We start from the raw sequence: 98,869 nt of genomic DNA, 5'->3' as shown, positions 1-98,869 counted from the left end.
CGGCACGTTCCGGAACGATCCTCGCCTGACAAAGCGCTGGAGCGATGGGGCTAAGTCCTGGTTCGAGTAGCCCAGGAGTTCCATGAAAGAAGAAAAGCCGGCGCCGCAGGCGCCCGAGCGTATCTACGTTTGCCGGCGCTGCCTCTTGCAGCAGCCAGCCGACGAGATGGACAAGGCCACCAAGACCTCACTTAGCAGGCGATGCATTCGCTGCGGCTGTGGCGTGTTCTTCTAGCTACACATAGATCATTTGCGCCCTGCCGGGAGCGGTCATAGACTCGCCGGCATTGCCATTACGCCCCCAAGGAAGCAGTGCGATGTCGACCGAATACTCCGCCGTAGCCGTGAATTTCCTCCGGGAAATCGGCCTTACCCTCGTGGAAGTGCCCAGCATCCCCAATGCCAGCTTCCTGGAGGACGTCCGCGTGGTTGAGGGCACCCTGCACTACCTTGCTAGCGCCAAGGCCTGCAACCTCCTTCATGAGGCCGGTCATGTGGCCATCGTGCCGGCTAAGTACCGTCATCTCATGAACGATGATGTCGAGGTCGGCGTAAAAGCCATGTTCCAGCAGATGGAAATAGACCATGTAATGCCTGGTACGCCTGAATTCCAGGCTGGCCTTCAGGTTTCCGAAGCTGAGGCGTCCGCATGGTCGTGGGCGGCCGGGCTGGCCGCTGGCATCCCTGAGGAGCTGATCATTGAAGACTGGTGCTTTGAGGGCGAAGGTGCGCTCCAACGAACTCGCTTTCTGTCGAACATGCATTACGGGGTGAATGGCCTGGCCACCGCAGGCTTCTGCCGCACCCGCGAGACTGACCTTCGCCCTGGTGTCGTCTTCCCCGAGCTCAACTTCTGGCTGCAGAAATGAACAGCACATACCTGATCCAGGTGGTCGACTTCCTAACTTCCATTGGCCTTGAGGTTCGTCGGGTAGCTGAAGCCGACGGCTTCATCGAGGATGTCCGCATCACCGAGGGCCGCCTGGAGATCACCGACCACTGCTCGCCGACCAACTTGCTTCACGAAGCCGGCCACCTTGCTGTTGTGCCCGCCCGCTTCCGCCACCTGATGAGCGACGACATCGACTTCGGCACCCGCGAGATGCTCGACATCATCAAAGCGGAGGGCCATGGCCCGGACAGTTTCGAATGGCGCTCTGTTGCTCAGGCCAGCGAGATGGAGGCTGTCTGCTGGCAGTGGGCCGCCGGCCAGGCCATTGGCCTTCCGGAAGAGCTGATCATCCTCGACGAGGACTACGAAGGCATCGGGCGCGAAGTACGCGCCCAGCTCATCACCAAGACGCACCCCGGCATCAAAGGCCTGGCGCACGCCGACTTCTGCAAGCCGCGCGCTGATCTCCCCTGGCCGGGCAAGCCCTACCCCGAACTCAACTACTGGCTGCAGCGGTAGGGCAACAGCCTTCCTCTTTGCAAACAAACCAATATCAAGGATGCCCAGGCATGAAGTACACCGGAGTAGACGTTCTGAAGGATGCGGCGGTGCAACTTTCGGAACAAACCAGAGGCCAGCACTCTCCGTTCGCGTTCCTGGAAGCCCTGACCGAGCCCTCGCCCCACAGCAGCAAGCCGGCCGGCAACTGCGGCCCCATGGAGTTGGCCGAGCAGTGGCTCGACTTCGCCAGGAAAGGCCAGCTCGTAACCTTCATCAAGCACGCCAAACTCGCCGGTCTCAACCTCTACGAAGAAGCGACGGTATGGCTGGCCATCGACGAGCTGATGACCCTGCAGGTCATCCCATTCTGCTCGACCGAGCATTGGCTGAATGCCGCCAAGCAGTTCCAGGGCCCTTTGCCGATCAACAACACGCTCTACGATTGGCTCCAGGCCGCCCGCGCGGGTAAGCTGGAGGTACGCAAGGAGTTCGATGAACACGGGCTCCACCTCTACCCCAAGGCAAAGACATGAAACCCCTATTGAGCCACGCCAAGTACCAAGAAATCAGGGCACACGTGGCTCGTTATGGTCTGTCAATCTCTGGGGGGTGTGCAGCACATGAGAGAAACCCGGTAACTCACACCATCGGGCTCACAAAGCTTGGGCTGCCGGAATTCATTCTCATTGGCCTTCGCTCTGAGATGGTTTCTCCATTCATGAACCAGTTCTACACAGAGGTTAGAATGGGGGTAAAGCCGGCATCGGCGCGGATCGACAACGACTACTTTAACCTTCCCTTGGCCATGATTGAATGCTCAACAGAGCATGCAAGACCCTTCGGAGGGCGTGCTTTCGAGTACGCAAAGCTGGAAGGCCTGCCAGAGCCGCGTTTCCTCCAGTGGGTCTGGTCGGACGAAAAGGGACTATTCCCCTGGCAACGCGGCTTCAACCCCACAATGCTCGACCGCCAACCCATCCTTTGTTCGAACCCGGCCGAGCAGCTCAGCCTTCGCCTGGTGAAGAATGATGTTGATCCGGGCCTCGCGATGTAGGCCCTTCCTCCCCTTGCATTTGAGGCCTCATGACGACCATCTACGACTTGCGCGACCGTTTGGAAAATGAAGACCTCCTGATCATGGAGGGCCACAAGGGAAAACAGTCCCACGACTGCTCGTACACCCTGGGGATGATCAAGTTTGGCCTGCCGGAGATCATCAAAGTCGGCATGGACAGCAACTTCGACTGGCACATCACTGGGAATCTCATGCTGCAGCTGAAAGATAAGTTCCGAGCCGACCCGACCAAGGTGAAGCCCCAGCTGATCGAGGACGTTATCCTGCGTCCTCTGGTGCTCATTGAGGCCGATGCCGACCTGGTAGAGCCTTTCGCCAAGGCTGCCTTCGTCTACGCCCAGATCACCGAGCGGCCGGCGCCGTGTTTCATGCAGATTCTCTGGACTGATGAGGATGGCCGCCTCCCATGGGCAGACGGCTTCAAGCCTCTTCCGTTCGAGCAGCTGGTTCTGTGCCGCAACCCGGCCGCGCAGTTCCCGGCCTAAAGCATGACCGACGTCCTTCCCTTCCCCGACAAGCCTCGACTGCATAACAACCAGGTGCAGAAGAACCAGGCCGAGCGCAAGAAGCTTGCCGACTGGCTACGGTCGTTGGCCCAGCACATCGAGGGGAATGAGACGGAGCACGAGCCTTTGGCGATCCTGCTGGCGCTTTCGAGCCACCAGGGCGATGAAGTGCTACACGTCGGCTACGCCGGCAACGACAAAGTCAGCCTGATGGAGGCTGGCGCTGCCATCCACCGGCATACCAACTTCAGCAGCTTCAAGCGTCGGGGCGGTAACTTCTACGACCGCCGGAAGAAGTAGCCCTCAGTTCCCGCAAAGCCCTCAAGAACTAGCTGCTGCTTCGGCAGCCAGAACAGGGATGTCCGTCCTCAGGTGCTCCTGGGCACCCTGCTCCAGGGCCCTGGCCAATCCGGAGCCTTGCGGCGTGATCATGAAGTGCCCAAGCCCCATGAACTCCACGTCCTCGAAGGCGGAACCGGCGGTCATCACCAGGGACGGCTTCTGAATCTCGCACAGAGCGAGTTCCAAGCGCTCGTCATGGAAGCCCACCTCATCGCCGTTGATCATCCCCAAGAGCCGCTGTGCGGCCGCGCCCTTGTTCACGTACTCGGGCAGCAGGCTAAACAGGAAGTCCTGCTCGAAGTACCTGAAAGGCACCGGAGCACGGTTCATGACGTTGTAGATGGCGCCGCGCAGCTTGGCGACCAACTCCTGGTCTCTGGACAACCGCGCCCAGACCATGAAATCCCGCGCCTGGAAGGTCACGTACATCTTCGTGGCGCCGCAGCCGGGCAGACGCTCATTGCTTATGCGGGTCTTGAACTCCGTGATCTTGGGTACGGCCTTGAGGATCTCGAACATCAACTCGGTGCCGGTGGTATCCAGCACCTTCTGGTAGGACTCAGCCTGCAGGGCGTAGTAATGGCTCCACAGCTCAATGACCTCCCAGGAGTAGCTACGCTGGGTGTCGCGGTACAGCAGAGTCATACCGTGATTCACCAGGGCCAGCTGATGGCGCTGTAGGGCGTTCCAGCCGGTCACCAGGCGCATCTGCTCGACGTCGCGTGCCGTCACGGGGATGCAGTTGGAGAAGTGGCGGATGCCATCCCATAGCTCTGCCTGCGCCTCGGTGGCCAGGCCCTGCACGCAACCGTCACTCCACTCTGACATGGGGTGAATGCCTGCCTGGTCGGCGTTCTTAGTCTGGAACAGGGTTCCGTCCAGATCAGTGAGGAACAGAGCTCGGGAGAATCTACGCACGCGCTACCCCTGTGTATGGGCACTGGTTACGAAGGGCACTCAGCCTGGCAGTGAGCCGGCTGGTGTACGACCCGGTTTTCCTGGACTCGTGAAGACTGCTCTCGTACAGGTGACACAGCTCATCCCAGTAGTACAGGGTGAGGTACATGCAGGGCGCCACGTTCACGATGTGCTGGAAGTGGTTCCTCAACGACGGACAGGCCTCGACGAGCCTGTAGCAGTCCCTGAAGTCAATGAAATCCCGTGGGGCTTGGAAGTCCCCCAGGTGCGCGCCCAGTACGATGGAAGCCATGGTTAGGCCAGGTTTCGTGGGAATACCACGGGACAGCCATCCGGCGACGGCTGCAGTTTCTTGGGGAGTGATCATTTCGGGCGTGTACCTCAGAACACGGAAAATCATATCGGTGCTTTTCAATTTCCTCAATATTGAGAGGGCGCCGCCGGTCAACATTTCTTTGCCCAGGTCGGTTGAATTGGCCCTAGCTCATTGACATCCTCAAGCCCATAAGAGGGTTTGAGATGTTCGTGTATTTGCCCCCCAAGAAGATCACCGGATCAGGTGGCCTGAATGCTTCCGTGACGCACCGCCTGGGCTCTGCAGCCAAGATCACGCGGGAGACGCCCCATGTCCTTGATATCGAGGATGCCGGCGGCACCACATTCCAGATCAGGGTGCCGCACCACCAGTACACCCGGATTTTTGTAGACAAACTCATCCTGGCTTTCCGCTTCCATCCTGAGTGGCGGGAGAACTACCGTGATTTCAGGAACGAGTTGCCGGCTGTAGAGCTGGCTAACCCCGACGGCACCGTCTGCTGCGCCGATCCGAAGCTGGCCAACTACGCCAAGGCTCTGATCAACGCCGGCCACTGCCCGGTAGAGCTATTCCTGGGTGATGACCACCCTACCGGCCGCCCTCCTCGTCTTCGCTTCAAAGGCGAGGCCCCGGCCGAGTTCATGGCCGCCGGCCTGGGCGCCGACTGGATCACCATTGAAGGCGAGCTGGCGCCGGCACCACTGAACGGCTGGAACCGCCTGCTGCGGCAGAACTTCTTGCTGCTTCTCGATGACTGGTCTGTGGGTGAGCTGGACACCACCGGGGCGCGCTACGCCGTGCGCCGCGAGCCGCTCCCTCACCTGGCGCCGCTGCCGGCGCTGTCGAGCCAGGCCAAGCGCGAGCATCAGCGCCAAGTGGCTCAGCGCACCAGCAAGGCCAACAAGAAAGGCATGACGGCCAGCTTCGATGACATGGTGAAGCTGCGCAGTGGTCGAGACAAATACACCAACATGCGCCTCCCTGCCCTCAGAACGGCCCTGGAAGGCGATTCCGCCCTCCGGGAGCTGGAGAGCATGTACCTCGATCCTGCAGAGCTCCAGCGGGCCCTGCGCTGGCGCCTGCGTGGCCTGGACATCCCGGTGATCGCCAGGAAGCTCGAGGTCGACCAGGTGCTGGAGTCCCGTTTCAACAGACCACCTAGCGAGGAGTCCGCAGCATGAAACATGTTGTTCGACATTCGCTTAATGGTTTGAGTGAGTGCACCCCGGTTCTTACCGGGGGCCGGCTCTTGACGGCTGGGCACGCCCAGGCCCACACAGCTCCACCCGCCCGGCGCGGCGACAGCCTGCCGGCGACCAGCTCCACACGCCTTTCAGCTCCCCATACCCCTTCCATACAGCTCTTCCCCTCCCCGACTTACCGAGGTCTCTGCCATGAATGAACTGATCAAGGCCAAGGAAAAGCTGGCCGAATACAGGCTAAGAACAGCTGCGCTGCTGCTCGTGACGTTCTCCCTCTTCTGGGGATTCACTGAGACGGAGAAAGGCGATACAGCCTGTCTGGTGGCCATGCTGGGCTTCTTCGTCTTCGCCTACATGACTGCCCGCTCTTACGATCTGGTCGGTTCAAAAGCTATTGAGGTGTCCCACCTAAGAGCCAAAGAAAGAGCGAGGGAGATGCTCAAAGAGCTGGTAACCACCGTCGGTGATCGCACCTGGGTCGGCGCCGACCTTGTTGTAGCCCGCGAATACGACATCAATGACGGGAACGTCCACTTCGTGTGCTGGAACACAGAAGGAGCCTGGTGCGTGGTGACCGCGCACTTCAGCATCCACCAGAAGCTGATCAGGCTGACCCTGGAGCCGATCTCCGAGAAGTGTGGGAACGACATGGCGGCCGGCGGGAAACTATCCATAAGTCAGAAGTAGTTGCTGGCGGCATTAAGCCGCCAGCTAAAACTCATTTGGATATGCAGGTGACTGCATATTGAATAGTAACAGGTGGTCTGTGCTTACCACCTGGGTTAGTAACAGGCGGAAACGCAACCTTTTCATTCAAATATTGAATTGGCGTGTGATTTGTCCAATTAGCTCTCATAGTAAGATCACCTGTTTCTGGAGCGAGACCGCCATGAGGCGTGATATTCTCCAGGATCGCCCCTTCATTCAGCGCAGCGTATTGCTCCGGGCAAGTAATTACTTTCTTTGGCAGTACACCGCCAGGATAAAGCGTGCCGAACTCCCTTAAAACAATCGGAGCCCTCTTCCCAACAGGCGTACCCTCTAGAGCTCTATTAAGTGACTTCCTCAGGTCATCAATTGTTGCTTTGTCCTTAGAAATTACGCTGCTGAACCCTGGAATATCGACTGCCTTTGTAATTCCAGCAGTCGTAGCAACTACAAATTTGATTGACTCCATGGGCGGCTTTTTGCATGACAGCAGCACTTCCGTCTCTTCGCCCATGGAAACTCTCTCGCCGGGCTTAATGGGCCGTCCATTAAGCAGACATGAGACAGACTTCGGAGTGATCGAGGTGATCTCCACTGGCTTCGCCTTTTCGATTGCAGTCTTCAATCTCGCTGAAAACTCAGACATATCATCCTGAAGATCAACATAAACGGTCGCGCCAGACTTAAAGTTTTCAGCATATATCTTGTAACATGTGTTAAATGCATTAACCAACGAATCACTTACCGTTTGGGAGCTGAGTGTGAATCGGTCATAGTTCTTGTCGTAATACAAGGCACTGCTACAGGCCTTCTCATAATTCTCTTCGAACTTTTGATTTTTTTCGCTCTCGCTCCCTGAAAGACCAAGAATTGCATCCCCTACTGGAACATCAACACCAAAGCTTTGCGACTTACTTTTGAAGTCTTTATAATCTGAGTACTTCTCTTTACACAAAGTGTCATGCATAAGCTTTCTTGCGTCTGACTCAGAGAACAAACTTATGCCATTTCTAACGCCATTATTCACCAGCAGGTCACAAGAGGCCTCTAACTCCTGAGCGTGAGCAACTACATGAAGCAAGCACAAAGCGAGTATCGCAATAAACTTGTTCATTCCTTTGACCCTTTGCAGTTTTTTGTAGTGACAGCTTCAGCAGTATAGGTCGTGCTGGCCACCACGGTGCCAGCACCCAAGGAAGCCTAAGGCCACCGATGACCGAGAGCCTCTTTTATGGAACTATTGCAGGAACGACGTCCGCAGAGATCGGCCGATGACCATCCCATCACGCAAGCTGGTGGCGCACACCTACGCGCCGCTCGGGCCCGTACAGCACAACGAGAAGCTGCAGAGCCCCTGCCTGAGTAGCGCCCTGGGCGGCAACTGTCTGTGCGGGCTCTGCGAGCCCGGCAAGGTCACCAGCCAGCACGGGGTTGGCCCTGAGGCCATCATCATCGGTGAACAGCTGGCGCCGGCCGGCGCCGACGACATCCAGTTCGGCACCTACTCCCCCACCGAGATCGAGCAGTACTGCATCCAGCGCCTGATGGTCACCAACGGCTGCTACGACGCCAGGAACTACATCGACGCATCCAGTGGCGGCCGCTTCGGCTTCATCTTCGAGAACGAGCGAAAGATGCTCTACGAGGTGGGGAGGATGCTCAGCCAGCCAAACGATGCCGCCAAGGTTCTCTACACGCTGGGCCTTGAGTACGGATACCTGGGAGAGGATCTGCGCAAGTGCTCCAGGCTGCAGGTCGAGACACGCCGTGTGGCTGACGTGCTACCCCCGAACAACCTCACCATGCTCAAGCGCAGCACCTTCTACGCCTACCCCATCCGCAATGACGAGATCATCGGCGTGCTCTACCAGGGTGAAGTCCTGGTCGACGGCCGGCAGCGCGTGGCCTACTGCGTAAACCATGAGTGCCTGCTGGCCGAGCGCCGGTTCATCGTACTCAGCGCGGTGTAACTCAGAAGAGCGACAGCTGATCCTCTTCCGGCGCGGCTGGCGCCGGCCGCTGGGCAATCTCATGCATCAGCTTGGTGTTGGACATGTCCGCCGCCGGGTTGAGCGCGGCGCGCGCGGCTTCGAAGTGGGCCAGAATCCACTCGTTGTCATCCGGTTCGATGACGCGTCCGCTGTAGACGTAGTAGTGCGTCAGCGGGAGGCAGCTTTCGGCGAGCTGGCGCATGATCTCAGGATGAGCTTCAAGCTTCGCAGCCAGGCCCATGCAGAGCATCGCACGGAACTCAGCCGGTGGTATCTTCTCTTGCGGCACCTGCCGCCCCAATTTTTTGGCCTCAAAACCATGAAGGCTCCTGAGTCTTGTGTCCTTGCTCTTGAGCCAGTACCAGAGCCCCTCAATGGACTCGAAGTGCCCGAGCTCCGGGTGATCGATGGGCGTGTGGGCGAAGTTTGAGAGCTGCTGCCCAAGCCACGTCCGGGCCTGGCTGTACACGTTGATGTGCGTGACACCATCCTGGGCGGGGTCGAGGGCAAAAGTGCGCATGGCTGGAGTCTCCTTTTCCCAAGAATATCGCAGCAGAAGGCCTTTTCGGAGAGGCTTTACGCTTGACGCTCCTGCAATTTCCTATATATTCGCACTCGTCCCACCAACCCGCTTTCAATGAGTACGTCATGAACAAACTGATCATCGCCCTGGCTGCCGCCCTGTCCGTCGCTTTCCTGGCCGGCTGCAAAGACAAAGAACAAGCCGCCGCTACCCCGGCTGCCGCCACCACCACCGAAGCTGCTGCTCCTGCTGCCCCGGCTGCTGCTGAAGCCGCCGCCCCGGCCGCTGCTGCCGCCACCGAAGCCGCTGCTCCGGCAGTAGAAGCTCCGAAGGCCGAAGAAGCCAAAACCGCTGAAGCTGCTCCGGCTGCCGAAGCCACCCAAGCTGCCAAATAAGGCGCCTGGGTAATGGGGAAGCCCGCCTTTGGCGGGCTTTTTCATTTTCTCTGATATTGCACGCCATCCCCTTCAAGAGGACAGCCTGATGCAGTTCGACCGCGACATCCACCCTTCCGGCAAGGGCAAATACGCCCTCATCAACCTCCGCAAGCTTCCCGGTGCCATGTTGACGCCACACGACGTCATCCAGGCACTGCAGGATCACCCCGAGGCCATCGAGTTCGGCCAGGTCGGTTCCCAGGACGAGTTCATGCTGATCAAGCTGCGCGACGCGCATGCCGGCCCCATGCTCGAGGCTTACGCCAATTCCCTGGAGAAGGATGATCCCGAGTTCGCTCAGGCCGTGCGCGAAATGTTGTCCCGCGCTGGCACCAACAGCCCCTTCTGCAAGAAGCCTGACTGACGTCGGGGCTGGCGCCCCGCCCTATCAAGGAGAACAACATGGCTCACAACCCCATCGACGCTGCCAAGATCATTCTTCAGAAGACCTGGGATGCGGCGCTTCCCGTCGACCCTGAAGCCCTGTCCAAGCGCATGAAGGTGGTCGCCAAGACCAAGCCGGGCGTGCAACCGACAAAGCACCAGATCACCTATCGACAGGCGCACAAGGTCAAAGCCAACTCGCCCTGCTGCGTGACGTACTTCGATCACAAGACCGACAGCTACATCTGCGAGTGGAACCCTACTGAAAGCCTGGAGAACCGCCGCCTGGCGTTCGCCATCAGCATGGGCCACCTGGTGCTGGGCCACATCACCAAAGACAGCCTGCCCAAAGAGATCTCGGGCTTCCTCTCCAACGATGACACCCCAGAAGACGCGGCTGCCCAGGCCTTTGGCCTGGAGCTGATGATGCCAGGGGCCTTCGTGGAAGATCAGTTCGGCGTCACCCGTGAGCCAAGGGAGCTGGCGCCGCTCTTTGGCGTGAGCCTCGCCGGCATCAACCTGCGCCTGTCGCAGTTGGGCCTGGTATAAGCGACCCAGAAACAAGAAGCCCGGCACGCGCCGGGCTTTTTCATTCTGCCGCTCAAAAGTGTCTCAGGCTCTTTCGATGGCAAGACACCTGTACCTGGTTGGATTTCTGTCCACCTGGTAATGCCCGGTGGCCTCCAGGACGTCTACCAGTTTCTCGTGGCCAAGGTGCTTGGGATTGACGGGATGGTGCTTAGAGAGCCAAAAGCTGATCTCCCCAACGCTCCTCCAACCTTCCCCGGTGTCCTTGGAGTTATCATACCCACTCCTGAACGCCTGGATAGTCTTTGCCTCGGCCCTACATTTCGCATCAGACCAGCGCCGGGTGTTCCTGGGAGGCTTGGCGCTGATCGTAATAAACCTGTTGCAAGCGCCCCTATAGGCCCGCGCCGAAGATTCAGTTCCAATACCAAGGACACGCTTTCCCTTCTCCCGGAGACGCAAGACCAAGGGGGTAAAATCGCAATCTGAGGAGATGATGCAGAAGATGTCTATGGGATTGGTGTAAATACAATCGATGGCGTCAACGACCAACCCCATGTCTGAGGCGTTCTTCCCTTTTGCAATGGTTGGCATCTGCACCGGCTTGATACCGAATTCCTGCAGGGCGCCCTTCCAGCAGTCCATATTGGACTGGGCCCAATTTCCATAGGCACGGCTAATGGTGATGACGCCGACGCGAGCCAGGCGCTCGTAGATTCTGTCCATCCACCCAAAGTGGATGTTCTCCGCATCGATGAACACCGCAATGTTCGGCTTTCTTGAGCACATGATCCGCGTCCTTCGCGTATGTGGCCGGCGGCGCCGGCAGTTTCTAATTGTGGAACCGGGTCAGCCCGACGACCTTGCGCGCTGTGTTAACCAGGTGCTTCACCTGCTCCGGCGTAAGCCGTGATACGGCCCAGATCGTCTTGAAGGCGTCGTGCAGCTCAAGCAGGTCGAGATAGGCGTCTGTTTCTCTCTCCAGTACAGGCTTCACCGCGACAACACCGCCTGGCTGCACCAGGAGGTTGATGGCGTCGCAAAGCTCCCGGCTGCGCCCAGGCGTGGGCGTTGCTGTGTACGGCTTGATGGATAGCCCGTGCTGGGAGAGCAGCTCCTCGGCACGCTGGCGCTCCTTCTGGTGGCTACGCTGCATGAGATGGAAGACACCGTAGGAAAGCAGCGCCCCAACAGAAATGCCAAGAAGGAAGACCGGGAGCAGCCAGCTCAAGCGTAGAGCTGCCGCAGGCGGCCCAGAACGGCCGGCCAGACCATCGCCCAGTAGGCGACCTCTTCCTCGGTCGGGCGCATCACCACGCACGTCTCTGGAGCGATCCAGATGTGTTGGTAGCGCAGGAACTCCTGCAGCTCCAGAACCCCGGCGTCATCGTACTGGGCCAGGAGCAGCTCCAGTGCGGACGTGTACTGGTCGACGTCGATCTCCCCTGCCTCGAACAACCCATCCAGAGCGCGGTGGTACGCGTCCAGGGTCGGGGTGGGATCGATCTCATGGATCGGGAGGTTGCTCAGACAACGGCTGGCCAGACTTCTTCCATCCTGGACGCCGAAATTGATGATGTGGTGCTTTCCAAGCTCGCTGGCGCTGAAACGCACTTCACGAGCAGACTCCGCGCCGGCTACCTGAATGGTCACCTCGTCCGGGTTGCGCAGGATAGACAGCCTGAACTCGTGAACGGATCCGCCATTCGTCACCAGCCTGCACGTCTGGCCGAACGCCTCGGACTTCTTGTAGACCACCTGGAGAGCCATAGCAACAACGTCATTAAGCGGAAAATTGAAGTATTGCCAATTTCAAGGTAATTGTCCATCGAAGGACTGGGGCAGGAAAAGAAACCGGCCCTCTCGGGCCGGCTCCTGGGTTTGCACTCAAATATCGTCCATCGGGAAGTGCTCGCCCCACTCCTTGGTTGGCGGCTGTTGCAGCGGACGCGTTACCCACATCACCTGGTGCCTGAGGCCTAGGGGCTGCTTCTCTGGAACCGTGATGCCACCGTCGGTGAAGCAGATAATCGGGCACTTGAAGCCGGACTGGGTTTTCTTCATGTCGGCCCAGATGTACTCGAATGCCGGCGTGAAGTCTGAGCCCGCCCCGCCTTGGGCGTCGAACTGCCTTTCACGAATCTCCTTCAGCGCTTCCCTGGTGTTCAGCACTCGGCTAACGCCGGCATCACACATGACCACCTTGATCTCGAGCTTCTTCGAGGTCGCCAGGGATTGGATCAGACCGAGAGCCAACTGAATCGACTTGGCGTCCTCTGGGTTCTTCATCGAGCCGGAGGTGTCCATCAAGATGTAGATGAACGCATCATCCTTCAGCTTGCCCGGCTTGATGCCCATCAGCGGCATGAAGGTGTTGCGTTTGTCTGGAACACAGCGGCTGCTTCGCGTCGGACGTCCATACTTGCCCACTTCACGCTTGATGTTCTGCGTGAAGGTCGGTTTCGGGTGAATGATCGTGGTGATCAAGTCTCTTGCGTGACCCGGCATGGAACCCCAGCCTCTCCCCCCATTCTCCTCCCTGTCCGCCTGAACAGCCTTTTGAAGCATGCTTTTGTTGCGCTGCTCAGTCTCCTTAGGCGTCTCATTCTTGAAAGGATTCCCTGGGATGTCATCACAGTCCATGGTGATGTCACCATCGAACTCGTCCCCATCTTCACCCAACACCTTACGCATGGCCTCGTCAAAGGCACCGCGCGACATCGGGTCGGTGCCCGATGCCATGTCACTGTCGATGCCCTCCATGCCGTTGCCTTGGCCCGTCAGGGCGTCGGTGATAGCGGTAGAGAGGTTCTCCAGAGCATCAGTCGCGTTCTCCAGAGCGTCGCTCTCAGAGATCGGGCCGTCGCCTTCGCCGCCGCCAGAGCGCTGCGCAGGTTGGCCGGAAGGATCAGTCGGTTCACCGCCATTACCACCTGCAGCCGGATCTTCGCCAAGCTCTCCACCATTTCCATCCAGATCAGAGTCGTAGCCTTCACCAGGTTCTCTGTCGCCGTCGCCTGGCTCTACGCCGCCCTGCCCTTGGCCTGTACCGTTCTGGCCAGGCTCCTGGCCTTTGCCCGGCTTCTGCCCAGCTTTACCTTGCTGATCACCGTCCTGACCTGGCTCTTCTCCATCGGCGCCGTGATCGGCACCCTCCTGGTCATCAGACAGGTCATCGAACAAGTCTCCCGTTTCACCACGGGCACGCTGAGGCTTGCCCTGCTCCCCTTTCTCACCGGGCGCGCCCATGCCTTCACTCTCGGAAGAGCCGTCGTTGCCATTCTCGGCTTCTTCGCCAGGTTGGTTGCCATCGCCAGGTTCGGTTCCATCTCCCGGCTCGCCGTCGGCATTTTTGCCTTCGGCACCGTCACCCTGCTCAGGCTGGTTCCCGTCACCATTTTCTGGGCTTTCTTCTTTACCCTGTTCAGGCTCGCTGGAATCGTCCTGACCTGGGTTGTTCCCTTTGCTCTGGGGTTCGTCGCTTTCCTGGCCAGGCTGATCCGGGCCGGCCATGTCATTTTGATCCTCTGGCTCTTCCTGGGTAGCGCGGTAGACGTAGTCCTTCACCAACTGATCGAGGGTGTTGGAATACGCTTCCAGGTGCTGCTCGCGCGTGGTGCCGTTCGGAACCTTGTCGTACTCGCTGGCAATACGACGCTCCTCGGCAGCCATGTAGTCCTTGAACGACTCAATGGCCTTGGCAGACAGCTCCTTGAGCAGCCTGTCCTGACGAGGCTCTTTCGCCTCTGCCTCATAGCCAGCAGAAGCACCTCTACCCTGTGGCTGACGCGCACCATACATCGGTTCTGGCAGGGACTCTCCATTGACGACGGGAGCGCCATGGGCGTCGTAATGGTGCTCGTTGCCATAAGTCATTCCCAGGGAGCCATTACCATCCCGGATAGCATCCGTGAGCTCTGTCAGCTCACGCTGGTTCCTCTCAATGCGCTCCAGCGCGGCGTCACGACGGGCAGTGCCAGCCTTTTCGCGCAGACGGCCATTGAACTTCTCCAGAAGCTTGTGCCCCTCACGCATAGAGTTGCGCAGCTCTTTCTGAATGTGGCGCAGCCTCTCGTACTCGGCTTTACGCTCCGGGTCGGCCAGAATTTTCTTGCGTTCTTCCTCGATCTCCTTGGCTTTCTTCTGAACGGCTCCGTACAGCTCCAGGTAAACCGCCTCACCAGACCATCCGGCCCACTCCGCCTTATGGAGAGCGCCCTTAGGCTTCTGGATCTTCAGGGACTTAACCGTGCCATCCATCTTGCTGTAGTTCATGTTGGCAGACATGCTCAGGATAATGTCGTTGATGACATAGTCATGAGCCTTGTTGGCCATCACATGGTTGAGGCCGGAGAAGCGCTGCCAGAAGTCCAGGGCGGGGTGCAGAGCCTCGTGAATCATCACGAACAGCAGCTCGCCCGTGGAGAGGGACTTCATGAAGGTTTCGTTGTAGACCATCACCCCTTTCGGGGAGACAGCTGCCGTGGGCACCGACTCGGTGTGCCCGGCGATGTACATGTTCTGTGTCATGTAGGCGAGGAACGGAGAGTACTGGCGCAACGTGTAGAGAAGGAGCGACAGCTTCTTCTTGAACTCTGGATCGCTCTCAGCCATGACAGGCTTGAACGTCTTCATGTTCTTCACGTTTGGAATTGCAGAGCTCATCGCAACCTCACCGACAGATACAGCTTCATGACCCATTTTGGCACGTGAGAAAACCGCCGGGCCATCCTTTATCGACAAAATGCACTGGAACCCGTTGTTCGACGTTCGCCTAATTTATTGAGTGAGGCCCCGCCGTGTTGTTCGACGTTCGCCTATAGATCTGAGTGATGAGCCCTTAGCACTTGCCCACACAGCCCATACATCCTCCCCATACCCCTCCCATACAGATCTTCCCTGCCGGCACCGCCGGCCAACGCTCTTGATCCAACGCATTTGTTCACAAATTGATCACCCAGACCTGCTCTTCCATTCCTGGGCATGGCCTGGCGTTAGCGGTCGGATAACCTCCACGCACGTCAGCATGCAAATGCAGCCGACAGCGAAAGCAGATCTACCACAGAATAAAGCCATGAAAGCCTCGAGAAGCGAAAAGCAATGGGGCAGGAAAAGGCGAAAAGAAAAGCCCGAAGCAGGAGCCTCGGGCTTTCTTGGTACCTGATGAATCACTTCATCAGTTCGTTCATCTCCCTGACGTCCGACATCAACTTGACGAAGCCAGAGGTAATCAGCTTCTGCGGAATCTCACCTTTTCTCTCGCCATTGAAGGTGTAGCGTGAGATTTGAGCGGTGAACGCGTCGCCGTTTTGCCCTGTGATTTTGATCACTTCTTGCAGCATTCCGCGTGCAGCATAGGCTCCCAGCTCCTGCTCGTTGGTCATGATGTACGCAATAGCCATCGAGAAGTCAGTTGCGAGCTTTCTCATCGCCTCGCCAGCCGCCGCCGTCTTGCCGAGCGCGCTGATCTCCTTCCAACGAGCCATGGCGTAGTTTTTAACCATGTCGGCAACGCAGTAAACGGCACCTTTGTTGTTGCGCTCGCTTTGCGGAAGATCGTCCCAGACTTCTGGGGTTTGCATCAACGTTTCGGCGGTCGGGTACTTGTCCAGAGTGCCAAACCAGGTATCCAGCGCTTCGCGAGTTCTCTCCCCCAGGTTCGCAGCGAAGAAGTCTCCCCTTTCTGGGAAAATGACGTTGCCTTCATAATTATCAAGGCCACCACGGCTAGGCAGGTCATTGGCAATGGCAGTCCAGTCTCGCGGGGTTGCTCCACGCATGTTCTCGTCGAAGCTGCCAGGTTGCTTTTCGATGCTTGGGCACCAGTAATCTTCCTGGTTATTGATGAGGAAGCCCATCAGCCTGGCGTCCATGTTCTTATTGCACTCAAGCTTCTGCCATGCCTTGAAGTTCGGACGCATGTTGACCAGCATCGAACGGGTCATCAGAGCCTGGTTCCACTCGACGGCGCTGCAGCCATGGCCGATGCCGTTACCGGTCATAGCCACAAGCACGTTCTTGCCGAGCTTGTGCTTGCCAATACGGCCGAACTGCACGATCTCCAGGATCGCGGACTGAAGCGATGGATCGCCGAGGGTCACGTCGTCGAAGAGCAGAATGCCGTAGTTATCGCCGATGTTCTCTTCGAGCAACGGGATGATCTGCTGCTCGATCAGCGGCTGCTCTAGGATGATTTCACCATCCACTTCCTTCGGCACCAGGTAGATACCGAACTCATCGGCACGGCGAGAAGCCATCGGCAGACGCACGAAGGCAGCAATCTGCTTTGCGCCCTGGTGATCCATGCCGGCGAGCTGCATGATCTGGTGGGTCTTACCGATGCCGGGCGGGCCAGTGAAAATCAGGCCACGGAAACGACCGTTCTCAGCCCTTGTCACCGCCTCAATCGGGTGCTTGCCAATAACGGGGTAAATCGTCTGCCTGAGGTTCTTGTGCTGCCCGGCGATGAGAATCGCATCGTCTGGGAGCTGGTCTTCAGGAACCTGGCGGGAAACCTCCAGGTTTTTGTCGATGGTCGCTTGTGCGGCTGCGCTCATAGAGCTTTTCCTCTTACCACTTGCTTCGATGCACTCGAAGGCAAGTTCCAAGTGCTTATATGAACAACTTAGCAATGGAGAAAGAGGCGTTGCACTACCTATTTACGGCTAGTCGCGCTGCGCGCTGAAGAGCGCGCTCCCGCCAGCCGGAGCACCAATCAGATCACCCCTTTGAGTCGGGTTTTGGCGCTCTGATAGATCCGGTTTTGGCGGGAGAAAGCCATCTGGTCGACGACGCAGAACTGGATTTCGAGGAAATTGCGCTCTTCCCGGTGCGGAAAGCCCCATGGATCAACCCATTCGACCATGAAGGTCATGTGGCTGTCCTGGCGCGACGCGGGAAGGACGTCGGTCACAATGCCTGCAGGCGTGTAGACGGTGCGGTGGCCTTGTCGGTTGATCAGCTCTGTGGGTCTACGGTCGCTGAAGCACAACCTCAGCATCTCCTTGGGCACCCCAGCCTGCTTGGCTTTGATGTCAAAAACCCTGTCGATCCGAGCCTGCTGATGGGTAGCCCAATCGCTGGCAAACTCATCGGCACCGAACAATTTTTCCCGCGTTACGCTACCTACCATTGGCTTGCGTCCTCATCCTGAATAGGCGAAGTCTGCCAAAGTAGCTGTCGGGCGTCAAATTACGCCTTGTTCTCCATTACCGCTTATATGCATTAGTCAATAAATTGATTCTTCCTCATGACTGAGTTAGTTTTTCCGCATAACTATAAGATGGTCAGAAAATGCAGATCACATTCAGTCCGTATCAGCTTGATCCGAACGCTCGCCATAAAGTGTTCAAAGACCGTATGGAAAGCAAAATGGAGGTTCTTCTGCGCGACGAGTGCATTCTCGACAGCGACGGAATTAACCGGGTATTGCCGCAGCTCTACTCGATCTGGATGAACGGCCACCGTGGCTTCAGCAGCAGCATGCAGTTTCCGAACAACGGCGTCCCGGAGGCGATAGAAGAGCTGAAGGCCAGCAACACGGTGATCATCGACGCGGCTTCGGGCATTGTGATGCACGTGCTTGAGACGATGCTTTCCGCTGCAGCTCGAGAGCTGGCAGCCCTGGACGAGAGACTTCACCGTCGACCCAGGCATTAAGGGGACACTCCCCTCGAGCTAGTCCGGCTAACGCCGCGAAGTTGCGCCCTCATCCGGTTCCAGCTCACGTGTGCATATGTCAATGCCGCAAGTGCCACCAGGACACAGCCAGCGAGGACTAGCCTCGCTGTAGTCGTGCTGAAAATCAGCACCGAAGTTGCCACCGCCGTGCCCAGGGCCACCGCTGCCCAGCAGAGGGTGATCGCCCAGAGCCGGCGCGCATCGATCCGGTGGATGTGCTGGTGCCGTCTTACGCGTCTCGTCCCCATCATGGTGACTCGGGCCGCGCTGCCGGCATCACGCATTGGTGGTGTTCCCCTTGAGGACGAACATCGCCAACGCTGCGATGCTCCACAAGCTGCTGGCCATGATGAAGATCTGGGAGAGCGGCGTCTGGAAGATCTCTGCGAAGAGGCAGATGACGTCGGCAAAGAGCGAGGTGAGGATGAAGCATGTGAGGGTGGCATGCCGGCCGGACATCCACATCTGGAAGTAGACGCCCAGCAAGATCAACGTCATCAGCAAGGATGAGTCGCTGTTACCCAGCTCTCGATATGCCACCGAGATCAGAATATCCAACCCACCCAACATGGCGAAGAGCACGCCAGACCCACGCTCCAAGCCTCTGCCGTTATGCTTGAACGTCATGAAGAGCCACGTGTGATGCCAGTAGGCCTTAAGGAAATGGCCGAGCGCTTCACGCATGGAGCGCAGCCCCCTGCCCTTGCTGGTGACGGGCCACAACGTGGAGGTTGGCCAGAGGAATGTCGCGGCGGCAGATGGCGGTGCCAACCAGCTCGACACTCGCCTCCCAGGTGCGGCCACTCTCCGACCAGCGTTTCCAGACGGACACGTTGTCCAGGTTCTCTTCACTGTGGAGCCGGCGCACCACCGGCATGTCCGGGCGCTCGATGGAGCGCAAATCCGGATCCATCGCAGCGCCGATGACTTCGACATCCACCTCAACAACGACCAGCTCCTGGCCGTTGGCCAGACCCGATTCGGTCTGCATGTCCACCAGGGACTTGGAATACAGGGCCATGCCGGACGGCAGGCTCTTGTCGTCGGACAAGCTGGCGAAGTATTCGCTCGGCAGCACCTGGTACAGCGTTTTCATACCCAACCCCTTATAGCTGCTTTGCAGAAGTGCGATTGTCCCCGAGGGAGGCCTGGGCCTCAGCCGGCAGGATCACCATGCCAACAGGGACGTGCACTTTACGGGCCGCGAGGCCGCTGCGCAGGTGTTGCTCAGGCATGACCGGGAAGTACAGCGGGTTCGGCAACCCAGCTACGCGAGCGACGAGAAGGGGCTTGCCGATAGCGGTTGGGTGCAGGCTGACGCTTTCCAGGATCATGACTGTGCCTCTGAGACGTGATTCCGGCGCTCATGAAGCGAGCGAATCGCATGATTGCCGGGGCCTAAAATTCGGCGGAATTATACATAAATTGACAGGATGGCAAAGCGAATTTACAGCTAATTGCGGAGGGGAAAGTCAAGAGATTTCAGCCGCTTGAGGGTGGATATAATTGCGCATAGCGACACATTTGCCTTGTATTTAGAGACCCTACGCGTACAATGGCATGACCACCAGATACTACAGGAACGTGTAGCATGTCTTCGACCTACCAGCCCCACCAGGTAACCGATCACGCCGGCAATGCAGCCGTCTGGTTGATCAACCCGTACCTCACTGACTGCTTTGGCGACTACCTCGAAGAGCACATCTCGCCCGAGCTGAAGAGCATCATCGAGGCCGGCAGCCTCAAGGCTCTGATTCAGCTGCAATGCGGCACCGACTCCTTCATCTCCTACAAGGACGGCGAAGCCGGCGTACTCTATTGCTTCGCCTACGACAGCGCAGAGCGTCACAGCGAAGCACTGAGCGCCGAATACGCGGCCACCCTTCCCTCGCGTGAAGCGATGCTCAAGACCCTCGCCGAAGCGATCACCCGACTCAGCGCGGAGTTCCCGGCCGTGCACTTCGCCCTGCCCCCGGATGACGTGAATGAGGGCGTCCCGACCATTTGGGCATTCGTCGGCGAAGGTCGAATGGATCGAGACGGCTGCAAGGCCCTCTTCCAGGCTCTCTGCAAGGTGTAACGAACAGGCCGGGCGAATGCCCGGCCTTTCCTTATCCCTCACGCTCTGTGGCGCCGCAGGCATAAAAAAAGCCGCATCCGAAGATGCGGCTTACGCGAGGTAGTGAAGGATATCGGTCTATCACTACGGCTGACCTGCCGGTGAGGACGGGTCGAAATGGAGCGGGCGACGAGAATCGAACTCGCGACATCCACCTTGGGAAGGTGGCGCTCTACCAGCTGAGCTACACCCGCGTATTTGGAGCGGCCTGAGGGGTTCGAACCCTCGACCCTCTGCTTGGAAGGCAGAAGCTCTACCACTGAGCTAAGACCGCGTATGGATCGTCGTGCTGGCACTCCCGGCAGGACTCGAACCTGCGACCATCCGCTTAGAAGGCGGATGCTCTATCCATCTGAGCTACGGAAGCTCTGTGCACGCAACGCTTTGAATCTTAAGGCTGCATTGACGAATCGTCAATCTCTGCAAGCAGGACGGGGGCCTTGGCCCCCGTCTCGCTCAGCCCGGCATGTGAACGCTATTGGCAGGCTTCGCAGTCCGGGTTGTCGATGCTGCACGCCTGCGGAACGGCTTCGGCTTGGGTGCCAGCCAGGAAGTCTTTTTCCTGGTCGGCGGAATCTTCTGCGTCGTCCCAGGACATGGCCGGGGCCGGCTGGCTCAGTTGTTGCTCGCTCATGATCTTCTCCTCACGGTGTGAGTATTCACTGTACAGGGGCAGAAGAAGCCGCCGCAACCAAGGTTGCCGGCTCGCCTTTCCATCCCGTGGGTTGGCGAGGATACATGAGAGACCCTCCCCTACCGCAAGGGTTCGTCCGGAGTCGTCCGCCCTTTGATGTATAGTAAAACCATACACTAAAAATGGCAAGCAATTTACCTAAAAAGGTGTGCAGGACATCCCATCGCTATCCGCCACGATAGGCAGCGTTTTTCCAATGACCTGCCATTTTTGCTTGCTGTGTGTGGTTCAGCCATACACCACGGCCTGCAATCAAGAACGTCAGTGAGCTACCAGGGCAAGGATGACAAGGGCGGCTCCAACCCCGGTCGCGAGGTAGGCGGATATCTCGCCGACCGCATGGATAAAGGTCACTTTGCGAACAGGAACATCTCTCATATAAGACCTCACTATTCTCGCCCGGAATCACTATATCTGCTTTGTATCCAATTTTGTTGACCCGCAATTAACTCATTGTTACCTCTAGCAAAACCAAGGGGATTTTAGACAATTTGACGCAGGAGGAAATCATGCTTACTGAACGTGACAGTGAAGTTGCAAAGATCACTACTGCCCTCCGTCAAACTTCAATCACCTCGTCTCTCACTTTGATTGACGACGGCAACTTCTTCATAGAGCACAACGGAAACTTCGATTTTGCATGCGGCAACGGCGTATTGCGTCGCCGCGCGCCTGGAATGCCCGGAAAACCCGGTGTGCTGGCCCAGTGCGGTAGCTACAAACAGAATCCTGACGGCAGCTGGGAAAGCCAGCTGGCAACTCCAGAAGGCCCCAGGAAATTAGGGAGGTTCGCAGATAGGTTCGAAGCGATAGCCATGTTGTGGGTCAGCAGAACTCTGCTGTAAGGCTGAATTATATGGATAACAATAAGAAGACCATCTCAAGGTCTCTAGTCAGGGAATACCAGCCAGCCAGGCTGGAACTTAACGACTACACGCTGATGGTGGCAAAGAGCGTGCTAGATGACCTTTGGAAAGAGCGACTCGACAGCAGGGGTCGATTCTACGAGGGACACCGCGACGGCAGCGCTAAGTTCGCATCCCTCCTCGCCCAGCGCCTGTTCGGTGGGAAGCTCTGCGGTAACCAGAACCACTCCTTCGTCGAGTTGCCTGATGGGAAGATCATCGACCTCAATGACGACCAACGCTATGTGGCTGCCCTGGGATCTGATGCGCATGCCCGTGACGACATCCACATGATGAACCACGAAACGCGCGCCTCCTTCGGCAGCTGCGTTCCTCGCATCGAGCGCTGGGCGCAGAGGGCAGTAGAAGCCTGCCCAAAGAGCTTCGCCATCACTGCGAAGACGGACTTCTCGCTGAAGAGAGATTTCGAGCCTTCGCGCTGACCGCCGAGTAGTGATGGCAGAGAAATCATGCTGTATAGTTCTTGCCATACACAGAACTATGCAGCATACTCCTGTCCATGTAGCCGCCAGGATGCCAGGCATGAACCAGACCCCCTTCTACATCGAGCACTTGAGCGTGATCCGCTCTGTCGGTTGTTCGATCAGCCCGCAGGCCTACATGGAAGCCGTCAACAGCGGTTACCAGAACACCTGCCTCGGTTACCTCTACATCAGCCCAGCAGGGTCGGAAGAGGTTGGCTATGCGATCCTCCAGGGCGTCTTTACACCCGACGACATTATCAACATCGTCCATTCCCTCAAGGACAAGCACTTCGACCCGGATCAAGTTCAGCTTGATCGTCTGGAGTTCAGCTACAGCTTGGGCGAAAACGAGGAAGACGATCCCTGGCACCGCCTTCACAGCATCAGCCTCACCAACGAGCCCGGTTCCGGCACTACAGTTGCCGATATGGTGGCGCGCTTCAAGCAAGCCGCCGTTGCCGGTTGGGCCTGCTAAGTCTTCCAGCTACTCGAAGCGGAATACCCCCAAAAAGGAGATTGCATGAAACCGATCATCGAGCCGGCGCGGCTGGAAGAGCACATCAAAGCCCTTGCAGCGCCGCTTGCAAAGCGCTGGGAGGATGCCGGCAGTCCGGTTCATTCGACCGAACTGTGCCTCGGGGCGTGCGAGGGTACGGCCTCCCAGCCGCCAATGCGTGAAACAACCTGCGAAGAGGCTGCTGAGCTGCTCGTCGCGTGGATCAACTGCCAACCCCACACGGTCACTGCGGCCGAGCTGGCTGCTCTCGACGCGTTTTACAGCGAGGCATACAGCTTGATCCACCACACCGGCACGGAGCAGCTCTCGGTGATTAACCTGTCCGGCGTCGTCATCGCACGCAGTGACACTGCTGATGCCGATTACGACCTGGCCGAATCCTTGCTCAGCTATCAGGCTCGGATGGGTGGAATGCGTCACCTGATCGACCGATTCCAGGGCGTGAAGCCTCGGTTCTAGCCCTGCAATTTCTGCAAAAATATGCCGTATAGTGCTTGCATTGCAACGCACTATACGGCACTATTCCTTCACGCCATCAAGGCAGTTCCATGCTGGCAACTTACAACTTTCGACAAGGATTTCGCCATGGGCATGCGCTCCCTCAACTACATCGCCATCAGCCCCGCCGCCAAAGGCCGTGCAGCTGGCCTGCTGAAGAGCTTCAACTCCGAAGAAATCATCGTCAACGATGAGCGCGGCCTGGTCATCTGCTACGAGACCAACATCGCTCCCATGCACTTCCGGGATACCCTGGGCGAGCACTGCACGCGCGACCTGGAGCAGGAAGTTGCTGTCCACTCCATCCTGGGCGGCCTCCCCAAGGCCGAATTCCGCATGGTGCGTGCCGGCGAAGAGTGCGGGCAGCGTGGCTGCTGGGAGCACCCGTTCGCTGATGTCATCGAAGTCTCCAACATCGACCGCCAGTTCAGCCTGCTCGGAGAAGACTGATCTTCTCGCCACCTCCCCTGACGAAGGAACGCCACATGTCGAAAGTTCTCTCCATGCCTCTCAAGGCAATCGAAGCTTCGCTGCAAAAGCTCTCGCTGGCGAACATCCTGGGCGAAGACCTGCAGAAGGCCGCTCAGAACGGCGCCGAGATCATCGCTGCTGTGCGCGGCCGCTTCAGCCTGGCTGACGCCAGTGAAACCGCTGAAAGCGCCCTGGAGGCCATCTGGAAGAAGGATGAAGACCCTCAGTGCACCTACACCGTGATGGTCGTTGAGAACAACATCCCGAAGAACGTCGAGATCGTGCACTGCCCGGACGAGGCTCGCGAGCGCTTCCTCGCCCTGATCCGGCTGTACCAGCCCGAAGAACCGCTGCATAGCGATCAGGCTGACATCTACCTCGGTGAAGGCCACGCAGCGCTGGGCGACACCACAATCAGCTACTACCGTGTTGACCAGGGGAGCATCGGCTAATGCTCAACACCCTCACTGCTGAAGTCTTCGCAGCGCTGGTGAGCGCAATGGCCCTGGACGCAAAGAAGGGTGTTGTTGCCGCCGCTCGCTTGATGCTGGTCGGCCGCATGTCCGTCGAGATGGCAGCTCAAGCTTGGAACGTCACAGACAAGCCTGCGGTTCAGGCTCTCGCTGAGCGTATCTCGCAAGCTGACACCAATCTGCGAGTGGCTTACGGGTTGCCTACGCCATCCGCAGGCGCCCAGTTTGGCTACAACGAAACCTCTCTTGTGCTCAATGCACTGGAGGATGCGTATCCCCAGTCACTGATCGTCAAGGAAATCGTTCGCAGTGTGGGTCACCTGGACGTGACCGAGAAGGTTGCACACAACATCCTGGAAACCCTGCTGCGCGATGGGGAAGTTAGGGTTGTCGGCCGTGCCTTCCAAGCGCTGGTAGCACCTGGGTACACCTTCACCACTACGCGGAACAAGATGACGATCCAGGTCGTGGCGGGTGAGCGCATCAATGCATCCGAGTGGAACACCTACGACCTCGAAAGCGGCGAGCTTTTTGTAGCCAACGTCCAAGCGCTGGAGCCCGCTTACGCTCATGGCGCCGAGCTGCATCACGACAAATTCCGTGGTCTTACCCCCAACGAAAAGAGGGTGCTTCGCCTGCTGGAGTCCGACTTCCCCAAGGCTCTCTCCCCCACTGACATCGGCCAGGAAATCGGCAAAGAGCGCTCCAAGAACCTGGGTTCCTCCTTCGCCTCGCCGATCTGCAAACATCTGGTCGACCTTGGCTTCGCCAAACGTACCGAGAAAGGCCATTACGCAGCTATCGTTGGGGCGACCTCTCAACGCAAACTGCGACTGACCAACCAATCTCTTGAAGTGTTTGGTCGCACCCCGACCGGTCACTGGTACGCTGAGCATCCGAAGAGCACTCGTTGCTTCCCGGTCGCCGAGATGGAATTCCTCAAGGAGCAAGAGTGATGTCCCCGGAACTCAACGCTGCCCTGATCACCCTGCGGGACATGAATATCGCCCAAAGCCAGTTGGGCTGCTCTACGCAGCTCAGCTACCTGGCCCCCTTCGTCTCGCACCTGGGCCTTGGCAAAGCCCTCCAGGACTACACCGTTGTGGCCGTTGAGCTTCCGAACTACCTCAAACCCGCCTTCGCTGCTGTACCGAAGCTGCCTGAGCAGCAAGGCAATCAAGAGGCTCACTGCGCCCTTGCCCGCACGCTGGCCAACATGCTTGGCCTGTACGATGCCGCAGACTGCCTCAAACCCATGGCCCCGAGCCTCTACCGCTGAAGGAAAAGCACAATGGACGAAAAACTGAAGGCCAACATCGAGCGCATCATCTCCCACGCCCGCGCTGCCGGCTTTGCCGGGATCGCACTCGATCTTGAGGAGGCGCTGCGCAAGAATAAGCTGACGCAAATCCAGTTGGACAACGCGGTGTTTGTGGCCCGCGAAGAGCTGAAGCACGCCCTGGGCGACGAACTCCAGAGCATCCGCCTCGACGGCCTCGACCCGAGCCTGACCGACTACCTGGTGCATGACGGCGGCGTGTGGGGTCGCGGCAAGTGCCTGACTATCGCCAAAGACAACATGCCGGGGCGCGGCCGCATCCTCAGCAAGACGGCTCAACTGTGGCGGCTGAGCGCCAATACTCGCTTCGAGGAAGGCCGCTTCCCGCGTCCGAAGGGCGACCCTGCTCCGCTGATGGTCGACTTCAAGACCGGCCTGCCTGTACCCGCCAAGTACTGAGCATACAACCTCCCCCGGACAAGCCCTGCATCGCAGGGCTTTCTGCTTTATAGTTCTTGCAATACAACGCACTATACGGCATATTCATGTCACCAAGCCTAGGACAAGGATGACCACCATGACCGACTTCATCCAGAAGTTCAGCTGCACCGACAGCAACTGCAAAGGCACCCACGAGCAACGCCGTCAGAAGCCCCTGGCTCCGAGCGAACCTTGCAAGGCCTGCGGCAAGCCCTCAGAGCAGCTGAAATTCGAGGTTGTGGCCGATACCCTTCCCCGTGGCATCTTCATCGACTGGGATGGCAAGGCGCGCCGTACAGACGCCCTCGCGGAGTACATCTGCGATGTGGACACCGAAACCAGGAAGGTGAACGTCCTGGATCGATTCGGTGGGCTCATTTACGAAGGTGAGTTCTACTCCAGCGTCAGCGAAGCCGAGAGCGTTATCGGTATCCCGGTGCGCCTCATCGAGCCCGTTATGCAGGCCCTCGTCTGCGGCGCCAATCCCCACGAATAGCCCTACCGGCATTTGGAGCCAAAATGACTGATCCTTTCGGCCCCGTAATTGTCGAAGCAACGACTCCTGAAGGCCACTCCATTCGGATTCGACAGTTCACTGCAACCCAGGTCTACCTGGAGACCGGGTACGACAGAAAGGGCAATGAGCGATACCTGGAGATTCGCAGGTTGTACAAGAGCGTGCGCGGTGCACGTATGGCAGCAGCTCGCTTCTTCGAAGTCTCCCTCAACTGGGAACGCCCTCAGAAGGAGGCTTAACCCATGTTCCGTGCCCTCAACGCAATCCTGACCGAAAGCCTGGAGCGGCAGGCCAGCGAACTGGGGATCACCGTCGACGAACTTAAAGCCCGGCAACTTAAAGCTGACCAGGACTTAAGTGATCGCCTCTCCCTTGAGCGTGACTTAAGGCACGAGCAAGAACTTAAAGCACGGCAGGCTTACGGCCGGGGCCTGGGCTTAGGCGTGTCTGCTCATATTGGTCACCTTATCCTCCCCTCCCACATGACCGAGCGATCTAACTGCGCGGGACTTAACCGGCGTACTGTGCTCCATGTAGTTCTGGATGAAGATTTAAAGCTAGGGCGGCTTTGCCGCAGAGGTGGCGACTTGCTTTGTATCAAGCAGGGCAACCAGTCATTCGGGGCTACAGGCACCGACACTCACCTCGGCTTGGACTTCACGAGCTGGCACAACCAGGAGGTCACGTGCCCCAAGTGCCTCGCAATCCTGGCACGGCGCAATACCCTCATAAAAGACACCTAACCTGGCGCAAAATACTACAAAAAGACGTAATATTTTCTGGACAATACTACAGGAAATGGTAGTATCTCTCTTACAAACCAAGCAGAGGAACTGCCATGTCCACTTCCGCTAAACGTGCTCTAAGTACCGATACCGCCAACCGCCTGCTGCGTAACATCGTTTCTCTGCTCAACTCCGAGCTGGAATGGGATTCCTCTACGCCCGTGATGATTGCAGAAAAGCTCCGCGAGTCCGGTTACACCATCCTGGATTCCAACGACATCGAATCTGCCGAATCGCACATCCAGTTCGAGAAAGACCATCACTGCGAGGCGTGCGATCACACCTGGACTGACACCTGGAGCAGCCTCTGCGACGACGAGTGCCCCGAGTGTGGCGTAGCCATCCAGGCCGAGCCGGGTTCCGAGCAGCTTGTCGAGTCCAGCCTCATCCCTGGCTTCTTCGTACACCCGGAGACCAACCAGGTGTTCAAGACCGACACCGCTGACGACGGCTTCCTCTGCCAAGTCCTGACTGGCACCGGCTTCGTTCGAGTCTTCGAGCGGGACTTGTACCCCGACGAGCACCTGTTCGTTGTCGAGCACTACACCGACGAGAGCGATCTGCCGGCTGACGCCCAGCGCTAAGCACCTTGTGGGGATTCCCAAATCCCCACATGCTCCACCTTCTCACCACCAGTAGCACCACGCCCGAGGCATGGCCAGGGCCGAACACAGGAACCGCCACATGTTCGAAATCCCGCAGAAAGTCCGTGACCTCAACCAGTACTTCACCCCGCGCTGGGTTGCTGATGCACTGGTTCAGCGCCTGCTACCCACGCTGGGCAAAAAGGATTACGTGGTCGACCCGATGTGCGGCATTGGCCGCTTCCTGGAGGTTCTGCCTGAGCATATTTCTGCGGCTGGAGTAGAGATCGACCCGGATACCGCTGAGTCCGCCCGCGAATTGACCGGTCGCCAGATCATCACTGGCGACATCCTGGAAATCGAACTGCCGGAGAAGCCCACCCTGTTCCTTGGCAACCCACCCTTCGTGCAGGACTTGTTCGAAACCTTCCTGGGCAAGGCCTACGACTGGATGGACGAAGGCGGCCGTGTGGCCATGATCCTGCCGGCCTACTTCTTCCAGACTGGCCACACCGTGGCCCGGTACAACGAGCGCTGGAGCATTTCCCAGGAAATGATCCCTCGCAACATCTATCCCAACCTGATCAAACCGCTGTGCTGGGGCACGTTCACCAAGGATCAGCAGCGCCTGCTTTTCGGCTTTGCGCTCTACCACGAAACCGCATTCGTGAACGACCTGCCGGCCGAGCTGAAGGACTGCATGATCGAGGGCGTATCCGGTAAGTGGTGGGGCCTGGTGAAGGAAGCCTACGAGGCTACGCAGACCGAGGCAGATGTTGATGGCGGCGTGGCCCTTCAGAACCTCTACGCCTACATCGTGAACCGCCGCCCGACTTCGAACCCTATGTGGAAGGAGCAGGTTCGCAAAATCTGCCAAACTCACATGCGCCGCACCAGCCGTGGTCGCTACGCCCCGAAGAAATCGGCCAAGGCCAAAGCTGCTGCCTAACCCCTGATCACCCGCCAAGGAGGCGCCTCCGATGCAAGTAGTACACGGCAAACACCCGATCCCGCTGGCCACGCACTACCAGATCAAGATCAACGGCCAGCCGGCCATATGGGGTGAGCAGAACCTCACTGGCATCTACAGGAACCTGTCCGGCGAGCAGTTCTTCCAGCCGCAGCTGGATCACGGCACCTACGGCATCTACCTGGACGCCATGCGTGAACAGCTGGGTGTTGACCTCAAACCTGGCACGCTCATTGAGCTGTACGCGCCCGGCGCCGAAAAGGCGGTGAAATCGTGCACCCTCAGTGGTGAAGATCGCCGGCTGTTCGACGTGTACCTCGACAGCCATCTGTACGGCCGCGACTGGGCCAGTACCGCCCAGGAGGCGCTGGATCGTGTCGCCGGCACGGATCGGGGTGAAGGCGAAGTCTGGAAGGCCGTTGCCGTCTGAACTGGTGGCGCCCGACACTGGATTTCGCGTAGCTTTGGATGAATTGGCGCGCTTGCCGCGCCGCACATCCTGGAGGCAAATCGTGGAAGAAAGCGTTTCACTCGAAGGCGTCTACGAACTCAACCCTCTCTGGAAATGCATCCTTTGGGGGTCTTTCGCCCTTGGGCTGTTCGACATGAACCTGGGCAGTCGATTCTTCCCGGCGAACAACTGCGAATCGATGGGCATCGTCTTGGGGATGGTTGCCGCCATCCTTTTCCTCTCTGAAAGGGTTGCCATGTGGCGCCCGGTCAAAACTTCGAAGAGACCCGAACAACCATGAATCTGACCCCTCAGTTCCTGAAGACCACCGCGCCCGGCTTCTTTTTCAAGGAAAAGGAGCTGGTCGACTTCACTCGTGAAGCTCAGGAGGATGGGGCGGATGGGATCAACACCACCCTCTCCTACCGCTATGCTGACGGCGCCGGGTTCACCACTGACTCGTCGATCACCGTTGCCGGCATGATCAGCCAGGACGAACTGCTGGCCCTACTGGGCTCCATGCATGATGGGGAGTTCTTTGTCCCTGGCCAAGTCGGGATCGAGGCGCTTGGCCGCGCGCCCGGCGACAGCAACTTCGCTGAAGGCATCGAGCACCCGCACCATTTCTTCAACGGGCTGGAGTACACCTGGGATAAACCCACCGAGGTTTACAACACCTCCGGCCTGGTTGCGCGCTTCAAACATGCTGCGGCCCATGGCTGGAGCATCGCCGAGCCGTGATGCACTTTTTTGAATAAATTGTGCTTAATAGTGCTTGCATGCAAACGAACTATTAAGCATAATACTCCCACGCCAACAAGGAGACCGGCAACAAGGCGAAAGAGGCTCAGTCCTCCCAGTCTAGCCGGCGCTCTGATCACCAATGCTACGTGCGAGCATGATCACAGGCGTGAAGCTTCCCGGTGCACGTACCGACGCTTCGAGCTGGATTTTTTCCCATGGATGGCCAAGACCATGCCGACTAATCAGGCATGGCGGTAGCGGACGGGGTTCGAGCTGACAGGAGTTGGCTAGAGTAGTACCCGCCGCGACTTGAGGTAACCGGGATCTCCGGGAAACCCATCGAGCGAGAGAGCATATGAGCCCGATCCTCAGCGAAGACACCGTACCTCAGCGCGAGCGAGTCAAAGCCGCCCGTAAGGCCATGGAAGAGGCCGAGCACGAATACCACGGAATTCTGGACGGAGCCCATTGCGCGATTGTCGCCTGCGGCTTCACCTTCGACGTTCAAGACCTGGTTGATGGCGATTACGGTTGTGTGAACTCCGTTCTGCGCGGCTACCAGGTCGGCGAGTACGATATGGTTGAATGCGTTGGCGGACGCCACTACGTCATCGCCTCGCATGACAACCTCCAGGCGCGCGACGCCTACCTTGCACACTGCCGATACCTGGAGCTGCACCCCGGCTCGGTGAAAGCAGTCGACTTCCCCAGCCAGTTGACCTGGTAACCCCAGGCCCTGCTGCCCCAATAGGCCCGCATCGATCAAGGAGATCGCCATGGCCAGACAAGCATCGACCATCCCGACCCATACGCTGACGCGCCCGGCGCCCCTGCCCTGCTCGTCCATGTACCTCGCCGGCTGGGAATATGGCGACTGGTTCATCGTCAAGGCTGGTGAAGAGGTGAACCTCTATGCCGACGCTCCCGACCAATGGGGCGACGAGAAGGCAAACGGTTTCTACGACCGGCTCGCCGAGGAGCGAACCTCGCTGCACTGATCGCCACCTTCCGGCCCCATTTGGGGCCGGACTTGTTTACGGGCCTTGATGTCTCTTTTATGCAGGAATTGCTTGACGATACTACAGAAAAGCGTAGTATCACTTTCACGGCCCAGCATACCGACCAAGGAGGTTCCCATGCCCGCCCACCGTTCCCTCTCCGCAGACCTGTGCTCCAGCATCTCTGAGATCGAGTTCGACTATCTGCTGAAAGCATCGATGGATGCCCATAACGCTCCCATGGAAACCGTGGTGGACGTTCTCGCCTACGGCGGCGAATTCCTTGGCGTGCGCGTCCTGGTGCCTGATCCCGAGCTGATCCAAGACGCAGCACCGCCGAAGGACTTCCCGAACATCCACAACCTTCTCCGCATGGCCTGCGCAGATGAGTGCCGCTATCTGATCCTCGAATGGAACAGCGACGAGGACGATGAAGACGGCTTGCTGGCTCCTGTTGCTGCGTTCCCCCAGTGGGAAGCCCCCAAGTTCAAGCTGACCCCGGAAGGCAAGTACGAAATCCAGAAGTGCCTGGTGCTCTCGACCTGCCATGTCACCGAGGCAGAAATGACCGCAGTCGCCATGATCCCGGTACGTAACAACAGTGACATGGAAAACCCCGAAGGCCACAAGCTCATCGTTCATCCTGTCGGCACCGTAGCAGGAGACCGTGCCTACGGCAGTCTGGTTTACGCCGGCAACCTTGGCGACTCTGATGATGTGAGCAGCGGCGTCTGCCCGACTACATTCCCGAACGTTCTCCGGCTTCTGGAACTCGCCCGCCAGAACGACTGCTGCTGGCTGAAGCTCGACCGGGACGGCAACACCTACGAAGAACTCCCCCTCTTCGACTGGTAAATCCCGGCAATTTGCCTTCAAAAGCGTAGCCTTCCTGCTGAAAGGGGCGCCCCGCGCCCCGCCGAGAAATTTTATGAACCGCACCCTGCTCTCGACTGAAAAGCTCGTCCAGTTGCTGACCCCAGGCAAAAGCCTGAAGACCCTCACGATGGAGCTTCACGACACCCGCCTGCTCGGCATGAAACGCCGGGCTCACTTGGTGCTCACGGCTGTTTCTGCGTTCTGCAACCAGGTACTCCGGGCCAGCGATGGATCCTTCTACTTCCCGCAGGACTGCATAGCCACCCTTAACGTGCTGGCGGCGCTGAAGGGTGACGCACCGTTCGAGATGTTGGAGTTGCAGGATGACCCCTATACGCTCAAGGGCATCCCAAGCTACATGCGCCCCTCCAAGTCGATGTACGCGCCCTGGGCGAACGATCTGCTGCGCAATGATCACCAGGCCCTGGTCGACTTGTACGCCTCTCTGGCAGCACCACAGCGGGACTGCGAAGACATCGCCGACCATGCCGCAGCCCTGGCGCTGATTGAAATCACCCAGCTATTCCTGAGACTAGGCCGTTCCGGTAAGGGCGACTTCCTCATGACACAGGACGACATCGGGTCGATCAATGCCCTGTTCGCCATCTCCGGCCGCGCCGGACTCACCGTGAGTCGCCTTGTGTTCCTGTCTGGTGGTGCCTACCACTTCCCCCGCAGTGCTTACCCCGGCATGGAGAGCCGCTATCGCTACTGGCTCAACGATCAGCTGGCAGCCCATCACAAAGCCTTGGCCGAGCAGTACAGCGGCGCCATCGACATTTGTGAGGAACAGCTCAAACCGATCCCCCACATTGGAAAGGTAAGCCAGGCCTGCACCATCCTGGAAAGCGCCCTTTCCGTGCTTTGCGAGTCGAGCATCTTCGAACAGCCGATTCCAGACGATCTGTTGATTGCCCTGAAGGAGGCACCGTCTGTCGCGGCGGCAGAAAATGCCCTGGAGGCTTTGCGCACCTGGCTGAATAACTACGGGTTCGGGGTCAACACCAACAGCTGGCGTGCCGTTCAAGAGGCCGAATGGCTCCTCGCGACCGCCGCATAGTGGCTCTTTTACCAGGAAATTACCACTCGACCCCACTTAACCCCACCTTGGCCAATTGATGGCTAAATGAGCTTGACGGGTCAGCCCTTAAATACTACACTTTTCCGTAGTATTTATGCGCAGGAGCGCAGCCATGCAGAACAACACCCTCGCCGCGTTAGAGCCGATCCCGGCCCACGCCCTTCAGCTCATCAGCGAACTGAAGCAGCAGCTTGTCGCCGCCCTAGACTTCATCGTGAACAAAGAGGCGAATGAAGGGCAGGCTGTTAGCCAGGCCAAGTGGCGCGAGAACGTCCGTCGCTTCACAGAGACCACCGCAGAGGTGAGCGTCGGCCGTAGCCACGTCCCGGAAGCCTCCGTGAATCTCTTCGCTTGCCGTGAGGCCATCGCAAAGGCCGAATCCGCGCTCAAGCAGTGCCAGCAGCCGCGATGATCCACTATCCCCGCTACAAGGTCGTTCCCATCGTTCCTGACGTCAATATGCGGATCGCCGGGGGCCATGCTTGCCCACAGGGTGGCGACGCCGCGCACTACATCTGGAACCGGATGATGGATGCATCGCCGGCCCTCGACTTAGACACCCTTCTTCGCCAACTCCAGCAGCAGGTTGCTGCCGGTGAGTCGAGGATTCAGCAACTTGAACAAGATAACCAGTCGCTTAGGGATAAGCTGAACGCGCTGTCGGAACCAATGAGACGATGAGCACCCCCGAACAACTCCTGAAAGGCTTCATCGCCGAAATCGCTGGCCAGACCATCGACCCGAAAGGCCGGGCCAAGTTACCCCGTATGCTTGCGCTACTGGCTGGGCAAAAGCGTCGCCTTGACCGGATGCTGGTCAGCAGCACCTGGAAGAACCGCTGGTTTGTAGTCGATTCATCTGGCCGTCCGGCCTGGGCTACCCCGCTTACCCCTGGCCACCAACTCATGCACGCACACATGCACTCATTTACCGAGCGCATGGCAGGAGACCAGTGGAGCATTGCCGAGAAGAAGCAAGCCAAGATCATCTCCTACCAGCGCGAGATCGACGCAGTTGGTGGCCACCCAAGGCTAAAGCCCATCAAGGCGGTCGACTACTTCCAGAGGCGGCGTGACCGGCTACAGGTTACTATCGACTTATTCACCGCCGACCAAGGACGAGATGAAGATGACCAGCGCAGCAGCACAGCAGCTTAAAGCCTCCGAGCAGAAGACCGAAGACGCCGACCTGGTGATGGACATTCATCGGATGCAGCGCGATAACGGCTTCGACGCGGCGCAACTGGTGAAGGCTGTCCGTGAGGATTATGCCCACCTGGGGCAGGCTCGTGTAAACCGGCTGCTCGAAGCGTATGCCCGCATGCTGGAGCGCAACCAGTGAGCGAACTGAAGTCCTACGCCGAGCAGATCGCTGCCCTGGATGATCTGTCCATTGTCGGGCACCTGCTCAACATCGCTCGCGGTATGCGCGAAGGGCAAAGGAAGGACGAGTTTCTCGCCTTGGCACGGGTGAAGTTGCCTGGGCTATCTGAAGAGCGCCTGCAACAGTGCGTCCGGCAGCTAGGCAATCACCTGGCCGCCTCCGATGCTTACCAGGACGATCTGGTTGACTTCAAAGCCGGCCGCGACTGGCGGCTGGTATCCAACAAACGCTAGGAGCAGACATGGCAGTCGAAGCGAAACAACCCTCCCCTCGCACCATTCTGGCGACTTTCTACCCGCAGGCGTGGCAGAACGACTGCGCCATTGACGTAGATGCTGAAGGCGAGACCACCTTTGACGTTACCAGCGAAGTGCTGGCCCTTGGGCTCCATAAGGCCCGAGCGCTGAAGGACAACAGCACCGAAAGCGACAACCTCCAGATGGCAGAGCGCGCCCCGGAGTGGATCAAGAGCTGGCCTGGCCCGTACTACATCCGGGTCGAGGATTCCGTCCGAGATTTCTTCGATTTCTGATGCAGAAAGTGCTTAATAGTTCTTCTACATGGAAGCACTATATGGCATAATGCGATTCATCAAGTGAAGGAGCGCATCAGCATGAAAGAATCCCTGATCAAGGCCGGCAGTTTCTACAGCGACGGCAGCCTGGGCATCCGTGAAGCCCTCACCGTTGGCGTAGGCACGAATCACTCTGGCGTCCAGGGTGCGAGCGTGGCGTGCGTGCACTACCGCGTCGTGCACGCCGTCAAAGGCAATGAGATCGGCATCGACAAGTCGATGACCCTGGCCAGCTTCGCCACCTGGGCTAAGTCGGAAATCACCAAGAAGGACGCGGACGCCAAGGTTATCGCCTTTACTGCGGCTAAACTGGAGCCGAAACTGGCGCCCACCCATCGGCAGTTTCTGGAAGCCTTCGACAGCGACCTCACCATCGGCGACTCGTCGAGCTGTACCGCTGAGGAATACGCCGCAGCCAATGCGTGCTTCAAGAAGGGTTTCCTCCAGGAAGAGCCGCCGAAGAAGGTCGTTCACTACGACGTCAGCTTCACTGAGCTGGGCCTGGCTGTTCTCGCCCTGGTGAAGAGCAAGCAATCCAGCAAGGCCTGACCTACCCCGCCACCGCTCTGCGGTGACCACCCCAGGCAAGGAGCCGCGATGAGCAAGAACGACATCATCCCACCGAGGATCAAAGTCCTTCGCAAAGATCACGTTGTGATCGGCACCGTGGCGGCTCGCATTGGGTTGCGCACCTACTACGGCAAGATCATCAAGTACACCGAGAAGTCCATTTGGGTTGAGACCAAAAGCAGGAACGTGGTCATGTACCGTGTGATGGACAATCCGCCCGGCGTCATGATCTCCGCTCTGACCAAGCAGGATGAACCGACCTGGTTTGCCGGCCTCGAACCGAAATAGTCACCGCTCTCAGGATGGAGCCCCAAACCATGAGCAAGACCGACCTCCCCAAAGCAGATGAGGCCCTGGCACCCGTCAAGGCGCACATCGAAGCCTTCACCGGCAGCGACCATGTTGGCGTTTCCCGGCGCCTCAGCCGTCTTCAAACCCTGCTGATTGCCGCTCTTGAGGCCCTTCCGGCCGATAGTCGCGCCGCCATCCTGTCCAGCCCTGAAAGCGAAGAAGTCATACGGGAAGGCGCCGAGGCACTGGATCGATCCCGCTGGAGCATTGACACTCCTCCTGCCGGGTACTCCCTGGTTCACCCGTCCAGTGAATACCCGCAGACTGGCGACCTGGCCTGGCACCCGAAAGCCAATGCCTGGGAAATGCTCTCCGCCGATGAATGCCGCGACTCCCTGGACTCGTTCCATGCGGTAGCACGCCGCATCCCGGCTGATGGAGATAGCGCACATAGCGCTTCCTGACCAGGAGCGCTATTCGCTGAAGGTCGGTATTGCTGACCTAGCAGTCACTGAGGGGCGGCGACAGACGGCTGTGGCTTGAGATAGAGCCAATAAGTATGATGCCGCCGCCTCGCAAATGGCCCAGGAAGGCGCCAACTTGCTCCCCCCTCAGGCGACCCAATAACGAAAAAAAGCTCCAAAGGAGACGGGCTTCTTTTACCCGAAAATTGCTGAATTCGCTTGATGCCAGAGTGATATGAGTATAGTATTACCATACACCGCAGCGAAATTCAGCCGACCTGAATTTGGCCATGCGCAACAGCACTTACGAACTGAAAATCAGCCACCTCACCTTCGCCTTCATCATCGGTCTGGTGCTGACAATAATGCTCTAACTGGGGGTTAGACATGCTTCCTGATGGGGTCAAGATTCAGCAACTTCCAGCGTGGGGTCATCCCTTCACTCGGGATGACGGCTGGGATGCTCTGGACATCATCGGCAGCAACCAAGAAGGGATTGAGCAAGTCATTCGGGCCGCCGAGAAGAAGTTCTGGCGGCACTGGATGACCCTGAAGCCAATTGGCAGCTCCCAGCATATCCGCATGTACAAGCCGACCGGTGCCCATGCACCCTGGGCGGATGAATACGCAGAACTTGGCGTCGACTCGAAGGCATACGCTGAACGCACCCGCCACCGTATCGAAGAGATCGGAATTGTTTGGGTGATATGCAGTGAATGTGGAGGCAAGCTCTACGAAGACGATGCCCGGCCTGGCGAGAAAACTGATCGTGCTGGCCGTTGCAGGCCCAACTGCGAAAACCCGGAATAACCCGAAGGAACGAGGTGACCAACATGAACGCTTTCTACGCATTTGCTTACTTTTTCATCGCTCCTTTCATTGGCAGCTACCAGTCGAATCCGGCAGAGTTCTGGACGTTCGCCGTCAGCATCGTCGTCGCTGCGGCTGTTCTGTACGTCCTGATCCTCACCGCCTGGCGCCGACTGCGCCGGCCGAAAGCCTGAGGGAAGGGGTCTAGCCCCTTCTTCTTGCACTACAGCAGAAAAACCGGACGAACTACAGACTTCGAACTCCTTCTGACTTAAGGTCAAGATCGAAGATAGACGAGTAGAATGCCCCGGAGCCGGCAAGGAGCAAAAAGATGTCCACTCAAGAGAAAAAACCCACGGAATTCGAGCTGAACGCAAAGCTCTTCCACCGCCCGAGCACCAATGAGTGGGTTCTGGAGCTGTCCGGCGAGGTCAACGGCAACGACCTGAGCGTGCGCCACACCGCGCCCGAACACATTCAGCCTGAGCTGGTTCCTTCCCTGCTGGGCCAGGCGCGTGAATTCGGTGGCCCCTGGCCCCGCGAGCTGTGCGAGTCGATCCTGGCTTCTTTGGAGTCAACTCAGGCAGACCCTGAGCTGATCGCTCAAGCACGCCATCACCTGGCTCACAGCCTCCCGCGCACAGAAGACAGCGACCGGCGCGAATTCGCGGCGCATGTCACGGGCAACAAGGAACTACCAACACAGGAAGTCGACCAGATCATCCAGGCGCGCGCGGAAGATTGGAGCCTGTGGCGGGCCAGCGGCGCCCGATGGAGCCCTCCTCTCCAGCACCTGGGGTGGTTGTGCAGCGCCCCTGAAGACCTGTGCCCGAACATCTGCTTCGTTGACACCGAGTACGCCGCCAACCGCTACCGGGTCTTCGGATCAACCATCACCAAAATCTTCGGACGCTCCAGCACCTGACCAACCTGGTCGCCCCTCCGCGCAGCGCCTACAAACCGCCCTACCCTGGGCGGTTATGCTTTTCAACCGACTGTCTCACCGCTATTACACATTATTCAGAATTTGTGACATTTTCTGGATAATTGAGGCTTTCCCCGGTTGGATTGCTTGATGCTCATAAGTACGAGGCAGCTCGTCGGCATGGCGCTGGACTACGCGGTTGCCCTCGCCGAAGGCCACTCCCCCTTCATCCTGGACTACGGTGTCCACGGATCAGGCGTTTTTGTCCCCAACCGCTCCAGGACTGATGCCACCCCCTATTCGCCCACACAGGACGAGAAGCTTGCAGTAGCCCTCTATGAGCGAAATGGCATTGCCCTTGTCACCTCAGCTTCCCGCCCCGCAGAGGCGCGCTGGTGCGCCGTAATGGACAGCCACCTCCCCCTGCCGCCATCCAACCTGAGCCGCGTTCTTTGCCACGGGCCAGATCAGATCACAGCCTTTTGTCGAGTGCTGGTTCAGGCGAAGGTTGGCCAGGTGGTGGACTTACCCGGCATCCTCGTTTCTCCTGAGATGCTCGCGTAGCCGGCACTTCTGCCAGTCGCGCTATGCGCCGAAACAAGAGCTGTCCCAGTCTCCTGCCAGATCCGCAATCCTGAAGCCCTATCGCTCGGATGAGCAGTAGTGCGCCTTTGGCGCGAGTATCGATCATCTGAAGGCTGCAGTGCTTGGAAATACATCACTCAATCTGCTTAATAGTTCTTCCATACATTGCAATGCGTGCTGTATAATGCGCCATGACAAGCAGGCTAGGAGCCCATCATGGCAAACCGTCAACCGATGTCCATCGTTGAGCGTTATGGCTGCACTCTTCGCATCTACGATAACGGCGGCGCTAGTTATGACCGTTACACGATGGTTCCGCCCCGCTGGGCGAAGGAATATCGTGATCGCAACGGGGATTTCGAGTCGATCACCTCAAACGAACACCCTTTCCATCCGACGGGGTTCGGTCAGCACTGTACGGCAGAGCCAGGGCCACACCTTGGAAAGCGTATCCACTGGGATATGCTCCCCCCGGATGCACAGCGCTTCGCTCGCCAGGACTATCCTGAATTCTGCCCGCCCTCACACTAAACTTCAGGCAAGTCCATGGAGACCATAAAGCCCCGGAAATCCGGGGCTTTTGTGTTTCCTAGAGTCGAATTATTCCACTTCACCATGCTGTATAGTTCTGGCTCGACAGGCGTTGTGTGCTGTATACTTCCTTCAAGCAAACAAGCTAGGAGCTTCCCGGCATGAGCACCACCCCGGCACCAGTTGTAATCGGCACTCGCGTTTACTCCGGCCTCTACAATCGCGGCCCTGGCGTGGTTTACGGCATCAAGGGTGAGCAGAAGCCTGACTCCATCCGCAGCATCTTCGGCGGGGTAGGCGCGATGGGCGGCAATGCCGACTTTTCCATCGTGTTCGAATGCGGCTCCCTCTCAATCGTGCCAGAGTGCATCCTTCATGGGGTTCAGTGGTCGATTGAAGCAGGCGTAGCCGACCAGGCAGAAATCGACCGCCTGCTGGTCAATGCGAAGGCTGTGCAGGCCGCTCGCGTGGAAGCGAGCCTGGCTGCCAAATTTGCCGAAGCCAAGGCCATCGAGCAGCTGAAGTCCGACAAGGATTTCAAGCACCTGATTCAAGTGGCCAACGACCCTAAAGCAGCCACTAAGAACCTGCGTATTGAACTGCGCCGGGCGTATCCAGGCATCAAGTTCAGCGTGCGCTCCTCAAGCGGCAGCACCACCATTCGCTGGACGGACGGCCCGACAGGCGACGAGGTTAACGCCCTTGTGGGCCGGTACGAGATCGGCCGCTTTGACGGCATGCAAGACCTGGCAACGACCGAGGAAACCCCTTTCTCCAAAGTGTTCGGGGGTATCAAGTACCTTTTCACGAGCCGCATGCATAGCGACGCCCTGGTTGAGCGCGGAATCTCTGCCGTGTTCGAAGAGTACGCCGGCAATCTCCGCGATGTCGCCCGCCCTTGCGCCGAGGACTACAACCAAGGTCGGCTTCACTATCAAGAGATCCCGCTTCTCGGTGACTCGCTCGGTACTCACGTGTCCAGGGCTATTGCCAAAATCTCGACCACTCACTAACACACAAGCTGCTCCCGACATTGCCGGGGGCCAACAAGGCTAGGAGCCGCATCATGGCAAACCGCAAACCGATGTCCATCGTTGAGCGTTATGGTTGCACCCTTCGCATCTATGACTACGGCAGCAAATACATGGAGCGCTATACGATGGTTCCGCCGCGCTGGGCGCGTCAGTACGTCGAGCGCTCTGGACTCTTCGAGTGCATCGGTGCCAGTGAACACCTGGGCATTGCCCATCACACGTCTGCCGCACCAGGGCCGCACCTTGGAAAGCGCCTGCACTGGAATGAACTGCCTGTCGCTGTGCAGCGCTTTGCTCGCCAATGCTATCCCGAGTTTTGCCCGCCAGTCGCTTAAAAACCAGGCCAGCCAAGGCGACCAGAAAGCCCCGGAAATCCGGGGCTTTTGTGTTTCCAAGAGCCGGATTCTTCCTTCTTAATATGCTGTATAGTTCTTCCATATCATTGCGACGTGCTGTATACTTCCTTCACGCCAACAAGCTAGGAGCTTCTGCGATGAAATCGAACACCGCCCTGCAGGTTCAAATCGGCACCGTCATTAGCTGGGGTGTTTTCAACACCGGCCGAGGCGTTGTCTATGCCATTCATGGCGAGCAGAAGCCGGACAATGTGAAGCATCTGGGCGGCGGCGTTGTGTCGATGGGCGGAAATGCTGACTTTGACATCGTCTTCGAGACTGGCGGACGCGCTGATCGCGTGCCGGAATGCATCCTGCGCGGCGTGCAGTGGGAAATCTTCGAGGAGGTGGTTCCTCAAGAAGAGATCGACCGCCTCCTGGCCAACGCCGACGAACACGCTGCGAAGAACAAGGCCAAAGCTGAGGCAGAGAGCAAGGCTTTCGCCGAAGCCATCGACGGCCTGCGTACCGACAAGGCGATCAAGTACCTGACCCCTATCAGCGACCCTTACGATATGAACGGGGCCGCCAAAAACGTCCGGGCAACTCTGAAACAGTACTTCCCTAAAGTGAAGTTCAGTGTGCGCCGGGACTCCTTCACCCTCCGCGTAAGCTGGACTGACGGCCCCACTGCCAAGCAGGTGGACGAAATCCTTGCCCCCTTCAAAACCGGTGGCTTCGACCCGTATCAAGACATGGCCACCAGCCAGGACACTCCTTTCTCTGTCGTTTACGGCGGCTTTGAATACCTGTTCACCTCACGCGAAACCTCGCTTGAACTGATCGAAAAGGCCATTGCCAAGGTCTACGAACGCTTCGCAGGCAATCTGCGTGACACCAAGCGTTACACCGCCGAGGAATACCGGAAGGGCGGACTTCGTATGGTTGAAATTCCCCACCTGTTCAAGAGCCTGGGCGAGTACATCGAAGAAACCATCCGCGAGACCGCAGCCTAATCCCCCAATAGGCGCCCCAGAGTGGGCGCCACTGCCTACGGTGCCCACATGCTTAAAGCGACCAATGACAACCTCCAGCTGATCACTATGGAGCAGCTGAGGCCCTTGGCGGCCCTCATTGCCCGCCTGGGTGAAGATCCCAGCAACGCCGAGCTTGTGCAGCAGGTCGTTACGGAAGGCGCGAACCTGGACAAGCTCAAGCGCTGCCTGGTGATCGGCTCCCTCACCAACTCGGAAGGAACCGAAACCGGCTCCTACTCCATCCTCACCAAAAGTCTGGGCCTGGTAACGCATGAGGATTTGGTCGAAATTGCAGGCAGCGATTACGACCTGGCCAACGGCGACAGCCTGAGTCTGGACGGATTAGCTGACCTCTGGATCAAAGTAACCAGCTGAACCGCTCGACTTCTCGTAACCCCGGCATGTCCGGGGTTTTTTGTGTCTTGCCTCTGGACACGTTTCGCGGCCCGTCGTGATAGTCGCGCTACGCGCCGAAACTGGCAGTGTCCCGGCTGCACTGGTGTTGCTTTAAGCCCAGCAATAGTTCGCTTTCAGCGAAGTCATCGATGCCCCCAGGTGCTGCGCCACATCACAGCAATATGCTGTATAATTCGTTGTTAGTCCTTGTTGCTTGCTGTATAATTCGCCCATACGGATCAGCAAGGTGACGACATGAAGCGCGTAGCCCCCGAGACTCTCAAGCGAGTTGCAGCACGAGTTGTTCAGCACTGCCGCCGACTGCGCGTCTTCGACGCCGGCCCTGGTAACTCTGATCGTTACATGTGCCTGCCTCCCACCTGGGCTCCGAAAGACCCGCTTCTTGATGCCAACCTGGTTGCGTGCGCCTTCAGCGACGAAGATCCTTTCGATGAAGTCGGCAACGGCGTTGGATTCGAATCCATCATTGACACGTCGATGATCGGCGGAAAGCGCATCGACTGGTCTATGGTGCCACCCCGTGCGCAGGACTTCTTCCTGCAGGTGTTTCCTCAGTTCAGCCCCTCTTCTGACATGGTAAAGGCACAGGCGTAACCGCCTGGCCGGCAAGGAGCAAACACATGAATCGCCAGGTACACCTTCTCAAGCAAGGCGCCATCGTTTCCCTCGACGCTCCCGGCTTCGGCCTGGGCGCTGTTTACGCTGATTGGCGCCCTGTCGAATACGACGCCCTGTCGCAGGGTGACATCGCCGACGCCGTCGTTGTATCCGGGAACTGCCCGTTCTTCGACATCGTGTTCGCAAGCGGCCTGGTTATGCCCATGGTGAGCGCTCACGTCTTGAGCTGCGGCCCCTGGCTGATCTCCGGTGACATGCTCTCCCAGGAAGAGCTGCGTGGATGGATGGACGAAGCCGCAACCCTGCGTCGCGCTAAGGACGCCGAAGGCTTCACCGTGACTCAAGAGCGTGCTGATGCCGTTGCTCGACTGAAAGCCGACCCGGCCTACGCGCACCTCTCCCCTGTCAAAGAGCGCACCGACTACGCTGCCGCTTCGGCGAACATCCGCAAGGAGCTGCGCAAACGCTTCGCCGGCACCAAGTTCTCGGTTCAGCTGACCATGCACGCCGTCGCCCAAATTTCCTGGCGTGGCGGCCCGTCACTGGCAGAAGTGAAATCGGCCACCGTAGCCTTCCAGAGCGCCCGCAAGGTTGGAGAAGGCGTTGATACCCGTAACACGGACACCGCATTCAACGAAGCCTTTGGCGGCCTGGAGTATCTCTCCTACACGCGCGCCGAGGTCTGATTCGTGACCGAACCAACGGTGAACCTAAACATCCAGGAAGGGCTCCATGGAGCCCCCTGGGGCTGGGATCTCAGTAGCGCCGATGGTTACACCTGGGGAACCGCTCAAACCGAGCTGGATGCCTGCGGTGATGCCCTCGAGGCACTGCGCAAGGTTCAGCTCCGCATGGCCCTCGAAGCCATCCCGAAAGACAAGGAATAACTCATGGTCGAGAAACACGTTCGCGAAGCCTTCGAGAAGGCCAATCCCCTCCCGGAAGGCATCATCTGGAACCAGGACTCGCAATACTACGAAGGATCGGAAACGGCCTGGCTTTGGAACGACCGCCTCACCCAGTGGACTCTGATCTTTAACCGATTCCCGGCTGATCCCGAATTGGCCCGCCTGCAGGCCGAAATCTGCGTCTCCTGGTATGAGGCTGCTCGCCTGGGTTGCGTCGATCCACTGGAGAGTGCCGTCCGCGAAGCCTGGAGCGCTGCGTCCATGCACCAGGCAATCAAGCTCACCGAACTGGAAACGCAGGTTGCCCAGCTGCAGGCTCAAAATGCATCGCTCCGCGCCGCCCTCAAGCCCTTCGCGGACTTAGAGAAGGTACGCCGGGAGTCAGCCAAGGCTCCAAAAGCTGGCATCGTCTGGGGCGTGAGCACTTCGTCCGGCGACGCTGAAATCACCGTCGAGCACCTGAACGAAGCAATCAACCTCACCGACTAGACCGCTACGTGCTTTATAGTTCCTTTTGCAACTTGCGTATAGAGGAACTATATGGCATAGTTGTCTCCATCAAGAACGGAGGCAACCATGACCAGCTCAGAAGAACTCCAAGCTCTGATCGGCCGCGCCCAAGCCCTGGGCGCCAAGGTGTACTGCCAGTACGACATGGATACCCTCAGGTCTGAGGGCCGGTACATCGTCACCTCTATCCAGGTCACAGGCCTTCCTGGTTGCGGGCCCAACCCCATGCCTCCGATTGCTGCAGCAGAGCGTCTGCGCGAGCTGACCTCCCGCTCCAAGATGCATTGATCGCTTCGGCGTTGTCAGGACACTGCCAGCGCCTTATCGTGCCGCTTCCGATCACAGGCAAGGACTCGCACCATGGCATACACCCATCCCCACGAAGTCATCATCTCGGCCTGTCGCACCAGACTGTGGGTGAATAGCGGTGAAGACGGCTCGTGCCTTGGCCGTGTCGACCTTCGCTCTGGCATTGACCTACACCTCACTGTCGCAGAGCAGTTCAATACTGGCCGGCAATGCTTGGACTGCACCCACCTTCCCCCCACCAAAGACGAGTGGAACCGTTTCCGCGCCGGCTTGCTCGAGCACTACGGAGTAGACGTGCCGGAAGACGCCCTCGACTTTGATAAGCAGATTGTGTCCGTTGCCCAGCTACTGGGGCGCTAAGGATTAGCCATGATCGCTGCACCCTCCTCTCATGACATCTGCCAGTTCGACATCCCTGAGGGTCTGATCAAGATCCCGGTGGAAATCGACGTCAACGCCTACGAGGCGGACATCCAGATTTGGAACGATGAGGTTGAGCAGCTACCAGGCATTCTCAGCAAGGCCACCTGGATCACCTGCAGACAAGCTTCGCCCCACCAGGACGCCGAGTACATCGGCATGAAGACGATCACCCTGGCAGTCTTGGCTGACCACTCCTTCGGAGAGATCAGCGGCCCAGGAACCTTCAAGCAGCACAGCGTTTTTAAAGGCTCCCTGTTTGTTGTCAACAACCGGGCCCTCCACTGGCTTTCGGCGCACAACCTGGAGACGACCTGCGGATTCATTGGCCTGCAGTGGAACGTGGAGGAGCAACATGCGGAAGCTGAATTCGCGAGAATCCGCAGTGCCCTTTCTGAACTGATGCCCATTCGGGCCACTTACCCGGCCGAAGGAAAAAACACCCTCATCTAGCTCTATAGTGCTTGCAATACTGCGCGCAAGAGCGCACTATACAGCACATAGCCACCCAGAAAGGAAACTGGACATGAACAAAGCTCTCTACGCCGCCCTGGCAGCCGTTGGCTTCCAGACCATCGAAGGTCAGGAACTCGCTCTCCAGAAGCTTCTCCGGGTAGAGGAGCTTGGTGATGCCCTGCAGGGCGAGCCGACCAATCTGGACAGTGGCGAAACCACCATGATGTCCATAGCGGTTGTCGGGCACAACGTCAGCGTTCGCGACGTCCTGGGAGACTACACCGCCAAGCACCATGTGAACTCGAAGGAAGGCATCGCCATCCTGGTCGCCGCCGGCCTCAACCCGGCCGAGATCCCCAATCTGCGCCACCCTTCGGTAGGGATGGGCGTCAACCTGAGCGGCGTTGTGCGTGCAACTCAAAATGCGGCCGAAGAGCTGGAGCTCAAGGCGCGCGAATTGCGCCGCCTGGCGGAGAAGCTCGATGAGACCGGAAACCCCGATCTGATCGAAGACATCGTCAGGTCGATCACTGGCGGCACCACCCTCAGCGACTGCCTCGCGAAGATCACTCTTCGCTCGCTCACCGAGTATGACCGCGCCCTGACCAAGGCCAACGGCTACTAACTCCATCTGATCTCCGGCCGCACTGCGGCCGGCACCCCATGCGAAAAGGAGCTTCCATGAGCAGCCCCCTGCCGAACCTCATCAAAAGCGCTATTGTTCCGCTAGCCACCCTGCGCGAAAACCTGCCGTCACTCATCGCAGCTGCCCAAGCACGGAATGACGGCCAGGAATGGCACCACTGCCGCGTTTACATGCAGTTGAGCATCCAGGATGAGAACTACATGTTGCACGATGACCACGTGCGCTTTATCACGATGGCTCAGCCGCAGAACGTAGCCACCTTGCTGGCCGCCCTGGACGCTGCCGAGGCCGAGAAGGCTACCCTGCAGGCCCAGGTAGACGGTGCCGTTGCGGAATTGGCGGACATCAAGAGCAAATCCGAAGCTACCGACGCTCGCCTGAAAGCTATCACTGACAAGTTGGGCATCACCGAGCCGCCCCTCTCCCAGGAACAATCCCCGGATATGACGGTGATCGAGGTGGACGGGCGCTCATCCTGTAAGTGCGAAGGTCTTGCGCGCTGTACCTGCCCGAGCGTCGACACCCTGGAGTTCCGTATCAACGGGAAGCTTGGCTACGGCGGCGGCGACCTGGTCGAGACCCTGGAAGTTCCTTCCCGTCGCCTCTTCCAGTGCAACTTCAGGGGCTACAAGTTCGAAGCCAGGGACAGGCAGGACGCCGCCGATATCCTGAAGGCGCACTTCGCTGAATTCCCGAACGTAAAAGTTCGCTGATCCGCGCCTTAGCGCGCCTCGCTCAACAGCTGCCCTTAGGCAGCTGCACTCCCTTAGGAGTACCACCAGATGCATGACGTCGACCATGATGATCAGGAGTCGCCCCTGGAACCTCAATTCGATCATCACCCGATCCGCCCTCCCCGCCAGGATGTCGTCGGCGACGTCGTGTTCAGCGAGCGCTGGCTAGCCCTGATGGACGAGCCCGGCGATGAGATGGATGAGGTCTACAGCAACGTGATGTTGAACCACATCCTCAGCTCTATGCGCGGGCCTCTGAACCAGCGCAGAGCCTCAGTTGCTGCCAGCTTCATCCGCTGGCTCGGCTCGAACAATGGCCAGGCGTTCCTGCGAAGCGCTGAAGATCATGCGCAAGCACAGTCCACCAAGCCGAAGTACTACGCGTGGCTCTCGGCGTGGACGATCCAGAACTTCCGCGAGCGGAACCATGGTGGCGGCCGCATCCTGGAGCTGATCCTGTCCCCGGAGGCTAATACCCCGGTCGAGTTCAGCTCCGACGACGCCGAAGTAGTCGAGCACCTGGTTGCCTGGCTCTCTTCAGGAAAAGGGGAGGAGTTCCGCTCTGGCTGCCAGGCGGAGATTCAGCGCCGCTGCAAAGCGCAACGAGAAAGGGCGCTTCACGCGTAGACAGCAACAGAGATGCTGGCTCTGGCCAGCCTTTCGCTGTAAAAAGCCTTCCCCGAAATGGAACTGCGAAGGAAGCGGTCATGTTGAAGTTCATCATTTTAGCGATTGTCGTACTGACGGCAGCCCAAATCCTCAGCGGTGGCAACCTGAGCAACCCGGTTTCCGACCGCGTTGTAACATCCCCGCGCGGCTGATCAGCTCCCAGGAGCATTGACAACGGCCATCATCTACGTCTCGAGGCCCCTGAATGCTCGCTCCCTTCCTGCTGCACGTTCTCTGCTGGATCAGCCTGGTCATCAACGTCTGGTATGCGTTCCACTTGCCGGATGACTGCGCGCAGTGGGTGGACGTCTCTCTTGGCCTTGCTGCAGGCGTAAATCTTGTTCTGCTCAAGCGCACCTGGAACATCCTTTCCCCACTAGCTTCTCTTTTTCGCCGCTGACCAGCTCTTTTCTGGTCAAAATGCATGGCGCAGTTTGCACTAAAGTGCAGACATGGTATCATTCTGACACCACAATGGAGTTGTGAGATGAAGGGACTTAACATTCCTCGCACTATTGAAGCGCTCCAAGTCGCATTCACTGCGCTGCGTAAGGCGGGGTACTTCTGCAAGATCTTCCCGCAGAAGTACCCCGAGCCGGGCCGCAAACAAGTCGAAGACATGGGATCGACCAAGCACCTCTACGTAAACAGAGGTCAGCTAGACCCTTCTCGAGAGGCACCCCACTTCTTCATGGCATGGGCTGGGGACGGACAGCTGATCGCTGAAGAGCTCCGGGCTGCCGGCGTTGATTTCGAGTGGGATGGCACCGCCTTCAATAAATTCCGGATTCTCCCCTTCAAGGATTGAGGAACCAGCCATGGTTAAGGACATCACCCTGCCCTGCAAGCTCTTCGTGGTTACTTCCGCACGCGTGCGTGCTGGCCAGCCGCCGCTCGTAATCGAAGCGACTGCCATGAACGGCCGGTTCTTCGTCACCTCGAAGCGCAAAACGCTGTACAGCCCCGAAGATTGCTTCCTGACGGCTAAGGACGCAGAAGCCAAGGTCAATGACCTGGTTAAACGGATCAAGGATGACGCCGAGCATCAACTGGCTGACCTGAAGCGCCGGCTGCGCAAAGCACGCGATGCAGCATCGGCAATGGCCGGCTGATTCACCCTCAACAGCCGAAATGGATTTCGAGATGAACACTGCAGTGAACCCTGCTCCAACCCCTCATGCCAATGGCATGTGCCGCTCTGGCGAAATCCTTCGTAGCGTGAGCGGCCGTGTGATGTCCCCTTTCCCCAAGTTGGAATTCGGAACCAACCGCCGCAGCCTCAACACGGTTAAGCGGCTACATGCCTGGCTGACGTTTGAAGCGCAGGCCGAGGCCGCCCATACGTCAAATGCGTGGCATGAAGCGCTGACCCGCACCCTGAGCCCGAAGAACTTCACCCAGGCAGATAGCGACACCTGCAACTACGTCATCTTTGGCGACTTCGACGGCCCGAATGCCACCCATCGCACTACCTGATCGAAGGGATCGATCAGCATCTACTGGGAAAAGCCCGATTTAGACGGATTTTCTCTAAAGAAATCACCTAAGTGGCAGATAACTAAAAGAATTTTGCCCCATGGACGCCTTCGATGATCGTTTTTGGCCTCAAAGGCCTTACCTCTGACCTGTATCTGAAGACCCTCCAGGTCTTGGAAAACTGCGCCCAGGAGCAGCGAGGCACGCTCGCCCGTTCTAACCTTGGCCAGCTGTGCAGCGTTAGCCAGAGTGACCTCTGCGAGGCTTGGATGCGAAGAGTTCTGAATGAACAGTCTCCACCAGCGTCCATCGAGCGCAGCGAGAACATGCCGGATAGTTCTTGCAATAGGGAGAACTATAAAGCAAAATGCACTACGCAAACTGATATCCCATCAGGTAGCGCAAGCAAGTAGCCCGGTTCAGAAGGAGCCTCTCGTGGATAATGCCAAACCCACAGCCGCCATGCTCGAGTGGCTCAAGTGGATCTCTGCCGGCGGCGAGATTTCCCACAGCATCGGCAGCAAGCCTGAGGCCAAGAAGACCCGCAAGCGCTACGGGTACGACATGGACAGCAAGCTGGTAAATGCAGGCCTGATCACTTACGAGCGAATCAAGGCCAGCGAGAAGTACGACATCTACAAAAGGGTCGCACGCCTCACCCCCGCCGGCATGGAAGCCATTGGCGTCAAAGCCGAGTAACTCTCGCTACAACCAGGTAGCCCAGGAGACCGCATCATGATCCAGTCGACCATCAAGCCGCTCAACCGCCGCCAAGAACGCGCATTGTCGATGATGCGCTCCCAGGCCCCTTCGATCCATCAGAACAACCAGGCATCCCTCGGCGCCGCGTGGTACGGCATGTCCAAGACCACCGGGCAGAGTATCCGACTCAAGCTGACTTGCCGTGACGTGTTCGACCTGACCGAGCGCGGTCTCATTGTGCGCTCGGACTACAACCGCTTTTCCCGCGACCTGGTCAAGACCGAGGCTCGCTGAGATGCCTGAACAGCGTGATCCTCGGGTGAACCCCCATCTCAACGATGAGCTGAAGGACTCGTCCGGCCGCCACGTGGTAGTCACGGCTGTCTATGCACTCAAGGGTGGACGCGGCAACGAGGTTTGCTTTCAGGAGATTGCCGGCGGCGAAGCCGGTGCGCTTGGGCTCACCACTTGGCGAAAGGCCTTCAAGCGTGCGGAAGTGATCAAAGTAGCCGAGCTGTAAAGCGAGGCGCGCATAGCGCGAAAGACACGATTCCTTCAAGGGCCCGGCAAATGCTGGGCCCTTTCGTTTCCGTTAGGCCTTGGTGTCGACGAAGATGCCTGAGTCGCTCTCTTTCTGCGCTTCGGCCAGAGCAGCGTTCACGGTCTGTATGGACGTGGCCACCCCGTTCATCTGCACCTGCACAGCCTGCACGGCCGCCTGCCGTGCTTCCTCGGACGCGTACTTTCGACCCTGAACCTCGGCCAGCTGTTGCTGCAGCTGCTGGAGCTGCTTCTGCAATTCCTGGAGCTGTTTTTTGAGCCTTTCGATAGCTTGCTCTTTAGCCGTTTGAGTTGCTGTTCCGCCCTGAAGGCTACTGGAGGCTCCTGCCTTGGACGATCCGGTAGCAGTCGACTTACCAGGCAGGAAGTTGCTTCCGCTCAAGGGAGAGCGAATATGGGCTGTCCCCGTGGATGCCTGGGTGGATGCACCGGATGTGCTGGAAGAGATGGTGGTCATTTGGTTCTCCTATTCTCCCCTAACCATCGGAGATTTTTCGCAGACCCTTTAACGACAAAGCCCGGCGTTTGCCGGGCTTTGATTTCATGAGCAGCGCTCATTTTCATGGGAATTGATGGCCCGCTACGGCGCCTCGTCTAAGGGCGACACTTCCTCGTCCGGACGGCCATGAATCAGGAAGTCGCTCAACTGCTCGCGCAGGCTCTGGAAGAACTCTTCGCTGTCATTGACCGGGAAGCCAGCCGGATCGGCCTTGTGGCGCTCATGGTAGTAGGCCTGGAAGCTGCCGACATGATGGGTTATTTCGCCCATGAATCGCTTGCTCAGATCCAGGTAGTGCTTGCCACCAGGAGTGGACGTGGACTCAATCCCGTCTGCCTCGCAGTCCATGCACATGAATTTCTGCTCGATGGTGCCGAGCTGCACCGGGCAGTCATCGTCGCGGTATTTGCAGCCATGGACTACACAGCAGTGCGAAGCGTGTACGCCGTCATGATTGGACATTGCCGATCCTCCTGATCGTTTAGATAGCCAAATCTACCATATGCTTCTACGAATGAGCAACGCTTTGAAGAATTATACAGCACGCTCGCCAAGCTGCATCCTTTCCTGAATGCTGTATAGTTCGCCTTTGTCATGCTTTATATTGCGCTCATGATCAAAATGGGTTAGAATTCCCCCACAGTCACTCAGAAACGGACATCACAATGAGCAAGAAGCTGCCCGCGCCCATCATGTGCGGCAAAGAACGCGCGACTACCATCGAACACATCTTCGAAGGCACGCCGTTCAACCCGGTGCTGCCCGATGATCGCAAGCTCTACCGTTTCGTCCTGCCTCACTGGCAGCGCCTTCCCTGCTGGGACGTGGCCCGTCAGACCAAGTTCGTCGAGAACGTCTTCCTGGGCTTCGGCGCCGGTAAGTACGTCTGCAATGGTGGAGACTACGAGTTCAGCGGCGATGAACTGCCAATGTCTGGCTGGCTGATCGATGGCCAGCAGCGCATTACCGCCCTGGGCGAGTTCAAGAACAACCGACTGCCGATCTTCGGCGACATCCACTTCGACGACCTGTCACCCTACGAACGCCGCGTCCGCTTCAACCGCGAGCCGTTCCCTTGCTTCGAACTGGATTACCAGCCGGATGAGCATCTGCTCAAACAGCTCTACCTGCAGCTCGCTGCCGGCGGCGTGCCGCACACGGCGGAAGACCTCGCGCGCCTGGGCGTGATCGCATGATCCCCTCTGCGCCTCACATCCAGATCGAAGTGCTACGCGAAGATGACTCCAAGCTAGCCGGCGAACGCTGGACTTTCAGGCTGATCAACACCGTCCACCTGGTGCTTGACCTCTACGAAGTCGTAGAGCGTCAGTCCGCGAGGGCAAAATACAAGCCTGTGCGGCAGTACAAGCGTGGGCAGAAGCGTTTTCAGTTCTCCGAAAAGATCGCTCAATGCGAGGCTTCGCTTCCGGATGACGTGAAGGCAGAGGCGAAGGCTAAGCTCCTGGAGTTCTTTGCAAACGAGATCAAGACCGGGCTCTTCTGAGAGCCGTGGCTGGAGGCCACACACATGACGACTCCCGAAAAGAAACACTACCTCGCCCTGCAAGCCCGCAACGAAGAGCTGGAAAAGATCATTCAGCCCCTCCGGAGTGTCGAAAATTCTCCGAGCTTTACCTGGCAGCGGGTTGAGCGGGCAATGACCGAACTCGCCGCTGACCTGGGCGGCATCCTGGACATGAACCCCGACTTCCAGCGCGGCCACGTGTGGACGGAAGCTCAGCAGCAGCTTTTCGTCGAGAACATCATGCGCGGCATCGTGCCTGACTCGCAGAAGGTTCTTCAGTTCAATTGCCCGATCCTGAAGTCCCCCAAGGTAGTCACCAACCTCCCCAACGGTCTCCAGTGCGTCGACGGGCTTCAGCGTTACACCACCGCCTTGAAGTTCGTGCGTGGCGAGATCAAGCCCTTTGGGTTCACCCACAAAGACCTCGAAGGCTCATCCTACGACGTCAGGTCGAAGACCTTGTGGGAGTTCCGGGTGATGGTCTTGGACTACTCGAAGAAGTCGGATCTGCTGAAGCACTACCTCACGCACAACCGTGGCGGTGTCATCCACTCCGACGATGAGATCAACCGGGTATCCGCGCTGCTCGCCGAAACCCTCGAGCAAGAACAGAAAGCCGGGCTCTAAGCCTGGCTCTTCCCACACGGAGGTTCTCATGATCACCAACCAAACCCCACTCGCCGATGCACTTCAGCAGCTGATGATCAACGCCACAAGTGCTCTCAGCAGCATTCCGGAAGCGGCTGCAGCAGCGAACCTCCGGAGCGCGCTTGAACGTGCCAACCTGGTAATGACTCAGTGGGAGTCAGACCAGGACGCAGCGCTCGACCTGGAAGAGCACCTGGCCAACCTGAACGCCGAAGCTCGTGACTCGGTTCTGTACCTTCTCCAAGAGGCCATCGGTTTTGGTCGCAACGCCGATCCAGACGACAAGTTTGTCGCCCTCAAGGCTATCGAGTTTTCTCGCATGCTCAGCCGCAACGAGTCGGTCAACGCCATGACCCCCGACCCAGTCGACCTGCAAAAGCGCCTGCGTGAAGCCTTCCGATCCGCCATCGAGCACGGCCGGAACCATCATGTGGCAGAAGAGTTCCCGCTGCAGGCAGAGGCTCGTTTCTTCTTCAACCAGATGTTCGCCGGCATCGCGGATACGCACCTGGCTGGCAAGGGGATCATCCGCCCTGCCCCTTCGGCTGACACCCTTGGCCTTGATGCCGATTTCCTGGGCCTTCTGAGCAAGGGCATCTTCGGCATGATGGAGTTTGGCTCCAATTCCTCCCCGAGCGACCAACAGGTGCAGAACCGTGCCGCCAACATCACGCTCAAGCTTCTGCGTCACGAAGTGATCAGTCCTGCCAAGATTGCCTGGGCAGGCCCTCTGCGAGACACCCTGGCAATGGCAGCCAGCTACGGCCAAACCCGCTTCTTCTCGGTGCACTGCAAGATGCAGGAAGCTGACGGCATGATTCCTCACCTGCTGGCCAAGGTCAGCCGGAACATGACTTTCATCGGCCCCTGACGTCCCTGGGCGTGGCGTCGCTTGCGTCGCGCCCAGGTTCTCCCTGATCATGCTGCAATTAGTGCCTAATTGTTGATCATCAGGACGTACACCAATGATTCCGCTCTACAGCCGGCTCTACGGGCTCACTCCGTGCGAGATCTCTCGCCTTGAGCACGTCCGGGACGTGTTCTATTCAAAGCCCCACCTCAAGAATCTGCACGGCTACATTACCTATCTCCTGACCCACCATGTCCAGGCCCTGACGACACCTGCACTGTCGACGATCCTCACCAAGGCCTCCCTATTCAGGATTGCATCGCACAGCATGCTGATCGTGAAGGACGTCCCCGTTGCCCTGGACGGAGAGATTCGTTTCCTTCACCTCTGTGACTATCTTTCAGCGCCTACTGACCTCCCGCCCTACCTCAAGTTCCAGGATGGCGTGTGGAGCGTCCAGAAGGATTACTACGACCTTCTTCGACACCATACCGATGACAACCTGCCGGCCACCACCCTCTCGTCGCTTGCTGAGGCTGCAATGGGGCCTTCCGGGCCCATCAAGACCGATCTCCCAAACTGCCTGATTCGGTTCGAGGGAGCCCTGGCTTACGCTCATCTTCTAGATATGAACGTCCAGTCGAATCTGTCGGCCCTGCTCAACGACTACCTGGCCAGGCACTTCACCCTTCGCGACCTCCAGAACGCTGATGACCCAGCCGAACAGAACGAGTTCTTGGCGGCTTGAGGCGAAACAAAAAGGCCCAGCATTGCTGGGCCTTTTCCATTGCAGTGTCAGGTCAGGAGTTGGCGTAGGCCTTGATGATGCACCTGGTAGCGATCTGCTCTGCCACCTGCATGAAGTCGACGGGGAATTGGGCCTGCAGAATCGCCCCCAGCTCGCCCAGCTTGCTGCCTTCGGACAGCATGCCCGAGGTTTGCCAAGCCGACAGTTCGCGCGAGATTTGCTTGAGGTTGTCCTGGGCGAAGACTGCGGCCGACGGCTTCGCGCCCATGCGCAATAACGGCGAAGGCTGCAGCTCGGCGCCATTCTGGGTGGCGATTCTGCGCAACATTGAGCTGGTGATGATGGTCGGGATGAGTTTACGCGCATCCTGATCAAACTCGGCCAGGGTGTCCTGGAGGAACTTGAGGTTCTTCAGGTCGGCGATCAACGTGCCCTGGTCGTACTGGTAAAGCTCCTGGCAACAGACAACCAGGTTCTCCTCGATGAAGGTATCGATGATAACCATCGCCTCTTCGCGGTTCTTCGGTGCTTCCTGGCCCATCCCTGACTCCTTTTGCCTACAATTGACATTGTGGAGCATACCTTACCACTGTATGCTAGAACAATACACAGATATCTAAAGGACACCATCCATGGAATACGCAAAGGACTACGTTCTTCTTCGTGACGTAGAGGGTCGTCAGCGCTACGACATTCCTCACTGCCCGCTGCACGTACTAACTGTGTACCAGGAAGAGCGATTCCTCAAGGATGGTCACATCCTCCACAAGGACACGGTGCTGATTGAAGACCGCGCCCATGACTGGCAATGGGAGAACGGTAAGTTCTACTACACCCGCCTCGAATCTGTGCCACTCGTCGCCCTGGTCTACAGCACCGAATACCGGACTTTCTGCGCACACTGCGGCGTAGCGGTAGTCTCTGAGAAGTTCCAACTCCACTGCGATGTGTGCCAGGAAAAACTCAAATGATGATCTCGAAGCGCCACGCGATCCTGCGGCAGATACCTTGCGACTCGAACCTGATCCACCAGGTGGCCGAGCGCCCGGTTCGGGTTGGCATTGTCCTGGATGAGGCGCGCATTGCGCGTACTGGCGAGCTCGTACATAACCAGACCATCATGATCGATGAGCGGCTGCACGACTGGGAGTGGGCGAACGGCAACTTCCGCTGGTACTCGCATTTTGTCGGTGCCGGCGAAGCAGAAAACGTCATCCTGGTATTCGAGCTGGAGAATCGCGAAGTCTGCCGCACCTGCGGCCAGACTTTCCTCCAGGAGAAATCGTTCCACTATCATTGCGAAGGCTGCAAGCCCAAAGCTAAGACCTAAAAACAAGCCTGAACATGCTTTATAGTGCTTCCATACTGCATGGCAACTGCTGTATAATTCCTCAATAATGGATCGACATGCAGGATCAGCAATGAAAAAGTCGAAGCGTACCAACAAGGCCAAGAGCATCGTGATGCAGCCGCTGTTCCGTCAGCGCGTTGTAACCTCCAAGGTGGCCTACTCCCGGAAAGACAAGCTCCTGTCCTGCCAGGCGCAGGACTGAAACCCTCCACGACGCCCAGAGGATAAGCATGATGCCCGCCTCCCGCCCGCCCGTAACCATCACCCCCATCGCTGACGAAGCCGGCGACGTGCAGCACTGCGAGATCAATGTGGGAGGCGTGGTGCTGATTGCCCCCTTCACCGACGATTCGTCCACCCTGAAGGCTATCTTCGAGGATCAGTTCGGTTTCGAACTGACCGTGGATGAAGTGATGACCGTCACCCAGGCCTCCCAGGATCAGCTCAACCGCGAGTGTAATCGCCTCCAGGCCGTGCTGATGGAGCTGCCCGCTGGCAGTGTCGCCCGAGTAGTCGATACCTATTACTGGCTCGACGCTGACAATGGCCTGCTCTGGGATCAGTACCTGGTTATCGGCGCCGAGCAGGGCCCTGAAGGTCGCGACATCAGCTGCATCGGCCCACTCGACACCGAAGAGCTGTGGCAAATCGCCGAACAGGTTCGCGACTGGCTGAAGTCCCCGCAGGTTATCACGGCTGATCCGGCCTGGCTTCTCCTGGACTGATCTGGCAATTTCCTCAAAATTCGCGGTTTCAGCATCGGTTGAGACCGCCACTTTCAGTGAAAAGGTAGGCGCCACCCATGAGCTTCAAAGATCAATCCATCGAAAAGATCCTGCAGTTCTGGGCTCGCCGCGAAGGGTTCACCTATCCCCTGCCGGATAACTTCTACACCTGGCGTCATCCCGAGCTTAGCCTGGCATGCGAGAGCGTGGGCTTCGACCCGACTCGCATCACAGCAGCGCTTCTTTGTGACGGCTGGTTCACCGACTACGTGAACGACGCTCGCTTCAGCATCATGGAGATGGTGAAGCCGACCTCCGAGAACAAGGAAGTCATTAAACTGGCTGGCGAGATTTATGAATTCCTGTCCGATCCGATCATCGCCAAGGACATCCAGGACTTCGAAGCCACCTCTCGCGAAGCCATGGTGCACTACGATGTGGAAGTCACCCAGGATCATGAAGCGATACTCTCATCGCACACGCGCCTGGGCGATCTGAGAGGGACTGCCTTTAAGGCCCTCACTCGCCTCAAGATTCATCAGTTTAAGGCAGGCGTGACTGCGCCCGCCGACGTCAAACCTGTGTTCATGAAGAACGTCTACCGCTGGTGGGACACCAACTCCCTGCTTGCGGCATTCAACCGGCTACCAAACGGGGTCTCCCTGCACGCGATCAAAACGCCACAGGCGTTTGAGCAGTACTTCATCTTCGCCGTGCGTAACGGTGAGAACTACTACCTGATCACTGACGTCGCGGAGCATGGGAATCCTATCTACGTCGAGAATGGGCGTCGCCCAGACCGCGACATGCATCGTCGCATTGGTGATAACTACCTCCCATACTCTCTGCTCGACATCAAATGGGATGAAGAGCAAGGCCGCCTGTTCGAGACCATGTCGAGCAGCACCGCCCTGGTTGCCCACCAGCAGGAGTGGAGCATTCTGAGCGAAGTGCGAAACCTCCCGGCTGATAGCGCCATCTGGGTCATGATGATGTTCAATCTGCTATCCGAGAGGTTCATCCACAGCAAGGTGGTACTGCCCACCCTTTCCTATACAGGCCAGCAACTGGAAACCTCTCTCGCCCAGATTCAGGGTCGATCAAGTAATCTCCCGGTCGTACTCACCGGAATGCCTGATGTAACGACCCTGACCAAGGATGATATCCGCCCGGAGAACTGCTCCGAAGATGAACTCGGTGCTTCGCCGTTTCGCATCAACTACGACCTGGTCGACCTGTACGGTCACATGGTGTCGGACGAGGTTCTGAACATCGTCAATCGCCCCGGCATGAAAACTGAGGTTGCGATGAACAGCGAAGGCCAAATGGTGATCACCACTGACGTCATCCCCAGCAAGGATCGCAAGGGCCCAGTGGTCGCGGTTTCCGCCTACATCAGCGGAAATTTCGGAACCAAGCAGCAGGTTGAGAATGACCGCAAGTTCATGGCCCGCGCCGCTTTCGCACAATGCATTGGTGCAATCACCAAGTACGAATTTGCTCGCCGGAAAAAGGACGTCATTGCCTGGTTTGACGAACGACTCCAGGCTAACCTGGACAACCTGATGGCTTACGCTGGGTGTCAGGAAATCTGGGTGCGAGACGCCAATCCCATGGTTCGAGGCTGCAGAGGCCAGAACTGGGTAGCCACCCGCGAACACTCGGGCGGAAGCATCCATCAATTTCTTCATCAAGTTGATGCCTGGGCTCAACCGATAGGCCCCACGCTGGACAACAAGCCTCTTTGCCCAATTACCGGCGCGAAGGCCTCTACCCACTTCACGTTCACCCCTTTCACTGCATCCGATCTTGCAGTAATGGCCGGCGTATCTGTCGCTGACCTCCCGGATGTTCTTCAGCACTGGACGCTGGAGGACTTTACCCTCCCAAACTCGAATCTCCGCCGGGTTGATCCGGTGACGTTCCTGATCGACAACCCATGGCATGACGTGAACTTCCAGCGGAAGCTGTCCTTCTCGAAACGAGGGATGAGCCAGATCCTCAAGATCGCCAAGACCCCACCTCTGGACGTAGTTCAATACCGGGATAAGGCCTAGCTGCAAAGGGAGCTGCATAATGCAGCTCTCTCTACCTCAGCGCCAATCGTGCCGTATACTTCTTGCATCATGAGGAACTATACGGCATAATCCTCCCATAAACAGGAGGTACACCATGCGCCGATTCAGCACTCAACGCGTTCTCCAGATTCACTGCCTCGGCGATGACATGTCGTCTCGAGCCCGAGTGAACCTTCGCGTCGCCGAAAAGGCCGCTTCTCGGAACAGCCCCATCCAGGAGCAGTTCTTCCGCGCTGCCGGCGAGCGCTACGCGCGCATTGCTGCCCGGTGCGCTCGACTCCTGGAGCTGCGCTCTTGACCGCCGCCGCTTTCCTCCAGCGAGAGATCGTCCGGCGCCTTAACGGCCGCTGCCACGTGAACCTCGCCAACGGGAAAAACTACAGCCTTCTTGGGGAGAAGCTGGAGGACTCGATGTCCTGCGCAACCTGCCTGTCGCCTTGCGATAGCAGGTCGTCCGGCCTGATCCTGACCGGCCCGGCAGAGGCCCTGGGGATGAAGGTTGCGCAGGATGGCGAGCGAACTCTCCTCAAATGGGCATGCCCTGGGTGCGGAAATCCTGTACAGGAAGACACCTCTCCCCTCATGGCGCACATTGACGCCGAGGGCATTGCACAAGACCCTACTTGCCACAACTGCCGGCGCAAATCTTCCTGATCGAAGGGCTACAGCCAAGATGGCTCAGTTCGAACGCTCGCTCCTCCAATATGACTCCAAGGCCCTGCAGGCTGCATTCCCAATCGCGCCTGCTTTGAGAACTCACTTGCGAAAGAGCGCCAAGTCTTCGGTTGAGTCGAACCACTACAACGTACCGCACCATCCTGCCCTGAGCAGCCTACAAACCAAGTGGGTAGGCTGCCATACTGCCCCACCGCATGTTGATGCAGGCTTCATCGGCAAGCGATTCATCACGCTGGTTATTGAGGCTGACCACGTTCTCTTCGAGGTGCAGTCCGTTAACAAATGCCGGCGCATCCACCTTGAGGGCGGTGAGCTGTTCGTGTTTGATCCGCTAAAGCTTCACTGGCTGGAGCAGCAAGTTCGCAATTCGAAGGCGCTATTTTTCACCCTGCAGTGGGAAGTGATGACCGATGCCGTGCCCGAGGCATTCGCCATGATCCGCGACGCCCTCTCCGGGATTGCCGCTCTCCAAGGCAAGGTCAAAACCCCTGCTTACGAAATCTCTGACATCCTCTAAGGCACCTCATGTCTCGCCACGAAGCCATTGTCCACCGCTTCAGTCCCGCTGATATCCGCCAGGCATTCCCGGTCACTGATGGAGTCAGGCAACGCTTCAAGCACATTGAGAACGACCAGGTTTTCGCCGAGACGTACAAAGGCAAGCTCCCTGCTCCTATTCGGTACGCCGGAGATGATGAGGTTGTCTGGATTGGATGCCACAAGACCGGCATGCATACTGACCCCGAGTGGAAGGACAAGTACTTCCTCTCGCTGGTGATCGAGGCCAACCACACTTTGTACGCAACCACGTCGGCCAGGACGGTGCGCAAGATTCACCTCACCGGAGGCGAGCTGTTTGTGCTCGACCCGATGCGCATCCACTGGCTGGAGCGCCCCTGGAGCAGCAAGGACGTGTATCTGTCGATCCAGTGGGTTGTACCCGCCGAGGAAATGCCGGCGTTCCTTCGCACGCTCCGCAAGGAGCTTGGCAAGCTGGCAGACTCCAATGGCCACGAGCACTACCCCAGCGTCTGCAGCTCCGAAATCTACTGACCACAAAGGCCCTCAAGGATGACTCACCCTACCCGCCACCTCACCGCCGCCGGCATGATGCAAAGCGTGCTTGGCAACTTCGTCGACCAGGTGCGCCCTGTACTCGACCAGGTGCCGGCCAGCATCATGAAGTTCACTCGCATCAAGGGTGATGTTGGAACCAGCTGGGAAGGGGTCTCCCTGCTCGCTGAGCCCTTCGATGAAGCTGACGGCTGGGTTGGGTGCCTGGACGTCGTAAAGCATCGTGACACGCACTGGAAGGGCGAGAGGACGCTGATCCTCAGCTTGATGGGCGATCACCTCCTACACGTTCAGGAGAAGAGCCGCGTCGTGGAGATCCCGGTGCGGGCCGGCGACCTGTTCCTGTTCGACCAGAACCTGGAGCACTGGCTGACCACCAGGGATTCGACCCTCCCCTCGCAAGAGGGCTTCCTGGGCCTGTACTGGATGATCCCGAAGGCTCACCTCCAGGCAAGGGTGCAAACCCTGATTCACGAGTTGGCCGAACTATAAAGCTACAGGCACAAAAAAGGGCCCGAAGGCCCTTTAGAGATCAGGTGCTGCTTAGCGCTGCGCAGTTTGCTGAGCAGTGCTGGATACACGCTTGAGTGCGTGCAGGCGGCCACAACCCTCAGCCATGATGGTGTCACTGTCAGGCATGTTGCCGCTGATGGGCCCCATGGTGAAATCGCTACGGGTGGTCTGCAGGATCTGCTTGCCCTTGGCCACGAAGTGCCCGCCCACGTTCGAGCCGACGACGGTGTATTTCATGTAGTTCTTCTGGCCGGCGTAGACGAAGTTCATTTCGACGACACCGTTAACCGAACCCGGTACGCGGCCGTCTTGCAGGGTCATTACGACGTCCTGGCGAGTCAGCTTCAGGTTCGGGCACAGATAGGTGCCTTTCCAGGTACCGGCCATGGGCTTCTGGCCCAGATCGAGACCCAGCGGCGCGCCTGCGCAGCCAACCAGGGCCATGGACATTGCGGAGATGATCAGAGCACGTTTCAGCATGGTTATTCCCTCAAGAGTTGTGTAGTGCGTGCCTCGAACATTCGAGACTCACATCAGGGCTCCTATGAAGCCCCCAGCATCCCTACTTGCTGACCCGGTAACCGGGTAGCCCACTCCAGCCTGGAACCTAATCCCTCGGGCAACTCCGGCCCTCAGTTATCGATCAGATTCCGAACACCACGCGCTCTGGCAGATGGCGTAAACGACGAATCGTGGGCCGATCTTAACCAAAACGATGGTGGGAAGCACCTACTACGTGCTGCAAAGTGCTTCTTGGCTACTTACGGGAATCATCATGCCATATAGTTCTTCCTATTGCAAGAACTATACAGCACGCAATGGTGAGATTAAGCCTTCCGATTTTGCGCCATCAACAGGCAGCGCCTGGCGAGTTTGCGGTCGTAGTCAGCGCCCGTAGCCGCTCGATCCAGGGTGAGAATTTCCTTGAGCGTTACCGGTTCGGCGCGGGTTTCGTTGATGGCGGACTGAAGGGCGGTGCACATCTTCACAAGGTAAACAGGAACCCTGTTCTCCTTGTCGATGTCCATCCCTCCCTCCGCCCGCATGCCCTTCAACCCTTCACGGATGATCTCCGCAAAGCGTTGAGACGGATCGACTGGCGCGGCCGGCTTACTGGAAAAGAAATTCTTGAGATGGGTAAGCATCATGCAGCCCTCATATGAAACAGCTCTTCAGGCACCTCGAGATTCTGTCCGAAATGCGCCTCTGCGATTGCCCGCAGTACGGCTACCTGCCTGGTCTCGCCAAGCTGCGATACACGCTGACCAGCCTCAACGACATGAGGCATCCTGGAGTCGGTTACCGCTTCCCAGGCCTCATGGTTCGGACGGGTCTTGTCGTGCATCGAACTTACGCAGAGGTCATCCTGCAGGCGTCCGAACTGAACTTCACTCAAGTGAGGGCACCAGCTCTTGTCACCCCAGCTCTTGATCCCAAAGCGAGGGGCGCTCCCGGCAACGACCAGCGAAGTCGAGGTGATCTGCAGACGCAGACCCACAGCGACACCCACCACCCAGTCGAGAACTGCTCCATCAATGTCACTGACCAGCACTGTGCGCATCCTACGCCTCCAACCAAGTCGTTAATTCACCGGCCTTGCCGGTGCCTATTCAGTTCGCTCCGCCAGGCTATGTGTTACAGGAGCGTCTTAACCGCAATGTGTCTGCCAGATTCGATGAATCGTGCTGCGCGCTCCGATGCTTCTTCCTGGGTCTCGAAGGGGACGATGGATGCCGGGAGCACGGTCTGTCCAAGAGAGACGTAAGCGAACCACTGGTTCTCACGCTTCCCCTTGATGACAATCGGCGTTCCTGGCGGAAGATCGAAGATCACCGGCAACTCTTCTTTGACCTGGACAACCACAAGATTCATTGCCCGAGTCTTCTGCCCTGGAACACTTTTCCAGTTAGGCACCGGGATTTTGGTTATCACAGGAATGTTGCGAATTGCCCAATCCAGGTAGCGCGGACGACCCTCTGCATCCATAAGCCCAATACGGCGCTTGCTCAATCCCCAACGAGCTCCCAAATCCTGTAGACGCCAGCCCCTCGCTTTCCAGAGACCAGAGAAGCCTTCTTTCGTGAAGGGCGGAGGAAGATCATCCAACGTCATCCCCTCCTCCCACACCGGAAGAGCGAGCAAGGCATCGTCGTAGTAACGGCCCCGGTTGGCATCCTCCTGAAGCTCTCTCGCCCGGCGCCGCTTAACCCCGAAGATTTCGGCCAACCGGTTGAAGTCGAGATTTCGCTTGGCCATCTCCTCCAGGTACTCTTCCGGAGACATCTGAACAAGCGCCTGGATACCTTCAGGAGGCATATTGATGACCTTCTTGGCCTGGGCCAGATAGCTCAATATGAAGCTGTAGGCCTCAACACCCAACCGTTCTTTCAGCTTCTCGAGCGAGCGTTGATCGCCCTCGAATGCCGAAAGCATCTCTTCGACGTCTTTCTGATTCCAATCCATAGACTTGTCATGCCTCAGAGTGATCATGCATGGAACTTAGTTAGGCACATTCTGCCATATAGTTCGTCTCTCTACAAGAAGTATAGAGCATTCGATTCGGCCGGTTCTACGATAACCACTACAGTTGATATCAACCCCCACGGCCCATCCACTACCCCAATCCGCCCTCATGGCTCGCACTATCCTGCAGGTTGAGATAGAAACTTCGCATTGAGCGGCCACTCACGTCCATCAGGGTCTGGTACACCAAGCGATTGAAGTGGATTGCGGTTCCCGTCGCGCCTGGGCGATGTAAATCAAGCGTGTAGCCCAGGTTGTCGACCATGAACTTGGCCACAGCGCAGGAACGGCTGTAACCCGCCTGACAGTGCACAATCACGCTCTCGTCTCCCACTTCCTGCAGGAACTCCAGGATCTGCTGTGCCAGGCCGGGGGAGAACGGGGTCGTTCCCTCCTGAGGTGAGTCGACGTCATCGAACTCCAGTCGGAGGTAGCGGGGGTGGTTGGCCAGGTAGGCACCTATCCAATCACCTGGCCTGCAGATGGCAATCATGTTCACCGGGGTGGTGATCTTCTGTGCTGCCAGCTGCGGCAGAAAGGCTACTGTCTTAGCCATGATGCATCGCCTATTCGACAGGGTTTCCGAAAATTTGGCGCAAGACTCTGTGGACTTCTTCGCTCGTCGGAACCGGAGGTGCGACGATGCCCTTGGCGGCGCAGTACTCTTTCCACTCAGCCTCAGTGAAACCTTTTCCTAGAAGACCACCGCTTCTGTTAGCGCAGCCCATGCATGCGCACATGCCACCGCCACACCAGCGCGATCTCCAGGTCTCATGCATGGCTTGCATTTCGGTATCGAGCGCAGCAAAACGCTCCGGGGTCATCAGGGTGATCTCGGTCATGCTCTTTTCCAATGGAATTGCTGGAGACGTTACTGTGCACGTCCCCACCGCCAACGGCAAGAAGCACCGAAGCCTGCCCGTTGAGGGCCATTGCAAGGTCGGCCAGGCGCATGAGGGTTCCCAAGCTCACGGCGCCTGGAATGATCGCGATGCGCATCGTTACTGCCCAGCAGCGTCGACCCGGACAGGCATCATCGTCTCTGCATCCCAGCGCATACCTGAGCGCTGTGATCCACCCTGCATCTGCTCGCACTCCCAGCAACGCACTTGCATGGAAGACGGGAGTTTCTGGCTCAACTTCCGGTAGGCGGTGTGGCCGCAGTTGAGGGTCATATGCAGGCTACCGCCTACGGCCCAGTGCTTCTCATAGCCCTTGTTCCGGTGTTCCTGCCAGGAGCAGATCGTCCGCCATATCGGGCCGCCAGGCTTGTTGGTACGCAACCGGCCTACTCCCTTAGGCGCAGTGGTTACGGCCGGGCTGTGTTGACTGGTGATAGCCGCCAACGTCTCTTCAGACTTCTTTACCACCATCTCGGGACGGGTAGCCTCGGGTACTGGAGCACATTTCCAGTGGGTCTTGTAGAGGCCATGGACAGCCTGGCCATCCTTGATTTCGAGGTTGCAGTGCGGGCAGATCATGCTTTCATCCCTTTCAGGTACAGCCCCAAGATACCCATCCTCCCCAACCAGAGGCTTGCGATGGCATCTTCCCGAGATGTAGTGCGACCAAGGTCGCGAGTAGCGATCATCCCAGGCCCAGCTCCCATTACGACAGACCAGACCCAGTAGTTGCCGTCCTGTATAACTATCCCGATACCCATGAACCCATCAGGCGTAACTTGGGTCTCCGGCGCGATCACAGTCAGCCAGCCAATTTGAGCTTCCGGCCCCTGGCGGATCGTGAACCGCCCATCATCCAGCAGGACACCTCGCTCCAGGTCTGGGCCGCTGTTGCTACGCAGAATGGCAATGACGTCTGACTTTTCCATGCCGGTCTCCAGGTGGGCCCGGACTTTCCGGGCCCTGGATTTTCATTCGCCCTGGTCGAACTCTCGCTGTCCGCGATCCTGGCCTTTTTTGGTTTCCACGTAGGCATAACCGAAGTGGAAAGGCGCCAAGTGCCAGAAGTCATGAGACTTCGGTACGACGAGGGTTTTGTCGAGGTCGTTGGTGATGTGGAGGTTTTCGCCGTCGTAGAAGATCTCCTGACAAGGAATGTCGTTCAGGACAATCTCGGCGGCTGCATCAGCATCATTATCATCCTCGTCGGTCGGGTCGAAGTACATCGACTGGAAGGAAATGAGGAGGGTGTCATCTTCAGCTGCCTTCACCAAGAAGGGGCCTTCCTCCATGAAGTCTGTCTCACCGCTGCCCACCGGGCGGCGATGAATAGTGTCCGCGTACAGCTCGAGCTCGTGGGTGTCGCTCAGGTCGATAACACGGACGTTCTCGCGAGTAACAGTCATGGTGAAGCTCCTCTTGGTTGGTGACGATCATTCTACCACAATCGCCGCAACATGGAAGCAGTATACAGCACTTTACCTCATTTATTGTGCTTTATAGTTCTTGCATTGCTCTGATCATTGCCTCACAATAAGCACCATAAAGACACCGGCAGGAGCCGACCATGAACATCCTGAATCCTTACCGCACCGGCACTCTGTACTACACCAACTTCAACGCCTTTGTAGCGCAATACAAGGACGCAACCGAGGCCCAGATGCTCAAGGCGAACGAAAAGGTGGTGAAGGCCCAGGGTAACTACCTGAACCTCACCGATGCTCAGGCCTCTGCCCTGGCTTTCGAGCGCGATTGCCTCGCGACCATCTTCCTGGCTAAGTTCGGCCGCAGCATCAACGCATCCAAGCCGGCTTAAGTACCGGCACTTCGAAAGGAAACGATCATGGATAAGAAAGTCCCGTTCGACACCATCCAGGACATCACCAAGGATCGCCTGCTCCTCAAGGATTTCGAGTCCGGGCTCCGAGCCCGTGAGACTCCGGAGGGTTTGACCCTGGAGGTAGAGATCACGCGTCGAGGTGCCGACAATCGCCGGATCTCCGGCTACACCACTCTGGACGAGCAGGACATCCTCCGCATGTGGGCTGCGCTGGATCGCCTGGTGCGCTCTCGAGGCCTGGAAAATCAGGTCGAAACCCAGGATGAGTACGAGGCTCGCAAGCTCGCGTTGCAGCAAGCGCGGGAGCGCATGCCCCGGAGAATGCCTTGATCCATCAAGGTGCCCAGACCGTCTTCCCCAGTCGTGAAGGCGGTTTCCCTCCGGCCACGTTTTTCCTGCAGGCCGATGCAATGACCTACGCCTGTCTTGTCCAGGCCCTGGACGGCCGCCATGGCGTAGGCATGTGCCACCCCCGCAACTTCATCCCGCCCCGCCCTGGCCGGCAGCGTTAAGCGCCGGTCACTCCAGGCTTCGATATCCCGCAAGTACGTCTGGCTGCGCATTGCCGGTAAATCTCTCGACCTGGGTGCGCACCCTGAACGCAACGCCATGCATTTGCCCGTGCGCCTCAATCCAGGCATCCTCAGCCGCGATGATCGCCTCTCCCAGGCGCCCTGCCCTGGCTAGTTCTGCTGCAGCCTTCAGGCACTCTTGGTGCACCGGTCTCCAAGACTGTCCGCGAGGGCCAAAGACCTCCAGGGCGTGGTTCTCAACGGTAACCTGATTCATCTCCATCCTCGTAGTTTGCGGATACGCGTGTTGCAGCCTCAGGGCATGCTCATTTTCACCGAAATTCATCCGAGGGCACCAGAAACGACAAATCGCCGGAGTCCGGCGATCTGCTTTGAGGCTTGATGAGGCTAATTGGCCGGCCCCACCATGGTGTTAACCGAGAAGAAATCTGCCTGGGTAAACCGGTGAAACCCCCTGCGCCTGTCCTGCTCGGGCACTTTGTACTCAAGCCCATCCAGAACTTCGACGATTCTTCCAGCTATGCGGACTTTCCGCAGTGCAGTCGGTGGCCCGAAGGTCGGATGGGTTAGGTAAACGCCTTCCTTGTAAATCATCAGCTAGTCATCTCGGCAATTTCGCAGTTAAACAGAGCTTCCAGACGCCTGGCGAACGCCTTCATCTTGCGTTTAGCAGACCGCATGTCAGGCGATTTGACATTCCCGGTCAGGCATCCACACCAGGTGGAACCTTCCAGGCATTCGACTATGACTTCGACAGCAGCCGGTGTGTCGACCATCAGGGCCTTGCCGCCGGCCCTGAAGGTGTCCAACGCACCGTCTACAAAGGCCAGCCCTGCCTTGACATCGAACGTGTCGTCATCCTCGTAGATGTCTTCCAGGCCACCGTCCTGGAGAGCATCGAGGCGATGCTCCAGGATGGACTTCTCGGTGGGGGTGAGCTTCAGCTCGACAGGGAGCAGCGGTTTCATCATCGATTCCATCAGTACGTGATTTCGATGATCTCGCAACCCAGGACTTTTTCAAGACGGCGAGCGAACTTCTTCACGGCCTTGACGGATTCAGCCGCCTCATCATCCTCGACCAGGCCAATGATGGCGCCCGCGTAGGTAGAACCTTCCAGGCATTCGACGATCACATCTTCTGCTGTTTCGCTTTCGATGGTGAGAGCTTTGCCGCCGCCATCGAAGACTTGGATCGCGGCTTCACAGAAGGCCTTGCCAGCTTCCATGTCGAAGTTTCGCGGCTCCTCGCCGGGTTCGTCCTCGAAAACATCCTCCAGCGAGCCGTCCCTGAGAACCGTGAGGCGATGCATGAGGATGGCGATCTCGACATCGCTGAACTTGATGGTAATCGGGTATTTCTTTTCCATGGGCAGCTCCTTGCTGATGCATGGCAATGGTAGACGATTACGAGAGAAGCCCCTTTGCGGCGCCGCCCTCGAGACGATGTTTGATCATCATGCGAGTATGCCCGCGCAGGTTCGAGCTGGTGAGCATTGGGATAACGCTGCTGTAATCCGGGCGATCCAGCTCGTGGATACGAAAATCCCGGCGGGCCATGTCGCAAAGGGTTATCAGATCATCAACGCCCTGCAGATGGAGCATCATCAGCATTATGGCGTGTTTGCGCCATTCATCCTTGGTGACGCGCTGACCACCGGACATGCGACTCTTCACCGTCGCCTTGGTACGGTGAATACGGAAGTGGAACCCCAGAGGGTCAATGTTATGAGGATCGGTCGTTTCCACGATCTCAACCGCGTGCTCTGGGCCGGCGACGCAAACGAGCGATTGCGGGCCGCCAGGGAGGCGATTCAGCAGGTAGATCGGGTAGTCGACTTCAGCTTTTTTCATTTCAGTGCTCCGATATCCAGATCGAAGCCCTGGATCAGAGCCTTCGCGACCAGCTCAGCCTGGGCTTTGTTGAGGGTGACACTCTGGGAGTTGTTCCCGTACTCAAAGGACAGGCGTTTGGAGCCCTCATCCTTCAAATGAGCTTCCTTGATGGAAACCCCGAACTCTTCATCAAGCTTCATGCTCACCAGCATGCCGAACTCCTTGTAGGCCCTACGGGCAGTAGCGATTGCCTTGCTCAGTCACACTAAGCAGATTGGGCTGAGTGTGCTCTATAGTTCGCCAGTGGTCAAGAACTATAAAGCAGCAATAACCACAAAAAGGACTGTTCAGCTCGCAATCTCAGTGTATACTACAACCATACAGCCTACGGAGGGCACCGCCATGATCGCCATTACCACCCATAAAGCAGCTGCTGTCGTTCAGAACCAGGGCGCTGTCGCCCAAGCCGTTCTGGCCGACGACCACGGCGACATGCTTCGTGGGTTCGCGATGATGCTGCGCGGCGCCCGTTCCCCCGCCGAGAAGCTCGAAGATGTTGCCAACACCGTCAGCCGCCTGCTCGGCGCCGGCAAGCACTTCAAGCCCGAACTCATCCAGCTCTCGTCTGGCGTTCTTCCCCAGGATGGCCAGCTCTGCGTCTGGGTCGAGATCGGCTGTGGGATGAATCTCCACGTTGGCTCGCTCAATGACCAGGACGAGGTTCAATTCCCCGCCTACGGTCAGAACGAGGTCGCCAGTCTGGCCGTGAGCCGAATGATTGGCTGGTTCGCCCTGCCGACCTCCGATGTCCGCGACGCGTCTGCGTCCTGGGTGTCGTTCTCGTCTTCCGTGCAGCCCGGCCGGACTGAAGACATCCTGGTGATTGACCAGGCCGGCCAGTTTCACATTGGCCAGCTGAAGGGCAAGAACTTCTTCTTCCCCTCCTACGGCCAGCAAACGATGGAATTTGTCGAAGCCACTAACCTGAGCCATTTCATGCCGATGAGCCTGTTCAAGGAATCGGCCATGCAAGCGCTCCAAACTCTGGAGGCCTGATGCCTTCCTTTTCCGAGATATTGCACTCGCTCGGGCCCGAAAGGCCTGGCGAGCGCGAAGAGTTTCTGCAGCTCCTCAAGGCACAGGCTCTGGATGACTACCCGCAGTTCCGCAACCTCACACCCGAGCAGCTCGAAGGAGTCTGGGAGATGTGCTTCGGCACTGATCAGAAGGGTGTCTTCACCAGCCCGGTGCCTCGCAACGCATACCTGTTCTGGCGTATCGGCAAAGCAGGCATCAACTGACCAATCCCAGGAGGGGAAATGGCCAAAGCAAACCTCAACGTCCTGGAGACGGTTCTGGCCAAAAAGGCTAAGCACCTTGAGCCCGGCGAAACGCCCTACGCAGTTGTGGAGACCGGGGCGCAGGCCCTGTTCCATGGCTCGACCATTCCGGCAGCGCAGCGCCGGGGCTACCGTGTCGAGCAGGCCGGCGAGAACATCTTCCACGTGTACCCCAAGGGCCGCTGAGCGGCCCTTTTCACAGCCAGGAGGCTTTATGTCCACTGTCGTCTACGCTCCGATCACCCTGATCTCCGATGAGACGTTTGTTGACTTCAAACACGTCGGTGGCGAGCCCCAAGAGACCGAATTTACCCGGCAAGTGCACTGGGCACAGATGAGCACCGCCGAAGTTCAGTTCCTGCACGGCGGGAAAGTACTTCGGAAGGGCTACTCCACGTGTGATAGCGGATCTTATCTGGGTAGCCTCAACCTTTCGGTGATCGATCCGGCCTCCATCGCCAAGGACTACGACGTGACTGTCGATAGCTCCCTCGAGGTCATCCAGGTGATCACTATCCAGCAGGAGCCTTACTTCCAGTCGCCGGCTGAGAAGGCTGAGTCGGAAACCAACGAACACGGCCTGAAATTCATGTCGGCAATCCTTGGCTGGCGTCAGCGCAACCCCAACGCTGACGGCCCGTTCCAATACCAGACCATTCAACCGAAGGTTCTCTGCCAGGAGACCGTCTGGTCGAGCAAAAACACCCCGGAGGAAAACGCACGCCTGCGTCTCTCCGTCGCCGAGCGATTCCCGGCGACCTGCCTGCTCAGCAAGTAGCAGCTACTCCAGAAGGAAAAACGGGCGCCGAGGCGCCCGTTTTCTTTGACCCTGCGCCCTATCGGCGCTTGAGTTCCATTTTGGCGTACACGACCTTACGACCCGCCCCGCCGGTTGCCAGGATGCTCGAGCGCACGGCTTTGCCTTGGGCGGCGGAGTAGACCAGCCCCTCGCGAAGGACACCAACGGTCACGCCGACGGCGTCGAAACTTTTGCACTCGTTCTGGAAGGCCTGCAGGAACGCTTCGCGATCCTCGCCCTCGCGCCAGGCGTATTGGCCGCCGGCCGAGAAATCCCAGCTGGGCATGGTGTTGATGGTCATGCCCGATTGTTGCATCGGGCGCATACCGTTCAGATCAGCCATTCTTCGAACGCTCCTCTTCGATTGCTTTCTCATGAGCACGATTGATTTGTCGCAACGGAACTTTGACCACCAGGTCGGCACGAAGCCCAGGCACGCCTACCGCTACCTGCAGGGCCTCTTCGATGCTGTCGAGATCCTTGGTTTCACGGAGCTCTGCAGCCTTTCGGCGAACTTCTGCAGCGCGATCTTCCAGGTTTTTGGCCATCTCGTCCAAGACCTGCGCGATAGGCTCCACATCCAAGTGCTCTTGTAGGCTCATTCCAACCCCAAGAAAATGCTGAAATGCCCGTTGTCACTGGCTTACGCTCGATTGACAAGTGCATTCAATGCACTTATGCTCGCACCTATACCCCACCCTGTCAAGGAAAGGAAGCGCCCGTGACGACCAAGGCCAACCTCGAAGAAATGGTGAAAGACCTGGACGCTCTCACGCACCTGGAGTGCGACGGCCTGAGCCACCAGATCGTTCACCGGCTGACCACTCTTGGGGTCAGCTGCCAGCTCTTCAGCGGCATCGTCACTCTGGGTAATCACGTTGTACGTCCGCACTACTGGGTTGTCGTTGGCGACCTCATCATCGATTACCGGGTGCGCAGATGGATGCAGAATGATCCGGAGGCACCGCATGGTGTATTCCACCCTGCTGAGACGGATGCCGAATACGACGGCATTGAGGCCAAGAAACTCACTCTGCCTACCGGCTTGATGGAATTCCTGGCCATCCCAGATGACGTTTTCCTTGCCAAGCTCGCAGAGCAGACTGGCATGAACTTCAAGGACTGATGCATGAGCAACGGACAGAAGCCTCTCCCCCGCCACCCGGTTCGCGTCTTCTACGGCGAAACGATGCAGACCACCATCAGCGCGCTGATTTCTGGCAAAGAACGCCTGGACAGAATCCTTGATGCGGAAGGCTATACCGGCCGCCGGGTCATGGGCTACAAGCTCCCCCGGTGGCAGCGTAAAGACACCTGGACTGAAGAGCAGGCGATTCGCTTCATCGAAAGTATCTACATGGGCGCCTGTCTTGGCACCTACATGATTAACGAGTCCGAGACCGACCCAGAGATTGACGGCATTGTCCTTGATGCCCAGCAGCGCTTGCTCTCGCTGGAGAAGTACATCAACGACGAGTTCCGGGTTCCGGCACCCGACGGCAATGCCTACCTGTGGAGCGATCTGACCGAGAGTGAGCGCGCCCACTTCTACCGCATCCCCTGGGCTTGGATTCAAACTCACTACAACAGCGAGCAGCTCTGCGTAGACGCATACAACCGCCACAACTACGGCGGTACCGCGCACCTTGAATCGGAGTTCGCAACGCTGTGAGAAAGGATCACGATCTGGAGTCGAGCCTGAAGCAATTCCTCAGGCTCAAGACGCCCTGCCCTGGCTGCCCGTTCCTCAAGACCAACCACGATATGCTGGCCCCCGGTCGACTCAAGGCCATTGCAGAGACGCTGTTGGAGGACGACAAAACGCCGTTCATCTGCCACAAGACCTTGCTCGATGAGGATCATGGCGAAAAGCGCGTCCAAGTCGTTGCTGGTAGCCGCCACGCCTTCTGCGCAGGTGCAGCAGCATACCTGCTGAAGAAGGGCTCCCCTCGGGTTGCGATGAAGGTTGCTGATTCGATGGGCTTTGTCCCAATCGATCAATGGGACGAAGCCCAGGATCTCGTTGTCGACGAAGCGACTTAAACCGCCTTTTGGTGGAAATTGCCTTGGCAGATACTACAGTTTCGTGTAGTATCCATTCCATCAGTCAAAGCACACGGAGTGCAGGCATGACCACCACCTGGCAAGAGATCTGCGAAGCTGCCGCTCAAGACGCAATGAGCCTGAGCGCTCAGTTCAAATCGAGCTACTCCGCCTACGAGAAGTATGACGGCGAGTGTCAGATCGTAGGGATCACCATCGACTGCGAGTCGCATGATGAAGAAGCGCTCCCCTGGATCAAGCTTCTCAACCCCGCCACTGGCGATTCCTTCGAGGGCGACACCTCTGAAGTGAGCCTGGCCGGCGATCCTAAGGTCGAGCGACTTCTTGCCGTTCTGAACGGGGTTTACAGCGCGGCGCGCGAATCCGGACAGCATGTCGGGCCGCAAGCCCTCATGACTGACGGCACTGAGGCCGAAAAAACCGCGTTCCTGGCCGTTCTGGCCAAACTCTAACCCGATACCAGGGCCCTGACCTACAGGGCCCTTCCTGGAGCTCCTATGGCCAAGAGAACAAAGGGCGAGATCCCTGATGAGCACCTCATCTCGCACGGGAACATTACTCCCGAGCACCTGAATGCGCTGATTGACCGCTGCAAGATCACGAAGGAGGAGGCCAAGCAGGCCCTTCGTCGCCACTTCATCGACGGCATCTCCAAAGCAGAAGCCTGTCGCGAGGCTGGCCTGCCCAACAACCACTTCTGGCGTGATGAACGCCAGCTCAATCAGCTGAACCACACTGTCTTGGAGCTTCTGCCCTACTACAGTGCTTCAAAGACCAAGGATGACGCATGAGCACGATCCTTAATTCCCTGGATTTCACTGACCTGCTGAAGGCCTATCTCAACAGCAACGTCCAATTACCTGATGCGACGGATCTAGCCGGACACGAATTCTGCGGCGACCGCTGGAGGCTCAAGTTCAGTTCTGGTGGTGAGCGCTGGGAACAGACTGTCGACCTCGAGGATCTGCTGGTCTGGTTGTGGACGCAGAATCTGAAGGCCAGCCCTGGTATTTCTGTTTAACCTGGCCGGCAGTTAAGCTGCGACGCCCCACCATGCAAAGGACGCAACGATGAGCGACGAACGTAAAGAAGGTTACTACTGGATCGTAGCTGAGCAAGGTAGCCCCTGGATGGTTGGTCGCTGGGTGCCTCCGATCCCGAACGTTGCCGGCGACGAAATCCAGGGGCACTTCGACTGCTCGAACCATTGGAGCGACGAGAAAGAGGTCACCCGGCCGTACCAAGTAGGCCCACGACTGGTGACCCCTGTGCGAGTACCTGATGCATACCTGGATCAGGTCATCCAGGAATTGCCGATGCATGTTGAGCTCCTGGTGCGAGCCGCTGTTGCTGGTGGTCTTGTAGCCACCCCTGGTGGAGAAGACGAGTCTATCGATATCAAGCACTACAACGCCGACTCCCACACGAATCCAGACTCCCAGAAGCCGGAACTGCGACTGACCAAGGCCGGGATTGGCTACGATCTTCGCCTGCTCAACTGCGGTCAGAAGCCGAAGGCAATGCGCAGTACTGAGGAAATGCTGCAGTTCCTTCTCTCCAAGAGCCCGGAATAGCCCATGGCTAGCAAGATGCCCCTTAAACCAAAGCTCTCACCCTGCCCGGCCTGCGGCGCGGAACCTCAGCCAGTTAGGAATGGCCGGCTGTGGGTCTTTAAGTGCCCGAAAATAGCCCCTCTGGTGACCACCAAGCATGTCAGTGGCCACCCGATGTTCACCCGCAGGGAAGCCGTAGAGACCTGGGAGACTGCAGTCTCCGACTTCAAGAAGCACAACCCAACCCCTCAGTCCTGACGCTCAAGGAGAGACCCATGGACAAGCTTCAATTCGCCGCCCTGGCCAAAGCCATGGTCAACTCGATCACCACCCTGGTCGACAAGCACCTCACCGCAGATGTGACCTGGTGCCCGGTTCCACGCGAAGAAGGACTGGCGATGGAGAAGTCTATCGTCAACGCCCGATCTGCCACTCGAGATGCAGTGGCCGCAGATCCCGCGCTGAAGGAACTCGCCGACCGCATCGACAGCGTTGCCGACTACACCCTGGCTTCCTTCAACGGCCTGGAAGGATGCGAAGACGAAGCCTGCGCTATGCACGGCGGTCGAGCCGGTTCCGCCCGCAACCAGGCGAAGGGCATCACCCTGGAACTCACCCGTCTCGGCCTTTAAGGCCGAGCATCACCTGGTGGAGGGATTTCCCATGGCTCGCACCAAGCTCCCAGCTTGCTCGTTTGAGGTTGGTATCTGCCTCAAGCGCCTGATCCCTGAGTTTGGCCGCCTGATTGAGCGCAACCAGCTCTACCTCATTGGCCGGCTCGAAGATGGAACGCCGTTCCAACTGTACTACGACAATGGATATACGAACTGGTGGTGCGAGACCACCCTCGGCCAGAGTCTGCGCAAAAAGATTCTCGGAATGCTCAGGGAAGACGTCCGATTCCAGGAGAAGATGCCCGACTTCGTAACCGTCCATGACATGCGGGAAGCAGACAAGTCTGACCTCAAGGCAAGTTCTGATCATGGCTCTACGCTTGCCATGGCGTTCCACGACGACGTCTGGCGTGAAAGGTACCTGGATGATCGCGACTCCGACTACCAGGTCTTGGACGTCCCCTACGCTGAGAAAGGTGCTGCTGACGCCCTGGGCGCATCTTTCAACGGCCGTATCCGAAAGTGGTGGGTGAAGAAGCGAGACGACATGACGCCATTCGCGAAATGGCTTCCCAAAGGCGATCAGTAGATCGCCTTTTTTCCTTCAATTTCCCCTAAAATCAGCCTCCACCCTCCGACTTCAGCCCGGCACCCGGCCGGCATTGCAGGAGCACTTACATGAGCACCGTGCACCGCGTCGCGCTGGTATTCGGCGACGACTACGCCAAGCGCGTGAAGCGTTTTGGAGTCACTCCCTACACCTATGACTCCATCCAGGTGAAGAGCTTCAGCACCGATGCTGAACTGGCCGCCTACCTGCGAGGCGTTGAGCTTGCCGTGGGGCGACCTGATGGCATTGACCTGCACCACAATCCTGGCGAGGAGCGCCTCCTGAGCATCGGGCACAGGGTGCGTGATGGCCGTATCGGAACCCCGGCCGAAGTCACCTGGGAGCGCTTTGCCACCCACAACGAGGGAAGCTCGTTCATCACAGGCATGCAGGACGCCGAGGGCTGGAGCGGTTATCTGCGGCTCGAGAGCGTGCACGAGCAGGCGTTCATCCAATCCAGGGATAAGCGCACGCCTGTGACGCGCTTCGAGCTTCTGGTGGCCAATGCAGAGGCCCCAGTGCACCTGGCGACGTATCGCTCTGCAGAGGCCATGGACAAGCTGATCGGCATGATCGCCCCGCTCTACCCCCTCAACCTGAAAGAGCTTCACCAGGACGTCGACGATACGACGCTGAACTACATCCACCTGGCCCATGAGGACATGACTCTTGGGCGCACGCTTGAGAAGTACCTGAAGACCCAGGGCAAGCACACTGGTATTGCTGAAATGCCGGCTATCGGCACCGCGCCAAACGGCTTGCCTGCTGAAGCTTCGGCAATATAATTTGAAACCCGCTTTACCCTGGACGATGAAGATGTACGCCCCAGACGAGAATGAACTGTGCACAGGCTGCCATGCTCCCCTCGACATCGAGGAAAATGAGCTTTGCTTCACGTGCACACTCCCGGATGACTTCGAACTTCCGGACATGTGAAAAAGGCCCCGAAAGGGGCCTTTTACTTGGGAGCTGATTGCATCGTGGATTATTGGAAATTATGGAGAGCCAATAATTTCGTCCTGACAACAAAAAAGCCCCGTAAGGGGCTTTTTGTGTTTCTCGGGGCTTAGCCCTGAGTCTTCCAGCTTTCGACGGCTTCGGCGCCCCACTTGGCCTTCCACTCTTTCAGGCCCTTGTGGTTGCCGCCCTTGGTCTCGATGGTCTCGCCGTTGTGCGGGTTCTTGTAGACCTTGGTCGCGCGCGGTGCGTTCTTGCGGCCGGTACGACCGTCAGCAGCTTTGACGCCCTTGCCGGTTTTTTCGCTCAGCAGAGCATGCAGATCTTCCAGGGACACGCCTTCAGCGACGCAGAGTGCTTCCACCTTTTCGATGATCTGGATCTGAGTCTTCAGCTTCGGATCGTTTTTCAGCGCTTCCAGGCGAGCCAGCTGCTGCTTGAGTGCTTCTTCGGCGGCGCGGAATTCTGCAAGTTTGCTCATGGATATGCTCCGTACTTGTCCAGTTAGGTTTGGCTTAATGCCGGTCTGTGAGGGCAAATATAATTAAGCATTAAATGAGCGTCAACTGAAAATTGCACATTTGCCAATAAATTGTTCAGCATTTTTGGGGGCTCGAGATTTAGGCCTGTTCCAGGGCGTATATCGAACTCAATCCTTGGAACACTTTTTCTTTAGCTCCCCGATTTTTCCAATGCTCTCTGCAGTGGCAGCCACGATAATCAGGCCCTTCACCTTGATACCACCCGGCTCCTCCCACTCGCGCGTACTGAGCTGCCCCTTTACCAGCACCAGGTCGCCCTCCTCCAGGAGGTTTGCCTTCGCTGCAGCGCGGTCATGCAGTTCGACGACCATGTATTCCTGCCTGAGCTTCAACTCAGGGTCGTCAAAGGTCTTCCCACGGCTCCGTGCCGATATCTTCAGGGTAGTGAGATGCGGATTGTGAGCAAAGCCGGTCTCCTTTCGGATGATCGCCCCAGTCACATGGCACTCATTTTCCTCAAAAATCACCTGGGCCACAGGCACACCTCTTGGTTCATGATTTTCGGTAACGCATAACGACAAAAGGGGGTGATCAAAGATCACCCCCTTGGTGCCTCAGGCCCAGGTCAGCTTTGCTTGCCTTCCTTGGGTTCCGCCTTCGCGCCGAAGCGGATTTCTTTCACTTCCAGAGTGGTGCCGTGGAAGACCTTGCCCTGGGCATCGGTGTTCTTGGTGGTAACCAGCTCACCGGTGACGGTAACCTCGCGGCCTTTTACCAGAGCTTCTTTCAGCTTGGCGGTTTGGCCGGCGCTCATGCCGCGCAGGCAGTTGTGGCCTTCGGGTTCGCCGTTTTTCCAGTCGCCGGTCTGCTTGTCTTTCCAGCTTTCGTTGGACAGGAGGCGGAAACGTACACCTTCGCGGGTGTCGTTCAGTTTGACAACGGTAGCATCAGCGGCAACACGGCCGGTTACGATCTGAATCAGAGACATGGCACACCTCTTCTGTTCTTTGGTCGACCTAGAGATTTAGGTCGACACTGATTGTTTGACTTCGCTTGGCAGAGGAACTGGCGTTACACCATGTTCCACAGACGACGGTAGGGGTCGTCGAAGGGAATGTCATCGTCGAAGCTGTCGTAGTCCGGCGCCGGCTGCGGGTTCGGCGAGGCGTCCGGAGTCGGGGTGGGAGCCGGAGCGTCGTCCTTAACGCCATTGGCTGCGATGTCACCACCGCTCTTGGCGTCGCTCGGAGTGAAGTTCAGGAGAACCAGATCGTGGAGGCTCTCGAGCTTGATGTAGGGGTTCTCGTAGCGAGCTTCGTCGGTGTCGTTGACGTTGTCTTTCTTGCGGCCAGTCGCCTGAACCATCTGGCCTTTGGTCAGGTGCGGGGCCAGCTTGTCAGCAAAGCCTTTGGGGCCCCAGGCAACAACCGGCAGGAATTCCGGCTTACGGCGGCCGTGGAAGCGGACGTTTACAGTCAGCTTGTCCTGGCCTTCGGAGCCGCTTTTGATCTCGTGGCTCTGGACTTGGCCTACGCCAATTACGATGTTGGTCATCACTGAATCCTCGCGTTCTCTGCCGACTCGATTGGCCAGCTCACGGTTAAGAGTATAGTAGAACCATACACTGAGTGTCAATTAACAACTAATTGTCGCATAGAAAAAATCCCGCCGCAGCGAGATTTTCTCTGTATTTCAGCCTGTTGCGGACTTACGGCGCTGGGCTATCGTTGCCCTTACCGGCGTCCTTTTGCTTGTTTTGCGCAGGCTTGGCCTGGACGCGGACTTCATGACCCAGGTCTTTGAGCAGCTTGCCGGCATCGTTGATGAAGAAGCTGGCCCAGGTGCCACCCTCGGAGCGCAGTTTGTCGATGGCGTCAGCGAACTCCTTGTGCTTGTCGCTGCCCTTCTCGCACTTGGTCATGCGCAGGTAGTTGCGCTCAGCCTCAATGGCTTCGTCATCGGAATAGAGCTTGGCGGTGACCTGGGTCTGTTCCGTCGGAACGAAGGCACCCTCTTTCGCCGGGTCTTTCTTGGTGTTCTTCACGAACAGCACGCCGATCTGAGCGTAGATGATCTTGGAATCGTCGTTAGGGTATGTCTTGTCGACATATACCCGTGCCGCCTTTTCTTCCGAATCCACCGGCTTGCCGTTGTAGCCGATGAACTTGCCATCTTTTTGACGAGGCTGCGTGAGGAAGTTGCCTTCATCATCTTTTTGACGCATTGCGGCGCGAAGAACGATCACCGACCTGTCGCCTACACCGTTGACATGGGCGGAGCCCACCCGATCCGGCAGATAAGCGCCGTTGACCTTCTCTTTCAGGACGAAAATGAGATTCCCGTTGTCGCGGGTGAAGATCTCGATGTCCTTGCGGTTGTTTGCATCCACGGGGCTGCCGATTTTCAGGGCTGAGGCCATTTCTTTTCTTCTCCTGATCACGCCAACCATTGGTTGCGGATCGTTCGTTTTTTAACCCACATGTCAAGGAAGCCCATTGATCCTCAACATTGTCAACCGTCAATTAAGGTGAAATTGACACAACCGTCGGATTTCCATGAAAAATCATGGTGTAAATTTTACAGACGCTGTTGACTGCTGGCGTTTTGGTCAACTATATTTTGCCCCGCTGCAGAGATTAGCGGCCTGTCAAAAACGAATAAAAGCGTGCCAACACGACGCTCGAAGTAGAACGGACTTTACGCCTTATGACCGCTATAACGACAAGCTTGGATGCCGGGCGTGATTTACACCCGCGCGCGATGCAGGAGATCTTGGTGTCCGTTGGGGCCCAACTGACCACACTCACGCACAAGCTAAACTCGACTTGCCAGGAAGGCGGCGTAAACGGGATGGATTCCCCCCACCTATCTCAGCTGCGTGCCGTGGAGAAGGTCTTTGGCCCTCTCTTCGAAACTATCGCGGAGAGTGGTGGCAAGTTCGTAGCAACCATGACCGGCGAGCACCTGGGTTTCATCGTCACGCTGCTTCGCGACGCGACCTTCGCGCTCGAAAAGCTAGTGCAGATGAACCAGCAGTCGCTCAAGACGGCTCAGAAAGCAGAAGAGGTGCTCAACACCCTATACCAGCCTGACGGTGAAGATGATGACTCCTACTCTGTAGGGGAAATGCTCCGCCACGGGATGGAAGATGAGCTTTGCGAAACAGCTTCCAGAAACATGCGTAAGCGGGGAGTCCTGCATGAGTTCTTCAGCGAAAGCATCTGTCGAGTGCTAATGGACGCCTGCGGCCCAAGCACCCTCCAGTACGCTGTCGTCGGAGATCTCAACAACCTGCTTCTCAAAAACGGTCGCCTCAACGCGAAAAGCACTGCCGCCCCTGCCCCTGTTCGGGAATCCCCCAAGGTTCTCATAGGCCAGTTCGGCAAGTCTCAAGCGATCTGCTCCAAGCCCAAGACTCTGATCTGACCCTGGAGTAGAGCGGCGAGCCCCTCTCTCGCCGCCGCCCCATCCCCTCTCGACAGCTCCCACCCAAACCCCGTCAACAAAAAGACCAGCTTTCGCTGGCCTTCTGCTCACTGCTGTCCGGTCACTTGCCGGCACGCTTCTCCGCATGACTGACTGCGCCACTGTAGAGCCGGCCTGGTTGACCCTTCCCAGCCGCCACCTGCTCGACCCTCCGCGCAGCGCCTGGTTTATGATCGGCGCTCGAGGAGCTGGTTTTTTCGTTATGGGCGCCAACGGCGATAGCAAACAGTACCTCGGCCAGCATGCCTGGACTCCTGGAAATCTAAGGTGGGTAGAGGAAGTGTGGGGTGGTTCAGTGCCGGACTTCGTTGTCCTGCAGCTCAACCTGTTCCTGGATGAACTGCAGCTCATGGAGCATGAGGCGGCCCTTGGCGATCCAGAACGGGTGGGTATCGTCGCCATGAGCACCGCGATACTCGGGATATCGCATGATCAGCTCGTTGGCAGCGGCTGCGCTCATGCAAGCCACCTCCGCGAAGGATTCGTTCACACGTACAGACAGAGAATTGGGTGCAAATGCCATAGATCACCTCCTGTGATAGACGAGCATTACTTACCTGGTCAGAGAACCGTACAGCTTTGCCGACTCGATACCCAGCTGCACGCCGACGTCTGCCGCGCGCTCCGGGTCGATGCAGGCTGATGGGTTACGGCTGTCGTAGATCACCTGCCTTCCTTCCAGGAACTGGACACCCCCGTCTTCGAGGCTGACACGCCCCTGAATGTTCTTGCCGGGATATTCGATGCTGCGGCCGCCATCAACGCGCTCCAGAGGGTTATTCCCCAGGGCATAGATGTAGAGCAGATTCTCCCGCAGTTGGTTGGCAGCGTGAGCAAGCTGTTCCTGGATAGTGCTCATCCAAACACCATGGCGGTAAAGGCGTCACGATCATCCTGGTCTACGAAGAACTGGTCACCTTCCTGGGTTACATGGAAATGGTGACCCTCAGCAGCGATCTTGAACTGCTGAGGAAGCTCGACACCAATGGGGGTGTGGGCTATGAGCAACATCCCTGATGCGGTAAATTCCGCCTGGTACTCTTCGTTGACCCCGTCTTGTTCCGGGATGGAAACCTTGCTGGTGGTGGACGACATCTTTCACCTCTGTCCTAACGACACCCGAATTCTACAGAACCTGGTGTCGCAACATGTACGTTTCAGCACATCCGTGTAGCTAAGCGCTGATGGACTGAGTTCAATCCAAGATGCCATGCCATCACGGTAGTGAAGTTTTGATCATCGGGCTCATGGCTCGACCATATAAAATTCAGCTACCTTATGGCGTGGAAAATAGTCATTTCCTGACAAATTGTCAAGTTTGGAGCCAGTGAATGCGCAGGTTTACAGCCATTCTTGCCGGGCTTTGCCTGGCCTCTTTCGCACATGCAGACGATTTCACCAAGGCCCTGGAAAAGCAGGCCACCATCAAGGCTCGAAGGGTTGTCTCAGACCTCATCGAAATCCGTGCCAGTGGCAAATCCTGGCCCGTGATCGCAGAGAAGAGCCTCCCCGAGATGCTCGATGAGCGCTGCGGCTATGAAGACCTGGTAGGCATCTCTTCCAACCTCATGGGCCAGATGCGCCCAGAGGTGTTGAAAGTGGCCGGCGGCCGGCTCTCGAAGCTGTATGCCCCACTTCTGTCCCGCCTGGGGGCGCAGATGGCCTTCACCGAGGTTAAATCCAGTCACACCGACAAAGGCGACTATGCCCTGGTAGTGCTGAAGGTCACCCCGGCTAAGGCCGGCGACAAGCCCTTCTCTCTCCTGATGAGGCACAACCCCGACGGCACGATCAACCTCTGCGACGTAGTCCCTGACAGCAACTTCGGCAGTGGCATCCTCAAGACCATAGGCACCGAGCTGGCAGCCAACCCCAACGGCGAGTAAACGGCGCCTGAAACGAAGAAGGGAGGCCAGAGGCCTCCCTTTTTGCATCAATTGCAGCTTAATCCCAGCTGAGGGCGCCACCTGTCTGGTACTCGATCACACGGGTCTCGAAGAAGTTCTTCTCTTTCTTCAGATCCATGATCTCGGACATCCAGGGGAACGGGTTGGAGGCCCCGGCGTACTCTTCCCTCAGGCCGATCTGGGCCAGCCGGCGGTTCGCGATGAACTTGAGGTAGTCCTCCATCATCGCGCTGTTCATGCCCAGGACGCCGCGCGGCATAGTGTCGCGAGCGTATTCGATCTCCAGCTGAGTGCCCTGCAGGATCATCTGGGTCGCTTCGTCCTTCATCTGGGCATCCCACAGGTGCGGGTTTTCGATCTTGATCTGGTTGATCATGTCGATGCCGAAGTTCAGGTGCATGGACTCATCGCGCAGGATGTACTGGAACTGCTCGGCGGTGCCGGTCATCTTGTTGCGGCGGCCCATGGAGAGGATCTGGGTGAAGCCGCAGTAGAAGAAGATGCCTTCCAGGACGCAGTAGTAGGCGATCAGATTGCGCAGGAACTGACGGTCGGTTTCCGGCGTCCCGGTTTCGAACTTCGGATCGGAGATCGAGCGGGTGTACTTCAGGCCCCAGGAGGCCTTCTTCGCCACGCTGGGAATCTCGTGGTACATGTTGAAGATCTCGCCTTCGTCCATGCCCAGGGATTCGATGCAGTACTGGTAGGCGTGGGTGTGGATCGCCTCCTCGAACGCCTGGCGGAGGATGTACTGCCGGCATTCGGGGTTGGTGATCAGGCGGTAGACGGCCAGTACCAGGTTGTTGGCAACCAGGGAGTCGGCAGTCGAGAAGAAGCCCAGGCTACGCTTGACGATGCGGCGTTCGTCTTCGGACAGGCCATCCCTGCTCTTCCAAAGAGCAATGTCGGAGACCATGTTCACTTCCTGTGGCATCCAGTGGTTTGCGCAGCCGTCGAGGTACTTCTGCCACGCCCAGTCGTACTTGAAGGGCACGAGCTGGTTGAGGTCGGCGCGAGCGTTGATCATCTGCTTGTCGCCGACGTGGACTCGGGCCGAGGCGCCCTCCAGGTCGTCCATGCCTTCCTGGACATCCATCTCATCCAGGCTGCGTTTGGCTCGAGCCACCGCCTCGGAGTCACTGCTGTTCACGGTACGAGCTGCAGCAACCGACGGCTCCTCCCCTTCGACCTGGCTTTGCACTGCGGACACCGCATTCTGCGGCTGCGCGCCGGCCAGATCCTGACCTTCGTCGTCCCAACTAAGCATGAAACACCCTCACGTGATGAAAATGCCGGGGCGAAAAACGCCGCCGGCCGACTGTCGTCCATTGTCCACCACGATCCGCCAGCGACGCAATTAGGCGGAAACTGAGAGTCTGGTACGTAAGCTCTCGTGTTCGACGACCAGCTTCAGCTGGATGTCGGTGTACATGGGCGGCTCCCAATTTACGCCGTCCTCGCGAAGACACGCGGTGACGTCGTCCTTCCACAGCTCGAACAGTTCGTGCCGAATGCTGGCATCTAGCTCAGCACGGTATTCGTCGAGGTCGCGAGAGTAGGCTTGAAGAGGCTGCAACTTGGAGCCTCGGCAGTCACTTCGCTTAAGCCTCACGCCGACCAAAGAGCGACGCAGCGCCGCCTTGGTGTAAAAGCGCTCAGGCATCTCTGCCTCATACCGGTAGCCAATGATGGTAACCGGCTGCTGCTCCCCATACTCGGAGAGCAATTTGGAAATAATTGCGTCGACCTGAGCCGTCTTCGGCTGATCAGCGACATGACGCCACAGTAGCGTTTCGTCGACGTCGTCCAGGCCCATCTGCTGGCTCAACACCGCAAGGCGGTTGGCCAGGTCATTTTGTACATCCAGCGTCATGCGCGGGACTCCTGCATATGCACACCGACGCTATTGTGCTGGAGACCTTTGATGATGTCGACCAGGGCGTTCGCATCGGAATTGAGCATGAGGGTCACAGCGCGGTCGCTTGAAACTATCTGGCGAATGGCGAACAACCCAGTCCCCATCAGACAGATCTTCAGCTCCTTGAGGCCACCCTGGAGACGAACCATTAGTACCTCGCGCTCATGCAGAGGCACGCCAGGCTGAGATGCGCCCGGCTGTTCACCCAGGGGCGAGACGCCCTGGGTGAGATCTCCTCGATGGTCGTTGCCAGGCGGAGAAACCGGAGCTCGCCCCAGATCTGTGACCCGATCTCGAGATGATGCCTGGTGATCTCCTCCCGCCTGGCCAGCACCTGGTCGCACAGATCCTCGCGAAGCCTGGCTAGTTACACAAACCTGGTGCTCGGGCGGCGCCCAGGGCTTGTTATGGGCCAGCCCAGAAGATGCAAGTGCGGCCATCAGGGCTTTACGCCTGGCCGAAAAGAAAGACACATCCATGACAGATCTCGCCATCTAACGAGTAATACGGTTATTTCAGAGTATAGCACAACCATACATCAGGCCAACAGTTTACCAACGCGCGAATAGCAGCCGTGAGCCTGGCCAGCAACGAAAATATTTTTCAAATCGCCCCCTTTAAAAATTCGAAGCGCGGCTGATTTACCTATTTGTGTCCAAGAGAGGGTGCAGCCGGAACCTCCACAGAACTCCTTCATCACAGGAGTCTGCCAAACCAGGATTCTCTTTTTCTGGGGGGCTTCTGAAAGTAGGAATTGTGCTGGTTTTCCTGGGGAAAAGAAGAGCTGGTGCGGTACCCAGGATTTGAGTGAGCTGTACGGCCCTCCGGGCCTCCAGCAATACTCGCTGTCTCAGACCGAAGGTCGTAGCTTTCTCTTTGGTTCCAAAATACTCGGCCTATGATCAATTTTTAATCAGCACCACCTTATCTTGTGCTGTCACCTTCATTACATAGCCAACATATTGTGTTTCGCCAAACACAAGACACTATTCGCGCTGTGCGCCGAAGAAGAGCATTGCCACCCACCCTCTGAGCTGTTATCGCGCCTGAGCTCCCTCTCCGGCCGCATCGATGGCGAGGCGCGCTTCGCGCCGAAATGCAGATCAAGAGCGAGTCGCGCTTTGCGCCGAAGTGCAGAGCAAAAGCTAGTCGCGCTGCGCGCCGAAGGGGGTCTTGAGCCCCTCCTCCTCTGCAGACCTCTCACGCAGATCTGCGACCGCCTACATACCTGCTGTTCGGCCTGTACACCCCATGACGATTTGGGTAGGATCGCGGGACTCACTCGTGAAGGCGGTTCCCCTTGAGCCTCAGCACCGGAAGAAAAATGATGATCATCGGGATCCTCGGCATGGGCCTTGGTATCGGGATGATCACCATGGGCTGGAACGCTAAGCAGCGGGAACACCAAGCTGAGCCACCCAAAATCGAGCAAAAGGTGGGATCTCGTGAAACCGGTGCCCTCACCTACCAGTTCTTCTGGTACGGCTGCCCCCACTGCCTGAGCCTCGAGTCGGCCATTATCGAAAAGGGTAAGTCAGACCCCTCTTTCGACCCAGATCGCTACACGCTCGTCCCTCTCGCCTTCAAGGCGAGCTGGGAGCTTCACGGTCGCCTGTTCTACGCGCTCGAAGAGATCGGTTTCACTCAGGCTGACCATCTACAGGTGATGACCATCATCCAGGATAAGCACCCGAGCACCGAAGAAGAGATCATCATCAGCCTTCGACCCCTGCTCGCCTCCTGGGCAGCCCAGCATGATGAGAAAGACGTCGAGCCCCGAATCCTTGCCTTGCTTCACTCCCCTCAAGTGAACAGCAAGATTTCTTTTGCTCAGGCCCTGGCTCGTAAGTACGGCATCCCAGGTGTCCCTGCGTTCGTCCTCCAGGACGGCCAGCTCGTGCTTCCCTCAGTCTTCGCCGGCTACAAAGGGATGATTGAGGCAACCCTAGACCCACGGTGACGCGCGCAATTGTCCAGTAAAGGATCATCCAAATACATCCGCATCCAGGCGAAGAAGGTCAGGGTGCTGATCGAACGAGGCGATGATGAGCTGCTCCGCTTCTTCATGATTCGCGACTATCCGTCGCTTGATGATGCTGTGGCGGCCGCAAAGCGCTGGCGCGATGAAACTCACCTCGAGAAGTATGGGACACCGGTCACCGACGCAGTTTTTCAGCTCAAGCGACGCCGACAGAGAGCTGAGCAACTCGATCCAGCCACCGGCCTACCTCTCCCCCAGTTGCCTCCAGGGTTGTCCTACGGCTTCCACCGTGGCCGACTGCTCTACCTTGTTGTCTCTCACCAGGTAGAAGGCCGCCCCACTCGCACCAGGGTTCCGATCCTTGATGGCAAAATCATGGAAGCTATCGCCCAAGCGGAAGCGATCCTGGCCAAATACCGCATGGACGCCCCCAGGGAAGCCCCCTAGATTATAATCTATTTCATTAATTATAGTTTTTATAACAATTATAACTACAAATACTGTTCGAGGCCTGTGGGAGCATGTGAGCCCGCAGAGCCTCTCCTTTCGCTCGTCACCACCAGTGCCAGTGCTGGCAATTTCAGAGACATAAACGGTAGTTTTGTGGTCAAAAATGATCACCTTTCTGCCTTTTTTGGCTTATAACTCCTCCCCTTCCCTGTTGATGCCACAAAGTCACCATGCGACTTGATCTCTAGCCGACTTCATGGGTTTGGGAAGCCAGGCTCCTCCTTGATGCACGGGAGATTTCGCATTAGACAGAAACTTAGAAAACCAAAAAGGAACATTCCAAAGATAACATTCAACGTCAAATTAATTCATGAAATCGTATAACAGAAAACACCTTGGCAACAAAACTATTGTGCAAACTTTGCACTACTCCACTGCGAAAATTGTTGTTTGATTTGTTACGGTGATATAGTCCTCGAAAAAGAGGATTTGTATGGAAATCCCAAGCAATAAAAGAGTGCGCCTTCCACCAGAGGAACGAACTACGTCTGAGGCCAGGCTAGATCCTTCTGAGGTTTTGAAGGAATTTGCTCTCACAGCTGTTGAGATCGATGACAGCGACTACGACATGAGGGTAAACGAGACCCGCTTTGCGCTGGCCGTGAACTTCATTCTTTTCCTATCGATTATCGGAACGCTGGTGCTGCTTGCTGGAGGGCTGTTCTACCTCTCGGTTCCCGCACCTACTCCCCATGCCACAACCCAGGACGGGCAGATCTATGAACTGAAACCACTCAAGATAGTGAGGCCGTGATGTCGAACAAAGCTGTAGAGCCCAGGAAGGCTGGCGCCAAGCCAGCCCCGACGGGTGCTGTGACCAAGCCTCAGGGCAAGCAGCCGGCGAAGGCCTCCCCTGTCCAGGTGGTGAAGACCCGGAATGACTTCCTAAGCGATGGCTCTAAGAAGCTGTTCCTGGCAGCTGCCATCGTGCTGTTCGGTGTCATCGCACAGTGCTTCATCGCATACGTTGCTTTCAGTGCAAAAAGTGAGCGCGTCTATATCGCCACCGACAATAGTGGCTCAATTCTCACGCTGATCCCGTTGGGCCAGCCTAACCACAAGCCAGAAGTGGTTTCGCAGTGGGTACAGCACGCGCTTGTCGACACATTCTCTTTCAACTACTCGGACTATCAGACCCAGCTGAACGAATCCACGATGAAGTGGTTTACCGACCGAGGCGCGTCGGAGTTCCTCCGCGAAGTTAACGATGCCGGGTACATCCAGGCAGTGAAAGACGGCGAGCTCATTCTTAGCCTGGTCTGTGAACATACGCCGATCCTGGTCTCCCCTGCCCCGGCCCCGAACGACAAGACAGGCATCTGGACTTGGACGTTCCAGGTCGACGCCATTCTTACCTTCCGGACGAAAGGGAAAGAGCTGACCAAGAAAGTTCGACTGACAATCTGGGTTGAGCGAACGAGTATGCTGGCCAACGCCGACGGTCTCGGAATCGCAAAGATCTTGATGACCAACCGCTGATAGATGAGCCCCTCCCAAGTTGGAGGGGTTCTCTTTTATTGAGTCTCCTTTTGTAGTAAATTGCCGATGTCGTCAATAATTACAATAATAAAGGTGACACGATGCGACGGTCTCCGCTGGCTTTGGCCATGCTTTTGGCCTTGTATGGCGGTTCGGCGTTTGCTGAAACTCCGCAAGCGACTGAAGCTCCTACCTCCCCTACTCCTGCAGCTGCCCAAGACGCTCCGGCTGATGCGGCCGCTTCTACTGACGGTAAGCCGGCGCCTGACGCCAAGGCTGCCCCCGCTCCAAAGGCAGACGAGCCAGCGTTCTACAGCGACGTGACCGACTTCGACCGTGAACAAACCGGCGGGAAGAAATCAGCTCTGGCTGGCGCGCTGTACGAAGAAGACCAGCTGCGCGCGCTGCGCGACATAATGCGCTCCAACGACAAGCAGCGCATTAAGCGCGACGTGGTCGAGAAGAAAGCCCCGATGTCGCCGGATGAGATCACGGCCCTACGTCAGCGCCTGGCTGACATCGACGAGGCCACCAACCGTCGTCTCTCGGGTGAGCCGAACTTCAAGGTGCGCAACATCACCTACAACCCGGACTCGAACACCCCCATCGTGATCTCCACCATTGGTGGTTACGCGGCCCAGGTGGAGTTCTACGATTCGACAGGGGCCCCGTGGCCGATCAGCGATGACGGTGTTGTGGGGGACAAAACTGCTTTCACCCGCCAGATCATCGGATCGAACAAACACATCGCATCCTTCGTGATGGGGCGTGACTATTCGGATTCCAATGCCGCCGTCGTCCTTGAGGGGTTGCCGGCGTCTATTCCGGTCATCCTGAAGGGCACGAGAACGACAGTAGACGGTCGGATTACCGTGACCATCCCTAAGCTGGGCCCGAAGGCTGACATCCAGCCGGTCTTCCAGCATGAAATTAACAACGTCTCGAACGAATTGATCGAGATGCAGGGCGGCCGCAAGCCGGCCAATTCGCGCACCCTGACGATCAACGGCGTCCCTGGGTCGGAGTCTTGGTACGACGGTCAGTTCCTCTACCTGGCGCTCCCAGGCCGTTTGCTGCTGCCTCCGCCGGTTGAGAGTTCGATGACGCCGACGGGCAAGTTCCTCTACAAGGTTCACCCTACCCCGTACATCTCGGTTTCCGTGGATGGCGTGCGCATGAGCGGATCGGTCGAGGGCGTCTACCAGACCCAAATCAGAAGGGCGAAGACCGTCTTCGATGAGGAGAATGCCAAGTGATCAATCAAAAAGGCTTCTTCCTGATCGACCTGATTATGTGTGCCTGCCTGATCATTATCGTGACGGCGGGGTGCATGTTCTACCTGCAAGAAGCTCAGAAGGCTTTGGCCGCAAAAGAACATGAGGGCGGGCAATCAGCGGCCAAGCCTGCAGTGAGTCAGCGCATTGAGACACCTGCCTCCAAGGGGGTGCAATTGTCGGGTAAATCAGGAGGTGATGCCCAGTACTTCATCGGTGGATCAGATGCCACCGAGCCAGGAGTGAGGTAACCATGGGCGTTTTCTCGAACCTCAACAAGAACATGAACGGCCGGGCGAAGCTGATGGTTAGCCTCACCATGCTGGTTGTGGTGATCTTCGTCATCATTGGCTTCACCAGAATGGGGCATAAGGAGAATCCGATCATTGCAGGCGTGTCTGATCTGCCCTCGACACCCACCAACGACCAGATCGGAAAGGACAAGGCAACCGACAAGGTGATCTTTGGTGCTGACACTCAGGTTGGCCAGATCTACGCAAAAGACGAAGAAAAGAAGATCGCCGCCTCTGAAAAAGGGGTGAACAGTCACGTTTCCTCAATCAACCTCGACTTCGGCCAAGAGGCCACAAAGACCGAGGTCGAGAAGAAGCCCGAGCCCAAGAAAGGCCCGAGCATCGATGAGGTCATAGCCAAGCGTAAGGCTCAGGAAGAAGCGAACAAGAAAGAGTTGGAGCGCGTGCGCCAGAAAAACTCTGGCCCAGTTGCTCAGGAGAGCCCCTGGAAGTCGTTCCTGGAGAATGAGCGCAAGTTCGCTATCGACTACGAGACCAACGTCAACACCTATGTCGACAAGATGAAGCCGGCGCAGAGCCTCCCAGCTCCGCAGTACTTCGCCTCGGGATCGGATAAGGCCGGCCTCAGATCGAGCGGTATCAATAAGCAGGATACTTCGAACTCGAAAGGTTATGAGAAGCTGCTGGCCGACTCGAAGACCACTAAGTCAACTTCATCGGATGAAGATGATTGGGATGACGATAGCTCTACCAACGATTCGTCTTCCGCCAAGAAGAAGTCGTCCACTCGCTCCATGTACCCCAGCGAAGTTATCGCCCAGAACTCGATCAGCAAAGTTGAGGGAACTGGCAATATCAACCCTGGCGTTATCTACTCGGCCGTCCTTCAGATCGGTGTGAATACTGATGAGATCAGCCCGGTGCGCGCAGTGGTGGTAGATAAGGGCCCGCTTGAAGGGGCAGTGCTGACGGGGAACCCGGCCCGTACCGGCGAGAAGGCCACCATCACCTTCGAGAGCATGACGGTCAACAAGAAGTCTGCCACCGTGAAGGCCATCGCTCTGGATTCCGAAACCATGCGGTCTTCGCTGGCAGACGGCGTCGACAATCACACCCTCGAGCGCTACAGCAAGCTGTTCCTCGCGAGCTTCGCCGAGGGCTATGCGAACGCGCTGACGGGCACCCAGACTGTCACTAATACCGATGGCTCTTCTTCGGCCACTACCAACCCACTACCGAATGTTGGTGACCAGGTGAAAGTTGGTATCGGTAAAGCTGGTGAGCGTTTCGCCCCGATCTTTGAGAGAGAGTTTGACAGGCCGCCAACTGTTACTGTTGAGCCTAACAAATCAATCTACATCATGTTCATGCAGGCGGTTAGCGAAAGCGAGTTCAAATAACCGCAGGTACTTCAAAACAACAGGGCGACATTGTCGCCTTGTTGTCTTTAAAACAATCCAACATTAATATCCACATAGAACAAGAATCTGGAGAGCAACATGGCTCACGAAGACGACGAATTCAGCTTCCCTGAAGACGACCATAACGCTGCGTACCCGACCGACAACGGTCACGATGCAGGGAAAGCCGATGACGACGACTACTTCGGGAAGGAGGCTGATGACGCCAGCGCAGACTTCCAGGACGGCGAGCCTGATGAAGAGCATGACATTTACGGCGGAAATGAGCCGACCATCGATACCACTCGCCCTGAAGCGCCGCCGAAGAAGTCCTTCCTCGGTAGCCCCCTGGGCATGGGTGTGGTGGGCATCGGTGTGCTCGTCGCCACTACCGTAGGCCTGGTTGCGTACAGCAATGTCAAAGCCAACCAGGCGCAAGCTGAGGAAGACTCGGCACCGAAGCCGACCGCTGGCGCCAACATTGGTGCTGCGGTGCAGGTTCCGGCCCCGCAGATTCGAGCCCCGAAACCCGCGCCGCAGCAGGTTGAGGGTCTTGGCCAACTTCAGCCGACCCGTCCGTCTGGCGTTGAAGGTCTGAACTTCAACAGCCCCGCCCCTACTCCGCGTCCGCAACAGGCATCTGCTGACGCAGGCCTGGGCATGCCCATGGAACTGAACGGTCGACCAACTCCTGCGGAGAGCTACAACAGCGTTTCACCCGAAACGCTCGCTCCGTCAGATCTCCTCAAGCTTCGAGAAGCGCTGGAAGCTAACACTGCTGCCACCAGCAAAATTGGCCAAAAGGTCGATGAGGCGCAAACGACAGTGCAGAAGCTCGACGCCACCGTTTCGGTGCAAGGCGCTGCGCAAGTGCAATTGTCTTCAAAAGTCGATGCCGTGACCGCGAAAGCTGACGCCACCCAGGCTCAACTCGACGCTATCCTCGCCGCCAACAAGGGCGTCCTGAAGCAGCCGGCGCCCCCAATCAAGGTCGTTCCGGAGAACACCGATCCCAAGGCCGCCGGTCGCAACCGTCTGGCAGGTTTCAAGATCGTCGACACTTCGAAGACCGGCAAGATGGCCATCGTCCAGCGTCAGCAGGACAGCAGACTGATCACCCTGTTCGAGGGTGAGACCCTGGACTCCACATCCGGCAAGCTGAAGGTCGCCGAGGTCGTGAACAACGGCGCACTGCTGCTCCTGGGTGAGAAGTCCTACATCGATGGCGAGCTCCAGGAACTGCCGCTCGTGGTGAAGCAAGAGGTGAAGCCTAAGGCCAAGCCGGCGCCCAAGCGCGAGTCGCGCCGTGAGAGCCGCCCTGCCCCGACGCCGGCCCCGGTCGTGCGAAAGGTGGAGTACGTTTCCGGTGCTACGGTGAACGCTGTGATCGACGAAGGCCGTACCTTCGGCATCATGGATGACAAGGGTTCGTTTGAAATCTACCGTGTCGGCGACAGCTATAAAGGCGTTGGCGTGGTTAAAGGTCTCTCCGCAGATGGACAGCTACAAGTTGGCGAAAAACTAATTAAAGTTATAAAGTAAGTCTCTTTATTTGCGATATTGCAAATAGAGTTTCTTTGCCTTAACTTAAGAGTCGCCCGATAAGAACAATAATAAAGCGGAGGCTTCACATGCTGTCTAAGCATAAACCGTTGATTGGAGTTGGGGTCACCGTCGCTCTTGCGATGGCCCTGTTTGCGGTTGACGCAAACGCAGCCAACAGTTTCCAGTCGGCGGCAACATCCTGGAAAAGCCAGATCAACTCGATCTTGGGTTTGGCGAAACTGATCTTCGGCGCGGCAGGTGTGTTCATGTTCGCCGCTGGTCTGTTCTACATCTACCGTGACCAGAAAGAAGAGAACCGTGGCCACCTGAAGACCGGTGTCATGGCCCTCCTCGTGGGCACCGGCCTGATGATCATCCCGTGGCTGATCGGCCTGTTCACCGAGTCGGTGGCATCTGGTCAGGGCGACGATGCTGCGTCCCGTGTCCAGGGCTCGAACATCTAAGGTTCGGGCAAACAGATGGGGTGGCTTCGGCCACCCCTTCTCGTCTGAGGAGTGTGTGATTTGGAACTGCTTCCCATCCATCTGTCTGTCAAGCGCAAGGCCCACCGTAAGGATTCTCCCAACGCCCCTGCGTCTGACGCCGCTTACCGCGCTGCCAGGCCGCAGGCCCTCAAGCGCGACGACTACTGCTGCAGGTTCTGTGGCTTCAAAGACAAGAAGAACGAGACCCACCACGTAAACGACGATCACAACGATCAGCGTCTGGAGAATCTCGTGACCAGCTGTGTGCTGTGCCACATGTGCCACCACATCGCTTTCGCCGGCATCCAAGGCCGCGCCTCCCTGATCTACCTAGCGCCCAACGCAGACGGCACCCCTGTGATCTCCCAGGCCGGTCTGAACAACCTGGTGCGCAATCTGTGGATCGCTGAAGAGACTGCGACTGGCGATATCCGCAACACGGCCGGCCAGTTGCTGGCGCGTCTGGAAAAGTGCGACACCCCAGCTGTGCACATCCTAGGCACCTCGTTCCCCGAGGTAATTGGCGATGTGATGACGAGTCTTTCGGATGCGGCATATTCCAAGCGTGGTGATGCCCTAAACGGGGTTTTCCTACTTCCGAAGAAAAAGGCATATTTGTCATATATAAAAGAATTGGTAGAAAGTTCGAAAAAGTTCCCACCAACAGAGTGGGTTCGACTCGCCGAAGATAAGATTGCGCAATGGCCTGAAGCGAGTTAAAGTTTGGCCGTCAAACAACAATAATTATAAATGACGGCGTTTATGCGCCTGGCAACTCCCAGGGTTGCCTTTGTGGGCTATGAGAGAAATCAAGATCGGTGTTTGTATCTTCGATGACCCCAAGTCACCGCGTGGAGGTTTTGCCTCCATTGACGGTGATTCGGCGTTTTACGTCAGTGGCTACCACGAGCTGTCGACTGAAACCCTGTGGGTGACCAATCTCGAATTCCCAGTGTTCAGAGAGTTGAACCTCCTCCGTCTACGACATCTCACCCAGGCTCAGTATTTCCGTACCAGTATCCGCATGCTGCAGGTTGAGCTGGGCATCGTCACCGGCCGGCGCCTGGCAGAAGTTCTGTCCAAAGTCTTCTCACGGGTTGCATCGCTCGGAAAGGCCTTCCTGGGTGCCGATCCTAAGAACTATAACTACCGCTACCAGCAGGCCATCTCTGACCGGATCTTCATTCCGGGGATGACGGAGCCCTACTCCGGTCTGGATAGCAACGTGGTGCAGCTGGTCGTTGACCACTCTACCCAGGAAAACCAGGCCATGGCCGGCGTGAAGCGACCAGATCGCTCCAGTCCGGTGACGTTCTACTACCCGCGAGATGCTTTTGCGCAATGGTTGTTTGGTCGTGTTTACCCAACCGGTAGTCAATGGCGCGCAGAAGACTTCAAGCGCGAGTACACCCTTGGCACCAAGGACGGTCGAAAGCTGTCCCTGACCGACTCCTTTATCGATAAATGCGCGAAAAACTTCCGGACTTCAAACCGGGCCACGTTCTTCAACATCGCGGTGTTGAGCCATGAGGCCTCCCACCGGTCATTCGCATCGTTTGGCGCTGGCGCCAAGGAGCCACGCACCTGGGTGACCTGGCCAGAGCTCCTGGAGCTTCTGGAGTACTCGGTCGTCACCATCTACCGAGCGGCGAGCACCTCTTCCGGTCTGATCCGCGATCACCTACCTGACTACTGCCAAAGCGTAGGTTGCGGCGTCTCTGACGGGCTCCTCTTCGAGAATCTGTATGCAGCCCTGGCTGCCCCCGTCAACAAGCGAAACACCGCTCTGGGGGCCTATCTGAGGGCTTACGACCGCGCAGCTTGTGGCCGTGCCGCATTCGAATTCCACAAGGCCGGCTTTGTTGTCGGCTCCTACGGCATGGGCCGGGTTCTGGTGTTCCTCACCGAAGGCCAGAAGGAGCGCGCCCGCCAGGTAGCTCTTGATAACGGTCTGCTCTGTCCCCTGAAAGAGGAGTCTGTCGATGGATAGCTTGAATGACGCCATGGCGGTTCTTCAGCGCAACTGCCAGGCGAGCACGACTTTGATGCTGGTGAAGGCCCTGGAAGAGAGCGAGTCCTCTCTCGGGGCCATCATGATTTTCGATGAAATTGCAGATTACCCGGCTGAGGAGCTCGCGGACAGCGGGCGCCGCGAGCGCGTTGTGACCCAGCAGTTGCAGAAAGCGCTCACCTACGCCGCAGAGAAGAGGAGTTAACCCCATGGGCTTTGGTCATAACCTGGCGAACGCTATCAACAAGGTCTTCAAGACGAACGTGCAGCACTACTGCCAGCTGGAGACCGCTAGTGGGAAGAATGAGCTTGTCACTCGTGATGGCGGCCTCGTTACCTGCCTGGAGATCAAGGGCACCTATGGCATCGTCGGCGCCGATGCATTCGCCACCCTCCTCCAAACCCTGGACGAGGGCCTAGGTGCTGCCCTGAAGCGTCCTGGGCACCGGCTGCAGTTCGTCTTCCGACGCGACCCTCTGAACTCACGTGAGGGCCTGCGTCGCTCGATTGAGGGCATCCTGCGCACGATTCACAACTTGAAGCTCGACCTGGATGGAATGGTCAAGGAGCGTCAAAGGTTCCTTGAGACCAAAACGGTGCTCGAGACATGTCACCTGGTGCTGACTACCAGCCCTAAGGCTATGCACCCGGACATTCTCAAGAGCTCGATGAAGGAGCGTGCACAGAAAGCTTCAAGAAATGGCGGTTTGAAGCCTGGTAGTCACGGTCAGTCTTCAGGCGTTGAAATCCCAGGCCTGGAGATGCTCCATACCGGCTTCGTCACCCTGGTGATGGCCAAGCTCAACGAAGCCAAGATCTCGTCGGCAAAGCTCAATGCGCATGAGTTCGTGCACATGATTCGCCGGCAGGTCACCATGTTCGATACCAGCGATGCGTGGCGCGCTTACCTGCCCGGCGACCCGCTTCCGTTCCGACTGGTCGACGAATCCCCATCCCATGGCGATATCAGTCATTTCATGATGCCGGATATCGCCCACCAGGTGTTCAGCCGTGAGCCGGCCCAGGACACCGAAGACTCCACGCTGGTAAACACCGGAGAGTGGCGTATCGCTCCTCTCATGGTCGACCAACGTCCGCAAACGCCCAAACCATTCGCCGAACTCTTCCAGTCAATCGACCGCAACGTGCCCTGGCAGATGTCGATGGTCATCGACTCGGGGCATGACCGCGTTAAGCAGATGATCTCCCGAAAGAAGACATTCGCAAGCTTCGTGGCTTGGGCCTCCAGCGAAAACGTCGTTATTCGTGACGCCGCTGAAGATCTGCTTCTGATAGCGCAAGAGAACACCCTTGTATCAGCCCAGATCACCTTCAGCACCTGGGGACAGGGCCTAGAAGACGTCCGCAGAAACCGTTCCAAGTTGAAAACAGCCCTGGAGGCCTGGGGTCAGCTTCAGATCATTGAAGAGCGTGGTGACCCTGTAGAGGCCTGGCTCAACACTGTTCCTGGGTTCTCGGCCAATCATCTGGCCACCCCGCTGCCCTTGCAGTCGCGCGAAGCTATCGGGATGAGCCCCATCACTCGCCCTGTATCGCCATGGTCTGAAGGATCGTTGCTCTACCGTACCCCCGACGAGAAGCCCTTCCCTCTCTTGCCGGGCAGTGACCTGCAGACCGCGAACATGGAGATCGTGTTTGCTCCGCCGGGTTTCGGTAAATCCTTCTACCTCGCGGCGGCCAACACGGCTTTGCTCACCCGCCTGGGTAACGAAGTCATCCCCCGTATCGGCATCCTGGACATCGGTTTCTCCTCTGAGCAGTGGGTCAACCTGATTCGCGACGCATTGCCTGACCACATGAAGCACCTGGCTCAGACCTTCCGTATGGAGATGGACGCCAAGTACGCGGTCAACATCTTCGACAACCCGCTGGGCTGCCAGCGTCCTATGCAGGTCGACCGCGAATTCGTGGTCAACATGATGATCCTGCTCTGCACGCCGGCCGGTAGGAAGTCGGCTCCGCCTCGCCTTGCTGAGCTGATCAGTGCCCTCGTGGATGAGATGTACAACTACTTCTCTGAGGATGGCACGCCCCGTAACTACGACTTCGGTATCTGCCCTGAGGTCGATAAGGCACTGGCCGACGCGGGCATTGAACTGAGCAAGTACGACAACGTCACCTGGTGGAAGGTCGTACATCAGCTCCACAAGAAAGGCATGCACGGCGCGGCGATCAAGGCGCAAACCTTTGCCGTACCGACCCTGGCAGATGCGACTGAAGTGCTCTCCTCCGTCACTGCGATCAAGGACGTATACGGAAAAGCCACTGTCGAAGGCTCGAACGAACTCCTGTTGGATTACGTCCGCCAGATGCTTTCCCAGGTCGTGGCCGAGTACAAGATCCTCTCGATGCCGACTGTGTTCTCGCTCGGCGAGGCCCGGATCGTCTCCATCGACCTCATGAACGTGGCTCGCGACGGCTCCGACCAGGCGCTGAAGAAGACCGCAATCATGTACATGCTTGCGCGGAACATCCTCTGCAAGGAGTTCTACCGCAAGGCTGAGTGGACGCTGCCGCAGATCCCGCCGGATTACCAGGCGTACCACCGCAAAATCATTGAAAAGGACGAGTCGATCCCGAAAAAGCTGTGCATGGACGAATTCCACCGCACCAGCCCGGTTCCGGCCATTCAGAGGCAGGCTGAGACCGATATTCGTGAAGGTCGTAAGTTCGACGTGCACGTATCTTTGGTTTCTCAGCTGCTTGACGACTTCAGCGATACCATTATCAAGATGGTTAACAACGTGCTCATCTTCTCGAAGGGCATGTCTGAACTTTCCACCAGAGAGATCATCGATAAGTTCGGTCTCGGCCCCGACACAATCCGAACTATGAGCCGCTGGATGACGCCGCCTGGCCCGGAAGGCTCAAGTGTTCTCTACATCGGCCAACTGAAGGATGAGGCTTCGCCGAAAGTCGAGCAGGTTCTGCGCTTGAGCCTAGGCCCAATGGAAGTCTGGGCCTACTCCACCACCCCGCAGGACGTGGCTTTGCGGCGCAGGATCACAGCGCGGATTGGCCTGAGCAACGCCCTCGCCGTCTTGGCTGCGGAGTATCCGAAGGGCTCTGCGAAGGCCGATATCCAGAAACTGCTGGCTGATAACGCAGTCAAACTGGAAGAGCTGGACGAGAACAGTAACTTGTTTGACGCAATCGCAGACAAAGTTATAAAAGAGCATGCTCGACTTATTGATCCGAGCAAAATTAGAGTTGCAGCTTGAGATGTTATCCAATAGGATTCATTTCATAACAAGAAGAGCCACGTACTGGCCGGAGCAGTTATGAACCTCAAGTTGGCGCCTGTCGCGCTGGCCGCGCTCATCGCTATGAGCGCTGGCTGCAGTTCCAGCCCAATTCTCAGGACGAACACCGTCCTGGTGACTCCTCCAGCTCATCCCCTCGATGAGCTGCGCTCGGTTGCGATTGAGAGTCGCGACGAGATGCGTACCCTGGCGAAAATCATCGAAGCCAAGAACGCGCCAAGCCTTACGCCGCAGCAGCACGCCCAGAAGCACTTCCAGGATGTGAACGTGCCGGCCGGCTTCGAGCGAATTTCCTCGTTCAGCTACACGGGCCCGGCCTCCGTCGCCGCACAAGCCCTCTCCCAGCTCGCTGGGTACAAGTTCACGACTCGTGGCAATAAGTTCCCAAATGAGGCTTGGGTGACCATCAAGACGAACCGTTTGCCGCTGAACGAGGCTCTGCGTGAGCTTGGCGTTCAGACCGGCTCGACGATGCGTGTTGAGGTTGATGGCGCGTCGAAGTCGCTCGTTCTCGTCTACCTGAAGTAAGGGGGCTCGCATGCTCAAGCCACTCCTCTTGGCCGTGGCCATCGCGGGTGCCTCCCTGCCGGCATTCGCAGCACCAACGCCGGGCGTCCAAGACGGCGTTTCGCCGCTCAAAGACCTGCAGAAGATGCACTACGTCACTGGTATGAGCCTGTCAGGGGATGATGACCTGGC

The 98,869-nt window shown here is 57.7% G+C and carries 161 protein-coding genes and 3 tRNA genes (2 of these 164 running past the window's edge); 119 read left to right on the top strand and 45 right to left on the bottom strand.

Annotated features, from left to right (window positions below):
• From HNP46_RS01975 to HNP46_RS01940, 8 genes are all read left to right on the top strand, one after another.
• Window positions 1–70, top strand: partial view of a hypothetical protein gene (locus tag HNP46_RS01975; protein ID WP_184585831.1) — the 3' portion only. Its footprint begins 182 nt before the window's first position; only the last 70 of its 252 coding nucleotides appear in the window; its start codon lies beyond the left edge, outside the window; the stop codon is at window positions 68–70.
• 12 nt (window positions 71–82) lie between these two features.
• Window positions 83–235: a hypothetical protein gene (locus HNP46_RS01970; protein ID WP_184585830.1), complete on the top strand. Its 153-nt coding sequence runs from the start codon at window positions 83–85 to the stop codon at window positions 233–235.
• A gap of 82 nt (window positions 236–317) precedes the next feature.
• Entirely contained in the window at window positions 318–869 is a 552-nt protein-coding gene (locus tag HNP46_RS01965) for a hypothetical protein (protein ID WP_184585829.1), read from the top strand.
• Complete coding sequence (locus HNP46_RS01960; RefSeq protein ID WP_184585828.1) at window positions 866–1,411, top strand: hypothetical protein; 546 nt, start codon at window positions 866–868, stop codon at window positions 1,409–1,411. Before HNP46_RS01965 ends, HNP46_RS01960 begins: the two co-directional genes overlap by 4 nt.
• 50 nt (window positions 1,412–1,461) lie before the next feature.
• A complete protein-coding gene (locus HNP46_RS01955) occupies window positions 1,462–1,926 on the top strand; it encodes a hypothetical protein (protein ID WP_184585827.1) in 465 nt (154 codons plus the stop codon).
• Window positions 1,923–2,447 carry a DUF4262 domain-containing protein gene (locus tag HNP46_RS01950; RefSeq protein WP_184585826.1) on the top strand — a complete coding sequence of 175 codons (525 nt, stop codon included), beginning with the start codon at window positions 1,923–1,925 and terminating at the stop codon, window positions 2,445–2,447. Before HNP46_RS01955 ends, HNP46_RS01950 begins: the two co-directional genes overlap by 4 nt.
• Before the next feature lie 29 nt (window positions 2,448–2,476).
• Window positions 2,477–2,953 (top strand): DUF4262 domain-containing protein, encoded by a 477-nt coding sequence (locus HNP46_RS01945; RefSeq protein WP_184585825.1) that lies wholly within the window; start codon window positions 2,477–2,479, stop codon window positions 2,951–2,953.
• Window positions 2,954–2,956: 3 nt separating this feature from the next.
• The gene (locus HNP46_RS01940) at window positions 2,957–3,274 is read left to right on the top strand and encodes a hypothetical protein (RefSeq protein ID WP_184585824.1); all 318 of its coding nucleotides are present in this window, start codon (window positions 2,957–2,959) and stop codon (window positions 3,272–3,274) included.
• A 21-nt stretch (window positions 3,275–3,295) separates the two neighbouring features.
• Here the strand turns inward: HNP46_RS01940 and HNP46_RS01935 are convergent, their stop codons facing one another.
• Entirely contained in the window at window positions 3,296–4,144 is an 849-nt protein-coding gene (locus HNP46_RS01935; RefSeq protein WP_184585823.1) for a hypothetical protein, read from the bottom strand.
• Between the two features lie 615 nt (window positions 4,145–4,759).
• Between HNP46_RS01935 and HNP46_RS01930 the strand changes: the two genes are divergently transcribed.
• Together HNP46_RS01930 and HNP46_RS01925 are read left to right on the top strand one after the other, a co-directional pair.
• On the top strand, window positions 4,760–5,731 hold the full coding sequence (locus tag HNP46_RS01930; protein WP_221454562.1) for a hypothetical protein: 972 nt from the start codon (window positions 4,760–4,762) through the stop codon (window positions 5,729–5,731).
• Between the two features lie 213 nt (window positions 5,732–5,944).
• Window positions 5,945–6,439, top strand: a complete 495-nt coding sequence (locus HNP46_RS01925) for a hypothetical protein (RefSeq protein ID WP_184585821.1) — start codon at window positions 5,945–5,947, stop codon at window positions 6,437–6,439.
• Between the two features lie 31 nt (window positions 6,440–6,470).
• Here HNP46_RS01925 and HNP46_RS01920 read toward each other — a convergent pair whose 3' ends face one another.
• The gene (locus tag HNP46_RS01920; protein WP_184585820.1) at window positions 6,471–7,574 is read right to left on the bottom strand and encodes a hypothetical protein; all 1,104 of its coding nucleotides are present in this window, start codon (window positions 7,572–7,574) and stop codon (window positions 6,471–6,473) included.
• 157 nt (window positions 7,575–7,731) lie between these two features.
• Here HNP46_RS01920 and HNP46_RS01915 point away from each other — a divergent pair, with 157 nt between their 5' ends.
• A complete protein-coding gene (locus HNP46_RS01915; RefSeq protein ID WP_184585819.1) occupies window positions 7,732–8,430 on the top strand; it encodes a hypothetical protein in 699 nt (232 codons plus the stop codon).
• Between the two features lies 1 nt (window position 8,431).
• On the opposite strand, the gene HNP46_RS01910 is transcribed toward HNP46_RS01915, so the two are convergent.
• The gene (locus HNP46_RS01910; RefSeq protein WP_184585818.1) at window positions 8,432–8,971 is read right to left on the bottom strand and encodes a hypothetical protein; all 540 of its coding nucleotides are present in this window, start codon (window positions 8,969–8,971) and stop codon (window positions 8,432–8,434) included.
• Between the two features lie 128 nt (window positions 8,972–9,099).
• On the opposite strand from HNP46_RS01910, the gene HNP46_RS01905 reads away from it, so the two are divergent.
• From HNP46_RS01905 to HNP46_RS01895, 3 genes are all read left to right on the top strand, one after another.
• Window positions 9,100–9,369, top strand: coding sequence for a hypothetical protein (locus tag HNP46_RS01905; protein ID WP_184585817.1), 270 nt, complete (start codon window positions 9,100–9,102; stop codon window positions 9,367–9,369).
• Window positions 9,370–9,457: 88 nt separating this feature from the next.
• Complete coding sequence (locus tag HNP46_RS01900) at window positions 9,458–9,775, top strand: hypothetical protein (protein ID WP_184585816.1); 318 nt, start codon at window positions 9,458–9,460, stop codon at window positions 9,773–9,775.
• 38 nt (window positions 9,776–9,813) lie between these two features.
• Window positions 9,814–10,344, top strand: a complete 531-nt coding sequence (locus HNP46_RS01895) for an ImmA/IrrE family metallo-endopeptidase (RefSeq protein ID WP_184585815.1) — start codon at window positions 9,814–9,816, stop codon at window positions 10,342–10,344.
• Between the two features lie 63 nt (window positions 10,345–10,407).
• On the opposite strand, the gene HNP46_RS01890 is transcribed toward HNP46_RS01895, so the two are convergent.
• The 6 genes from HNP46_RS01890 to HNP46_RS01865 form a co-directional block, all read right to left on the bottom strand.
• Window positions 10,408–11,112: an NYN domain-containing protein gene (locus tag HNP46_RS01890; RefSeq protein ID WP_184585814.1), complete on the bottom strand. Its 705-nt coding sequence runs from the start codon at window positions 11,110–11,112 to the stop codon at window positions 10,408–10,410.
• A 43-nt stretch (window positions 11,113–11,155) separates the two neighbouring features.
• Window positions 11,156–11,554 carry a hypothetical protein gene (locus tag HNP46_RS01885; RefSeq protein WP_184585813.1) on the bottom strand — a complete coding sequence of 133 codons (399 nt, stop codon included), beginning with the start codon at window positions 11,552–11,554 and terminating at the stop codon, window positions 11,156–11,158.
• Window positions 11,551–12,093 carry a hypothetical protein gene (locus tag HNP46_RS01880; RefSeq protein ID WP_184585812.1) on the bottom strand — a complete coding sequence of 181 codons (543 nt, stop codon included), beginning with the start codon at window positions 12,091–12,093 and terminating at the stop codon, window positions 11,551–11,553. The genes HNP46_RS01885 and HNP46_RS01880 overlap by 4 nt, the downstream gene beginning before the upstream one ends.
• A gap of 117 nt (window positions 12,094–12,210) precedes the next feature.
• Window positions 12,211–14,988, bottom strand: a complete 2,778-nt coding sequence (locus HNP46_RS01875) for a DUF2201 family putative metallopeptidase (protein WP_184585811.1) — start codon at window positions 14,986–14,988, stop codon at window positions 12,211–12,213.
• Window positions 14,989–15,491: 503 nt separating this feature from the next.
• Window positions 15,492–16,880, bottom strand: coding sequence for an ATP-binding protein (locus HNP46_RS01870; protein WP_184585810.1), 1,389 nt, complete (start codon window positions 16,878–16,880; stop codon window positions 15,492–15,494).
• A gap of 158 nt (window positions 16,881–17,038) precedes the next feature.
• Entirely contained in the window at window positions 17,039–17,455 is a 417-nt protein-coding gene (locus tag HNP46_RS01865; protein ID WP_184585809.1) for a hypothetical protein, read from the bottom strand.
• Between the two features lie 161 nt (window positions 17,456–17,616).
• Between HNP46_RS01865 and HNP46_RS01860 the strand changes: the two genes are divergently transcribed.
• Window positions 17,617–17,982: a hypothetical protein gene (locus HNP46_RS01860; RefSeq protein WP_184585808.1), complete on the top strand. Its 366-nt coding sequence runs from the start codon at window positions 17,617–17,619 to the stop codon at window positions 17,980–17,982.
• A 297-nt stretch (window positions 17,983–18,279) separates the two neighbouring features.
• On the opposite strand, the gene HNP46_RS01855 is transcribed toward HNP46_RS01860, so the two are convergent.
• From HNP46_RS01855 to HNP46_RS01845, 3 genes are read right to left on the bottom strand one after another with little or no spacing between them, the layout of a single operon-like run.
• Window positions 18,280–18,687, bottom strand: a complete 408-nt coding sequence (locus tag HNP46_RS01855; RefSeq protein ID WP_184585807.1) for a hypothetical protein — start codon at window positions 18,685–18,687, stop codon at window positions 18,280–18,282.
• Window positions 18,680–19,099 (bottom strand): hypothetical protein, encoded by a 420-nt coding sequence (locus HNP46_RS01850; RefSeq protein ID WP_184585806.1) that lies wholly within the window; start codon window positions 19,097–19,099, stop codon window positions 18,680–18,682. The genes HNP46_RS01855 and HNP46_RS01850 overlap by 8 nt, the downstream gene beginning before the upstream one ends.
• 10 nt (window positions 19,100–19,109) lie before the next feature.
• Window positions 19,110–19,337, bottom strand: coding sequence for a hypothetical protein (locus HNP46_RS01845; RefSeq protein ID WP_184585805.1), 228 nt, complete (start codon window positions 19,335–19,337; stop codon window positions 19,110–19,112).
• A 257-nt stretch (window positions 19,338–19,594) separates the two neighbouring features.
• On the opposite strand from HNP46_RS01845, the gene HNP46_RS01840 reads away from it, so the two are divergent.
• On the top strand, window positions 19,595–20,083 hold the full coding sequence (locus HNP46_RS01840) for a hypothetical protein (protein WP_184585804.1): 489 nt from the start codon (window positions 19,595–19,597) through the stop codon (window positions 20,081–20,083).
• Between the two features lie 157 nt (window positions 20,084–20,240).
• Here HNP46_RS01840 and HNP46_RS01835 read toward each other — a convergent pair.
• The 4 genes from HNP46_RS01835 to HNP46_RS01820 all read right to left on the bottom strand — a co-directional run bounded on the left by HNP46_RS01835 (window position 20,241) and on the right by HNP46_RS01820 (window position 20,756).
• Window positions 20,241–20,316, bottom strand: a tRNA-Gly gene (locus HNP46_RS01835).
• A gap of 5 nt (window positions 20,317–20,321) precedes the next feature.
• Window positions 20,322–20,396, bottom strand: a tRNA-Gly gene (locus HNP46_RS01830).
• Between the two features lie 16 nt (window positions 20,397–20,412).
• Window positions 20,413–20,489 (bottom strand) — tRNA-Arg (locus HNP46_RS01825).
• Between the two features lie 108 nt (window positions 20,490–20,597).
• A complete protein-coding gene (locus tag HNP46_RS01820; RefSeq protein WP_184585803.1) occupies window positions 20,598–20,756 on the bottom strand; it encodes a hypothetical protein in 159 nt (52 codons plus the stop codon).
• 569 nt (window positions 20,757–21,325) lie between these two features.
• Between HNP46_RS01820 and HNP46_RS01815 the strand changes: the two genes are divergently transcribed.
• The 56 genes from HNP46_RS01815 (at window position 21,326) to HNP46_RS01545 (ending at window position 49,854) form a co-directional block, all read left to right on the top strand.
• Complete coding sequence (locus tag HNP46_RS01815) at window positions 21,326–21,661, top strand: hypothetical protein (protein WP_184585802.1); 336 nt, start codon at window positions 21,326–21,328, stop codon at window positions 21,659–21,661.
• 11 nt (window positions 21,662–21,672) lie between these two features.
• A complete protein-coding gene (locus HNP46_RS01810; protein ID WP_184585801.1) occupies window positions 21,673–22,164 on the top strand; it encodes a hypothetical protein in 492 nt (163 codons plus the stop codon).
• Between the two features lie 100 nt (window positions 22,165–22,264).
• Window positions 22,265–22,681 (top strand): hypothetical protein, encoded by a 417-nt coding sequence (locus HNP46_RS01805; RefSeq protein ID WP_184585800.1) that lies wholly within the window; start codon window positions 22,265–22,267, stop codon window positions 22,679–22,681.
• Between the two features lie 45 nt (window positions 22,682–22,726).
• Window positions 22,727–23,182 carry a hypothetical protein gene (locus HNP46_RS01800; protein ID WP_184585799.1) on the top strand — a complete coding sequence of 152 codons (456 nt, stop codon included), beginning with the start codon at window positions 22,727–22,729 and terminating at the stop codon, window positions 23,180–23,182.
• A 126-nt stretch (window positions 23,183–23,308) separates the two neighbouring features.
• The gene (locus HNP46_RS01795; RefSeq protein WP_184585798.1) at window positions 23,309–23,671 is read left to right on the top strand and encodes a hypothetical protein; all 363 of its coding nucleotides are present in this window, start codon (window positions 23,309–23,311) and stop codon (window positions 23,669–23,671) included.
• Window positions 23,672–23,706: 35 nt separating this feature from the next.
• On the top strand, window positions 23,707–24,144 hold the full coding sequence (locus tag HNP46_RS01790; RefSeq protein WP_184585797.1) for a hypothetical protein: 438 nt from the start codon (window positions 23,707–23,709) through the stop codon (window positions 24,142–24,144).
• Window positions 24,144–25,121, top strand: a complete 978-nt coding sequence (locus HNP46_RS01785; protein WP_184585796.1) for a hypothetical protein — start codon at window positions 24,144–24,146, stop codon at window positions 25,119–25,121. The genes HNP46_RS01790 and HNP46_RS01785 overlap by 1 nt, the downstream gene beginning before the upstream one ends.
• Window positions 25,121–25,444 (top strand): hypothetical protein, encoded by a 324-nt coding sequence (locus tag HNP46_RS01780; RefSeq protein WP_184585795.1) that lies wholly within the window; start codon window positions 25,121–25,123, stop codon window positions 25,442–25,444. Before HNP46_RS01785 ends, HNP46_RS01780 begins: the two co-directional genes overlap by 1 nt.
• 12 nt (window positions 25,445–25,456) lie before the next feature.
• The gene (locus HNP46_RS01775; protein WP_184585794.1) at window positions 25,457–25,903 is read left to right on the top strand and encodes a hypothetical protein; all 447 of its coding nucleotides are present in this window, start codon (window positions 25,457–25,459) and stop codon (window positions 25,901–25,903) included.
• A gap of 118 nt (window positions 25,904–26,021) precedes the next feature.
• The gene (locus tag HNP46_RS01770; RefSeq protein WP_184585793.1) at window positions 26,022–26,420 is read left to right on the top strand and encodes a hypothetical protein; all 399 of its coding nucleotides are present in this window, start codon (window positions 26,022–26,024) and stop codon (window positions 26,418–26,420) included.
• Window positions 26,421–26,443: 23 nt separating this feature from the next.
• Window positions 26,444–26,680, top strand: a complete 237-nt coding sequence (locus HNP46_RS35655; protein ID WP_221454560.1) for a hypothetical protein — start codon at window positions 26,444–26,446, stop codon at window positions 26,678–26,680.
• Window positions 26,681–26,683: 3 nt separating this feature from the next.
• Window positions 26,684–27,184, top strand: coding sequence for a hypothetical protein (locus tag HNP46_RS01765; RefSeq protein WP_184585792.1), 501 nt, complete (start codon window positions 26,684–26,686; stop codon window positions 27,182–27,184).
• 95 nt (window positions 27,185–27,279) lie between these two features.
• Window positions 27,280–27,810: a hypothetical protein gene (locus HNP46_RS01760; protein ID WP_184585791.1), complete on the top strand. Its 531-nt coding sequence runs from the start codon at window positions 27,280–27,282 to the stop codon at window positions 27,808–27,810.
• 100 nt (window positions 27,811–27,910) lie between these two features.
• Window positions 27,911–28,759: a class I SAM-dependent methyltransferase gene (locus tag HNP46_RS01755; RefSeq protein WP_221454558.1), complete on the top strand. Its 849-nt coding sequence runs from the start codon at window positions 27,911–27,913 to the stop codon at window positions 28,757–28,759.
• Between the two features lie 31 nt (window positions 28,760–28,790).
• Window positions 28,791–29,210 carry a hypothetical protein gene (locus tag HNP46_RS01750; protein WP_184585790.1) on the top strand — a complete coding sequence of 140 codons (420 nt, stop codon included), beginning with the start codon at window positions 28,791–28,793 and terminating at the stop codon, window positions 29,208–29,210.
• Window positions 29,200–29,532: a hypothetical protein gene (locus HNP46_RS01745; RefSeq protein WP_184585789.1), complete on the top strand. Its 333-nt coding sequence runs from the start codon at window positions 29,200–29,202 to the stop codon at window positions 29,530–29,532. The genes HNP46_RS01750 and HNP46_RS01745 overlap by 11 nt, the downstream gene beginning before the upstream one ends.
• Window positions 29,529–29,972, top strand: coding sequence for a hypothetical protein (locus HNP46_RS01740; RefSeq protein ID WP_184585788.1), 444 nt, complete (start codon window positions 29,529–29,531; stop codon window positions 29,970–29,972). The genes HNP46_RS01745 and HNP46_RS01740 overlap by 4 nt, the downstream gene beginning before the upstream one ends.
• A gap of 358 nt (window positions 29,973–30,330) precedes the next feature.
• Window positions 30,331–30,702 (top strand): hypothetical protein, encoded by a 372-nt coding sequence (locus HNP46_RS01735; RefSeq protein WP_184585787.1) that lies wholly within the window; start codon window positions 30,331–30,333, stop codon window positions 30,700–30,702.
• A 49-nt stretch (window positions 30,703–30,751) separates the two neighbouring features.
• Entirely contained in the window at window positions 30,752–30,973 is a 222-nt protein-coding gene (locus tag HNP46_RS01730; RefSeq protein ID WP_184585786.1) for a hypothetical protein, read from the top strand.
• Window positions 30,974–31,111: 138 nt separating this feature from the next.
• On the top strand, window positions 31,112–31,828 hold the full coding sequence (locus tag HNP46_RS01725; RefSeq protein WP_184585785.1) for a hypothetical protein: 717 nt from the start codon (window positions 31,112–31,114) through the stop codon (window positions 31,826–31,828).
• Between the two features lie 73 nt (window positions 31,829–31,901).
• On the top strand, window positions 31,902–32,909 hold the full coding sequence (locus HNP46_RS01720; RefSeq protein WP_184585784.1) for a hypothetical protein: 1,008 nt from the start codon (window positions 31,902–31,904) through the stop codon (window positions 32,907–32,909).
• A 133-nt stretch (window positions 32,910–33,042) separates the two neighbouring features.
• Window positions 33,043–33,342: a hypothetical protein gene (locus HNP46_RS01715; RefSeq protein WP_184585783.1), complete on the top strand. Its 300-nt coding sequence runs from the start codon at window positions 33,043–33,045 to the stop codon at window positions 33,340–33,342.
• Window positions 33,339–33,611: a hypothetical protein gene (locus tag HNP46_RS01710; RefSeq protein ID WP_184585782.1), complete on the top strand. Its 273-nt coding sequence runs from the start codon at window positions 33,339–33,341 to the stop codon at window positions 33,609–33,611. The genes HNP46_RS01715 and HNP46_RS01710 overlap by 4 nt, the downstream gene beginning before the upstream one ends.
• Window positions 33,608–34,087 (top strand): hypothetical protein, encoded by a 480-nt coding sequence (locus HNP46_RS01705; RefSeq protein WP_184585781.1) that lies wholly within the window; start codon window positions 33,608–33,610, stop codon window positions 34,085–34,087. The genes HNP46_RS01710 and HNP46_RS01705 overlap by 4 nt, the downstream gene beginning before the upstream one ends.
• A complete protein-coding gene (locus HNP46_RS01700; RefSeq protein WP_184585780.1) occupies window positions 34,059–34,271 on the top strand; it encodes a hypothetical protein in 213 nt (70 codons plus the stop codon). Before HNP46_RS01705 ends, HNP46_RS01700 begins: the two co-directional genes overlap by 29 nt.
• A complete protein-coding gene (locus HNP46_RS01695) occupies window positions 34,268–34,546 on the top strand; it encodes a hypothetical protein (RefSeq protein ID WP_184585779.1) in 279 nt (92 codons plus the stop codon). The genes HNP46_RS01700 and HNP46_RS01695 overlap by 4 nt, the downstream gene beginning before the upstream one ends.
• Before the next feature lie 8 nt (window positions 34,547–34,554).
• The gene (locus HNP46_RS01690; RefSeq protein ID WP_184585778.1) at window positions 34,555–34,845 is read left to right on the top strand and encodes a hypothetical protein; all 291 of its coding nucleotides are present in this window, start codon (window positions 34,555–34,557) and stop codon (window positions 34,843–34,845) included.
• A gap of 81 nt (window positions 34,846–34,926) precedes the next feature.
• A complete protein-coding gene (locus HNP46_RS01685) occupies window positions 34,927–35,436 on the top strand; it encodes a hypothetical protein (protein WP_184585777.1) in 510 nt (169 codons plus the stop codon).
• 48 nt (window positions 35,437–35,484) lie between these two features.
• Window positions 35,485–35,745, top strand: a complete 261-nt coding sequence (locus HNP46_RS01680) for a hypothetical protein (RefSeq protein WP_184585776.1) — start codon at window positions 35,485–35,487, stop codon at window positions 35,743–35,745.
• A 29-nt stretch (window positions 35,746–35,774) separates the two neighbouring features.
• Window positions 35,775–36,212 (top strand): hypothetical protein, encoded by a 438-nt coding sequence (locus HNP46_RS01675; RefSeq protein ID WP_184585775.1) that lies wholly within the window; start codon window positions 35,775–35,777, stop codon window positions 36,210–36,212.
• Between the two features lie 387 nt (window positions 36,213–36,599).
• Entirely contained in the window at window positions 36,600–37,022 is a 423-nt protein-coding gene (locus tag HNP46_RS01670) for a hypothetical protein (RefSeq protein ID WP_184585774.1), read from the top strand.
• A 23-nt stretch (window positions 37,023–37,045) separates the two neighbouring features.
• Window positions 37,046–37,216, top strand: coding sequence for a hypothetical protein (locus HNP46_RS01665; protein ID WP_184585773.1), 171 nt, complete (start codon window positions 37,046–37,048; stop codon window positions 37,214–37,216).
• A 137-nt stretch (window positions 37,217–37,353) separates the two neighbouring features.
• Window positions 37,354–37,947, top strand: coding sequence for a hypothetical protein (locus tag HNP46_RS01660; RefSeq protein ID WP_184585772.1), 594 nt, complete (start codon window positions 37,354–37,356; stop codon window positions 37,945–37,947).
• Window positions 37,948–38,127: 180 nt separating this feature from the next.
• Window positions 38,128–38,511 (top strand): hypothetical protein, encoded by a 384-nt coding sequence (locus HNP46_RS01655; protein ID WP_184585771.1) that lies wholly within the window; start codon window positions 38,128–38,130, stop codon window positions 38,509–38,511.
• A gap of 237 nt (window positions 38,512–38,748) precedes the next feature.
• Window positions 38,749–39,063 carry a hypothetical protein gene (locus tag HNP46_RS01650; RefSeq protein WP_184585770.1) on the top strand — a complete coding sequence of 105 codons (315 nt, stop codon included), beginning with the start codon at window positions 38,749–38,751 and terminating at the stop codon, window positions 39,061–39,063.
• Between the two features lie 161 nt (window positions 39,064–39,224).
• The gene (locus HNP46_RS01645) at window positions 39,225–40,076 is read left to right on the top strand and encodes an LPD29 domain-containing protein (protein WP_184585769.1); all 852 of its coding nucleotides are present in this window, start codon (window positions 39,225–39,227) and stop codon (window positions 40,074–40,076) included.
• A gap of 53 nt (window positions 40,077–40,129) precedes the next feature.
• Window positions 40,130–40,432, top strand: a complete 303-nt coding sequence (locus tag HNP46_RS01640; protein ID WP_184585768.1) for a hypothetical protein — start codon at window positions 40,130–40,132, stop codon at window positions 40,430–40,432.
• A 158-nt stretch (window positions 40,433–40,590) separates the two neighbouring features.
• Window positions 40,591–41,448, top strand: a complete 858-nt coding sequence (locus HNP46_RS01635) for an LPD29 domain-containing protein (RefSeq protein WP_184585767.1) — start codon at window positions 40,591–40,593, stop codon at window positions 41,446–41,448.
• A gap of 48 nt (window positions 41,449–41,496) precedes the next feature.
• Window positions 41,497–41,844 (top strand): hypothetical protein, encoded by a 348-nt coding sequence (locus tag HNP46_RS01630; protein WP_184585766.1) that lies wholly within the window; start codon window positions 41,497–41,499, stop codon window positions 41,842–41,844.
• 276 nt (window positions 41,845–42,120) lie between these two features.
• A complete protein-coding gene (locus HNP46_RS01625; protein WP_184585765.1) occupies window positions 42,121–42,480 on the top strand; it encodes a hypothetical protein in 360 nt (119 codons plus the stop codon).
• A gap of 26 nt (window positions 42,481–42,506) precedes the next feature.
• On the top strand, window positions 42,507–43,190 hold the full coding sequence (locus tag HNP46_RS01620; protein WP_184585764.1) for an LPD29 domain-containing protein: 684 nt from the start codon (window positions 42,507–42,509) through the stop codon (window positions 43,188–43,190).
• Window positions 43,191–43,193: 3 nt separating this feature from the next.
• Window positions 43,194–43,391, top strand: a complete 198-nt coding sequence (locus HNP46_RS01615) for a hypothetical protein (protein WP_184585763.1) — start codon at window positions 43,194–43,196, stop codon at window positions 43,389–43,391.
• Between the two features lie 3 nt (window positions 43,392–43,394).
• Window positions 43,395–43,901 (top strand): hypothetical protein, encoded by a 507-nt coding sequence (locus HNP46_RS01610; RefSeq protein WP_184585762.1) that lies wholly within the window; start codon window positions 43,395–43,397, stop codon window positions 43,899–43,901.
• An 87-nt stretch (window positions 43,902–43,988) separates the two neighbouring features.
• A complete protein-coding gene (locus tag HNP46_RS01605; protein WP_184585761.1) occupies window positions 43,989–44,210 on the top strand; it encodes a hypothetical protein in 222 nt (73 codons plus the stop codon).
• Between the two features lie 72 nt (window positions 44,211–44,282).
• Complete coding sequence (locus HNP46_RS01600) at window positions 44,283–44,591, top strand: hypothetical protein (protein WP_184585760.1); 309 nt, start codon at window positions 44,283–44,285, stop codon at window positions 44,589–44,591.
• A 9-nt stretch (window positions 44,592–44,600) separates the two neighbouring features.
• Window positions 44,601–45,104, top strand: a complete 504-nt coding sequence (locus HNP46_RS01595; protein ID WP_184585759.1) for a hypothetical protein — start codon at window positions 44,601–44,603, stop codon at window positions 45,102–45,104.
• 73 nt (window positions 45,105–45,177) lie between these two features.
• A complete protein-coding gene (locus tag HNP46_RS01590) occupies window positions 45,178–45,732 on the top strand; it encodes a hypothetical protein (protein WP_184585758.1) in 555 nt (184 codons plus the stop codon).
• Window positions 45,733–45,788: 56 nt separating this feature from the next.
• Entirely contained in the window at window positions 45,789–46,466 is a 678-nt protein-coding gene (locus HNP46_RS01585) for a hypothetical protein (protein ID WP_184585757.1), read from the top strand.
• Between the two features lie 69 nt (window positions 46,467–46,535).
• Complete coding sequence (locus HNP46_RS01580) at window positions 46,536–47,114, top strand: hypothetical protein (protein WP_184585756.1); 579 nt, start codon at window positions 46,536–46,538, stop codon at window positions 47,112–47,114.
• A 247-nt stretch (window positions 47,115–47,361) separates the two neighbouring features.
• Window positions 47,362–47,556 carry a hypothetical protein gene (locus HNP46_RS01575; protein ID WP_184585755.1) on the top strand — a complete coding sequence of 65 codons (195 nt, stop codon included), beginning with the start codon at window positions 47,362–47,364 and terminating at the stop codon, window positions 47,554–47,556.
• A gap of 87 nt (window positions 47,557–47,643) precedes the next feature.
• Complete coding sequence (locus HNP46_RS01570; RefSeq protein ID WP_184585754.1) at window positions 47,644–47,964, top strand: hypothetical protein; 321 nt, start codon at window positions 47,644–47,646, stop codon at window positions 47,962–47,964.
• A gap of 10 nt (window positions 47,965–47,974) precedes the next feature.
• On the top strand, window positions 47,975–48,268 hold the full coding sequence (locus HNP46_RS01565) for a hypothetical protein (protein ID WP_184585753.1): 294 nt from the start codon (window positions 47,975–47,977) through the stop codon (window positions 48,266–48,268).
• 31 nt (window positions 48,269–48,299) lie between these two features.
• Window positions 48,300–48,632: a hypothetical protein gene (locus tag HNP46_RS01560; RefSeq protein ID WP_184585752.1), complete on the top strand. Its 333-nt coding sequence runs from the start codon at window positions 48,300–48,302 to the stop codon at window positions 48,630–48,632.
• Between the two features lie 435 nt (window positions 48,633–49,067).
• Window positions 49,068–49,331, top strand: a complete 264-nt coding sequence (locus HNP46_RS01555) for a hypothetical protein (RefSeq protein ID WP_184585751.1) — start codon at window positions 49,068–49,070, stop codon at window positions 49,329–49,331.
• A 36-nt stretch (window positions 49,332–49,367) separates the two neighbouring features.
• Window positions 49,368–49,628, top strand: coding sequence for a hypothetical protein (locus tag HNP46_RS01550; RefSeq protein ID WP_184585750.1), 261 nt, complete (start codon window positions 49,368–49,370; stop codon window positions 49,626–49,628).
• 1 nt (window position 49,629) lies between these two features.
• Window positions 49,630–49,854: a hypothetical protein gene (locus HNP46_RS01545; protein WP_184585749.1), complete on the top strand. Its 225-nt coding sequence runs from the start codon at window positions 49,630–49,632 to the stop codon at window positions 49,852–49,854.
• A 72-nt stretch (window positions 49,855–49,926) separates the two neighbouring features.
• Here the strand turns inward: HNP46_RS01545 and HNP46_RS01540 are convergent, their stop codons facing one another.
• Both HNP46_RS01540 and HNP46_RS01535 read right to left on the bottom strand, forming a co-directional pair.
• Window positions 49,927–50,352, bottom strand: coding sequence for a hypothetical protein (locus HNP46_RS01540; RefSeq protein WP_184585748.1), 426 nt, complete (start codon window positions 50,350–50,352; stop codon window positions 49,927–49,929).
• Window positions 50,353–50,475: 123 nt separating this feature from the next.
• Entirely contained in the window at window positions 50,476–50,856 is a 381-nt protein-coding gene (locus HNP46_RS01535) for a hypothetical protein (RefSeq protein WP_184585747.1), read from the bottom strand.
• Window positions 50,857–51,059: 203 nt separating this feature from the next.
• On the opposite strand from HNP46_RS01535, the gene HNP46_RS01530 reads away from it, so the two are divergent.
• From HNP46_RS01530 to HNP46_RS01510, 5 genes are all read left to right on the top strand, one after another.
• Window positions 51,060–51,590: a DUF262 domain-containing protein gene (locus HNP46_RS01530; RefSeq protein ID WP_184585746.1), complete on the top strand. Its 531-nt coding sequence runs from the start codon at window positions 51,060–51,062 to the stop codon at window positions 51,588–51,590.
• A complete protein-coding gene (locus tag HNP46_RS01525) occupies window positions 51,587–51,898 on the top strand; it encodes a hypothetical protein (RefSeq protein WP_184585745.1) in 312 nt (103 codons plus the stop codon). The genes HNP46_RS01530 and HNP46_RS01525 overlap by 4 nt, the downstream gene beginning before the upstream one ends.
• 24 nt (window positions 51,899–51,922) lie before the next feature.
• Window positions 51,923–52,546, top strand: coding sequence for a DUF262 domain-containing protein (locus tag HNP46_RS01520; protein WP_184585744.1), 624 nt, complete (start codon window positions 51,923–51,925; stop codon window positions 52,544–52,546).
• Between the two features lie 28 nt (window positions 52,547–52,574).
• The gene (locus tag HNP46_RS01515; RefSeq protein ID WP_184585743.1) at window positions 52,575–53,438 is read left to right on the top strand and encodes a hypothetical protein; all 864 of its coding nucleotides are present in this window, start codon (window positions 52,575–52,577) and stop codon (window positions 53,436–53,438) included.
• 94 nt (window positions 53,439–53,532) lie between these two features.
• Window positions 53,533–54,165, top strand: a complete 633-nt coding sequence (locus HNP46_RS01510; protein WP_184585742.1) for a hypothetical protein — start codon at window positions 53,533–53,535, stop codon at window positions 54,163–54,165.
• A gap of 52 nt (window positions 54,166–54,217) precedes the next feature.
• Here the strand turns inward: HNP46_RS01510 and HNP46_RS01505 are convergent, their stop codons facing one another.
• A complete protein-coding gene (locus tag HNP46_RS01505) occupies window positions 54,218–54,706 on the bottom strand; it encodes a hypothetical protein (protein WP_184585741.1) in 489 nt (162 codons plus the stop codon).
• A 91-nt stretch (window positions 54,707–54,797) separates the two neighbouring features.
• Here HNP46_RS01505 and HNP46_RS01500 point away from each other — a divergent pair, with 91 nt between their 5' ends.
• From HNP46_RS01500 to HNP46_RS01470, 9 genes are all read left to right on the top strand, one after another.
• Window positions 54,798–55,136: a hypothetical protein gene (locus tag HNP46_RS01500; RefSeq protein ID WP_184585740.1), complete on the top strand. Its 339-nt coding sequence runs from the start codon at window positions 54,798–54,800 to the stop codon at window positions 55,134–55,136.
• Entirely contained in the window at window positions 55,133–55,495 is a 363-nt protein-coding gene (locus HNP46_RS01495; protein WP_184585739.1) for a hypothetical protein, read from the top strand. Before HNP46_RS01500 ends, HNP46_RS01495 begins: the two co-directional genes overlap by 4 nt.
• 91 nt (window positions 55,496–55,586) lie before the next feature.
• Window positions 55,587–55,718 carry a hypothetical protein gene (locus tag HNP46_RS35760; RefSeq protein WP_260403057.1) on the top strand — a complete coding sequence of 44 codons (132 nt, stop codon included), beginning with the start codon at window positions 55,587–55,589 and terminating at the stop codon, window positions 55,716–55,718.
• Between the two features lie 31 nt (window positions 55,719–55,749).
• Complete coding sequence (locus tag HNP46_RS01490) at window positions 55,750–56,241, top strand: hypothetical protein (RefSeq protein ID WP_184585738.1); 492 nt, start codon at window positions 55,750–55,752, stop codon at window positions 56,239–56,241.
• 77 nt (window positions 56,242–56,318) lie between these two features.
• Window positions 56,319–58,298, top strand: a complete 1,980-nt coding sequence (locus HNP46_RS01485) for a hypothetical protein (RefSeq protein ID WP_184585737.1) — start codon at window positions 56,319–56,321, stop codon at window positions 58,296–58,298.
• Between the two features lie 315 nt (window positions 58,299–58,613).
• On the top strand, window positions 58,614–58,973 hold the full coding sequence (locus HNP46_RS35650) for a hypothetical protein (protein ID WP_221454556.1): 360 nt from the start codon (window positions 58,614–58,616) through the stop codon (window positions 58,971–58,973).
• 19 nt (window positions 58,974–58,992) lie between these two features.
• Complete coding sequence (locus tag HNP46_RS01480) at window positions 58,993–59,514, top strand: hypothetical protein (RefSeq protein ID WP_221454554.1); 522 nt, start codon at window positions 58,993–58,995, stop codon at window positions 59,512–59,514.
• A 212-nt stretch (window positions 59,515–59,726) separates the two neighbouring features.
• Window positions 59,727–60,050 carry a hypothetical protein gene (locus tag HNP46_RS35645; RefSeq protein WP_221454552.1) on the top strand — a complete coding sequence of 108 codons (324 nt, stop codon included), beginning with the start codon at window positions 59,727–59,729 and terminating at the stop codon, window positions 60,048–60,050.
• 18 nt (window positions 60,051–60,068) lie between these two features.
• On the top strand, window positions 60,069–60,563 hold the full coding sequence (locus HNP46_RS01470) for a hypothetical protein (RefSeq protein ID WP_184585734.1): 495 nt from the start codon (window positions 60,069–60,071) through the stop codon (window positions 60,561–60,563).
• 51 nt (window positions 60,564–60,614) lie between these two features.
• Here the strand turns inward: HNP46_RS01470 and HNP46_RS01465 are convergent, their stop codons facing one another.
• The 8 genes from HNP46_RS01465 to HNP46_RS01430 all read right to left on the bottom strand — a co-directional run bounded on the left by HNP46_RS01465 (window position 60,615) and on the right by HNP46_RS01430 (window position 65,415).
• Window positions 60,615–61,064, bottom strand: coding sequence for a hypothetical protein (locus tag HNP46_RS01465; protein ID WP_184585733.1), 450 nt, complete (start codon window positions 61,062–61,064; stop codon window positions 60,615–60,617).
• A 347-nt stretch (window positions 61,065–61,411) separates the two neighbouring features.
• Window positions 61,412–61,732, bottom strand: a complete 321-nt coding sequence (locus tag HNP46_RS01460; RefSeq protein WP_184585732.1) for a hypothetical protein — start codon at window positions 61,730–61,732, stop codon at window positions 61,412–61,414.
• Window positions 61,729–62,145, bottom strand: coding sequence for a hypothetical protein (locus tag HNP46_RS01455; RefSeq protein WP_184585731.1), 417 nt, complete (start codon window positions 62,143–62,145; stop codon window positions 61,729–61,731). The genes HNP46_RS01460 and HNP46_RS01455 overlap by 4 nt, the downstream gene beginning before the upstream one ends.
• 74 nt (window positions 62,146–62,219) lie before the next feature.
• Window positions 62,220–63,047, bottom strand: a complete 828-nt coding sequence (locus HNP46_RS01450; protein WP_184585730.1) for a hypothetical protein — start codon at window positions 63,045–63,047, stop codon at window positions 62,220–62,222.
• 151 nt (window positions 63,048–63,198) lie between these two features.
• Complete coding sequence (locus HNP46_RS01445) at window positions 63,199–63,663, bottom strand: dual specificity protein phosphatase family protein (RefSeq protein ID WP_184585729.1); 465 nt, start codon at window positions 63,661–63,663, stop codon at window positions 63,199–63,201.
• A gap of 10 nt (window positions 63,664–63,673) precedes the next feature.
• Window positions 63,674–63,949, bottom strand: a complete 276-nt coding sequence (locus tag HNP46_RS01440) for a hypothetical protein (RefSeq protein ID WP_184585728.1) — start codon at window positions 63,947–63,949, stop codon at window positions 63,674–63,676.
• Between the two features lie 635 nt (window positions 63,950–64,584).
• Window positions 64,585–64,938, bottom strand: a complete 354-nt coding sequence (locus HNP46_RS01435; RefSeq protein ID WP_184585727.1) for a hypothetical protein — start codon at window positions 64,936–64,938, stop codon at window positions 64,585–64,587.
• A 42-nt stretch (window positions 64,939–64,980) separates the two neighbouring features.
• A complete protein-coding gene (locus tag HNP46_RS01430) occupies window positions 64,981–65,415 on the bottom strand; it encodes a hypothetical protein (RefSeq protein WP_184585726.1) in 435 nt (144 codons plus the stop codon).
• A gap of 161 nt (window positions 65,416–65,576) precedes the next feature.
• Here HNP46_RS01430 and HNP46_RS01425 point away from each other — a divergent pair, with 161 nt between their 5' ends.
• Window positions 65,577–65,825: a hypothetical protein gene (locus HNP46_RS01425; RefSeq protein ID WP_184585725.1), complete on the top strand. Its 249-nt coding sequence runs from the start codon at window positions 65,577–65,579 to the stop codon at window positions 65,823–65,825.
• 27 nt (window positions 65,826–65,852) lie between these two features.
• A complete protein-coding gene (locus tag HNP46_RS01420; protein WP_184585724.1) occupies window positions 65,853–66,179 on the top strand; it encodes a hypothetical protein in 327 nt (108 codons plus the stop codon).
• Between the two features lie 796 nt (window positions 66,180–66,975).
• Here the strand turns inward: HNP46_RS01420 and HNP46_RS01415 are convergent.
• The 4 genes from HNP46_RS01415 to HNP46_RS01400 are packed head-to-tail and all read right to left on the bottom strand — an operon-like array spanning window position 66,976 to window position 68,429.
• On the bottom strand, window positions 66,976–67,350 hold the full coding sequence (locus tag HNP46_RS01415; RefSeq protein WP_184585723.1) for a hypothetical protein: 375 nt from the start codon (window positions 67,348–67,350) through the stop codon (window positions 66,976–66,978).
• Window positions 67,351–67,361: 11 nt separating this feature from the next.
• Complete coding sequence (locus HNP46_RS01410) at window positions 67,362–67,751, bottom strand: hypothetical protein (RefSeq protein WP_184585722.1); 390 nt, start codon at window positions 67,749–67,751, stop codon at window positions 67,362–67,364.
• A 37-nt stretch (window positions 67,752–67,788) separates the two neighbouring features.
• Entirely contained in the window at window positions 67,789–68,235 is a 447-nt protein-coding gene (locus tag HNP46_RS01405) for a hypothetical protein (protein ID WP_184585721.1), read from the bottom strand.
• Window positions 68,232–68,429 carry a hypothetical protein gene (locus HNP46_RS01400; RefSeq protein ID WP_184585720.1) on the bottom strand — a complete coding sequence of 66 codons (198 nt, stop codon included), beginning with the start codon at window positions 68,427–68,429 and terminating at the stop codon, window positions 68,232–68,234. Before HNP46_RS01400 ends, HNP46_RS01405 begins: the two co-directional genes overlap by 4 nt.
• Before the next feature lie 190 nt (window positions 68,430–68,619).
• Between HNP46_RS01400 and HNP46_RS01395 the strand changes: the two genes are divergently transcribed.
• The 4 genes from HNP46_RS01395 to HNP46_RS01380 are packed head-to-tail and all read left to right on the top strand — an operon-like array spanning window position 68,620 to window position 70,335.
• Complete coding sequence (locus tag HNP46_RS01395; RefSeq protein ID WP_184585719.1) at window positions 68,620–69,273, top strand: hypothetical protein; 654 nt, start codon at window positions 68,620–68,622, stop codon at window positions 69,271–69,273.
• Entirely contained in the window at window positions 69,273–69,518 is a 246-nt protein-coding gene (locus HNP46_RS01390; RefSeq protein ID WP_184585718.1) for a hypothetical protein, read from the top strand. Before HNP46_RS01395 ends, HNP46_RS01390 begins: the two co-directional genes overlap by 1 nt.
• A gap of 18 nt (window positions 69,519–69,536) precedes the next feature.
• A complete protein-coding gene (locus HNP46_RS01385; RefSeq protein WP_184585717.1) occupies window positions 69,537–69,743 on the top strand; it encodes a hypothetical protein in 207 nt (68 codons plus the stop codon).
• 28 nt (window positions 69,744–69,771) lie between these two features.
• Entirely contained in the window at window positions 69,772–70,335 is a 564-nt protein-coding gene (locus tag HNP46_RS01380) for a hypothetical protein (RefSeq protein WP_184585716.1), read from the top strand.
• 58 nt (window positions 70,336–70,393) lie between these two features.
• Here HNP46_RS01380 and HNP46_RS01375 read toward each other — a convergent pair whose 3' ends face one another.
• Window positions 70,394–70,699 carry a hypothetical protein gene (locus tag HNP46_RS01375; RefSeq protein ID WP_184585715.1) on the bottom strand — a complete coding sequence of 102 codons (306 nt, stop codon included), beginning with the start codon at window positions 70,697–70,699 and terminating at the stop codon, window positions 70,394–70,396.
• A complete protein-coding gene (locus HNP46_RS01370) occupies window positions 70,692–70,958 on the bottom strand; it encodes a hypothetical protein (protein ID WP_184585714.1) in 267 nt (88 codons plus the stop codon). Before HNP46_RS01370 ends, HNP46_RS01375 begins: the two co-directional genes overlap by 8 nt.
• Before the next feature lie 119 nt (window positions 70,959–71,077).
• On the opposite strand from HNP46_RS01370, the gene HNP46_RS01365 reads away from it, so the two are divergent.
• The 10 genes from HNP46_RS01365 to HNP46_RS01320 all read left to right on the top strand — a co-directional run bounded on the left by HNP46_RS01365 (window position 71,078) and on the right by HNP46_RS01320 (window position 75,982).
• Entirely contained in the window at window positions 71,078–71,482 is a 405-nt protein-coding gene (locus HNP46_RS01365; RefSeq protein ID WP_184585713.1) for a hypothetical protein, read from the top strand.
• Window positions 71,483–71,485: 3 nt separating this feature from the next.
• Window positions 71,486–72,028 (top strand): DUF262 domain-containing protein, encoded by a 543-nt coding sequence (locus HNP46_RS01360; protein ID WP_184585712.1) that lies wholly within the window; start codon window positions 71,486–71,488, stop codon window positions 72,026–72,028.
• Window positions 72,025–72,399 (top strand): hypothetical protein, encoded by a 375-nt coding sequence (locus tag HNP46_RS01355; protein WP_184585711.1) that lies wholly within the window; start codon window positions 72,025–72,027, stop codon window positions 72,397–72,399. The genes HNP46_RS01360 and HNP46_RS01355 overlap by 4 nt, the downstream gene beginning before the upstream one ends.
• A gap of 86 nt (window positions 72,400–72,485) precedes the next feature.
• The gene (locus HNP46_RS01350; protein ID WP_184585710.1) at window positions 72,486–72,872 is read left to right on the top strand and encodes a hypothetical protein; all 387 of its coding nucleotides are present in this window, start codon (window positions 72,486–72,488) and stop codon (window positions 72,870–72,872) included.
• Window positions 72,873–72,917: 45 nt separating this feature from the next.
• Entirely contained in the window at window positions 72,918–73,211 is a 294-nt protein-coding gene (locus tag HNP46_RS01345) for a PapB/FocB family fimbrial expression transcriptional regulator (protein ID WP_184585709.1), read from the top strand.
• Complete coding sequence (locus tag HNP46_RS01340; protein ID WP_184585708.1) at window positions 73,208–73,441, top strand: hypothetical protein; 234 nt, start codon at window positions 73,208–73,210, stop codon at window positions 73,439–73,441. Before HNP46_RS01345 ends, HNP46_RS01340 begins: the two co-directional genes overlap by 4 nt.
• Before the next feature lie 49 nt (window positions 73,442–73,490).
• Complete coding sequence (locus HNP46_RS01335; RefSeq protein WP_184585707.1) at window positions 73,491–73,994, top strand: hypothetical protein; 504 nt, start codon at window positions 73,491–73,493, stop codon at window positions 73,992–73,994.
• A 254-nt stretch (window positions 73,995–74,248) separates the two neighbouring features.
• Entirely contained in the window at window positions 74,249–74,605 is a 357-nt protein-coding gene (locus HNP46_RS01330; RefSeq protein ID WP_184585706.1) for a hypothetical protein, read from the top strand.
• 31 nt (window positions 74,606–74,636) lie between these two features.
• Window positions 74,637–75,176 carry a DUF5710 domain-containing protein gene (locus HNP46_RS01325; RefSeq protein ID WP_184585705.1) on the top strand — a complete coding sequence of 180 codons (540 nt, stop codon included), beginning with the start codon at window positions 74,637–74,639 and terminating at the stop codon, window positions 75,174–75,176.
• 89 nt (window positions 75,177–75,265) lie between these two features.
• Window positions 75,266–75,982 carry a hypothetical protein gene (locus tag HNP46_RS01320; RefSeq protein ID WP_184585704.1) on the top strand — a complete coding sequence of 239 codons (717 nt, stop codon included), beginning with the start codon at window positions 75,266–75,268 and terminating at the stop codon, window positions 75,980–75,982.
• Window positions 75,983–76,263: 281 nt separating this feature from the next.
• Here HNP46_RS01320 and HNP46_RS01315 read toward each other — a convergent pair whose 3' ends face one another.
• From HNP46_RS01315 to HNP46_RS01295, 5 genes are all read right to left on the bottom strand, one after another.
• Window positions 76,264–76,635 carry a histone-like nucleoid-structuring protein, MvaT/MvaU family gene (locus HNP46_RS01315; protein WP_184585703.1) on the bottom strand — a complete coding sequence of 124 codons (372 nt, stop codon included), beginning with the start codon at window positions 76,633–76,635 and terminating at the stop codon, window positions 76,264–76,266.
• Between the two features lie 168 nt (window positions 76,636–76,803).
• Complete coding sequence (locus HNP46_RS36025) at window positions 76,804–77,172, bottom strand: single-stranded DNA-binding protein (protein WP_184585702.1); 369 nt, start codon at window positions 77,170–77,172, stop codon at window positions 76,804–76,806.
• A gap of 89 nt (window positions 77,173–77,261) precedes the next feature.
• Window positions 77,262–77,624, bottom strand: coding sequence for a single-stranded DNA-binding protein (locus HNP46_RS01305; protein WP_184585701.1), 363 nt, complete (start codon window positions 77,622–77,624; stop codon window positions 77,262–77,264).
• Window positions 77,625–77,707: 83 nt separating this feature from the next.
• Window positions 77,708–78,190: a hypothetical protein gene (locus HNP46_RS35750; RefSeq protein WP_260403056.1), complete on the bottom strand. Its 483-nt coding sequence runs from the start codon at window positions 78,188–78,190 to the stop codon at window positions 77,708–77,710.
• A 154-nt stretch (window positions 78,191–78,344) separates the two neighbouring features.
• Window positions 78,345–79,055 (bottom strand): hypothetical protein, encoded by a 711-nt coding sequence (locus HNP46_RS01295; protein WP_184585700.1) that lies wholly within the window; start codon window positions 79,053–79,055, stop codon window positions 78,345–78,347.
• A gap of 356 nt (window positions 79,056–79,411) precedes the next feature.
• On the opposite strand from HNP46_RS01295, the gene HNP46_RS01290 reads away from it, so the two are divergent.
• Window positions 79,412–80,062, top strand: coding sequence for a hypothetical protein (locus tag HNP46_RS01290; RefSeq protein ID WP_184585699.1), 651 nt, complete (start codon window positions 79,412–79,414; stop codon window positions 80,060–80,062).
• Between the two features lie 121 nt (window positions 80,063–80,183).
• On the opposite strand, the gene HNP46_RS01285 is transcribed toward HNP46_RS01290, so the two are convergent.
• The 4 genes from HNP46_RS01285 to HNP46_RS01270 all read right to left on the bottom strand — a co-directional run bounded on the left by HNP46_RS01285 (window position 80,184) and on the right by HNP46_RS01270 (window position 81,217).
• Complete coding sequence (locus HNP46_RS01285) at window positions 80,184–80,366, bottom strand: hypothetical protein (protein WP_184585698.1); 183 nt, start codon at window positions 80,364–80,366, stop codon at window positions 80,184–80,186.
• Between the two features lie 48 nt (window positions 80,367–80,414).
• Complete coding sequence (locus HNP46_RS01280; RefSeq protein WP_184585697.1) at window positions 80,415–80,582, bottom strand: hypothetical protein; 168 nt, start codon at window positions 80,580–80,582, stop codon at window positions 80,415–80,417.
• A gap of 93 nt (window positions 80,583–80,675) precedes the next feature.
• Complete coding sequence (locus HNP46_RS01275) at window positions 80,676–80,981, bottom strand: hypothetical protein (protein WP_184585696.1); 306 nt, start codon at window positions 80,979–80,981, stop codon at window positions 80,676–80,678.
• Window positions 80,978–81,217 carry a hypothetical protein gene (locus HNP46_RS01270; protein ID WP_184585695.1) on the bottom strand — a complete coding sequence of 80 codons (240 nt, stop codon included), beginning with the start codon at window positions 81,215–81,217 and terminating at the stop codon, window positions 80,978–80,980. Before HNP46_RS01270 ends, HNP46_RS01275 begins: the two co-directional genes overlap by 4 nt.
• 236 nt (window positions 81,218–81,453) lie before the next feature.
• Between HNP46_RS01270 and HNP46_RS01265 the strand changes: the two genes are divergently transcribed.
• The gene (locus HNP46_RS01265; protein WP_184585694.1) at window positions 81,454–82,008 is read left to right on the top strand and encodes a hypothetical protein; all 555 of its coding nucleotides are present in this window, start codon (window positions 81,454–81,456) and stop codon (window positions 82,006–82,008) included.
• Window positions 82,009–82,066: 58 nt separating this feature from the next.
• Here the strand turns inward: HNP46_RS01265 and HNP46_RS01260 are convergent, their stop codons facing one another.
• The 3 genes from HNP46_RS01260 to HNP46_RS01250 form a co-directional block, all read right to left on the bottom strand.
• Window positions 82,067–83,296 (bottom strand): ribonucleotide-diphosphate reductase subunit beta, encoded by a 1,230-nt coding sequence (locus HNP46_RS01260; RefSeq protein ID WP_184585693.1) that lies wholly within the window; start codon window positions 83,294–83,296, stop codon window positions 82,067–82,069.
• A gap of 90 nt (window positions 83,297–83,386) precedes the next feature.
• Window positions 83,387–83,902 carry a hypothetical protein gene (locus HNP46_RS01255; protein ID WP_184585692.1) on the bottom strand — a complete coding sequence of 172 codons (516 nt, stop codon included), beginning with the start codon at window positions 83,900–83,902 and terminating at the stop codon, window positions 83,387–83,389.
• Window positions 83,899–84,096: a hypothetical protein gene (locus HNP46_RS01250; protein ID WP_184585691.1), complete on the bottom strand. Its 198-nt coding sequence runs from the start codon at window positions 84,094–84,096 to the stop codon at window positions 83,899–83,901. Before HNP46_RS01250 ends, HNP46_RS01255 begins: the two co-directional genes overlap by 4 nt.
• 1,151 nt (window positions 84,097–85,247) lie before the next feature.
• Between HNP46_RS01250 and HNP46_RS01245 the strand changes: the two genes are divergently transcribed.
• The 15 genes from HNP46_RS01245 to HNP46_RS01175 form a co-directional block, all read left to right on the top strand.
• Window positions 85,248–85,907 (top strand): hypothetical protein, encoded by a 660-nt coding sequence (locus HNP46_RS01245; protein WP_184585690.1) that lies wholly within the window; start codon window positions 85,248–85,250, stop codon window positions 85,905–85,907.
• 9 nt (window positions 85,908–85,916) lie between these two features.
• Entirely contained in the window at window positions 85,917–86,375 is a 459-nt protein-coding gene (locus HNP46_RS01240) for a hypothetical protein (RefSeq protein ID WP_184585689.1), read from the top strand.
• 496 nt (window positions 86,376–86,871) lie between these two features.
• On the top strand, window positions 86,872–87,192 hold the full coding sequence (locus tag HNP46_RS01235; protein ID WP_184585688.1) for a hypothetical protein: 321 nt from the start codon (window positions 86,872–86,874) through the stop codon (window positions 87,190–87,192).
• Window positions 87,192–87,917, top strand: coding sequence for a DotI/IcmL family type IV secretion protein (locus HNP46_RS01230; protein WP_184585687.1), 726 nt, complete (start codon window positions 87,192–87,194; stop codon window positions 87,915–87,917). Before HNP46_RS01235 ends, HNP46_RS01230 begins: the two co-directional genes overlap by 1 nt.
• A gap of 128 nt (window positions 87,918–88,045) precedes the next feature.
• On the top strand, window positions 88,046–89,173 hold the full coding sequence (locus tag HNP46_RS01225) for a DotH/IcmK family type IV secretion protein (RefSeq protein WP_184585686.1): 1,128 nt from the start codon (window positions 88,046–88,048) through the stop codon (window positions 89,171–89,173).
• Window positions 89,170–89,442 (top strand): hypothetical protein, encoded by a 273-nt coding sequence (locus tag HNP46_RS01220; protein WP_184585685.1) that lies wholly within the window; start codon window positions 89,170–89,172, stop codon window positions 89,440–89,442. Before HNP46_RS01225 ends, HNP46_RS01220 begins: the two co-directional genes overlap by 4 nt.
• A 2-nt stretch (window positions 89,443–89,444) precedes the next feature.
• On the top strand, window positions 89,445–90,845 hold the full coding sequence (locus HNP46_RS01215; RefSeq protein ID WP_184585684.1) for a DotG/IcmE/VirB10 family protein: 1,401 nt from the start codon (window positions 89,445–89,447) through the stop codon (window positions 90,843–90,845).
• Between the two features lie 99 nt (window positions 90,846–90,944).
• Window positions 90,945–92,387 carry a hypothetical protein gene (locus tag HNP46_RS01210; RefSeq protein ID WP_184585683.1) on the top strand — a complete coding sequence of 481 codons (1,443 nt, stop codon included), beginning with the start codon at window positions 90,945–90,947 and terminating at the stop codon, window positions 92,385–92,387.
• 89 nt (window positions 92,388–92,476) lie between these two features.
• On the top strand, window positions 92,477–92,854 hold the full coding sequence (locus HNP46_RS01205; protein ID WP_184585682.1) for a hypothetical protein: 378 nt from the start codon (window positions 92,477–92,479) through the stop codon (window positions 92,852–92,854).
• A 60-nt stretch (window positions 92,855–92,914) separates the two neighbouring features.
• Entirely contained in the window at window positions 92,915–93,595 is a 681-nt protein-coding gene (locus tag HNP46_RS01200; RefSeq protein ID WP_184585681.1) for an HNH endonuclease, read from the top strand.
• A 79-nt stretch (window positions 93,596–93,674) separates the two neighbouring features.
• Entirely contained in the window at window positions 93,675–94,865 is a 1,191-nt protein-coding gene (locus HNP46_RS01195) for a hypothetical protein (protein ID WP_184585680.1), read from the top strand.
• A complete protein-coding gene (locus tag HNP46_RS01190) occupies window positions 94,858–95,091 on the top strand; it encodes a hypothetical protein (RefSeq protein ID WP_184585679.1) in 234 nt (77 codons plus the stop codon). Before HNP46_RS01195 ends, HNP46_RS01190 begins: the two co-directional genes overlap by 8 nt.
• A 4-nt stretch (window positions 95,092–95,095) precedes the next feature.
• On the top strand, window positions 95,096–98,128 hold the full coding sequence (locus tag HNP46_RS01185; RefSeq protein WP_184585678.1) for an ATP-binding protein: 3,033 nt from the start codon (window positions 95,096–95,098) through the stop codon (window positions 98,126–98,128).
• A 60-nt stretch (window positions 98,129–98,188) separates the two neighbouring features.
• Complete coding sequence (locus tag HNP46_RS01180; RefSeq protein ID WP_184585677.1) at window positions 98,189–98,698, top strand: DotD/TraH family lipoprotein; 510 nt, start codon at window positions 98,189–98,191, stop codon at window positions 98,696–98,698.
• Between the two features lie 10 nt (window positions 98,699–98,708).
• Window positions 98,709–98,869: the start of a type IV secretory system conjugative DNA transfer family protein gene (locus tag HNP46_RS01175; RefSeq protein WP_184585676.1), read on the top strand. Its footprint extends 736 nt past the window's final position; the window shows 161 of its 897 coding nt (coding positions 1–161); its start codon is at window positions 98,709–98,711; its stop codon lies beyond the right edge, outside the window.

It is taken from the genome of Pseudomonas nitroreducens (assembly GCF_014204515.1).
Lineage (GTDB): Bacteria > Pseudomonadota > Gammaproteobacteria > Pseudomonadales > Pseudomonadaceae > Pseudomonas > Pseudomonas nitritireducens_A.
The sequence above is the reverse complement of the archived record's forward strand: the minus strand, read 5'-3'. Positions and strand labels throughout refer to the sequence as shown.

Excerpts from the sequence above, each read along its gene's own strand:
- HNP46_RS01590 (WP_184585758.1), top strand. The coding sequence starts at position 45,178 with ATGAACAAAGCTCTCTACGCCGCCCTGGCAGCCGTTGGCTTCCAGACC.
- HNP46_RS01645 (WP_184585769.1), top strand. The coding sequence starts at position 39,225 with ATGAGCACCACCCCGGCACCAGTTGTAATCGGCACTCGCGTTTACTCC.
- HNP46_RS01340 (WP_184585708.1), top strand. The coding sequence starts at position 73,208 with ATGAGCACGATCCTTAATTCCCTGGATTTCACTGACCTGCTGAAGGCC.
- HNP46_RS01880 (WP_184585812.1), bottom strand. The coding sequence starts at position 12,093 with ATGGCTCTCCAGGTGGTCTACAAGAAGTCCGAGGCGTTCGGCCAGACG.
- HNP46_RS01320 (WP_184585704.1), top strand. The coding sequence starts at position 75,266 with ATGAGCACCGTGCACCGCGTCGCGCTGGTATTCGGCGACGACTACGCC.
- HNP46_RS01915 (WP_184585819.1), top strand. The coding sequence starts at position 7,732 with ATGACCATCCCATCACGCAAGCTGGTGGCGCACACCTACGCGCCGCTC.
- HNP46_RS01805 (WP_184585800.1), top strand. The coding sequence starts at position 22,265 with ATGAACCAGACCCCCTTCTACATCGAGCACTTGAGCGTGATCCGCTCT.
- HNP46_RS01655 (WP_184585771.1), top strand. The coding sequence starts at position 38,128 with ATGGCGCTGGACTACGCGGTTGCCCTCGCCGAAGGCCACTCCCCCTTC.
- HNP46_RS01275 (WP_184585696.1), bottom strand. The coding sequence starts at position 80,981 with ATGAGCACTATCCAGGAACAGCTTGCTCACGCTGCCAACCAACTGCGG.
- HNP46_RS01335 (WP_184585707.1), top strand. The coding sequence starts at position 73,491 with ATGAGCGACGAACGTAAAGAAGGTTACTACTGGATCGTAGCTGAGCAA.
- HNP46_RS01660 (WP_184585772.1), top strand. The coding sequence starts at position 37,354 with ATGTCCACTCAAGAGAAAAAACCCACGGAATTCGAGCTGAACGCAAAG.
- HNP46_RS01450 (WP_184585730.1), bottom strand. The coding sequence starts at position 63,047 with ATGGATTGGAATCAGAAAGACGTCGAAGAGATGCTTTCGGCATTCGAG.
- HNP46_RS01430 (WP_184585726.1), bottom strand. The coding sequence starts at position 65,415 with ATGACTGTTACTCGCGAGAACGTCCGTGTTATCGACCTGAGCGACACC.
- HNP46_RS01875 (WP_184585811.1), bottom strand. The coding sequence starts at position 14,988 with ATGAGCTCTGCAATTCCAAACGTGAAGAACATGAAGACGTTCAAGCCT.
- HNP46_RS01775 (WP_184585794.1), top strand. The coding sequence starts at position 25,457 with ATGGACGAAAAACTGAAGGCCAACATCGAGCGCATCATCTCCCACGCC.
- HNP46_RS01730 (WP_184585786.1), top strand. The coding sequence starts at position 30,752 with ATGGCCAGACAAGCATCGACCATCCCGACCCATACGCTGACGCGCCCG.
- HNP46_RS01585 (WP_184585757.1), top strand. The coding sequence starts at position 45,789 with ATGAGCAGCCCCCTGCCGAACCTCATCAAAAGCGCTATTGTTCCGCTA.
- HNP46_RS01215 (WP_184585684.1), top strand. The coding sequence starts at position 89,445 with ATGGGCGTTTTCTCGAACCTCAACAAGAACATGAACGGCCGGGCGAAG.
- HNP46_RS01400 (WP_184585720.1), bottom strand. The coding sequence starts at position 68,429 with ATGCTGGTGAGCATGAAGCTTGATGAAGAGTTCGGGGTTTCCATCAAG.
- HNP46_RS01665 (WP_184585773.1), top strand. The coding sequence starts at position 37,046 with ATGAACGCTTTCTACGCATTTGCTTACTTTTTCATCGCTCCTTTCATT.
- HNP46_RS01850 (WP_184585806.1), bottom strand. The coding sequence starts at position 19,099 with ATGAAAACGCTGTACCAGGTGCTGCCGAGCGAATACTTCGCCAGCTTG.
- HNP46_RS01405 (WP_184585721.1), bottom strand. The coding sequence starts at position 68,235 with ATGAAAAAAGCTGAAGTCGACTACCCGATCTACCTGCTGAATCGCCTC.
- HNP46_RS01520 (WP_184585744.1), top strand. The coding sequence starts at position 51,923 with ATGACGACTCCCGAAAAGAAACACTACCTCGCCCTGCAAGCCCGCAAC.
- HNP46_RS01640 (WP_184585768.1), top strand. The coding sequence starts at position 40,130 with ATGGCAAACCGCAAACCGATGTCCATCGTTGAGCGTTATGGTTGCACC.
- HNP46_RS01960 (WP_184585828.1), top strand. The coding sequence starts at position 866 with ATGAACAGCACATACCTGATCCAGGTGGTCGACTTCCTAACTTCCATT.
- HNP46_RS01345 (WP_184585709.1), top strand. The coding sequence starts at position 72,918 with ATGGCCAAGAGAACAAAGGGCGAGATCCCTGATGAGCACCTCATCTCG.
- HNP46_RS01360 (WP_184585712.1), top strand. The coding sequence starts at position 71,486 with ATGAGCAACGGACAGAAGCCTCTCCCCCGCCACCCGGTTCGCGTCTTC.
- HNP46_RS01410 (WP_184585722.1), bottom strand. The coding sequence starts at position 67,751 with ATGGAAAAGAAATACCCGATTACCATCAAGTTCAGCGATGTCGAGATC.
- HNP46_RS35645 (WP_221454552.1), top strand. The coding sequence starts at position 59,727 with ATGCATACTGACCCCGAGTGGAAGGACAAGTACTTCCTCTCGCTGGTG.
- HNP46_RS01785 (WP_184585796.1), top strand. The coding sequence starts at position 24,144 with ATGCTCAACACCCTCACTGCTGAAGTCTTCGCAGCGCTGGTGAGCGCA.
- HNP46_RS01425 (WP_184585725.1), top strand. The coding sequence starts at position 65,577 with ATGAACATCCTGAATCCTTACCGCACCGGCACTCTGTACTACACCAAC.
- HNP46_RS01920 (WP_184585820.1), bottom strand. The coding sequence starts at position 7,574 with ATGAACAAGTTTATTGCGATACTCGCTTTGTGCTTGCTTCATGTAGTT.
- HNP46_RS01860 (WP_184585808.1), top strand. The coding sequence starts at position 17,617 with ATGCAGATCACATTCAGTCCGTATCAGCTTGATCCGAACGCTCGCCAT.
- HNP46_RS01565 (WP_184585753.1), top strand. The coding sequence starts at position 47,975 with ATGGTTAAGGACATCACCCTGCCCTGCAAGCTCTTCGTGGTTACTTCC.
- HNP46_RS01740 (WP_184585788.1), top strand. The coding sequence starts at position 29,529 with ATGAATCTGACCCCTCAGTTCCTGAAGACCACCGCGCCCGGCTTCTTT.
- HNP46_RS01650 (WP_184585770.1), top strand. The coding sequence starts at position 38,749 with ATGGCAAACCGTCAACCGATGTCCATCGTTGAGCGTTATGGCTGCACT.
- HNP46_RS01815 (WP_184585802.1), top strand. The coding sequence starts at position 21,326 with ATGCTTACTGAACGTGACAGTGAAGTTGCAAAGATCACTACTGCCCTC.
- HNP46_RS01690 (WP_184585778.1), top strand. The coding sequence starts at position 34,555 with ATGGCAGTCGAAGCGAAACAACCCTCCCCTCGCACCATTCTGGCGACT.
- HNP46_RS01795 (WP_184585798.1), top strand. The coding sequence starts at position 23,309 with ATGGGCATGCGCTCCCTCAACTACATCGCCATCAGCCCCGCCGCCAAA.
- HNP46_RS01840 (WP_184585804.1), top strand. The coding sequence starts at position 19,595 with ATGTCTTCGACCTACCAGCCCCACCAGGTAACCGATCACGCCGGCAAT.
- HNP46_RS01605 (WP_184585761.1), top strand. The coding sequence starts at position 43,989 with ATGACCAGCTCAGAAGAACTCCAAGCTCTGATCGGCCGCGCCCAAGCC.
- HNP46_RS01765 (WP_184585792.1), top strand. The coding sequence starts at position 26,684 with ATGTTCCGTGCCCTCAACGCAATCCTGACCGAAAGCCTGGAGCGGCAG.
- HNP46_RS01470 (WP_184585734.1), top strand. The coding sequence starts at position 60,069 with ATGACTCACCCTACCCGCCACCTCACCGCCGCCGGCATGATGCAAAGC.
- HNP46_RS01440 (WP_184585728.1), bottom strand. The coding sequence starts at position 63,949 with ATGACCGAGATCACCCTGATGACCCCGGAGCGTTTTGCTGCGCTCGAT.
- HNP46_RS01680 (WP_184585776.1), top strand. The coding sequence starts at position 35,485 with ATGAGCAAGAACGACATCATCCCACCGAGGATCAAAGTCCTTCGCAAA.
- HNP46_RS01955 (WP_184585827.1), top strand. The coding sequence starts at position 1,462 with ATGAAGTACACCGGAGTAGACGTTCTGAAGGATGCGGCGGTGCAACTT.
- HNP46_RS01505 (WP_184585741.1), bottom strand. The coding sequence starts at position 54,706 with ATGGGCCAGGAAGCACCGAAGAACCGCGAAGAGGCGATGGTTATCATC.
- HNP46_RS01705 (WP_184585781.1), top strand. The coding sequence starts at position 33,608 with ATGAGCACCCCCGAACAACTCCTGAAAGGCTTCATCGCCGAAATCGCT.
- HNP46_RS01490 (WP_184585738.1), top strand. The coding sequence starts at position 55,750 with ATGCCCGCCTCCCGCCCGCCCGTAACCATCACCCCCATCGCTGACGAA.
- HNP46_RS01610 (WP_184585762.1), top strand. The coding sequence starts at position 43,395 with ATGGTCGAGAAACACGTTCGCGAAGCCTTCGAGAAGGCCAATCCCCTC.
- HNP46_RS01845 (WP_184585805.1), bottom strand. The coding sequence starts at position 19,337 with ATGATCCTGGAAAGCGTCAGCCTGCACCCAACCGCTATCGGCAAGCCC.
- HNP46_RS01675 (WP_184585775.1), top strand. The coding sequence starts at position 35,775 with ATGAGCAAGACCGACCTCCCCAAAGCAGATGAGGCCCTGGCACCCGTC.
- HNP46_RS01315 (WP_184585703.1), bottom strand. The coding sequence starts at position 76,635 with ATGAGCAAACTTGCAGAATTCCGCGCCGCCGAAGAAGCACTCAAGCAG.
- HNP46_RS01305 (WP_184585701.1), bottom strand. The coding sequence starts at position 77,624 with ATGTCTCTGATTCAGATCGTAACCGGCCGTGTTGCCGCTGATGCTACC.
- HNP46_RS01700 (WP_184585780.1), top strand. The coding sequence starts at position 34,059 with ATGACCAGCGCAGCAGCACAGCAGCTTAAAGCCTCCGAGCAGAAGACC.
- HNP46_RS01525 (WP_184585745.1), top strand. The coding sequence starts at position 51,587 with ATGATCCCCTCTGCGCCTCACATCCAGATCGAAGTGCTACGCGAAGAT.
- HNP46_RS01280 (WP_184585697.1), bottom strand. The coding sequence starts at position 80,582 with ATGAGCGCAGCCGCTGCCAACGAGCTGATCATGCGATATCCCGAGTAT.
- HNP46_RS01265 (WP_184585694.1), top strand. The coding sequence starts at position 81,454 with ATGCGCAGGTTTACAGCCATTCTTGCCGGGCTTTGCCTGGCCTCTTTC.
- HNP46_RS01600 (WP_184585760.1), top strand. The coding sequence starts at position 44,283 with ATGGCATACACCCATCCCCACGAAGTCATCATCTCGGCCTGTCGCACC.
- HNP46_RS01945 (WP_184585825.1), top strand. The coding sequence starts at position 2,477 with ATGACGACCATCTACGACTTGCGCGACCGTTTGGAAAATGAAGACCTC.
- HNP46_RS01970 (WP_184585830.1), top strand. The coding sequence starts at position 83 with ATGAAAGAAGAAAAGCCGGCGCCGCAGGCGCCCGAGCGTATCTACGTT.
- HNP46_RS01820 (WP_184585803.1), bottom strand. The coding sequence starts at position 20,756 with ATGAGCGAGCAACAACTGAGCCAGCCGGCCCCGGCCATGTCCTGGGAC.
- HNP46_RS01720 (WP_184585784.1), top strand. The coding sequence starts at position 31,902 with ATGAACCGCACCCTGCTCTCGACTGAAAAGCTCGTCCAGTTGCTGACC.
- HNP46_RS01485 (WP_184585737.1), top strand. The coding sequence starts at position 56,319 with ATGAGCTTCAAAGATCAATCCATCGAAAAGATCCTGCAGTTCTGGGCT.
- HNP46_RS01710 (WP_184585782.1), top strand. The coding sequence starts at position 33,339 with ATGATCCACTATCCCCGCTACAAGGTCGTTCCCATCGTTCCTGACGTC.
- HNP46_RS01370 (WP_184585714.1), bottom strand. The coding sequence starts at position 70,958 with ATGAGCCTACAAGAGCACTTGGATGTGGAGCCTATCGCGCAGGTCTTG.
- HNP46_RS01185 (WP_184585678.1), top strand. The coding sequence starts at position 95,096 with ATGGGCTTTGGTCATAACCTGGCGAACGCTATCAACAAGGTCTTCAAG.
- HNP46_RS01180 (WP_184585677.1), top strand. The coding sequence starts at position 98,189 with ATGAACCTCAAGTTGGCGCCTGTCGCGCTGGCCGCGCTCATCGCTATG.
- HNP46_RS01375 (WP_184585715.1), bottom strand. The coding sequence starts at position 70,699 with ATGGCTGATCTGAACGGTATGCGCCCGATGCAACAATCGGGCATGACC.
- HNP46_RS01250 (WP_184585691.1), bottom strand. The coding sequence starts at position 84,096 with ATGGTTCGTCTCCAGGGTGGCCTCAAGGAGCTGAAGATCTGTCTGATG.
- HNP46_RS01480 (WP_221454554.1), top strand. The coding sequence starts at position 58,993 with ATGGCTCAGTTCGAACGCTCGCTCCTCCAATATGACTCCAAGGCCCTG.
- HNP46_RS01580 (WP_184585756.1), top strand. The coding sequence starts at position 46,536 with ATGCATGACGTCGACCATGATGATCAGGAGTCGCCCCTGGAACCTCAA.
- HNP46_RS01445 (WP_184585729.1), bottom strand. The coding sequence starts at position 63,663 with ATGGCTAAGACAGTAGCCTTTCTGCCGCAGCTGGCAGCACAGAAGATC.
- HNP46_RS01350 (WP_184585710.1), top strand. The coding sequence starts at position 72,486 with ATGACCACCACCTGGCAAGAGATCTGCGAAGCTGCCGCTCAAGACGCA.
- HNP46_RS01435 (WP_184585727.1), bottom strand. The coding sequence starts at position 64,938 with ATGGAAAAGTCAGACGTCATTGCCATTCTGCGTAGCAACAGCGGCCCA.
- HNP46_RS01395 (WP_184585719.1), top strand. The coding sequence starts at position 68,620 with ATGATCGCCATTACCACCCATAAAGCAGCTGCTGTCGTTCAGAACCAG.
- HNP46_RS01560 (WP_184585752.1), top strand. The coding sequence starts at position 48,300 with ATGAACACTGCAGTGAACCCTGCTCCAACCCCTCATGCCAATGGCATG.
- HNP46_RS01950 (WP_184585826.1), top strand. The coding sequence starts at position 1,923 with ATGAAACCCCTATTGAGCCACGCCAAGTACCAAGAAATCAGGGCACAC.
- HNP46_RS01550 (WP_184585750.1), top strand. The coding sequence starts at position 49,368 with ATGATCCAGTCGACCATCAAGCCGCTCAACCGCCGCCAAGAACGCGCA.
- HNP46_RS01750 (WP_184585790.1), top strand. The coding sequence starts at position 28,791 with ATGCAAGTAGTACACGGCAAACACCCGATCCCGCTGGCCACGCACTAC.
- HNP46_RS01500 (WP_184585740.1), top strand. The coding sequence starts at position 54,798 with ATGGAATACGCAAAGGACTACGTTCTTCTTCGTGACGTAGAGGGTCGT.
- HNP46_RS01670 (WP_184585774.1), top strand. The coding sequence starts at position 36,600 with ATGCTTCCTGATGGGGTCAAGATTCAGCAACTTCCAGCGTGGGGTCAT.
- HNP46_RS01895 (WP_184585815.1), top strand. The coding sequence starts at position 9,814 with ATGGCTCACAACCCCATCGACGCTGCCAAGATCATTCTTCAGAAGACC.
- HNP46_RS01295 (WP_184585700.1), bottom strand. The coding sequence starts at position 79,055 with ATGGCCTCAGCCCTGAAAATCGGCAGCCCCGTGGATGCAAACAACCGC.
- HNP46_RS01270 (WP_184585695.1), bottom strand. The coding sequence starts at position 81,217 with ATGTCGTCCACCACCAGCAAGGTTTCCATCCCGGAACAAGACGGGGTC.
- HNP46_RS01735 (WP_184585787.1), top strand. The coding sequence starts at position 30,331 with ATGAGCCCGATCCTCAGCGAAGACACCGTACCTCAGCGCGAGCGAGTC.
- HNP46_RS01210 (WP_184585683.1), top strand. The coding sequence starts at position 90,945 with ATGGCTCACGAAGACGACGAATTCAGCTTCCCTGAAGACGACCATAAC.
- HNP46_RS01630 (WP_184585766.1), top strand. The coding sequence starts at position 41,497 with ATGCTTAAAGCGACCAATGACAACCTCCAGCTGATCACTATGGAGCAG.
- HNP46_RS01910 (WP_184585818.1), bottom strand. The coding sequence starts at position 8,971 with ATGCGCACTTTTGCCCTCGACCCCGCCCAGGATGGTGTCACGCACATC.
- HNP46_RS01800 (WP_184585799.1), top strand. The coding sequence starts at position 22,727 with ATGAAACCGATCATCGAGCCGGCGCGGCTGGAAGAGCACATCAAAGCC.
- HNP46_RS01935 (WP_184585823.1), bottom strand. The coding sequence starts at position 4,144 with ATGTCAGAGTGGAGTGACGGTTGCGTGCAGGGCCTGGCCACCGAGGCG.
- HNP46_RS01780 (WP_184585795.1), top strand. The coding sequence starts at position 25,121 with ATGTCCCCGGAACTCAACGCTGCCCTGATCACCCTGCGGGACATGAAT.
- HNP46_RS01900 (WP_184585816.1), top strand. The coding sequence starts at position 9,458 with ATGCAGTTCGACCGCGACATCCACCCTTCCGGCAAGGGCAAATACGCC.
- HNP46_RS01760 (WP_184585791.1), top strand. The coding sequence starts at position 27,280 with ATGTCCACTTCCGCTAAACGTGCTCTAAGTACCGATACCGCCAACCGC.
- HNP46_RS01965 (WP_184585829.1), top strand. The coding sequence starts at position 318 with ATGTCGACCGAATACTCCGCCGTAGCCGTGAATTTCCTCCGGGAAATC.
- HNP46_RS01540 (WP_184585748.1), bottom strand. The coding sequence starts at position 50,352 with ATGACCACCATCTCTTCCAGCACATCCGGTGCATCCACCCAGGCATCC.
- HNP46_RS01890 (WP_184585814.1), bottom strand. The coding sequence starts at position 11,112 with ATGTGCTCAAGAAAGCCGAACATTGCGGTGTTCATCGATGCGGAGAAC.
- HNP46_RS01865 (WP_184585809.1), bottom strand. The coding sequence starts at position 17,455 with ATGGTAGGTAGCGTAACGCGGGAAAAATTGTTCGGTGCCGATGAGTTT.
- HNP46_RS01570 (WP_184585754.1), top strand. The coding sequence starts at position 47,644 with ATGAAGGGACTTAACATTCCTCGCACTATTGAAGCGCTCCAAGTCGCA.
- HNP46_RS01230 (WP_184585687.1), top strand. The coding sequence starts at position 87,192 with ATGTCGAACAAAGCTGTAGAGCCCAGGAAGGCTGGCGCCAAGCCAGCC.
- HNP46_RS01260 (WP_184585693.1), bottom strand. The coding sequence starts at position 83,296 with ATGCTTAGTTGGGACGACGAAGGTCAGGATCTGGCCGGCGCGCAGCCG.
- HNP46_RS01770 (WP_184585793.1), top strand. The coding sequence starts at position 26,022 with ATGACCGACTTCATCCAGAAGTTCAGCTGCACCGACAGCAACTGCAAA.
- HNP46_RS01530 (WP_184585746.1), top strand. The coding sequence starts at position 51,060 with ATGAGCAAGAAGCTGCCCGCGCCCATCATGTGCGGCAAAGAACGCGCG.
- HNP46_RS01495 (WP_184585739.1), top strand. The coding sequence starts at position 55,133 with ATGATGATCTCGAAGCGCCACGCGATCCTGCGGCAGATACCTTGCGAC.
- HNP46_RS01380 (WP_184585716.1), top strand. The coding sequence starts at position 69,772 with ATGTCCACTGTCGTCTACGCTCCGATCACCCTGATCTCCGATGAGACG.
- HNP46_RS01790 (WP_184585797.1), top strand. The coding sequence starts at position 23,707 with ATGTCGAAAGTTCTCTCCATGCCTCTCAAGGCAATCGAAGCTTCGCTG.
- HNP46_RS01545 (WP_184585749.1), top strand. The coding sequence starts at position 49,630 with ATGCCTGAACAGCGTGATCCTCGGGTGAACCCCCATCTCAACGATGAG.
- HNP46_RS01515 (WP_184585743.1), top strand. The coding sequence starts at position 52,575 with ATGATCACCAACCAAACCCCACTCGCCGATGCACTTCAGCAGCTGATG.
- HNP46_RS01940 (WP_184585824.1), top strand. The coding sequence starts at position 2,957 with ATGACCGACGTCCTTCCCTTCCCCGACAAGCCTCGACTGCATAACAAC.
- HNP46_RS01385 (WP_184585717.1), top strand. The coding sequence starts at position 69,537 with ATGGCCAAAGCAAACCTCAACGTCCTGGAGACGGTTCTGGCCAAAAAG.
- HNP46_RS01235 (WP_184585688.1), top strand. The coding sequence starts at position 86,872 with ATGGAAATCCCAAGCAATAAAAGAGTGCGCCTTCCACCAGAGGAACGA.
- HNP46_RS01285 (WP_184585698.1), bottom strand. The coding sequence starts at position 80,366 with ATGCTGGCCGAGGTACTGTTTGCTATCGCCGTTGGCGCCCATAACGAA.
- HNP46_RS01625 (WP_184585765.1), top strand. The coding sequence starts at position 42,121 with ATGAAGCGCGTAGCCCCCGAGACTCTCAAGCGAGTTGCAGCACGAGTT.
- HNP46_RS01190 (WP_184585679.1), top strand. The coding sequence starts at position 94,858 with ATGGATAGCTTGAATGACGCCATGGCGGTTCTTCAGCGCAACTGCCAG.
- HNP46_RS01905 (WP_184585817.1), top strand. The coding sequence starts at position 9,100 with ATGAACAAACTGATCATCGCCCTGGCTGCCGCCCTGTCCGTCGCTTTC.
- HNP46_RS01390 (WP_184585718.1), top strand. The coding sequence starts at position 69,273 with ATGCCTTCCTTTTCCGAGATATTGCACTCGCTCGGGCCCGAAAGGCCT.
- HNP46_RS01415 (WP_184585723.1), bottom strand. The coding sequence starts at position 67,350 with ATGAAACCGCTGCTCCCTGTCGAGCTGAAGCTCACCCCCACCGAGAAG.
- HNP46_RS01205 (WP_184585682.1), top strand. The coding sequence starts at position 92,477 with ATGCTGTCTAAGCATAAACCGTTGATTGGAGTTGGGGTCACCGTCGCT.
- HNP46_RS01635 (WP_184585767.1), top strand. The coding sequence starts at position 40,591 with ATGAAATCGAACACCGCCCTGCAGGTTCAAATCGGCACCGTCATTAGC.
- HNP46_RS01870 (WP_184585810.1), bottom strand. The coding sequence starts at position 16,880 with ATGAGCGCAGCCGCACAAGCGACCATCGACAAAAACCTGGAGGTTTCC.
- HNP46_RS01455 (WP_184585731.1), bottom strand. The coding sequence starts at position 62,145 with ATGCGCACAGTGCTGGTCAGTGACATTGATGGAGCAGTTCTCGACTGG.
- HNP46_RS01535 (WP_184585747.1), bottom strand. The coding sequence starts at position 50,856 with ATGTCCAATCATGACGGCGTACACGCTTCGCACTGCTGTGTAGTCCAT.
- HNP46_RS01755 (WP_221454558.1), top strand. The coding sequence starts at position 27,911 with ATGTTCGAAATCCCGCAGAAAGTCCGTGACCTCAACCAGTACTTCACC.
- HNP46_RS01855 (WP_184585807.1), bottom strand. The coding sequence starts at position 18,687 with ATGCGTGAAGCGCTCGGCCATTTCCTTAAGGCCTACTGGCATCACACG.
- HNP46_RS01810 (WP_184585801.1), top strand. The coding sequence starts at position 21,673 with ATGGATAACAATAAGAAGACCATCTCAAGGTCTCTAGTCAGGGAATAC.
- HNP46_RS01510 (WP_184585742.1), top strand. The coding sequence starts at position 53,533 with ATGATTCCGCTCTACAGCCGGCTCTACGGGCTCACTCCGTGCGAGATC.
- HNP46_RS01925 (WP_184585821.1), top strand. The coding sequence starts at position 5,945 with ATGAATGAACTGATCAAGGCCAAGGAAAAGCTGGCCGAATACAGGCTA.
- HNP46_RS01575 (WP_184585755.1), top strand. The coding sequence starts at position 47,362 with ATGCTCGCTCCCTTCCTGCTGCACGTTCTCTGCTGGATCAGCCTGGTC.
- HNP46_RS35760 (WP_260403057.1), top strand. The coding sequence starts at position 55,587 with ATGAAAAAGTCGAAGCGTACCAACAAGGCCAAGAGCATCGTGATGCAG.
- HNP46_RS01255 (WP_184585692.1), bottom strand. The coding sequence starts at position 83,902 with ATGACGCTGGATGTACAAAATGACCTGGCCAACCGCCTTGCGGTGTTG.
- HNP46_RS01225 (WP_184585686.1), top strand. The coding sequence starts at position 88,046 with ATGCTTTTGGCCTTGTATGGCGGTTCGGCGTTTGCTGAAACTCCGCAA.
- HNP46_RS01465 (WP_184585733.1), bottom strand. The coding sequence starts at position 61,064 with ATGCTGAAACGTGCTCTGATCATCTCCGCAATGTCCATGGCCCTGGTT.
- HNP46_RS35750 (WP_260403056.1), bottom strand. The coding sequence starts at position 78,190 with ATGACCAACATCGTAATTGGCGTAGGCCAAGTCCAGAGCCACGAGATC.
- HNP46_RS01420 (WP_184585724.1), top strand. The coding sequence starts at position 65,853 with ATGGATAAGAAAGTCCCGTTCGACACCATCCAGGACATCACCAAGGAT.
- HNP46_RS01325 (WP_184585705.1), top strand. The coding sequence starts at position 74,637 with ATGGCTCGCACCAAGCTCCCAGCTTGCTCGTTTGAGGTTGGTATCTGC.
- HNP46_RS01330 (WP_184585706.1), top strand. The coding sequence starts at position 74,249 with ATGGACAAGCTTCAATTCGCCGCCCTGGCCAAAGCCATGGTCAACTCG.
- HNP46_RS01460 (WP_184585732.1), bottom strand. The coding sequence starts at position 61,732 with ATGATGCTTACCCATCTCAAGAATTTCTTTTCCAGTAAGCCGGCCGCG.
- HNP46_RS01195 (WP_184585680.1), top strand. The coding sequence starts at position 93,675 with ATGAGAGAAATCAAGATCGGTGTTTGTATCTTCGATGACCCCAAGTCA.
- HNP46_RS01685 (WP_184585777.1), top strand. The coding sequence starts at position 34,927 with ATGAAAGAATCCCTGATCAAGGCCGGCAGTTTCTACAGCGACGGCAGC.
- HNP46_RS01725 (WP_184585785.1), top strand. The coding sequence starts at position 31,112 with ATGCCCGCCCACCGTTCCCTCTCCGCAGACCTGTGCTCCAGCATCTCT.
- HNP46_RS01595 (WP_184585759.1), top strand. The coding sequence starts at position 44,601 with ATGATCGCTGCACCCTCCTCTCATGACATCTGCCAGTTCGACATCCCT.
- HNP46_RS01715 (WP_184585783.1), top strand. The coding sequence starts at position 33,043 with ATGCAGAACAACACCCTCGCCGCGTTAGAGCCGATCCCGGCCCACGCC.
- HNP46_RS35655 (WP_221454560.1), top strand. The coding sequence starts at position 26,444 with ATGACTGATCCTTTCGGCCCCGTAATTGTCGAAGCAACGACTCCTGAA.
- HNP46_RS01620 (WP_184585764.1), top strand. The coding sequence starts at position 42,507 with ATGAATCGCCAGGTACACCTTCTCAAGCAAGGCGCCATCGTTTCCCTC.